Genomic DNA, 115,343 nt, shown 5'->3' with positions numbered 1-115,343 from the left:
AATTCCGCCCACATATTTAGTAACATTTTCTCCGCCCCAGCTTACGGCCAGTTCGTTGATTTCGTTTGCTTCACTGATAGCCGTATGATCTTTCCACAACACCATCATCGCATTTGGATTTTCCTCAAAACCTTTTGTCAAAGCCAATGGAGTTCCGTCTTTTGTTACCGGCACCGGAGAAGATCCTGTTGTGTCGATGCAAATTCCGCGTACCTGTGAAGGATCTACTTTACTTTCTTTAATAACAGTCTGAATAGTTATTTCTAATCCTTCAATATGATCCAAAGGGTGCTGACGAAACTGATTGATCGATGCATCGCAATATTGCTTATTCTTCCATCTTTTGTAATGAGAAACACTGGATGCCAATTCCTGACCATTTTCAGTATCTATTAGCACCGCACGAACAGAATCTGTTCCGTAATCTAATCCTATAACGTAATTTTTCATTTCGAAATTCATTTTATGATGACAAATATAATATAATTAATTTATAAGTGTACAAAAAACACTTAATAAAAATTAGCTTGTTGTTTTTTACAGATAATGCATCAAAACAATGATTTAAGTTGAAAACAAAAAACAAACGTTAATTATACATTTATTCCGTTGCGATTATTTCATCTTTATTTTCAAAACAGTAACTCAATACGCTTAAAAAGTGTACTGAATTTGATTGCCTTTCAGCTTAAAATGAGTTTCTTTAGGGCTATTTTGGCTGAAGCTGCAAAAGAATTCTCATCCTTACTATTTGAACATTTTAATTAAATTTGAATATTGGTGTACCGTTTTCATCAAATTTTACTTTCATCATTCTCGCATGACGATTAGGATCGTATAACGGATCTGCAATAATTTCTTTCAAAGGTCTTTTATCTGTCACAGGCACAACTTTTGGATCACCAACAGCTTTTTCGTAATCCCTTGCATGATAAATTAGTAATGGTTCTCCGTTTTCATCAACTGTGAAGGAGTTATGCCCTGGCCCATAAATCTTTTTTGCTTCATTGGTTTTTAATACTGGATATCTGGATTTTTTCCAGGAATTTCTATCTAGTAAATCAGCATTTTCATCTGCTTCCATCATTCCGATAGTGTAACAGGCACCAGTAGCACTTGCCGAAAAAGTAATGTAAATTTTCCCTTTGTTTTTAATAACTGCAGGACCTTCATTTACCCAAAAACCTATGCGTTCCCAATCATAATCCGGAGTCGTTAGCATGAATTGAACTGTTTTTAGTTTTATGGGTGATTCCATTTCGGCTAAATACAAATTAGAAGCTGCAAACTGCCCACCTGTTTTTTCTGCCCAACAGAAATAGCGTTTATTTTTATGCTCAAATACAGTTCCGTCCAGAGAAAAATCGGTAAAGCTTTTTGGATCTGCGTCAGCTGCCTGCATTTGCCCAAGTTCAACCCACTTGTCATGTAAAGGATCCTGACCTGTACACTCCAAAACATAAGGTCTTAATTTCCAAATATCGTCTTCTTCGCTTGCTGCAAAATACACGTACCATTTTCCATCTAAATAATGAATTTCCGGAGCCCAGACATGACGGCTCATTGGTCCGCTTTTATGTTTTTCCCATACTCTGAAGGTTTCAGCATTTTGAAGTTCATCAATAGACTTTGCCCGTCTTAACTCGATAGCATCGTAGGTTGGTACTGACCCAGTAAAATAGTAATACCCATCTGTATGCTTGTAGATAAAAGGATCTGCTCGTTGCAACACAATAGGTTTGTTGGTTAAGGTTGTTTTTGTAGTAGTCAGTTGTTCTTTAGACAACTCTTTTGCTGCTTTTTTATCTGTACAGGAAGCGACACTTACCAAAACAACGGCTGAAAGTGCGAGGTTTTTTAATATGTTTGTTTGCATGTTATACGTGTTTGTTTGAATTTAATTTATTTGTGAGGAATTCAGACTTTCAATATTTTATTCTTATTTTAAAACAGGCCATAAGTCACTATCCCATTGCATTTCTTTGACTACTAATCTTGGCGTTCCGTTCGTTTTCTTTTCGTATGCATGGTAAAAAATATAATCTTTTCTATCAAAAGTGTATGCGCTGTTATGGCCTGCGCCAAAGTAGTTTTCGTCGCCCTGAACCACTAGACTTCCTCCACCCTGGTTTAAAGATTTTCCCTCTTTATCAACATAAGGTCCTGTGACATTTTTAGATCTTCCCACTACTACTTTATAAGTGCTTTTTTCTCCGCGACAGCATAAATCCCAGGAAAGAAATTGATAGTAATAACCATTTTTCTTAAAAATAAAAGGAGCTTCAAGCGCGCCGTCGCCGGGATCAGAATCTGCTAATTCAAAGCTTCTTTTACGTTTCGAAATCGTGTGCCATTCCTGAGGCTGTGCAATCGATTTTAAATCCGGATTTAATTTTACCAGTTTTAGCCCTTCCCAAAAAGAACCAAATGAAAGCCATGGCGTATTGTTTTCATCAAAAATTAAATTCGGGTCAATGGCATTCCACATATCACGATTGGGTTGTGACTGAATTACAATTCCCTGATCTACCCATTTGTAATTTTTATCAGATGGATCTAATGTTGTATTGGTCGCCACACCAATCGCCGAAGTATTTTTGGCGAAAGCCGAAACCGAATAATACAGGTAATACATATTGTTATGAAACGAAATGTCCGGTGCCCAAATGTGATTTTTAAAATCGGATGCAACATCATCTGCCCAAACAGGTTTGTCTTTGAAAACCTGTGGCTGTTTATCCCATTTTTTTAAATCTTTTGAGCTAAAAACACTGATTCCGTTTCCGGTACAATATAAATAATAAGTGTCTTTTTGTTTGATGACAACCGGATCGTGAACAACAATGTCTTGCGCTATTGCTGCGGATCCCGTTAGAATAAACAGGAGCGCAAATACTGATTTTATTTTGGTATACAATTGCATGATTCTTTTTATTTTACAATTCTTATTTGAGAAATTTTAGACGTTTTTTTGCCGTCTTTAGACTTAATTTTTAAATTAATAATTTGAGTATTGTCTAATTTGAATTGAATTATTTTGTCTTTTTTTGCGATAATCTCCGCAGGTTTTTCATTAATAAAAACATCAAGGTTATCCGTTTTAAAATCTCCTAAAAAACTAATTTCAATAAATTTGCCTTCTAGATTTTTATTTACCATCTGATAGGAAATATACGAGCTGGTATTTCTCCAAAAACCATCTTCCTCATAGCCAGAGTCACTCTTTTCTCCTTTGTAATGATGATCTACCTCAGGCTGCTGTTCTCCACAATTTATCTTATCGACCGTGTTCGCTTCAATAGCCATAGCTTCGATTTCCTGTTGCTTTAACAATGCCTGCTTTTCTTTGTATTCTTCTTGTTTATAGGTTTGAAAATACATCTGATAACGGGCATCGTGTATTTCAAAGAAGGGTTGTAATTCTAATGAATCTAACTTAAAGCGCATATTACCTAAATCTTTAAGTTTTGAAACATAACTTCCCTCTTCTCCTACTAGTGCATAAGCTTTGTCTAACGAAACGTATTTTCCTTGCGCAACATGTCCCATTCGGCTATCATCAGCGAACAAACCATCTAAATTTTCAGTAGAAGTTTTAGCGGCCAATACAATAGGACCATTTACAAATGCTGCCCAATTGGAGCCATCTGGCAACTTTTCTAAATGCGTTGAAGTCTTAAATGCAATGGCTATTTTATCTCCTGATTTCCATTTTCTTTCCAGACTAACATAATTAGCTGGTTTAGCTTGTATTTTTTGCAATTTTCCGTTTACTAGAATTTCGAAATTCGTTGCCCATTTTGGATAACGAATATTCAAAACAAAAGATTTAGGATTCTTAAGTTTTAAAACAATCTCGCTGTTGTTTTCATAAGGAAATTTTGTGGTTTGCTCTAATTCTATTCCTTTTTCTTTCCAGTTTAAATTGGATGGAATAAAAAGATTTACAAAAATATCATGCTCTGAATGGCTATAAATTAATTCTCCATATTTAGAATGATTTTCAAGACCTGTACCAACACAACACCACATACTGGTTTCTGGCTGCGAGTACACGCGATAATGATTTGGCCGAATTGGAGTAAAGTACACAAAGCCACCTTTGTTGGGCTCCTGGCTGGAAAGAATGTGATTGTAAAGTGTACGCTCATAAAAATCAAGGTAACTCACATCGTTTTTGTCTAAAAACAACGCTTTACTTAAACGTTCCATATTGTAGGAATTACAAGTTTCCGGCCCTTGATTTGATTTTAGCATTCCGCTAAAATCATCTATAGGATTGAAATGTTCCGCAACGCTATTTCCTCCAAAAGCGACAGTTCTTTTTTCGGTTACATTTTTCCAAAAAAACTGCGCGGCATCGGACCATTGTTTATTATCTGATAACTTTCCAATTTTCTCAAAACCAATAACTTTTGGTATTTGTGTATTAGCATGTAAACCCGTTAGTTTGTCTTCCTTTTTAATTAATGGATCGAGAATGGCTTTTTGCGAAAGCTTTTCAGCCGTTTCAAGATATTTTTTGTTTTTTGTGATGCTATACAAATCCGCAAAAGATTCATTTATACCACCATGTTCTGTTTTTAAAATTTTTTGGATTTGTTCATCAGAAAGAGGTCGGATCAATTCGATAAACCAATCTCCTAATTTTATTACAATTTCTTTTGCTTTTTCATTACCCGTATAATTGTAGGCATCAATTAAGCCTGCAAAAAGTTTATGAATATTATAGATAGGAACCCAGGTATTATTTAAACCAAAACCACTTCCGTCTATATCTCCTTTATGAATTCTATCCCAAAAGACTTTTCCTTTAGGAATACCTCCAACATAACCAGTTCCATCCTTTTCCTGACAACGAGCTAATTCAGAAATCATATAATCCAAACGGCTTTTAATTTCTTTATTTCCGGTAGAAGCATACATCATTGCTAATGCAGCTACATAATGACCTCCGATATGTCCATCAAGGCCTATGTTTTCCCAGTTGCCATATCGATCAGCTTTTACAGGTAAGCCGGCAGCTATTAAATAAGGTGCTAATAGTCGGTCTGGATTTAGGTCTAATAAATATTTAAGATCAACGTTTTGTGCATTTTTGAAAGGACCACTCGTTAGTTTTATCTCTTGCAATTTAAATTCCTGCATCTGTGCGATTGAAGGGAGAGTAATTAAGAGAGCTGCGACTAAACAAAATGATTTAGTCGTTATTTTTTTCAAACTCACTTTAATATTGGAGAAAACCATGTGTTTAAAATATAATTGTTAAAAATGCTTCTTTTGTTAACCATATAAGTGATATAAGTAAATCTAAGTTTCGTTTTATCTGAAAACTTTTAGGTCATATAAGCTGAGACTGAAAATTTCCTCTAAAAACCTGTAAACTGAGACCGAGACTGAAAACTACTGAATTCCCTCAGACGTCATAACCACTCGTTTCATTGTTCCGTCTTTGTTGTAATACAATTTATCAACGCAAACTGATCTTCTGAAACTTCCTCCATGTGGAATTGAAGCTCCATTGTGATAAATAAAATACGACTGTCCTTTAAAGTCAATTATCGACTGATGGTTGGTATTGCTGTTTCCTGCCAGTTCATTCAAAATTCCTTTAAATTGCCATGGCCCTGTAATGGATTTGCTCATGGCATAGGCGATTTTCTCCGGAAACTGATACGCATAGGATAAATAATACCAGTTTTTATGTTTGTGAATCCACGGTGCTTCGGTGAAATTGGGTAAATCAATTGTTTGGATTGGGCCGTCTAATTCCAGCATATTTTCTTTTAATTTGGCATAATGACAAACGGTATTTCCCCAAAATAAATACGCCTGACCATTATCATCAATATAAACTGTCGGATCAATATCGTCCCAGCTTATTTTGGTGTGCGTTGTCATATCGTTTGTAATTAACGCTTTTCCAAGGGCATCTTTAAAAGATCCTGTTGGACTGTCAGAAACTGCAATTCCAATTGCTTTTCCGTTAATTGTTCCGTGAGTAACGGTTACGTACCAATAGAATTTTCCGTTTCTTTCAATTACCTGCGATGCCCATGCATCTCCTTTTGCCCATGCAAAATCGGTCACTTTTAACGGCACCGGATGCGATTCCCACTTTTTCATATCTGAAGAAGAATATACTACCCATTCGTTCATTTTATAAAAATTAAAATCTTTTGGTGCCTCATCATGACCTGCATACAAATACACTTTGTCTTTGTAAACCAACGCTGCAGGATCGCCTGTATATTTATCTTTTATAATCGGGTTATTATATTTTGCAGGATCAATTTGGCTTACAGAAGATTGTGCGACCACTGTTGTGCAGGATGCAATCAAAACTAAGAATGACAGGCTTATAATTAGGTCTTTCATTATGGTTTAATTTGGCATTTCTTTGATATTTTTATATACTATTTTAAACACACTTCGACTTCGCTCAGTGCAGGCTATAAACATAGAATTTTTGTCTTAAAAAAAGGGGTTTCACTTGTTTAAAGTCACATAACTATGTTTTTTGATCTGAGTAAAACGACTTTTAACACTTTGTAAACTATGTCTCTATGTGTTTATTTTTTCTCACGCAGATTCAGCAGATAGAGCAGATTTTTTTCTAATCTTTTAATCTCAGGCTAAATCTCGATTCTTTCTTCTTAATTCTATAACTTTATTTATTAAAATTAATTCACTTTTTTACCCCAAACAGGTAATCCGGCTGTTGTTAATCCAGAATAACTGATTGTTACTTTTCTCGTAGCTGATTCCCAATCCCAGGCATCACTAACTTTGCATTTTACACCATTTACAGTTAATGTTTTAGCAGTGCTGTCATACGACCATGTACCAGTAGCGCCTCCGCTCACTTTTTTGTCAGCGGTTAAATAAATTGTAACTGATTTTTGAATAACCTCATATTGGTAATTCATTGTAATTTGTTCCCAGGTTCCAATAAAAGAAGCTTCTGTAATAGTAGTTTCAGGTACTGCTGCATATCTTTCCGGATCCACTACCGGCCATCCGTCTTCTGTCCATTTTATGGCACGAACATGTCCCATCATGATTGCGTTAGATACATTAATCCCGGGAACTCCTACAGGCAAGCGAGCCTGAGATGCGTAAAACCATTGTTTAGTATCCGGGTTTTGAAAAACAGAACAATGAGCAAATCCAACCCATCCGGTATGATTGTTAAAACCATAAGGGTGTGTTAGCATTGGCCAGCAATCTGCACCGTTCGTTACATTGGCACCATTGATTCCTAAGAAAGGACCTGTAATACTTTTAGAACGGCAAACCCTTGTATTGTAAGGAACATCCAGACCATCATAAGCAAGGAACAAATAATAGTACTGCGTATCCGGATTGTATATAATTTCGGGGCCTTCTGAACCCTGCCAGCGGCTTGTTGCACTTCTGGATGCGATGCGTGTTCCGTAATCGCTTAAAGTTTTTAACTGATACGGTTTTCCAGTAGATGGATCCAGTTTTAGTGATGCAATTCCGGAATGCCATGAACCGTAAATGAGGTATTGCTCTCCCTGAGGTGTTTCTATAAAAGTTGGATCAATTGCATTGAATTTAAAATATGCATTTTCCCAGTTTCTGGCTCCTGTATAAGAATAAGGTTTTACACCATCGGGTTCAGAGCATACTACCATCCCTTTATCTACCCAAACATTCGTTGCCAAATCATCTGATTCTGCCAATCCGATAAAAGCTCTTTCTGACCATGACGTTTCAAAACTGGTTCCGGTAATGGGTTCGTCTACCACAATGCTATAATACAATCGATATTTGCTGCCTACTTTTTTGATGTAAGGCGCCCAACACCCATATCGTGGATTTTCAATTGCCGGCAAAGCTGGGACCATTCTGGCCCTTTTATTATTTAACGAATCTTTTACCCAGGCAGGAACTGTAGCCATAGCCGACCCCATATATTCCCAGGTAACAAGGTCTTTGGAGCGTCTGTACGGAAAATGGCCGTGACCAACATGAGCATTTCCATACGATGCATCTGTCTGATACATATAATAGTATTCACCGCATTTTTCGACTGAAGGATCATGAACGTTAGCCAGATTCCATTGCGCCCTATTGTTCCAGGAAGAAATAGAGCTGTAATTATCAGCATAAGTAGGTCCCGGAAAAGCAGGAGGCGTTACTACTGGCGGAACAACAACTACCGGAGGATCTTCATCCTCAGTTGCAGGATCATCCCCTGAGCAGCTTACTGTACCAGCAAGAGTCAATAAAAAAAGCCCTAAATAAGAAGCAATTTTTAAAATGGAATTCGATTTTTTCATCTTTTTATGTTTTATTTTCCTTCTAAAACAACAACTGAGAAAGGAGGAATTGTGATTTCTAATTTTCCTTTTTTGTTTTCGAAACCTTTAAAAGCTGTTGGTACAATTTTATTAGGTGTATCGAATGAATTGTAATCCTGTAATTTTGCTGATGTAATTATGGTTCCTGTGAAGTTTTTAACTCCAAGGTCTTTCACATCAATCTCTATTTTGTTTTTATTTTTTGCATCTACGTTCACTAAAGAGATATGAATTGCTCCGTTTTTATCTTTTGAAGCCGAAGCTGACACTGCAGGAAGTGTTTCTCCATTCACTGTGTACAACGGCGACTGAAAACTTACCGGTAGTAATTTTGCATCCTGATGAACAGCGTATATTTTCATTACATGATAAGTAGGCGTAGTAATCATTTTAGCTTTATCAGTTAAGATAACTGCCTGTAAAACGTTTACACATTGTGCTAAGTTTGCCATACGTACCCTGTCAGCATGATTGTTGAAAATATTAAGTGTTGCACCGGCTAAAACTGCATCTCTCATGGTGTTCTGCTGGTATAAAAATCCTGGATTTGTCCCTTTTTCAACTTCATACCATCCACCCCATTCGTCAACCAGCATGGCTACTTTTTTCTCAGGATCGTATTTATCCATTATAGCACCGTGTTTGGTAACCAATTCTTCCATTTTTAGAGCAGATTGCATGGTTTTAAAATATTGCTCTTCGGTAAAATCAACTCCGTCTCCTTTTTTATTCCAGTTGATTACGGCATAATGATGAACACCAATCCCTCCTAACATATTAAGCGGAATGTTCTTCATTAAAACTTCTGTCCAGTTATAATCGCCACTATTAGATCCTGATGCAATACGCGTGATTCCGCCAGTATTTTCCCAATCTGACATAAACGTAGCAAACTTGCGGTATTCACCGGCATAATATTCCGCCGTCATATTTCCTCCGCAACCCCACGCTTCATTTCCAATACCCCAGAATTTAACTTTCCATGGTTCTGCTCTTCCATTCTTTTTACGCAAATCACTCATCGGACTTTTACCGCTAAAGTTGGTGTACTGAACCCAGTCAGCTAATTCCTGAACGGTTCCGCTTCCCACATTTCCTGATAAATACGGTTCTGTTTCCAGAAGTTCACACATATTCAAAAAATCATGGGTTCCAAAACTATTGTCTTCAGTTGTACCTCCCCACCATTTGTTTACGATAGTTGGTCTTTGTTCCTGAGGTCCAATTCCGTCTTTCCAGTGATACGTATCGGCAAAACAACCACCAGGCCATCTTAGGTTTGGTATTTTCAACTCTTTTAAAGCCGCAATAATATCATTTCGAACTCCTTTAGTATTTGGTATTTTTGAAGTGTCACCCACAAAAAAACCTCCGTAAATGCAGCGCCCTAAATGTTCTGCAAAATGCCCGTAGATATTTTTGTTGATAGTTGGAGCCTTGTCATCATTTTTTAATGTGACAATCGTAGTTTCTTTTTGTGCGAAAGTAATTTGATTACAAAATGTAAATACAAATAGAATTAAAAATGCTTTTTTCATGTTATGGTATAGATAGTTATAAAGAGGAAAATTAATCAATTTTCCTCTTTATATTAATTTTTTAATAAGAAAGCGTTGGCCATCCTGATGACCATGTGAAGTAAACAATTTCCATTTTTGGATTTCCATTGTCTGCTTTATTGTAATAATGAACAGCCCCTTTTTGCGTTCCTGTAATTCTGGATAAATGTCCCGGTCCGATATAATCCCCTTGTGAAGCTAAAACAGTTGTTCCGCCTCCGCTTTTTAAGGATACTCCGTTTTTATCCGTAAAAGGCCCAAACGGACTTGTTGAACGACCTACTACAATATAATATGTACTGTTTACGCCATTACAACAAGTGCCTCTGTTAACAAACATATAGTAATAGCTCCCTTCTTTAATTAAACAAGGAGCTTCCCACGAAGCACTGTTTCCGCCTGCTACAACTGTTCTTGTTCCGGTTGGTTTACCTGTTGAAGGATTAATCTGAACTACTCCTATTCCGGCATGCCAGGAACCATAAGCCATATAAACATTACTACCGTCAACCAAAATAGATGCGTCAATTGCATTCACATCTGAAGCAGAAGTAGAAGAAACCACAACCCCTCTGTCTGTCCAGGTTGTTCCTGCGCTTTGCGAAATTGACGGAGCTGTAACCAACCCTATAGCCGAGGTTGCAGAACCGAAAGTAGAACATGAATAATACATGTTCCATCTGTTATTGAACCATGCGACATCCGGTGCCCAGAATGTTTTGGTAAAACCCGGCACATAACTTTTTATCCAGCTAGGGGTTGATGCAAATACAGAAATACCCCATGTCCAGTTTGCTAAGTCTCTTGAATATGTCATCGGAATATTATCTCCTGTAGTAAAGACATAATAATTCACCCCGCTTTTTACTATTGTGCTTGGGTCGTGTGAAGGCACATTTCCTACCACTGTTTTTGCTGTTAAATTTGTAATCTGAGAATCCTGAGTCACAGAAGCCGCTTCTTCATTTGGAGAAACAACATCTTCATTTTGACAACTTCCTAATAATATTGCTAATAAAACCAAACTTGTAATTGTTTTCATTGTTCTAATAATTTTAGTTCCTGTATAAATTTAACTTCTCTGGTATTCAATCTTTAAAACATAATATCACATAGCAGTTTTAAGCTGCCACATGATACTATGCAATCTAACTACTAATTCAATAAATATTAATAACTGTCATTTTGTGTAATTGGAAATTCGTTTGTGTCTATTTCTAATTGTGGAATTGGAAAATATTCTCTTCCTTTTGCATAAGAATTAAACTCTGTATCCCTTGATTTTAGCCAAGCTAATTTAGCCTCATCTTCAAGCCATCCCCAACGACGAATATCATCAAAACGATGCCCTTCAAGAGCAAATTCTAAAAATCTTTCATGACCAATTTGCTCTCTCATTTGGGTTTGTGACATGTTTGGTTTTGTTGTTGCTAAATTTGGCAAATTCACTCTGTCTCTTACTATTTGAATATAAGTATAAGCTCCTGAAGTATCGCCGGTTTCATTTAAACATTCGGCATACATTAATAAAATATCTGCATAACGCAGTAAACGCTCATTGATTCCGGAACGCCAATCATATTCATTAGCAAAAGCACCTCCTCCATTTTCATATTTCTTGCAGTAGATATCATTTAAATCTGCCGGAGAGCTTGCATATTGGACTTCGAATGTAGTCTGATAAATAGGTGTCGCTCCACCTGGTTTCAGATAAAAAATTGTAGCATCCAAACGTGGATCAACTCCACCTGTTTTTGTCTTTTCTTCCTGAAATTCATTTAATAATGTAAATGTTGGCTGTACATCTTTGAATCCAAAGGCTGCAGCACCATAAGTAATCGCTCTTGCAGAAGTTTTTCCCCAGTCAGCAACAGGAATACCTCCCCAGCTTAAACCAACACCTCCTACCGCTCTGCTAAACTGCACTTCAAAAAGTGATTCTGAATTGTTTTCATTTGTATCTGTAAAATTATCTGCATAATTAGCCACTAATGAATAAACCCCTAAATCAATAACTTTTTTGAATGTATCCCTTGCATTAGGAAAATCTTTTGTAAATAAATACGCTTTTCCTAAATAACCTAATGCTGCTCCTTTTGTAGCACGTCCAAGTCCTTTTCCTGCTTCAACAGTAGTGTCGATTCCTGAAATTCCTGAATAGCTTGGAGGCAACAATTCTGCTGCTTGTTTAAAATCGGCTATAACCTGAGCCCAGCCTTCTGCTTGTGTTTTTTGTGGATGGTATACTGACAAGTCTAAAGGAATTGGTACATTTTTAAACATGTTTACAAGATGAAACAGATACAATCCTCTCAAGAAATAAGCTTGCCCTAAAATTCTGTTCTTAAGTGCCGCATCGGTAAAATTGATGTTTGGAACATTAATTAAAACCTGATTAGCGCGGTTAACTCCCTGATAGTATTCTCTAAAAGCCCATCCATAAATTGCAGGGTCAGAAACATTTGAGTTGAAGTATCCAACATTTTTCATAGAGCCCCAAGGGCTGTTACTGCGTGTGTCATCTCCTTTTAAGTCTAATAAAAGTGGAGAACTTCTCATATAAGTCCCCTCGTTTAATAAACTGCTGTATGCTGCATTCAATCCTTTTAAAGCATCTGAATCTGTTTTCCAAAATGACTCTGATGAAGCTTCATTTGGATTAACTTGTTCTAAATCTTCATCTGTTACACAACTTACTGTTGTAAAAACTACAGAAAGAAATAAAACTAAATATTTTATATTTTTATTTTTCATATGTATATATGTTAAATTTATTTTTAAAAATTAGCCTGAACTCCCAACGAAATTGTTCTTGGATTTGGGAAAGATCCTCCGTCATAACCTCTTGACAATAAACCGTCGTTACTATTAAAATCCGGATCATATCCTTTATAGTTTGTTATAGTAAACAGATTTTGTCCGTTTGCGTATATTCTGATTTTTTGTATCACTTTGCTATTTGCAAGTGGAACTGAATATCCAATTTCAAAATTTTGCATTCTAATATAATCACCATCTTCTATAAATCGGTTCGAATCTCTTCTATTTCCGTTAGGGTCTCCAATAATTGGTCTGGGAACATTTGTATTAGTATTTGTAGGTGTCCAATAGTTAAGTTCGTCTGTATGGTGATTTCCATAATCTCCTGCCATCAAATTACGATACATTCCATTGAATACTTTATTTCCTCCTGCACCCTGAAACATGAATGACATGTCCCAATTTTTGTATTGTGCATCGAAATTGAAACCAAAATTATATTTAGGAATAGTAACTCCCTGATACACCCTGTCTTTGTCATTGATTATACCATCTCCTGCATCAAATTTTCCGTCACCATCAGTATCAACAGTTAACTGATCTTTAAATTTAATATCTCCTACTCCTGCATTAGTTTGTGTTGGAGAAGAAGCAATTTCTCCAGCTGTTTGAAATATACCAGCCGTTTCATAACCATAAATTTCTCCTACGGAACGCCCTACTTCTGTTTTTGATGCGGCTCCATAAATTGGCAAATTAGATTTTCCTAATCCTAAAACTTTATTTTTTAAGAAACTAATGTTTCCTGAAATTCCATATTTAAAGGCATGATTATTATTTCTATATGATGCAGTAAATTCTAATCCCTTGTTTTCAATTGATGCTGCATTAGTTTCTACATCAGGATTTGCAAATCCATTATCAGCGTATGAAATAGACCCCGTTGAATAAGGAATAGGGAAATTAATAAGTAAATCATTTGATTTTTTGATGTAGTACTCTGCTGTTAGTTGTAATTTATTATCAAAGAATCCTAAATCTACAGCAAAATTTGTTGTTGCCGTTGTTTCCCAACTAATGTCCGGATCAGTTGTTCTTACTGAAGTCGTTCCGTTTGCTAAAGTCCCATTAAAATTATACGATGCAAAGCTATTAAGTGTTGACGCATAGGCATACAACCCAATAGTATTGTTTCCTAGTTCTCCATAACCTCCTCTTAATTTTATTGTATTAAACCACGCTGGTAAATGCAAAAATTTTTCATTGCTTAATTTCCATGCTCCTGAAATTCCATAGAAGTTACCTGTATTATTTTCTGGTGCAAATTTTGAAGATTTATCCTGTCTGAAATTTCCAGTTATAAAATATAAATCATTATAACTGTAATTTAATCTGCTTACGTATGATTTTGTTGTTTCTTTACTGTAATATTCTCCAGCTGAAATACCATTGACTTCTTGAGCATATTGTATTTCTGCAATAGTGCCTGTTGGATATCCCTTTCCTCTTGACCAATGATTATAAAAATCATTTTTCTGTTGTATATATCCTAACAGAGCATCTATTTTATGACTCCCTAAAGTGAGATCATAGGTAAGTAGATTGTCTAAAATTGTTTTTGTCATATTAGAATTAGATACATCCAATGAAGCTTCTGCAGCCTCGGTCACATAGTACCACCCTAAATCACTTTGAGGTACATATCTTCTGTTTTGAGAATCTAACCGGTCATAGCTTCCTGCGAGTTTATATTTCAGTCCCTTCAATAATTCAACCTGAAACCAAAGATTTCCTAGTATATGATTTCTTTTATTAGTATTCTCTATTAAGTTATTGAACCCAATAACATTCATCGATATTGCTCTTTGTGTAGCGTTGTCTGTTCCACCATATCCTCCTAATCGGTTGCTATCATAAACGGGCATGGTAGGTATTGCTCCTAACAAATCACTAATTGCTGTTTGTCCGGCATTGTATTCGTTAAAAGATTCTTTATTAGCTTGCGTATATGCTATTTTAGTACCGTAACTAAATATTCCTTTTTTTCCGTTCAAATTCAAATCAGTTGAAATTCTTTCATAATCCTGAGGTGTTGCTATGTAACCGGTATTTTTAAAATAGTCAACATTCATACTATAGCCCATGTTTTCAGAGCCTCCGTTTACATTCAGGGCGCTGTTTTGAATTGTACCTGTTTTAAAAGCAGCATCCTGCCAGTCAGTATCTACATTATTAATATAAGAAGAGCTTGTAGGGTCATTTCCAGGAGCAATCGTTATACCGAGATTTTTCTCTGCTTCACTTGTAATTTTTTGGTATTGCTCTCTATTTGTTAATGACCATTTTTTAGCAACATTCTGAATCCCATATAATGTTTTAAAACCAACGTTCATTTTGCCTGTCTTTCCTTTTTTTGTTGTAATAATAATAACTCCGTTTGCACCGCGAACCCCATAAATAGAAGCCGCTGATGCATCTTTTAATATCTGCATGCTTTCAATATCTCCAGGTGCAAAATCATAAGGATCGTCAACAAGAATTCCGTCAATAATAAATAAAGGGTTATTGTTTTTGAAAGATGAAATTCCTCTAATTTTAATGTTTACAAATCCTCCCGGCTCACCTGATGATTGTACAGTGACTCCAGCTGCCTGGCCTTGTAGCATTTTTGCCACATCATATGAGATTGTTTTTTTAGCATCGTCTACATTTACCACACTAATTGATCCTGTAAGATCACCTTTCTTCTGTGTACCATATCCAACAACGACTACTTCATTTAATTTATTGGTATCTTCTCCTAAAGCAATATTGATTTTAGAATCATTCCCTACTGTTACTTGCTTATTTTGATATCCTATAAATGAAAAAGTTAACACATCACCAGGTGATGCTTTAATTGAGTATTGTCCATCAAATCCTGTTGTTGTTGATGTTTTGGTTCCTTTTATTATAATGTTCACTCCAGGCAAAGGCAACTGATCCTGCGTTGAAGTAACAATTCCGCTAATCTCTTTGCCCTGAGCCGACATAAGATTAACAGAAAACACTAGCATAAATAATGCTATAAGCCATTCTTTTTTTGACAATAATAAATGGTCAAAAAGTAACAATTTTGGTTTTGTTATCATACTGGTTTTTTTAAGTTAGTTAGTGTATAATTATAAGTGTTAATTTTACATTTGTAAATTTAAATAAAAAAAAAGGGTAAAAACAAATTAATACCATAAAAAAATTGAATAAAAAAAATGCATATCGTAATTTAAGTGTTAAATCAACATTTAAAATCTTGCTTATTATTCAAAAAAAAGAGTTTTAAGCAACGTTATTTGTGTAAAATCTACACTTTTGATTAAAAAGCAGATTTTTAATTAAAAAACAGTTGTTAAAAAAAAGTTATAATTTTATGGTTTTTATGAATAATTAAACGAAGACTAAAAACACATTCTGTAATAAAAAACCTATTTTTAAATTTTAAATTTTATAAAAACAGTTTTCAAAATCACGATAACAAATCTGTTTTAATCTTAAAATGAACTGGTTTAGTCATTTACCATTTAAAACTATTCAAACCACCTGCTATTTTTTTAAGTATTTTTATGTTAACTTTAGTAAGTGTAAATTCAACATTAATAAATTATGAAACCTATTAGGAAGTTTATATATTTACCAACAAATTATAATATATGCTAAACAGTTATAGCTCTGCGGATAAGGTATTATTAGCGGTAGATTGTATCATTTTTGGATTCGACCATCAGGGACTAAAAATACTTTTGATTAAAAGGGACTTTGAGCCTGAAAGAGGAAAATGGTCTTTAATTGGAGGATTCTTAAAACGTGATGAAATATTAGACAACGCTGCCATTCGTATCCTGAACACCTATACCGGATTACATGATATCTATATGGAACAGCTACATGCTTACAGTGAAATAGACCGTGACCCAGTTGACAGGACTATTTCTGTATCCTATTATGCGCTTATTAATATTGAAAACCATAATGAAGAACTGATTAAAAATTATCATGCAGAATGGTTTAGTATTGCCGATGCGCCAAACCTTATTTTTGACCATAATGAAATGGTACAGCATGCAATAAGAAGATTACGTTACAGAACTTCGATAAAACCAATTGGTTTTGAATTACTGCCTGAAAAATTCACCATGCGCCAATTATTAGAATTATATGAGGCAATTTTAAGCAAAGAATTAGACAAACGTAACTTTATAAGTAAAATCAATTCTTTAGAAATTTTAAATAAACTGGACGAAAAGGATATGCAGTCCTCGAGAAAAGGATCCTACTTATATACGTTCAACAAAGAAAAATATGAGGAAAAATTACTTAACGATTTTGTACTGAATTTATAAAAGTACACATAAACCGGAATATTTTTTCTGTCATTATATAAAAAACAAAACCCTGAAAGCCACAATCTTTCAGGGTTTTTTCTACAATAAAAACTTGACTTAAACTAAAACTAATTCTTATTCTATTTAACTATTTCCTTTTTGGTAATCTGCCAAAAAGGTAGCTAAACCAATATCGGTTAATGGATGTTTCAATAAACCTTCGATTGCACTCAAAGGACCTGTGATAACATCTGATCCAATTTTTGCACAATTAATAATATGCATTACATTTCGAACAGAGGCTGCTAGTATCTGGGTTTCAAATCCAAAATTGTCATAAATCAGTCTGATCTCTTCAATCAGATTCATTCCGTCTGTTGACACATCATCCAGTCTTCCAATGAACGGAGAAACATAAGTTGCCCCGGCCTTTGCCGCCAATAATGCCTGTCCTGATGAAAATACCAAAGTACAATTGGTTCTAATTCCTTTATTCGAAAAATATTTAATGGCTTTTACTCCATCTTTTATCATCGGGATTTTTACCACTATTTGCGGGTGCAATGCTGCCAGTTTTTCTCCCTCAGCAATCATTCCTTCAAAATCTGTTGAAATCACCTCGGCACTTACATCTCCGTCAACCAGTTCGCAGATTTTTATATAATGGTTCAGAATATTTTGTGCTCCGATAATTCCTTCTTTTGCCATTAATGACGGATTTGTGGTGACACCATCTAAAACCCCAAGGTCATTGGCTTCTTTAATGTCTTTTAAGTTTGCTGTATCTATAAAAAATTTCATGTTTTCTTTTTATTTTGATGAATTAAAAATTGTTTTCTTTTAAATATTTGCTGATTTCCTCAGCGGCGTTTTTACTGGTAAATCCGAATTTCTGATCCAGAACTGAAGCTGGCGCTGAATATCCGAAATGATCCAGACCGAATACTCTTCCTTTATTTCCAACCATATTTTCAAGATTAACCGGAAGCCCTGCTGTAAGTCCGAAAACCAGTCCGTTATTCGGAATTACACTTTCCTGATACGCTTTTGGCTGTGACCTGAAAAGACCTTCAGAAATTATCGAGGCTACATTTATTTTTACCTGCATCGTGCTTTCCAGTTCAGCTGCCGCATCAATTAAAGTTGCCACTTCTGAGCCATTAGCAATTAAAGTGATATCCGGATTTTGAACTGATTTTACTAAATAACCTCCTTTTTTGGCTTCAGACGCTTCTTCAAACCTTGAATTTCCATTAGTTGGAAGATCCTTAATATCCTGTCTCGAAAGAATCAAACCTGTTGGTGTTTTTTTATTCTCCAACGCCATTTGCCAGGCAACAGAAGTTTCAACAGCATCTGCCGGACGCAAAGCCAGTAAACTCTGATCTCCCGAATGGTTTTTAATTTTTTCCAATAATCGAATTTGGGCTTCCTGCTCAATGGGCTGGTGGGTTGGTCCGTCTTCTCCCACGCGGAAAGAATCGTGTGTCCAAACGTATTTTACCGGTAATTCCTGAATCGCTGCCAGACGAATTGCCGGTTTCATATAATCTGAAAACACAAAAAATGTAGCTACAACCGGAATTACTCCTCCGTGAAGTGCAATTCCGTTAGCAATTGCAGCCATTGTTAATTCTGCTACTCCCGCCTGTAAAAAGCCTCCGTTAAAATTATTTTTTTGCAGAACCGATGATTTTTTTAAGAAACCATCTGTCTTGTCACTATTGGATAAATCTGCAGAAGACACAATCATATTCTCAACGTTTTCTGCCAAATAACTTAAAACTGCTGCAGAAGCATCACGTGTTGCTGCATTTGCTTTTTGTGCAATACTGCCAAAATCCAATTTAGGCAAATCTCCTGAGAAAAACTGCTGAATTTTTTTTGCCAATATAGGATTTTGATTTTCCCAGGCTGTAATTTCTGATTTTCTGGCTGCTGCTTCTGATGTTTTTTTATTTAAGATTGCGGTATAATGTGCTGCAACTTCTTCATAAACCGCAAATGCATCTTCAGGATTTGCCCCCAGATTAAGCAATGTTGATTTAAAACATGCTTTTGTACCTCCAATAGGTTTTCCGTGCAGTTCGCACTGTCCTTCATACATTGATCCGTCAGCTGTTACACATCCTTTGCCCATTATAGTTCTTCCTATAATCAGGGTTGGTTTTTCGGTTTCGCTATTGGCGTCTGTCAGGGCTTTGCGAATCTGTGCGTGATCATGACCGTCTATCGTTGTCACTTTCCATCCCCAGGATTCATATTTCATGGCCGTATCTTCTGTGGTAACCTCATCCGTCATTGAAGAAAGCTGTACGTCATTAGAATCATAGAACATAATAAAATTGTTCAGTCCCAAATGACCTGCAATACGCCCGGCTCCCTGTGAAATTTCTTCCTGAACACCTCCGTCTGTTATAAATCCGTAGATTTTATGATCGAATAAATTATCAAATCTTGCTGATAAAAATTTAGCGGCAATAGCTGCACCGATTCCCATAACATGTCCCTGTCCTAATGGCCCGGAAGTATTTTCAATTCCACGTTTAACATCAATTTCGGGATGTCCCGGTGTAACTGAACCCCATTGTCTGAAATTCTCTAAATCTGCTTTTTCATAATTCCCCAGCAAATGATATTGTGCATACATCAAAGCCGAAAGATGTCCTGCATCCATAAAAAAACGATCCCTGAAAATCCATTGCATATCTGATGGATCGTATTTTAAATATTCTGTATATAAAATGTGAAGAAAATCTGCACCTCCCATAGCACCTCCCGGATGTCCTGAATTTGCTTTTTCAACCATCGAAATCGCCAAAGCACGTATATTATCTGCTGCTGACTGGTCAATTTTATTGTTCATTTTTAAAGTTTTTTAGTATTGTTTTTTTGTGGTTTTAAAGGAGAATTGTCAATTTATTAATGCCGGATTTCATACAGGAATACTTCTAAAAAATAACTGGCAGAAACTAATTAAATAATAAGTGTGAAATTTACATTTACAAATGTATGTAAAATAATTTCAGAAAAACAAAAAATATTTTGTTTATTTTTTTTGCTAAATTTTTAATGATTTATTAATCTAACGTAAAATATAATGTCATTTAGACAATAGAAAGAGAGAATGCCATAAAGTCAAATTTGAAAAATATCGCAATAGACCGATGCCAATGTCCAATGTTTTTAAGGCTTTATTCTGATTTGTGAACAATCATTTTAATGTTACTAAAAGCGTATTAATTGACGTCCTGCATTCCTCAAAAAAAAGGTTCCAATCTGAACTTACAGAACTGGAACCTTCCTAAATCTCATAACTATATTATTTAAAAAATAGCCCCTTTAATTTTTTCGCGTATCGCCTTTTTATAATCTTTAGGATAGGTTCTGGCTCCCATAAATATATCTGTCATAGCATTCGCTAAAACAGAACCATAATTTTTAGCGATGAAGTTGCGTAATATCTTTTTGCTATAGAAAATTTTGGCAAGAGTAACTCCTGCTTTTATTTCGGGCAAAATGCCGTTTTCTAATTTTTCGTGATACAATTCTGAAGACCGTACCGAATCCAGTTTCCCTTCTATAATAGACTGTGCCGCTAAGATTCCGCTTAATATGGCGTTCGAAATTCCTTCGGCAAGTACAGGGTCTGCAAGTCCGGCTGAATCGCCAATTAAAAAAACATTTTTTCGAACGAAAGTATCCGTTCTTGGAGAAACCGGAATGACAAATCCGTGGGCGTCTTCTTTTACAATTTCTGTAATTCCCAACGTTTTTAAATATTCCGCATAATATTTTTTCAAATCAATCTTTTGGTTTGCTTTAGTCAAAATACAAACCCCTACAGATAAATGATTTTTTTTGGGAAAACACCAGCCATAACCATACGGAATAGCATCTACATCAAAACGTACATTTTTTGATAATCTTTCAAAATCAGCCTGAGGAACTTCTATCTCGTATTCTAAAGCCGGGATAACAGTCCGGGTTTCTTCCCAGCCTGCCATTTTTGCTATCGGACTTAATGCACCATCACCGGCAATAATAAATTTTGCGTGTATATCGCCCTCAGAAGTATGAAGAGTTTGTATGTCACCAAAAGTGATATTGGTAACTTTATGATTTTGCAAAAGAATAACGCCATTTTCTTTGGCTTTTTCTACAATCAGATTATCAAAAGCATCACGCATAATCATACTAATGATGGGCTGGTCTCTCTTGGTAGTAAGTTTGATGTTGGTGTTTGAAAAATAAGTATCGACCTCGTAAAATTCCTTTTCAACGACCGATGAAACATCAAAAGGAATATTGTTTCTTCCTCTGTGCACCAAACCACCACCACAGGTTTTGTATCTAGGCAGAATTTCTTTCTCGATTATGACTGTCGTAATTCCGCTTTTCGATAATTCAAAGGCTGCAGAAGCTCCTGCCGGACCGCTTCCAATGATGGCTACATCAAATACTTTCATTGTTTTTTTTTCAAAACTAAAGGAATCATAAGTAAAAACAAAATTTTGGTTACTTTCTATTTATCGTCAAAGGTCGTTCTTTATAATTTCAAAAAAATATTATCCTGATCTTAAAGTGAATTTCGCATAATCAGCGAAGATTTGTTTTCTATTTGTTCGTTTTTCCCTTTGAGAACCATGTCTGCTAATATTTTTCCCATGGCTTCAAAATGAGTTGAAATAGTTGTGATTCCTTGCGCTACAACTTTTTTAAGCGGAGTTTCATTATACGAAATAATCCCAAAATCGGTTCCTAATTTCAGGTTGTGATTCCGGGCTTCTTCGATTACTCCAACCAGATCACGATCGTTTGGAATCACATATAAATCTCCAATAGCAATTACATGATCGGTAAATTGTGTAATGATTTCGTAATCAAAATGATGTTCTGTACAAAAATTTTCAAATCCGGTTTTCATTCCTAATGGCTCACGGAAACCGGGGAAAATTAAAATCAGTTTTTTGTATTTGCCCAGTCTTGATTTTCCTTTTAAAAGACCTTCAAAAATATCTTTTTGATGATTTTGATAAATGGCAGGATACATTTTTAAGTCGGGATTGGTCTGGTCCAGAACAATCACTTCGTTTACTGGTAGGGTTTTTATGGTATCAACTATGCCTGTAAGATTCGTCGGCATGATGATGTATTTGGTATAATTCCCATTACTGTCATTTATTAATTTTTTGAAGACCGGTACATTAAAATGATGGAAAAAAATATCAACCTGAACGTTTTTTCCAATGTTTTTTAAAAACGAATTATAAATGTCTTCCTTGAAAATATTGAGTTCGTCAAAAAGCAAAAAGATCTTCTGTTTGATACTGGTTTCAATACTTTTAACGTAATAGCCCTTGCCTGGAATGGCGTAAATTATTCCTCTTTTTTTAAGTTCATCGTATGCCTGAAGCACGGTATCACGCGACAAAGAGAAAGCCAGGCAGACTTTGTTTACAGATGGGAGTCTGTCTCCTTTTTTCAGCTTCTCTTCATCAATGGCCTTTTCAACTGAAAGAATTATCTGTTTATATTTTGGTAAACCCAGATTATTTTGAATCGAAATGATACTCATAAAAAAATATTTTTTTTGCAATATACAAAAAACTGGTAGGTACTGGTATACAACAAGCTAAAATAAATATAATTTTGAATTTTCACTTTTGACAAAAATAACATGGAATTAAAACATATATCGCATTTCCAGAATCACTCTAATTGCAAATCATTCGGTTTGTCTCCGGAGAACCAAGAAATTCATTGTTTTGAACTGACGAATAAAAACGGAATGAAAGTACAGCTTACCAACTATGGCGCAACTGTAACTTCCCTGCAAGTTCCTGTATTAGATGGAAAACTGACAGATGTCGTTTTGGGTTTTGACAATGCTAATTCTTATATCGAATCGTATAATCTACCGAGCGCTCCATATTTCGGCACCACTGTCGGACGTTATGCAGGACGTATCAGCAAAGGACGTTTTACTTTAAATAACAAAACATTTGAACTGGCCGGAAACAATAACGGAAACGCTTTACACGGAGGAATTACCGGTTTTGGTCAAAAAATATGGAATGTTACGGATCTAACAGACCAGTCGATAACTTTTCATCTTATTAGCGAAAATTTAGACCAAAATTATCCTGGAGAATTACAGGTTTTTTTAACCTATACCTTAACGGAAGAAAATGAGTTAAAACTTGAATATAAAGCTACGACTACAGAAGATACCGTTATAAATTTAACACACCACAGTTATTTCAACCTTAATGGTCATGATTCGGATGTACTGGATCAGGAAATGTTTATCGACGCTGATAAAATGCTGGAAACAAACGATGAAAATATACCAAGCGGAAAATTTACTGCTCTTGACGGTCATGATTTCGATTTCAGAAGCGCAAAAAACTGTCCGGCTTCTATTGACAATTCGTTTGTTATTAATTCAGGTGCAACAATCGCAGCTCAGTTATTCAGTTCGAAAAACAATTTAAAGATGAGCGTTTATACGGATCAGCCCAGCGTTCATATTTATGTGGGCGGAAACTGTTTTGATATTTTAAAAGGAAAAGAAAACGTAAATTACACTCCGTTAAGCGGAATTTGTTTTGAAACTCAAAATTTTCCTGATGCACCAAATCAGGCTCATTTTCCAAATTCAGTTTTGAAAAAAGGAGAAGAATATCAGCAGACTACCATTTATAAATTTGAAAATATAAAGTAGAAATTATACCAAAAACCATACAGAAAATTAAAAATAATGAACGAGATTTTAATACAGAATACCACTGCTTTTTTTGAGAAATCATTCGGAACAACACCTCAAAAAATTGTACTTTCTCCGGGAAGAATCAATATTATCGGTGAACATGTCGATTATAATGACGGGTATGTTTTACCTGCTGCGATTGATAAAATTATCTGTTTTGCCTTTGAGAAAAGCAATTCAAAAACATCAAAAATTATCGCTATCGACCTTAATGAAGAATTTGAAGTTGATCTGACTCAGGAAATTCAGTTAAGCGATGTAGTCTGGACCAATTATATCCTTGGAGTTATCAAACAATTGCAGGATAATGGTTTTTCTTTCGAAGGTTTTAACTGTGTTTTCAGCAGTAATATACCGGTTGGTTCAGGATTATCATCATCAGCTGCTTTAGAATGCGGAATGATTTTCGGAATCAAAGAACTTTTCGATTTAAAAATTGAAAAACAGGATATTGCATTATTAGGACAAAAAGCAGAACACTGGGTTGGTATTAATTGTGGTATTATGGATCAATTTTCAAGCGTTCACGGACTTGAGAATAAAGTAATAAAATTAGACTGCAATACGTTAGAATTTGAATATCACAATGCTGATTTCAAAGATTATTCACTGGTTTTGTTTGACAGTAATGTAAAACATTCACTTTTTACATCTGAATACAACAACAGAAGACTGGAGTGTGAAGAAGGGCTTTCAATCATCAAGAATCATTTTCCGGAAATCAAAACTTTCAGGGATTGTACCGAAGAACAGGTTTTAAGCCTTCAGGATAAAATGTCTGAAGTTGTTTTCAGAAGAGTTTCATTTGTTGTAAAAGAAATTTTGCGTGTTACTCAGGCTTGCGAGGCTTTGGATAACGGAAATATTGAACTTTTAGGACAGCTGCTTTTTGATACCCACCATGGATTATCAAAAGATTACGAAGTTAGCTGTGCGGAATTGGATTTTATAGTAGAACAGGCCAAAAAAGAAGAAAGTGTAATCGGATCCCGACTAATGGGTGGCGGTTTTGGAGGCTGTGCTATCACTTTAATCAAAAAAGGGAACGAAAACAGCGTTAAAGAAGCGTTTAGTAGCCTTTATTTTGATACATTTGGAATTGATTTAAAAATTTATGATGTTAAAATCTCAAATGGAACATCACTTTATACCACGATAAATTAAGAATGAGAAATTTTGATATTAACGAAGATCCGCACAGACGTTACAACCCATTGCTAAACGAATGGGTTTTAGTTTCACCTCATCGTGCCAAAAGACCATGGCAAGGCCAGAATGAAACTATTTCTACTGAAAAATTACCAAAATATGACCCTACCTGTTATCTGTGTCCGGGAAATGTTCGTGCTAATGGTGTAAATAATCCAAACTATGAAAGTTCATTTGTGTTTGAAAATGATTTTGCCGCTATGAAGCAGGATGAAATCATGTTTGAAGACGACATCAGACAAACTTTCTTTAAGGCACAGCCGGAAAGAGGAATTTCGAGAGTAGTTTGTTTTTCGCCTAGACACGACCTTACTTTACCAGAAATGGAAGTTACTGGCATTGAAAACATTATCCGTACCTGGCAAAAAGAATATACTGATCTGGGCAGTATTGACTATATCAATCACGTTCAGATTTTTGAAAACAAAGGAAGCGTTATGGGATGCAGCAATCCGCACCCACACGGGCAAATCTGGGCTCAGTCTTCTTTGCCTACACAGGTTGAAAAAACACAAATCAATTTAAAAAGTTATTTCAGCAAAAACAACAGCAATCTGCTGCAGGATTATCTTCAGGCCGAATTAAAAAAAGAAGAACGCATCGTAATCGAAAACGAACATTTTGCAGCATTAGTTCCGTTTTGGGCAATCTGGCCTTACGAAACGATGATTATCAGCAAAAGACACATTACAAAAATTACCGATTTTACAACAGATGAAGTGACTTCTTATGCTACGATCCTGAAACAGCTGACTACAAAATACGATAATCTTTTCAATACCTCTTTCCCATACTCTTCAGGAATTCATCAAGCTCCGACAGATGGGGAAAAACATGAAGAATGGCAGTTCCACATGCATTTTTATCCGCCATTATTGCGTTCTGCTACCGTAAAAAAATTCATGGTTGGTTATGAGATGTTAGGCGAATCACAGCGCGACATTACTCCTGAAAAAAGTGCTGCCGTTTTAAGAGAGCTATCAGATATACATTATAAAAACAAATAAAATGAAAATAGTCGTTACAGGCGGGTTAGGCTTTATTGGTTCTCATACCGTTGTAGAATTACAGAACGAAAATTTTGAAGTAATCGTAATCGACAACCTTTCTAATTCTTCAATTGAAGTTTTAGACGGTATCGAAAGAATTACAGGTAAAAAACCACTTTTTGAACAAATTGATTTAAGAGATAAAACTGCTGTTCAGGATTTCTTTAAAAAATACGAAGATATCAAAGGAGTTATTCATTTTGCGGCTTCCAAAGCTGTGGGAGAAAGTGTTCAGAATCCTTTGCTGTATTACGAAAACAACATAAATTCTTTGGTTTATGTCCTTCAGGAATTACAGCAAAAACCAGAGGCTAATTTTATTTTCAGCTCTTCCTGTACGGTTTACGGTCAGGCCGAAAAGATGCCTATTGCAGAATCTACCCCTATCCAGCCGGCAATGTCGCCTTATGGAAACACCAAACAAATTGGCGAGGAAATTATTACAGATGTTACAAAAATAAGTAACCTGAATGCTATTTTATTACGCTACTTTAACCCGATTGGTGCACACCCGTCAAACGAAATTGGTGAATTACCACTTGGTGTTCCGCAAAATCTGGTGCCATTTATCACCCAAACCGGCGTTGGACTACGAAAAGAATTATCAGTTTACGGAAATGATTACCCTACTCCTGACGGAACCTGCGTTCGTGATTACATCCACGTAGTCGATTTGGCAAAAGCTCACGTAATCGCATTGCAAAGATTAATCAACAATGCAAATACAGACAAACTGGAGATTTTCAATTTAGGAACCGGAACTGGCAGTTCTGTACTTGAGGTAATCCATGCTTTTGAAAAAGCAAGCGGGCAAAAATTGCCTTATAAAATCGTAGACCGAAGAGAAGGCGATGTTACAGAAGCGTATGCCAATACTGACAAAGCCAATAATGTCCTGGGATGGAAAACCCAACTGACACTTGATGAAGCCATTAGTAGTGCCTGGAAATGGGAACAAAAAATCAGACAATAAAAATTCAAATAAAGTATAGAAATTATATCTTTTTGTTATAAATGTAAAAAACACATTTATTTGTGTTGCCAATAACTATTTTTATTTTACTTTTGATTTTCAATTTTTTAATAAAATAGCCAAATTTAAATACATATCGTATTTTTTTGGAATTAAAAAAATAAATTACTTAGTTTCGCAACCTTAATAAACTATTTTTGACATTTTTAAACCAAAACAAAATTTAAAACTTTACAAAAATCACTTAATATTAATTTCAAATATTACTAACAAATGAGCCAGAACCTTGCTTTTGCAGATTATGCAGTATTTATTTTCTATTTTCTCGTTGTGTCCATTTACGGATACATCATCTATCGCAAACGCGAAAAAAACGAACACGATGCTAAGGCTTATTTCCTTGCAGAAGGAACCCTTACATGGTGGGCGATTGGAGCTTCCTTAATTGCTTCAAACATTTCAGCAGAACAATTTATCGGAATGAGTGGTGAGGGCTTCTTCCTGGGGATTGCAGTTGCTGCTTACGAGTGGATTGCCGCTATTGCTCTTATTATTGTTGCCGTTTGGTTTATTCCGGTATACCTTAAAAATAAGATCTATACAATGCCACAATTCTTAAAAACACGTTACAACGAATCTACAGCCTTAATCATGGCGGTATTTTGGTTGTTTTTATATGTTTTTGTAAACCTTACTTCTATTTTATATTTAGGAGCGGTTGCTATTAATGGTTTAGCAGGTGGTGAGTACCTTCATGCCATTATGATTGGTTTGGCTGTTTTTGCTTTAATTATCTCTTTAGGAGGTATGAAAGTGGTTGCTTATACAGACGTTATTCAGGTAGCAGTTTTAATTATTGGAGGTTTGGTTACTTCATATATTGCCCTGACTGTTGTAGCAGAACATTTTGGTTTTGGTCAAAATGCCCTTGCTGGTTTTAACTTATTGATGGAAAAAGCACCTGAACATTTCAAAATGATTATTCCGGAGCCAACTGCTGCTTCTACTCAAAATGATATCGATAAATATCTTACTTTCCCTGGATTAATGTCTTACCTTGCAGGTATCTGGATCATCAACCTAAACTATTGGGGATGTAACCAGTACATTACTCAAAGAGCATTGGGTGCAGACTTACAAACTGCACGTACAGGTATTTTATTCGCAGGTTTCTTAAAATTATTGATGCCTCTTATCGTAATGTTACCGGGTATTGCTGCTTATGTTTTATACCAAAATGGTGCATTACCGCAATTGGTTGGAGGAAAAGACGGAGCTTACTCTGCGATGTTGACTTTCCTTCCTACAGGTCTTAAAGGATTATCTGTTGCAGCTTTAACAGCAGCTATCGTAGCTTCATTAGCTGGTAAAGTAAACAGTATCTCTACTATTTATACATTAGACGTTCACAAAAAATACATTCAGAAAAATGCCAGCGACAGACATCAGGTAAACATCGGTAGATATGCGGTTTTCGCAGCGATGCTTTTAGCTGTTTTATTTACATGGAATGATGTTCTTGGAATAGGTGGTGTTGGTGGATTTACATATATCCAAAAATATACAGGATTCATTAGCCCTGGAGTTTTCGCTATGTTCGTTTTAGGTATGTTCTGGAAAAGAACTACGGGAGCTGCAGCTATTGTAGGTGTAATTTTAGGATTCGCATTATCAGTGTTATTTAACGAATATGCTCCTGCATTGTTCGGAAACGAAACTTTATTGTATACAGCTTATAAAAATGCTAAAGGAATCTACGAAATTCCATTCCACATTTGTATGGGATTATCATTCTTATTTACAACAATTGTAATGGTAGCAATGAGTTTTGCAGGTCCAAAAGTGAACCCTAAAGCTTTCGAAACAGAACCAGGAATGTTTTCTGTAAAACCACAAACAATGGTTTTAATCGTAATAACAATATTAGTTATTTTAGCATTATACGCTAAATTCTGGTAAAATATACTTTTATAAAATTTCAATAAAAAAGACTGTCTCAAAAAGGCAGTCTTTTTTTTACACCTAGCAAATAATTTGAAAGAAAAAACATATATTTGACTGCCCAAATGTCAAAAATATATGTCTTACATCCCAGAGCCTTCTTATAAGGATTATTTAACCTATACCATTAAAAAAGGCGATACATTAGTCAGTGTCGCTCAGAAGTTAGGCCTTGATACTTATGCTCTTAGGGCTTACCATAATAAGTTTTGTCCTTTACAGGATTTGATAGAAGCTGATTTTCCATCGTGGCTTGAATATCTCATATTGCCACCTCCTGAAAGAGAACTTTCTGATGAAGAAAGAGAAAAGCAGCGCAAAAAAGTAGTTTTTCATGAAGCTCCTTTCAAAATTTCTTTAAACAATGCACAAGTCAGCAACTCGTATGGTGTACTGTATACCATAGTAAACGGATCAGAAACGCATACCATAAAACAGGAGATTAATGTTGAATGGAAAGCAAAAAACGAAAACGATTACTATTTTTTTGAAGTAGACAGAATTGGAAATATCTACATAAACGATACCGCAGCTAGTACTATGGCCGAAGAAATTGCCGAAAAAGCTTCTGCCGCCCTATACCCATTATTGGTTGTAGTTGATCAAAACGGAAAATGGGTTTACATCAATAACTTTAGCCAAATTGAAGAACGCTGGCAGGAAACCAAAAAACAAATCCTCAAATATTATGAAGGAGAGCATGTCGAAAAATACCTGTCCCTTTACGACAGAAATTTAGAAGACAGCGATACCTTATATATCTCCCTTTCAAAAGACTGGTTTTTAAATGCCTTTTTTAACGGAATCCATACTCAATATCCACCTTCATTATCGATCCAGAAAGAAATTGATTTTCCTCTTATTGCCAAAACTGAAAATATAAAATATCTGGTCGATCAAAAATTAGACGATCGTCTGGATATTGACAACTTTTTAGTGCTGGACATAAACGGAAAACTCTGTGATGACCGCACCAAAACTGACTTTGAAAACGACCTGCAAATACCCGTAAAAGAATATTCTGAGCAAAAAGCTGTTGGCAGCTACAGGGCAAAATATTTTTTAAACCCAGAAGATTATATTCCCGAGAGCATTTTTATATCCTGCAATTTAGAACTCGATGTCCCGCAGCAATACTCGGTTTCCATTTCTAACTTAAACGATCGCAAAGAAATCAGCGCAACGCCGAAACAGGAATTATTTATCGAAGAAACCCAGCCTCAAAAAAAGTGGTGGCAATTTTAAACAACCTAAATTATGAGCGAAAAACATTTTGTAGTCCAGGGGGCTACCTGCAAATGCAAGTTTAGTGAAGATCCTTCTAAAATGGATAAAATTAAGGTCAAATCACACAAAAAACATTTTGGAAATGATAAGGAAGGATCCGAAAAACTAATTGCTACCACTAAAGAAATTGGGCAGACTTTAGAAAAAAACACCTTTGGAAAATGCAAAAAACAACCTGCGGGAAATAGTTTTTTGCCCTGTCAGGCTGTAATAACTAAATGGAGCGGTTTTTATGAAAAAGTCACATTAAGCAATCAAGGCAAAATACTTCTCGAAAACAGCAAAGCAACCTGCCCCATGGGAGCTCCGGATTGTATCGAAATTACAGATCACGGACAAACAGCTGAACCCGGCGAACAAAATTTTAAAAATGCCGAGCCCATGGTACACAATCTTGTAAACCCAATGGTGGATGTTAGGGATATGTATACTAATGAGGCTAAACATGAAGGTCTAATTTTTAACAATTAATTTTTACTAAATGGCAAAAGGTGTTAAAAGAATAAAATGGACAGGAGACGGAAAAGTAATTTCGAGCTTATCTGTTCCTAATAAAAAAGTTGTAATACATCCCGATCAATATGTTTCTTTTGAAGTAGATTTATGGCATCAAGGAACTCCGGAAGCAGATAAGAAAAAAACCTTAACATGGATTTTACAAGACCGTAGAAAGAAAACCGTTATTGTACAAAGAGCGCAACCCGCATATGAACCTAAAAAAATTAGTATCCCGAAAGCTTTATGCGGGCCTTTTGAATACTATTTAGAAGCAAGTATTTCTGGGCAAAGAGATTTAGTCAATCAAACAGGTTTAATAATAAGAGGCGATTGTCCTACAAGAATACTTAGCAGTAAATGGTCGACAACCAGAGATGGAAAAGATGTTCGAAAAGATCATCTCTTCAATTATGGAGAAACGGTTTATCTTAATTTAATGACCGAAGGGCTAAACGGTCACCAAAATTTATGCATCGACATTTTTAGACATTTAGATTATCAGACAGATCCACTTGTTTACAGATATACAAGTGTGGATGTTACCGATGGAGAAATTAATCTTGAAATTAAAAGTACAAATACGTGGTATCCTAAGCTTAAGAATATAAAAGAAAAAGAAGAATTTTATATCAAAGTTTTTGACCCTTCCAATAGACTTTATATTCCGGATGAAAAATACAATGACACCGTACATGCACGTTTTTTAAGAATTAATAAAAAAATTGTTTCTGAAGAAATAAAACCTCCTGTTAATTTATCACCTTTAAAAACCGGTAAACCAGAAAAAACTAAAGAACGATTCGAACTTTGCAGATTTCAATCCATTAGCATTACAGAAGACAAAAAAAAACCAACACTAATTTTTGATAATGGTGAAAATTTAAAAAATGTATCAAATCCTAAAACACCTATCGCCAAAACAATCCTTTTTGATTTTGATAAATATGATATAACGTCTGATGCCAAAACAATCCTCAATAATGTTTTGCAATATTTGTTAGGGGCACAGTATTCAACAATAAAAATTGATGGTCATGCATGCGTTATTGGTAAGGAACAATATAATCAAAAATTATCTCAGCAACGAAGTAATGCCGTGAAAAAAATATTTATTGATGGGGGTTTAGATGGCAACAGAATTGTCTCTACAGGACGAGGTGAAGTAAACCCAACCGATGACAAACAAGGCAGAGACAACATAAAACACAAAGACGAAAAAGAATATATAGAAAACCGTCGCGTAGACATTACTTTTAATGCTTTCGGTCATGATGCCCAAACCATCATTTATGAAACTATTGCTACAAGTCATGAACAAAATCTTACTATAGATATTACCGAATATCAAAATAAAGCCTGTTTTAAAGACGTAAAACATAAAAAAAACATAAAAATAAACTCACCAGAATATCCAAATTCGATAGATAAAGTTACTAATAAATTAGATTTTCCTGTAAAATCAAATCTATCTGTTTCAAATCCTTTACCAATACTATATATCTGGCCTAAAGTATTTGCTAATGAATATAATATTCACGTGCATTCCTGTCGTTATTTTTCAAATGATGCAAATACAACAGTTTTAGTTAAAGCTTATGCTGACATTAAGTGGGACTTTCACTTCTTTTTAAATCTTAGTAATAAGCTAAGTGTAAAATGGCAAAATCTATCTCCGGAGAAACATAAAGAAATGCAAAGTAAAGCAGGAAAAATTGGTGCTGAAAAAAGATGGAAACAGACAGAAATAGATTTTGGAGTAGCTATAGATGCTAAATGGGATAAAATTGAAGGTGATAAATATAATGGGCATTATGATGCTACTAAAAAATATGAAAAAAAAATCAAACAATTTTATTCAGTTTTCGCCTCTTTAAAAGAATTTTCAAAGTCAATTACAGAACAAACTAAAGGTACTGTAAGCAAGACTAGGTTAGGAAAAAAATGGCCCCTGTGGGTTGAAATGGATCCTCCAAATTTTTGTTTAGGAGCTGAATGGAGTTTAGCCAGAGGGCAAAATAAAGGAAAAGAAACACTAGAAATAGGTACTGCCATTGAATTCTATTTTAAGGCAGAACCTTTAATTGCTTTGGGTTTAAATATTGATTTGTTAGCTGGATTAGTGCAATTAGGAGTAGCTGCAACCACAGCTGGTTCAGGAAATGTAGCCGCAATGAAAATATTTAATGAAGTTAGAGATTGGCTGGATGAAGATGATAATACCATAAAACTTAAAATGTATATTGATTTAGAAATTACTGGAACTATAAATGGATTTTCTAAATTAAATTTAAATACGGCTTCAGACAAAAATAATGGAGAAGCTAAATTGGAAACAATTTTAAAAATAGAACTTAGAGCTGGTATAGAAATAAAAGCATCCGCAGTATTTATCATTGGGGAAGCCTATGCAAGTGCTGAAGTCTCAGGAAAGGCCGTTGGCTCTGTAACTTTTGGACATGGTCTTTTATTTGAAAAAAATAGTACACAAACTTCCATTTATTATCAACCCAAGTTAAATTTTGATGGACTAAGGGTCAAAGGAGTTATAAAAGCCAAAATTGGTCTACTAATAAAAAAGGGAGTTTTTAAAGGAGACCACGATAAAGAATTAGTTGACTACAAATATGAAGAAAATCTTTTTGATCCTTTTGATGTAATACAACAATTTGAAAAAATAACAGGATTAAGTTCTAAAATACAATTATTATAAATTAAAGCAAAATGAAAAAAGCAAAATTATTACCCATTTTATTAGTATTGATTCTATTACAATCATGTAATTCTCAAACAAAGGATAAAGAAATGAAAAAACCAGCAATATCGAAACCATTTGATTTGGCTAATTTAACTTTAAATGAAAATATAAATGATGTTTTATTATCTGAAAATCTTTCTCAAAAAGATACAATAAAAAATGATGAAGTAACTTTAATGGGCAATGCAAAGCTCGTTTTCAGATCTGATAAATTATTAATTTTCAACAAAATTAAACTTGCTAATAAAAACAATCTGGGCATTAATAATGTCATATTTCATTACGGTAAAATTGATCCGGAAATTGGAGTCCTTAACAATGAAAAAAATAATGTTTTAGGAATGTACCAAATAAATTTATACACAAAATCTGAATCTGATGAATTGCATAATAATCTTAAGCTGTTATTTGGAAAGCCAAAAAATACTTATAGCTTAGGCCCTATTAATACTTTTCTATGGATAAATAACAATATCTGTTATTATTATTTTACAAAAAATAATGATGATTTTTATAGAGTCTTGTTTGTTTACAAAAAAAAGGATAAGGAATGGATAGATTTTATTGGCTCATTAGGTTTTGATAGTGGGAACCTTAAATCATTTAATTAGCTTTTTATGAGAAACTTAATTTTTATCACTCTCTGCATTCTTATTCAAAGCTGTAATTCACAAACTACGAAAAAAGGAGAAGAGAAAAAAAAGACAAACAAACAAATTTCTTATTATCAATATGCAAAGCTTATGGAAAGCGAAGGCAGTGACTTCAATATCGATGATTATGTAAAACCTTAAAAACTATTTTCTAACCAGAATTATAATGAATTTTAATACCCTAAAAACCCGAATTTTAATTCTACTTGTCCTGATAATTACAAGCTGTCAGGAAAAATTTAATGGTAAATCAGAAAAAGATTTTAAAATTTCTAAAGAAAAAGTAGAGAAAAATTAAATGCTGATGAAAAAATAAAACTGGAAAAAGCAATTAGAGTAATCGCCTTGAAAGCAATGATTCTAAAATGGGATGAATCAAATAAATATAAAGGCAAATCATTTAATGATATCGCATTAGAACTTGTTGACGGACTTAGCTACTCATCTGTTACCGATTTAGCAGAAGATTTTTTTCAAGAGCGTAATAAAAAAGAAGCGGAGAAATTATCAACCGAAATAAACAAATTAAAAAAAAAGAGAGCGGCAATATTAAGCATTCAGAAACAACTTAATCTGTTTAAAATTGAATCCCTAGAGCTGAATGAAACTGATTGGTTTGGAGAAATGTCTCCACGTTTAGAAATCGAATATAAATATATTGGAAAAGCTGATTTAAAAAGCCCTTTTGAAATATCAATTGAGCTAAAAGAAATCAACACAAAACATGCAATATCAATACAATCACATGGCTATGAAAAGGAGGATTATGTTTTAAAAACCGGTGAATCGGTATATCCAACTATTATTCTGGAAGAAGCAAAAGAGAGAAACCCTCATATCTGGAAAAATTTAAAATATCCAATTAAAAACCCGAAGCTTTCAGACTATAATTTAGATTTAAAAATATATGTATCAAGTATCTATGCAAATGGCAAAAAGATTATAATGCCCAAAATTGATATAAAAGACATGGAAACAGAATTAAAAAACTTACAATCAGAATACAATAAAATTTTAAAGTCCGAAGGAACTTTAGACGAATTAGAACTAACGGATAAATAAATCTTAAACCAAAAGCAACAATGATATACGAACCCTATTACACCTTAGACTTTTCAGTCGCAGCCTGCAATTTTGAAATTTTGATAAACGATATTCCTGTATTAACAATGGAAGTTGGAGGGCAAATTTCTAGTAATGTTCCGGTAAATTACGCTATTTATAATTCTGGGGAACAATTTGTAAAAGCGATTATAAAACCTCTTTCCGGACAACAAAATCTAGATCCTGAAGCCTCTTTAAGATTTAACGTTAGGCTATACGATGTAGCAAATAATGAATTTAAACATATAAAAGATTTCCCGGAAACAGCAGTTCAAAAAGTGGAAGAAAATCAAAAAATTCCGTTATTGACCACTTCAACAGAATTTACAGCTGAGATTACATACTCATTAACCAAATGGACTGATGGCGAAAATTTAGAAGATGTAGCTGATTTTAAAGAAAAACTTATTACAGCATATGATAAATTGGCTGATCTTCTTAAAGAAGAAAAGTACAATGAATTTGCCGAAAAAATTAAGGTTAGAGAAAAAAATATGGCAACATCAATGTATCTAAGCAGTTCTGAATCTAATGCACGAATTAATGGTTTAATTGACGATGCTAAAAATGGTTTTAAAGTAATGCCTTTTCCTAAAGACACAATCTTAAGATTTTATGGATATGGCAAATTAGCAACATTCAAAAAACTAAATGGAGAACCTGCTTTCTATCTATACAATAACGAGACAAAAGAAGAACTTATGATCGATCAAATGTTTTATATCCCAAAAGGAAAAACGGAACTTGAAATTATTTAGAAAACAATATGAAACAATTAATAGTATTGATTATCATAAGTCTCATGGTTACATCATGTAACTCGCAAACTGATTTAGAAACTTTGAAATTTGATATAAAGATTGCTAAAAATATCAAAAAGATTAAAGATATGCACGAAGGTAGTGCTGAACTTGAAATAATTAGATAGATGGATTTTACTGACAACTACTTTCTTTCAGGAATTTTATTGTTTAGCTTTATTGTGTCAATTCCGCAATTTAAGAGCCTGAAAGAAGAAAGTAATTTCCTGGCTAAACTAATTTCATTCTTATCATTAATCACTATTGGCTTCCTAATATATTTCTCCACAATCGGAGTAACTGTCGGTATTTTTTCTATAGTGAAAAATTATTACAATGGAGATGTTTATAAGGCAACTATAGTTTCTTATCGCAGTTATACGAAACAAGAATCAGATTCTCGAATGAAAAGACGGTATGAGGTTACTTATAATGTTCCTATGTTTGAATTCTTTGTTAATAATGAGAAAATTAGAGTAGAGTCTTCAGCCCACACTTCATCATCAGTTCCAATTATTGGGAGCACTTTGAAAATTTCGTACTCAAAAGGAGGGTTAAGAACACAAGAACATAAGTTTTCTGATTATTTAGTTTTCTTTATGTTCTTTGTAATTTCCACATTTTGGTGGTTTACTTCATTAATATATACAGCATATTCATTGGGATATCCATTGAAAAATAAAAAAACAATATTTTTTATAATGTTAAAGACCCATTTTGTTTTACTGCAATTGTTTTTAATGTTTTGTTTGTATTTTATTTATATAAAGCTAATTGTCGTTTCCATATGGGGGGTATTAAGTATTATTACGTTTATCATCTTGAGTTTATTTTTAGCAATCCGTAGGTTTCAAAAAAATTAGATGCTTTATAGAATCACTAAAAAAGAATTTACAATTATAGAGAAACCTGAAGAACCTATTTATAAATCAAAAAAAGAATATTTTTAAATATGTCTATGGAAAAAGATTATTCACATACTATTACTTATAATAAAACAGGTTTTATAATCTTAAAACCTGTACGTGATGAAACTCATTTTATCCCATGGGATACCATAGAGACTATTATATATGGTGATTCCAGAATTTACCACGACCATGAAGAATTTATTATTTACTTATCAGAACCACCTGTTATTACATTAAAACAGAATGCCTGGTGGCTTAACAAGATGTTTTTTGGTTGACACCTAAAAAAAACAAAAAAATAAGACTTAGAACCGATTTCGTTAAAGGATTTAATTCCTTTAATGAAAAAATAAGAGATTATCTTAAAAACGTTCATACAGTTGATGAGCAAGATAGTAGAAAAGGAAAACTAATTCAAAAAGATATTAAAATCACTGAAAGCAAGAAAATAATTACTGAAAAATGGACCCCTGCAAAAACAGAAAACTTACGTTGGAAAATAGTTTATGATAAATATAATAGATCTGTAAATGACATTTATGAAAGAGATCAAGCAATTTAAGTTATTTCTAATCTTAATAGCCTTCAATTATGCTTCTGCCCAAAATACATTAACTAAAAATTTAAATCAAGAAAATATGATAAAACATCCTTCCTATATTGCTGAATTAGTTTCAAGCCGATGTTCAATAGAATTATTAATTAATGATATTCTGTCATTTAATAATTATGAAAATGGGACAATGTCAGTTGATTGGCCTTTAAATTTATTAATTCTTGAAGATGGTATTCAGAATTTTGAGCTTAGAATTTTACCCATTAAAGGTGCGACCTCTATATCAGAAAAAGCATTTGCCAAAATTAAAATTGTAGTTAGAGAAGCTATTGATGAATATGTTCCACAAGAAGAAATAAATCCTGAAATTGAAATAAATTTTACGGATAAAAAAAATCTTCCGTTATACATACATAAAGGTCAATTTAAAAGTAAAACACCTTATCAATTTGACGGGTGGAAAAATTCTATTGATTTATCACAAGAAAATCAAGAAAAATTATTTGAAGAGATTATACAATGGAATACTAAACTTAAAGATATTTATGCAAATTTCAAACTAGAGGAATATTTAAAAATCTTCAAATCAAAGAACAATGAAATTTACAAAACATTATATCTAAATCATTTAGAAATTGAACAACAAAACAATTCTGCTTTTCATCCAAAATTTAAAGATTTAGTTGCATTACCAGATAATTTATATAAACTAAAACTCTACGCAAATGGAAAGTTAGTAAGTGTTACATTACCATATAAATTGCCTGGTTTTACATATGATCCTAAAGTAAAGGATGAAAATGCTATGGGTTTCAGTCTTAATGTATATTTTCACAGAAAAGAAAAAGGTTCACCACTAGAAATTATTAGATAGAATCATTTAACCCTTCAAATAGATCTTTCTATTCTCAAAAACTAATCAGCCGACTACATAAACGAGTATATTTTTATGAAAATAAATCCAATAATTATATTCAACTTTTTTCTTTTCTCATTCTTTGCAGGGGGATTATGGTTGGATTACTTTCTTTTTAAAATAAAAATAGGCTATCTACCAATTATTATTGTATCTGGTATTCTAATAATTATTTTATATATCATGTATGCTATAAATTTTGGAATCCCTATATCAGATAAGACGGGTAAAAAAATTGAAGAAAAAAAAAGGAAATTAGCTTATACAGAAAAAACAATTACAATTGATATTCCTATACTTGAAAAGAAAGTTATAATATATTGGGATAATATTGAAGCTATCTTTTTATTAAATAAACCACCTTTAGATGGAGAATATCATAATTTTGAATATTCAATAATTTTGAATTCTGAACCTAATACAGTTAAATATAATATTCAAAGCTGGTATAACAGAATTTCTCTTTTCCCTGAACCTAAAAGAAAAGGTTTACCAATAATCAGAATAAATGACGATAATAATATCGATTTTCACACTTTTAATGAGGCAATAAATAAATATTTAGTAAAAGTGAATCTAGAAACTTCCTCATACTTAAAGTTAAAATTTGGGAATGAGATCCAAAATATAAAATCAGAAAATACAACAACGAAAATTATAGACGGGCAATTAAAAACCTTGGGCTTTTATAAAATTTTTGATCGCGAAAACAATTTAAACGATTATAATCTAAATACGTTCCGAAAAGAAACTGACAATAAAAATTAATCATGAATAGACCATTATACAATTTAGAAATTAAGGCATTTCATTGCTCGATAATTCTCTTTGAATTCAAAAATTATAAATAAAATATATAACTATTATAATGTTAATTCAAGAAAAAAACAAGCATTCAATTATACATAATAATTTGGGTCTTAAAATAAGTAGCCCCATATCTGAAACAGTATGTTTCATTAGATGGTCGACGATAGATACAATAATTTTTTCTCCAAATACTCATTATGAAAATTCTGCACAATGGATAATTTATTTAAGTAAACCTGCTCAGTACAGTTTAAATCAAAATGCATGGTGGCTTAATAAAATCAGTTTTTTTCTAAAGAATAAAAAATATAAGAAGATTAGAATGCGAGATGATCTGAACAGAGATTTTTATGCATTTCCCGAAATGGTTGAAAAATATTTGAATAAAAAAGAAGAGATAAATTATTATGAAGACAATAGAAAAGGGGAATTAGTTTCAAAAAAAGTAACTATAGAAGAAGAGAAAACCATTACAGAAGAATATTGGAAACCAAAGAGGTCTAACGAATTACCCTGGAAAATGTTGTATGACAAATATAATAGAACTGTGGATGAAATTTATAAAAGAGATGGTTCTATTTAAAAAATATCAAATAAAAATGAAATCAAACTTAATTATTCCAACTACTATCTGCCTACTGACTTTTTTAATTTCTTGTAAAAAACAAGAAAAAATAGATTTGATGAAATTAAATTTAAATGAAAAAATAGAAAGCATAATTGATTTTAATGACTCGATTTTTATTGGAGTTGAAACTGTTGAATATCCGTTTTGCTTATTGGCAGAAATTGATAATTCAACCAAATACACTTTTGATGGTATTGATTTAAAAAAGCAAAAAGTATATTTTCAAATCAACTCAGAATTATTAAAAACAGACAGTATTACAAAATCTGGCGGAGGTCATATTGATTTATTACCCCTTAAAAATAAGGAAAACTTAGCTCCTCTTTTAAAAAAATATAAAGCTGATGATTATTTGTATGGATTTAGAATAGAAATGAAAACTTCAGAATTTAAAAATGAAATTCTCAAGAAACTTGAAAACAAATATGGAAAAGGAACAAAAAATCCCAACACAGATAACGGCTTATACTGGAATTTAAAAAAACAGGGGAAATATATTTTTTATTCACCGGATTATGACAGAGTAACAATTTTAAATAACGCAAAATTATCTAAAACCTGTTATTGGGACACTTTTAATGGTTTGATCGATTTTGACGGATGTAATAACGAAAATTACTTTAAGGGGTTACTCATTAACACCACAAAACCGGAAAATATGAAGAATAAACCTGTTCTTACTATTCATAACGACTGGAATGTAAACGATATTACAATTGGAAAATCAAGTGAAAATGATTTTACAAACTCAAAAACAAGTAAAAATTTTGAGCGAAATATTGTCATACAAGGAAGTACGGGTGATATTAATGAACTTACTTACGATAATGATTACAACAACTTTTATTTCTTTTTTGATGTTAGTAAAAAAGCGAGCGAGAATCCAAAATACAATATCATAAAAGCATATTCCATAACAGATTTTAAACGTGTAGAAATTTCATTTGAAAATGGATTACACCCCTTTTCTTCAAAAGAGGAAATAGCTAAGAAAATAAGTGCAGACCAAATTGAGAATTATGACGATTTAAAATTTTCAAATTACATCGAAATTAAGAATGCTTCGCTTAAAATAAAACTGATGTTTGATGATAAAAACGAGTTTTCAAGTATGTATGTTGTAAAAAAGTAACGACCACAAAATGGATTAATCCAATTTTTTTACATTCCAAGGTAAACGGAATTTTGAATCCGGATATCTTTTTTTATGCAGATTTTACTAATCTGCTTTTATACAAATCAAATTCATAACTAAAAATATCCAGTACAAGTTCATGGGTCAAATCCGGATGGCAGAAATAGGAACCCTCTTCTAATACCCGGTCCGGAAAACAATCAGAAAACTTACCACAAATGCTGAGATTTTCAATAACCACAAATCCTGAATTATCGTTTGTCATCTTTATTTTAAAATAGCCGTACAGATTATCCCTGTATTCAACAGATAAAATTTCAAAAATAAAATTCGTTAATGCACCATGTTTATCTGAGAAGTAACCCATGTTTTCTAAACTTTCATTTTTTATTATTGCCATAATTACTCGATTTATTTGATTTGTAACTTTGATAATTAATCCTGATTAGACTGTACTTACTTTTAAAATCCATTGCAGATTTTAAGCTGATGTGTTTCTTTTCTGCATCATTTTATATTTACACCTGCAGCTATATTTTTTTGCCGAAAATTTCTTTTCTGCGTAATGTAATCTTAGTTTCTTCGTATAATCTTTTTTGATACAATTCAATTATCGTTTCCTCAATATCGTTATTGGTATTTCTGCCATTAAAAACATGAGTAATATAAGAATTGCTAAACGGAAGTCCTTTTTTGTTCCAGATCTCCTTCTCTTCTAAAAGCTTTTTAACCTCTTTTGAGTAGCCTGTTTTAAAGACTTTCTTCATTTTATTCCTTTGTTTGGCTGTAATCATAGATAAGTATTATTAGAATCATATAATTATTGTATTTTTACTACGATTTTACTACGAAGTAACTACTTCAAATATATATCATTTATTAATATATTGTATCATTTTTAATACAAAAATTTAAAAAAAATGCAAACAGAAGGCGAGAGATTACGCTACTACATTGAAAGCAAGGAAGTTAACCTTAGGCAGTTCTGTATAGAAAATGATATATTATACACCTCTTTGCATCCAATTTTAACAAATTCTAGGTCACTGGGAATGAATATTTTGAAAAAAATTATGCAGGTTTATCCTAATTTAAACATAAATTGGGTTTTAACCGGTGTAGGAGATATAGAAATTGAGCAGGATCAAAATAATATTTTACGTGACCCGAATTCAGTTTATCAAAATTCAGATCCAGGATATGAAGCTTTCTTAAAGTATTTTGACAAAGAAGCTACTACAGATAAAATTGTTGCTATTATCGAAAAGAAATTAGAGGATAAGAAAAAGAAATAATACTAAAGAACTTTCTTTTTACCACATTTCTTATTACATCAAATAAGGCATCTTACACCTTTTTAATCACATAAGTCACCATTCCCCAAATAATAAGCTGATTTTCTTCAGTAACTTTTATAGGACTGTAATCTGCATTTTCAGGCATCAAATACAAACAGTCTTTTTCGACCTGAATGCGTTTTACGGTAAACTCGCCATCGATAAAACAAATCGCAATTTTATTGTTTTGCGGTTCCAGGCTTCGGTCAACTACTAAGACATCTTTATCGTTGATACCCGCATCGATCATCGAATTGCCTTTGACCCGGATATAAAAAGTAGCCAGCGGATTTTCGCTTAGTTCTTTGTTCAGGTCGATACTGGTTTCCATAAAATCAGCAGCCGGCGATGGAAATCCTGCCGAAACACCCTCATGGATATAAGGAATCCTGATGTCACTTTCGAAATCAGGCTGAAAAAAGGTCAGTTTTGGTTCTTTTTTTAGAGACATTTTACTTCCAGAATTTGACTAAAATTAGTGGTATATTTAGGAGATAAATGATTCTGGTTCATATCCCAGGTCAATTTAAGGTTTTGCGAAGCCAGTTTTACTTTCCGGTTTCCTAATTTATTATTCAGCTGGTCCATCACTTTCATTAAAGCCAGATGTTTTGGATTTTCTTCTTCAAACAACTGAAACTGCTTTTTATCCTCATCAATCAATTCGGTCACTATAACGCCAGCTTTTTTAAAGCGGATTCCTTCGTTTCCTTTGTGCAATTTCTTCAGCATTTCGATGGCGGTATTCGAAATAGTCAAAGTTGAATTAGTTGCATACGGCAGTGTTATTGCCATATTAAAATAATATTGGGATGATTTTATAGAATGTTTATCAATCACCAGCATAACAATAATAGTATGACAGCAGGAATTTTGCTTCCGCAATTTTTCTGCACACACAGAGGCAAAAGTAACAATACGCTCACGCAGTAAATCAAAATCGGATATTTGTTTGGGAAAACTTCTTGTAGTTGCAATACTCTTTTTCTGCTCTGGCAAAGGTTCTAAATCCAAAACCGATTTGCCTTCCAGTTCACATTTCAGCCGAAGGCCAATCACGCCCATTTCTCTCTTAATCCAGGCTTCGTGCACAGGATCAATAAAATCAAGAGCCGTGTTAATATTTCGAAGTTTGGCTTTCTTTTTTGTACGGTAACCTATGCCCCAGACATCTTCAATCTTAGTCCATTTCAAAGCTTTGATCCGTTTTTCATCGGTATCAATTACATAAACACCTTTGGTTCTGTCTTGAAATTCCTTGGCAATTTTATTGGCTAATTTTGACAAAGCCTTCGTTTCGGCAAAGCCAATGCAAACCGGAAGCCCAAGCCATTTTTGAATCCGGGATTTCATTTGAAGTCCATAATCCTGATAATCCATAACATTCAAACCATCAAAATTCAGAAAAGCCTCATCTATGCTGTAAATTTCTACATTTGGGGTAAATTGCTCTAAAATTTTCATTACACGATTACTCAAATCACCGTACAAAGGATAATTGGACGAAAACAATTTGATGTTTTTTTCTTTTACCAATTCCCTAATCTTAAATGCCGGCACCCCCATTGGAACTCCGGCTGCTTTAGCTTCATTGCTTCTTGAAATTACACAGCCATCATTGTTCGATAATATTGCAACAGGTTTTCCGTTGAATTCCGGCTGAAAAACACGTTCGCAAGAAGCATAAAAATTATTACAATCGACTAAAGCATACATAATGCAAAATTACGTAATAGTGAGTTATGCATTTAAACAGGGAAAGTTAATTTTTATGTTTTGCCTTTCAAATCTCTTTAAAAACAAACATAATAACACCTTTACAAATAAAAATTTGTCACATAAGTCCTGTAAAAAAAATTACACAAATTTTTAAAAAACTGGCTGATGTTTAAAAAAAAATATATTTTTGACACCTTAAACTAACCCTAATTATATGAAAAGAATTGTATTTGCATTGTTATTTGTTTCAGGATTTACATTTGCTCAGGACATGAATGTAGTAAATGGAAATTTTAATTTTTTAAAAGACCAAAAAGAAGTTAACGTAGAATTTGATTATAGTAGTTTTACTATGATGAAAGAAAACAAACCGGAAGCTCAGTATGTTGAAGAACACAAAGCCGATTTAGACAAAAAGGCAAAAGGAAATGGAAACATCTGGGAAAAAAAATGGGTTGCAGCAAAGGAACAAATATGGACTCCTAAATTTTTAGAAATTGCCAATGTCGTATTAACTAAAGAGCATAAAGATTTAAATTTTCAGGAAGGATTAAACACTCCTTATACCTTAATAGTAAAAACAGTATGGGTATATCCGGGATGGGATGCCGGAATTATGAAGCAGCCTGCAAAAGTTACGACAAATTTAAAATTTGTTGAAACAGCAAATAAATCAAATGTTTTATTGGAAATTACAAGTGAAGAAGCACCGGGAGATCAATGGGGAAACAATTTCAGCAATGAATCCCGAATTGGAGAAGGTTACGCTAAAACAGCAAAATCATTATCAAAACTTATAGCTAAAAAAGCTTATAAATAAAAATCCAAAACAAAAGCCCTGATTATTCAGGGCTTTGTTCTTTCTGCATATTCAGCAGATACGCCATATTTTGAATCACATGATCGTGTTTCTTCACAAAAGGATTTTCCTCATTCCATACATATCCTGCCAATACCGAACAGATTTTTTCTTTCACATCAGGGTTTTCAGGCTGATGAAAAAACAAAGTCTGCAAATTTCCGGTGTACCATTCTTTCACGTAAGTGGTAAAAACAGCAATACCGCGTTTCATATATTGCGTAAACTCAACTTCCCAGTCAACAGGAATTCCCTGTGATTCTTTTAAATATAATTTTGCTGCGAGCATTCCGGATTCAGTCGCAAAAGCCACTCCTGAAGAAAACACCGGGTCCAAAAATTCTGAACTGTTTCCTGTTAAGGCAAAACCGTCTCCGTACATTTTTTTTACGGCTCTTGAATAATTTTCCAGCTTTACAGGTTCGAATAAAAATTCGGTTCCTTTAAATCTTTTAATATAATAATCCGATTTCTGAATGGCATTTCGCAAAGCCTCGGCATTATCTTTATTTTCTGAAAGCGAATTGATAAAGTCTGTTGGCCCTACAACTCCTAAACTTGTATTTCCATTGGAAAACGGAATTACCCAAAGCCAGACTTCGGTTTCCAAAATATCAAATGAAATTTGTGTTCCCTCCTCACCTTCTTCTCTGTTTATATCTTTTACGTGTGTAAAAATAGACGAGTGCGGATCCAGTTTTGAAGGTGTATCCAAATCTAAAAGCCTTGGCAGAACACGTCCGTAACCACTGGAATCAATAATAAATTTGGCATGGATTTCTTTTAAATTACCGTCTTTATCTTTTACAATTGTTTTCGAATTTTTTCCTTCAAAAGAAACTTCCAAAACCTCTGATTCAAATTCCAGGTCTATTCCTTTTCTGATAACTTCCTGAGCCATCGTATTATCAAAATCCGCTCTTGGTACCTGCCAGGTCCAGTCCCAGCCTTCTCCAAATTTCTGACTGAAATCAAAAACGCAAATTTCTTCTCCCCTGATAAAACGGGCTCCGAGTTTTTTTTCGAAATTCATGGCATCTAAACTTTCAAAAAGTTCAGCCTCCGCAAAATGATCCATAACCCTAGGTATAAGGCTTTCACCCACCACTAATCTTGGAAACTTTGTTTTTTCGACCACTTTTATCTTAACACCGTTCCTATGAAGATAGGATGCCGAAACACATCCTGATGGTCCCGCACCAATGATTAAAACGTCTACAAACTCCTTTGTCATAATAGAAATGTTCTGATTTATTAACTTACATTTGCCCTCATCAAAATAACTACATTTATTTTGATAAATAAAATTAAATTAGCGCAATCAAAACGAGTTTAATGAATACAATTAATGAATATTTAAGTTTAGCCGAATTCGAGGCTATTATATTTGGAAACCAGAAAGTTATAATTAGTGACCTGGTACTAAACCGTGTACATGAAAGCTTTAATTTTTTAAAAGAATTTTCAGGAAATAAGGTAATATATGGTGTAAATACAGGTTTTGGCCCCATGGCCCAATACCGAATTAAAGAGTCTGATCAGATTCAGCTGCAATATAATTTAATCCGGAGCCATTCATCAGGAACAGGAAAACCTTTGAATCCTGCCTGCGTAAAATCGGCAATTTTAGCCCGTTTAAACTCCTTGTCATTAGGAAATTCGGGCGTTCATCCTTCCGTGATTCATTTAATGGCTGAATTGATTAACAGAGATATTACTCCTTTAATTTTTGAACACGGCGGTGTAGGTGCCAGTGGAGATTTGGTACAATTATCACATTTAGCTTTAGTTTTAATTGGCGAAGGCGAAGTTTTTTATAAAGGCGAAAGAAGACCAACTCCGGAAGTTTTTGAAATCGAAGGTCTGAAACCAATTCAGGTTGAAATCAGAGAAGGTCTGGCATTAATCAACGGAACTTCGGTTATGACCGGAATTGGTGTTGTAAACGTACATCATGCCAATAAATTATTAGACTGGTCTTTAAAAGCGTCTTGTGCCATCAACGAATTGGTTCAGGCTTATGACGACCATTTCTCAGAAGAATTAAACCAAACCAAACGTCATAAAGGTCAGCAGGAAATAGCTTTAAGAATGAGACAAAATCTTTCTGACAGTACTTTAATCCGCAAAAGAGAAGACCACTTATATTCCGGTGAAAATACCGAAGAAATCTTCAAGGAAAAAGTTCAGGAATATTATTCTTTAAGATGCGTTCCTCAAATTCTGGGGCCGGTTTTAGAAACTATTAATAATGTAGCTTCGATTTTAGAAGACGAATTTAACTCGGCAAACGACAATCCGATTATAGATGTAAAAAACCAGCATGTTTATCACGGAGGAAATTTCCACGGAGATTATATTTCGCTTGAAATGGATAAACTAAAAATTGTGATTACCAAATTAACAATGCTGGCAGAACGCCAACTGAATTATTTACTGAATTCAAAAATTAACGAATTATTGCCTCCGTTTGTAAATTTAGGAACATTAGGATTCAACTTCGGAATGCAGGGTGTTCAGTTCGTGGCAACCTCAACCACTGCCGAAAGCCAGATGTTGTCTAACCCAATGTACGTTCACAGTATCCCGAACAACAACGACAATCAGGACATTGTAAGTATGGGAACCAACTCGGCTGTAATTGCCTCAAAAGTCATCGAAAACGCTTTTGAAGTTTTAGCCATCGAATTAATTACAATTGTTCAGGCGATTGATTATTTAGACCAAAAAGACAAGATTTCATCAGTTACCAAAAAATGGTACGATGATGTGCGAAAAATAATTCCGACATTCAAAGAAGATCAGGTAATGTATCCGTTTGTTCAAAAAGTAAAAGATTACCTGATTAATAGTTAAATCTATATTTACAGCATTAATATTGAATCTTAAAATCATGAAAAAGTCATTTGTTTTTTTATTGCTATTTATTCAATTTGTTAATAGTCAGGAACTGGCATTAGTTAAAAAGAATTCAAAAATTGGATATCTCGCTAAAGATGGTTCTTTTAAGATAGAGCCTCAGTACAAATCTGCCAAAAGTTTTTCTGAAGGTTTGGCTGCTGTTGAAAAAGATGGAAAATGGGGGTTCATTGATACAAAAGGAACGTGGGTAATTCCGGCAGATTTTAAAAGTGTCAAAGATTTTAACAGCGGAATTGCAATCGTACAAAAAGACAAAGACTGGGTTTATATTAATACAAAAGGAGAAATCTTAAAAGCACCTGCTTCAGAGAAATTATATGATTTTAATGACGGTGTAGCTTTTATAAAACAAGGAAACAAGGTCGGGTTAATCAATTCAAAAATGGCTGTGGTTTTAGAACCAAAATACGATCAGATTAAACCCTTTGAAAACGGTTTTGCCAGAGTTGAACTGAACAAAAACTGGGGAATTATAAATACTTCCGGAAAAGAATTAGTAGAACCTGCTTATGCTGAAATTGGAAATTATTTCAAGAACACCACCTGGGCCAGAAAAGACAAAATCTTCGGAATCGTTAGCGGAGGAAAATTTATTCCGGTTGAAGGTGCAGAAAAAATCTGGGATTTCGAAATACAGGATTTGACTTTCGCAAAAAAGAATGGTAAAATCGGTTTTATAGATTTAAAAGGAAATTGGGCAATTCTGCCTATCTATGACAAAGCAAAAGCTTTCTCAAAAAATCTGGCGCCGGTTTTAGTAGGATCAAAATGGGGATACATTAATCCCAAAGCAGAATTTGTAATTCCGCCAACTTACAGCGATGCAGAAGTTTTCGGTTCAAATGGTTTAGCCCCTGTAAAAGAAAGCAATTGGGGATTCATCAATGAAACAGGAAAGTTAGTAATCCCAACACAATATGGTATTACCACAAACGGAATAGTGGCTATGTTTGTTCAGCAGGACAAAGGATTTATTGATGGTGTTGCCAGAGTAAAAAACGAGGGGAAATGGGGATTCCTTAAACCGGATGGAACTGTACTAAGCAATCAATGGTTTGAAAATGCTGAACTTTTTTCGAAATCAGAAAGACCTCAACCCGTTGCAGCTCCAGCTGAAACTCCAAAACAAGAAACAAAAACAACCAAAACAGCTGCTAAATCGACATCGAAACCAGCAGCTAAGAAAAAGAAATAAATTTCACTTATGAAATGTGTATTAGTAACTGGCGGTTCAAGAGGAATTGGAAGTGCTATTTGTAAAAAATTAGCTGTAGAATCCAATTATCATATTCTGATTAATTATCATTCCAATAAAACCGCTGCCGAAGAAACACTTCAGGAAATACAAAAATTAGGAGCAACCGGAGAAATTCTGGGATTTGATGTATCTAATTTTGAAGAAGTACAATCCGTATTAACAAAGTGGCAGGAAGCCAATCCTGAAGCTCTTGTTGAAGCAATTGTAAACAATGCCGGAATTACAAAAGACGGTCTTTTTATGTGGATGAGTCCCGAAGACTGGAACGGCGTAGTAAATACAAGTTTGAACGGATTTTTTAATGTAACACAGTTTTTCATTCAGAAAATGTTACGCAATAAATATGGCCGAATCGTAAATATGGTTTCCGTTTCGGGAGTAAAAGGAACTGCGGGACAAACGAATTATTCAGCTGCAAAAGGAGCAATTGTTGCAGCTACAAAAGCATTGGCACAGGAAGTGGCAAAACGCAACATAACGGTAAATGCCGTAGCACCAGGATTTATCAGAACAGATATGACAAGCCAGTTAGACGAAAAAGAATTATTAAAACTAATACCGGTAAACCGTTTTGGCGAAGCCGAAGAAGTAGCAGATTTGGTAAGCTTTTTGATTTCTAAAAAAGCAAGCTATATTACCGGCGAGATTATTAACATAAATGGCGGAATATATTCTTAAAGAATACTATGTTTGCGAAGTTTGTTTTTAAATTTTTTATTTAACAACCAAAATTAGTCGCAAAGTCGCAAAGTTTTATTTATAAGACTTAAAAAAAAGAAAATACTTTGCGACTCCGCGACTTTGCGAGATTAAAAAAATTGCACTTTAAGGATAAAAAAATTACTTTAAAAAAGAAGATGAACAGGAGAGTTGTAATTACTGGAATGGGAATTTATTCCTGCATCGGGACTTCATTAGACGAAGTAAAGGAATCATTATACAACGGAAAATCGGGTATTAAATTCGACCCCGAACGAAAAGAGTTTGGTTTCCAGTCTGCTCTGACCGGAATGGTTCCAAAAGCTGATCTGAAAAATCTGCTGACCCGCAGACAGCGTATGAGCATTGGTGAAGAAACCGAATACGCTTATATGGCCACAATCGAAGCTTTAAAAAATGCCAATATTGATGATGCTTTTTTTGAAAATCGCGAAGTCGGAATTATGTACGGTAACGACAGCGTTTCTAAAGCCATCATTGATGCTACAGATATAGTTCGTGAGAAAAAAGATACTGCACTAATTGGTTCTGGAGCGATTTTCAAATCGATGAATTCTACGGTTACCATGAATCTTTCAACAATTTTTAAACTTCGTGGTATTAATTTAACTGTAAGTGCAGCCTGTGCAAGCGGTTCACATTCTATTGGGCTGGCGTATTTTTTAATCAAAAGTGGTTTTCAGGATATCATTATTACCGGAGGCGCACAGGAAATCAATAAGTACGCAATGAGCAGTTTTGACGGTTTGGGCGTTTTTTCTAACAGAGAAAGCGATCCGGAAAAAGCCTCAAGACCTTTTGATTCAGATCGTGACGGATTAATTCCGAGTGGCGGCGGTGCGACTTTAATTTTAGAAAGTTATGAATCTGCCATTGCAAGAGGAGCCACCATTATTGCCGAAGTTTCCGGTTACGGATTCTCATCAAACGGAGGGCATATTTCGACTCCAAATGTCGAAGGTCCTGCTACCGCAATGAGAAGAGCACTCGAAGAGGCAAACTTAAAAGCGTCAGATATTGGATACATAAATGCGCACGCAACCTCAACTCCTGTTGGTGATGCCAATGAAGCCAAAGCTATCTTTGAAGTTTTTGGTGAGAAAAATCCTCCTGTAAGTTCGACAAAATCAATGACGGGACACGAATGCTGGATGGCTGGGGCCAGCGAAATAATCTACTCTATTCTGATGATGCAGCACGATTTCATTGCTCCGAACATCAATTTGGAAAATCCGGATGAAGACGCATCTAAATTAAATTTGGTCAAAACTACTTTAAACAAAAAATTTGACATATTTTTGTCCAATTCTTTCGGTTTCGGAGGAACCAACTCTGCGTTGGTGGTTAAAAAGTTTAAATTGGAAAATGAATAAAGAAGAGATTATAGCACGAATTAATGGTTTTTTGGTTGATGAATTTGAAGTTGACAATGACGAAATTGAACCAGATGCTAATTTAAAAGAGACGCTTGGGCTGGATAGTTTAGATTATGTTGATTTAGTCGTTTCTATCGAATCTAACTTTGGTGTAAAACTGGTTGAAGCAGATTTTGTCGGAATCGCTACTTTTCAAAACTTTTATGACCTTATTGAAACTAAACTAAAAGCTAAAACTGCTTAATGAGTCAATGGGATGGCAAATCAAAAGGAACAGTTTTAGGCTATAGAATATTCGTTTTTTTGATTCAAAAAGCGGGTGTTAAATCTGCTTATTTTTTACTTTATTTTGTCGCTTCTTATTACTTTTTATTTTTAAAGAAAAGCAATAAGGTTATTTTTTATTATTTTAAGGAAGGACTACACTATTCCTGGTTTAAATCGAAAAAAATGGTTTTCAGAAGTTATTATACTTTTGGCCAGACGATTATTGACAAGGTTTCTATTTCTGCCGGTCTGCGAAATAAATTCACCTATGAATTTGACGGAATCGAAATCCTCAAAAAACTTTTGGCCGAAAAAAAAGGTGGTGTTTTAATCAGTGCGCATATCGGAAATTTTGAAATTGCAGAACACTTTTTCGGGGACATCGATCTTGACTTTCAAATCAATCTAGTCACTACCGATTTAGAGCATTCAGCAATTAAGAATTATCTGGAAAGCGTTACGAAGAAATCTGCTGTAAAATTCATCATCATCAAAGAAGATTTGTCTCATATTTTTGAGATCAATGCTGCTTTGGCCAACAACGAATTGGTCTGCTTTACCGGCGATCGTTATTTTGAAGGAACCAAATCACTTTCTACAACTATTTTAGGAAAAGAAGCTAATTTTCCTGCTGGTCCATTTTTAATTGCTTCCCGATTAAAAGTTCCTGTTGTGTTTGTTTATGTAATGAAAGAACCAAACCTTCATTATCATTTATATGCACGCGAGGCAACCGTAAAACATCGCGACGAAAAAGGATTATTGAATGAATATGTAAAAAGTGTGGAAAGTATTCTGCAAAAATATCCTTTGCAGTGGTTCAATTATTTTGATTTTTGGAATGATTTAAAAGCTTAAAATCTGTTTAAATAAAATTTACTTATTTTTGTTTGCAAACTAAGTAAACCCAAATGAAAAATGTTCTCGTTATTTTTTATTCTCAATCCGGACAATTAAAATCGATTGCGCAAAATATTGCGAAACCCTTCTTAAATTCTGAAGAAATAAAGATAACTTTTCACGAAATTCTATTAGAAAAACCTTTCCCTTTTCCATGGAACAAAGACTCCTTTTTTGATGCTTTTCCGGAATCTTTTCTTCAGATTCCAACAGCATTAAAACCGGTTTCAGATGAAATTCTCAATACAAATTTTGATTTAATTTTGTTTCACTATCAGGTTTGGTATTTATCGCCATCCATTCCAATCAATTCTTTTTTAAGAAGTGCGGAAGGAAAAAAAATCCTGAACAATACACCCGTAGTGACCATTAACGGTTCTCGCAACATGTGGTTTATGGCTCAGGAAAAAATTAAGGTTTTGCTAAAAGAAGCCAATGCACAATTGATTGGAAATATCGCTTTGGTCGATCGTGTCGGAAACCTAATCAGCGTTTTGACCATAGTCGAATGGATGTTTTCGGGAGTAAAAAAGAAATATTTAGGCTTTTTTCCTCTGCCAGGAGTTTCTGAAAAAGACATTCAGGAATCGACAAAATTTGGAGATATCATTCTTTCGCACTTTAATCAAAATAAATTAAATGATTTACAGCCCAGATTAGTAGCCGCTGATGCTGTACGGATTAGCCCTTATTTGGTAACCGTTGACAAAACGGCCAATAAAATTTTTAACAAGTGGTCGAATTTTATTTATAAGAATCCGAAAAAGCGAAAACAGCTTCTCAAAATATTTTATGTTTATTTATTCTTAGCTATATGGTTAATCTCGCCAATAGTATATATCTTGCACCTCATTAGCTATCCTTTTAAGCTAAAAACCATAAAAAAAGAAACGCAATATTATCAGGGAGTTTAGAAGAGGAAAATTAAATTATGTTTGACGTATATATTACAAAAGCCGCAAAGTATTTGCCAAATGAAGCCGTTTCAAATGATGAAATGGAGATCTATTTAGGATTAATAAATGATACTGCCTCAAAGGCAAGACGTATTATTTTGCGCAATAATAAAATTACAAGCCGATATTATGCCGTTGACAAAAACGGCAAAAGTACACACACCAATGCTGAACTGGCAAAAAATGCTATTGTGCAGCTTTTTGATGAAAACTTTACAGATCAGGATTTAGAAGTATTGTCCTGCGGAACTTCTTCGCCGGATATAATTGCTCCTTCACACGCAGCAATGGTTCACGGATTATTAAAAAACAAATCAGTTGAATTAAATTCTTCAATGGGAATTTGCTGTTCCGGAATGAATGCCCTGAAATATGGTTTTCTTTCTATAAAAGCCGGAAATTCTAAGAACGCCATTTGCACTGGATCTGAAAAAGTTTCAACCTGGCTTTCTGCTCAAAAATACAACAATGAAGTCATCAACTTAAAAAATCTGGAAGAGCAGCCTATTATTGCTTTCAAAAAAGATTTTTTACGCTGGATGTTGTCTGACGGAGCCGGTGCTTTTTTACTGCAAAACAAACCTGGCGGTGAGATTTCATTAAAAATCGAATGGATGGAAGCCTATTCGTATGCTTTCGAATTAGAAGCCTGCATGTATGCCGGAGGTGACAAATTAGAAAACGGTGATATAAAACCGTGGAGCGATTTTACACCGGAACAATGGCTGAACGAATCGGTATTTGCTGTAAAACAGGATGTAAAAATACTAGACGAATTTATATTGCCAAAAGGTGTCGAAAGCATGAGCGATGCTATGGCAAAACACAATATTACAGCAGCAGATGTCGATTATTTTTTACCGCACGTTTCCTCTTACTTTTTTGTTGAAGGATTAAAAAAAGGATTAGACGAAAAAGGCATTGTTCTGACAGATGAAAAATGGTTTATGAACCTTCTGAGAGTTGGAAACGTAGGTTCTGCCTCGATTTATATTGCCGTTGAAGAATTAATGAATTCCGGAAAATTAAAAAAAGGAGACAGAATTTTACTGTCGGTTCCGGAAAGCGGAAGATTTTCATTTGCGTATGCGTATTTAACCGTTTGCTAATGGAAGCCTCTGTACTTTTAGAAAAAGAAGCAGTCGAAAACCTGATTCCGCAAAAGTTTCCTTTTGTAATGGTGGATCGAATGTTTTCGTATTCAGAAACAGGATTAGTTTCCGGTTTGAAAATTCAGGACAGCAATATTTTTTTAGAAGAAAACTTTTTTTTAGAAGCAGGTTTAATTGAACATATGGCACAATCTGTCGCTTTGCATACCGGTTATCAGTTTTTTTTGAAAAATGAAACTGCACCAACCGGATATATTGGTTCAATAAAAGATATTCAGATTAAAAAACTGCCTCAAATCAATGATGTCATCCAGTCGAATGTTACCATTTTACAGGAATTTGCAGGAGTAACTTTAGTAGATATTGTGACTTTTTTAAATGATGAAGAAATTGCAAGCGGACAAATGAAAACCGTTTTAGCCAAATAATATTATATGAAAGTGGGAGTTGACATTCAAAATTACTTACCTCATCGGGCACCAATGCTGATGGTCGATTTGATTTTGGATATTGATGCCAATTTTGTGGAAACCGAATTTTTAATTAAGGAAGACAATCTTTTTGTAGATAATGGCATTTTTACAGAAGCCGGATTAATTGAAAATACGGCGCAGACCTGCTCTTCTATTGTTGGAAAAAAATATTTTTTTGATGAAGACGGGACAGAAAATGAAAACGTAAATGTCATCGGTTTCATAAGCGCCATTAAAAATCTGAAAATTAATTCTCTGCCAGGAACTGGAAAAATCATAACGACAAAAGCAACTTTGGTATCAAAATTTGTGGGAGACGATTATACTTTATGCACGATGAGCTGCCAAAGCTTACTCGAAGACAAAATACTTTTAGAATGCGAAATTAATTTGTTTATTCAAAAGACGATTACTGCCACAACCTAATGCAACTTAAAATTTAAACCGTCATGGAAAAAGAAAATGTACCGCAGCACGATGGAAATTTAAGCAAAAAAAATCTGAAAGAACTGGTTTATGCTACTGACGAAAACGGCAATTATACAACCGCTTTGAGTACGGGCTGGGAACCAAAAGCGATTGCACTTTCAAACGCAATTGACGATATAAAGGAACGTGCCGAAGAAGCCAGACAACAAGTAATTGCTGGAGAAGTTAGTCCAATTTGTTATTTTATGGAACTTAATAAAATGGATCTTTCGATTCTTGCCGGCTATGTTGACATGTGGAAATGGCGCGTAAAAAGACATTTTAAACCGTCTGTTTTTGCCAAATTAAACGACAAGACTTTACAAAAATATGCCGACGCTTTTGATATTTCAATTGCCGAACTCAAAAACAGTATCTCAAAATAATGGAAGTGACTTTTACACATCACCAATCTGCTCATTGTGAAAACGGAGTGGCTTCAAACCTCTTAAAAAACAGCGGACTCAATATCAGCGAGCCGATGATTTTCGGAATTGGTTCGGGACTTTTGTTCGTGTATCTGCCTTTTTTAAAAGTCAATCATGCCCCTGCGATTAGTTACAGAACTTTGCCTGGACAGATTTTTAATAAAGTCGCCAATCGGTTAAATCTAAAAATAAAAAGACAAAAATTTTCTTCTGTTGCGAATGCCAATAAAGCTTTAGAAGAAAATCTAAAAAATAATATTCCGACCGGATTGCAAGTTGGTGTGTATCATTTGAGTTATTTTCCTGATGAATACCGCTTTCATTTCAACGCACATAATTTAGTCGTTTACGGAAAAACCGAAACCGATTATTTAATCAGCGATCCGGTGATGGAAACGGTTACCACTCTGACGCACGAAGAACTGGATAAAGTACGTTTTGCAAAAGGGGCATTTGCGCCAAGAGGCCAAATGTATTATCCAATTCAGATTCCAAACGAAGTTGATTTTAAAAGTGCTATTATTAAAGGAATAAAAGATACGTGTCGAACTATGCTCGCACCTATGCCAATTGTAGGCGTTCGAGGTATCAAAATGGTTTCCCGCCGAATTCGCAAATGGCCTAAAAAACATGGTGTCCGAAAAGCCAATCATTATCTGGCGCAAATGGTTCGCATGCAGGAAGAAATTGGTACCGGAGGCGGAGGTTTCCGTTTTATTTATGCGGCTTTTTTACAGGAAGCGTCTGTTATTTTAAATAATGAAGAATTAAAAACGCTTTCAAAAGAAATGACACAAATTGGGGATTCATGGCGTGATTTTGCCGTTGAAGCTTCCCGAATTTACAAAAACAGAAGTGCCAAAGAAGATGCCTATAACGCTATTGCCGATGAACTTTTAGACATCGCCAATCGTGAAGAAATCTTTTTCAAAAAACTAAAAAAAGCCATCAGCTAAGTGAGTCAAAAGTTTTAAAGTCGTAAAGTTAAAAGTCAAAATTCTTCTAAAAACAATTAAAAACATCATTTTAATTGTTTTAAGCTTTAAAATACGGCATTAAATTAAATTCCTTAATGTATATTGAAAACCATTATAAAAATAGAATCCCTTTCGAAAAAGTACAAAGAAGCAGAAATGTTTTCTTTGAACAAGGTTTCGCTGGAGATCAACCAAGGACAGATTTTTGGTTTGCTCGGACCAAACGGTGCTGGAAAAACAACCTTGATTTCAATGCTCTGCGGATTGGTAAAACCCACTTCGGGACATTTTACAATTGATAGTTTAGACTATCAGCATCATGCTTCAAAAATCAAAAAAATCATAGGTGTTGTGCCTCAGGAATATGCTTTGTATCCTACATTGACTGCGAGGGAAAATCTCCATTATTTTGGCAGTATGTACGGTTTGAAAGGTTCAGATTTAAAAGACAAAGTAATCGAGGCTTTGGATCTTTTAGGATTATTGAAATTTGCCGACAAACAAGTTCAGACTTTTTCGGGCGGAATGAAACGCCGTGTCAATCTGATTGCCGGAATCCTGCACAATCCGAAAGTTTTGTTTTTGGATGAACCAACGGTGGGTGTTGATGTGCATTCTAAAACTGCGATTATTGATTATTTGAAAGTACTGAATCAAAACGGAACTACAATTATTTATACCTCGCATCATTTGGCTGAAGCCGAAGATTTCTGCACACAAATTGCGATTTTAGATCAGGGACAGATTTATGCGCAAAATACTCCGTCAGCATTGATTGAAGCTACAAAAGATGCCCGAAATCTCGAAGATGTTTTTATTTCATTAACCGGTAAAGCGTTGAGAGATGATATATAAAATCTGGATGTCGGTAGTAAAAGAATTTCTTTTGTTAAAAAGAGATTTAGGCGGACTCATTATTTTATTTATCATGCCTTTGGTTTTGGTAATTGCCGTAACCATAATTCAGGATAGTACTTTTAAAACGGTATCCAATTCTAAAATTCAGATTCTTTTGGTAGATAAAGATCAAGGATCTGTTTCTAAAACCGTTTTTGAAAATTTAGAAAAGAGCAATTATTTTACCGTTGTAACACAAATTGACCATAAACCGGTTACCGAAGAAATTGCCAGAGAAAATGTGTACAAAGGAAAATTCCAACTGGCGATTATAATTCCGGAAAATCTAAGTTCTGATTTACAAACTAAAGTCGAGCAGAATGTAGAAAAAATTGTCAGCAATTTAGGTTTGACAGACACCACTGCAACTGCAGAACCTCAACGCATCATTAAAGAAAAGGAGGTAAAACTGTATTTTGATCCGGCGGTTCAGATGAGTTTCAAAAATGCTGTTATGAGTTCGATTGACAAAATGATATCGCAGATTGAAACCAAATCGATTTATTCGACTTTTCAAAAACAATTAGGGGAAGAAACAATCAATTTTGAGCAAAAAAACTTTATTACTTTCAAAGAGATAATTCCGAGAATCAATAATAAAGAAGTGCTTCCGAATTCGGTTCAGCACAACGTTCCGGCCTGGACGCTATTTGCAATCTTTTTTATTGTGATTCCGTTATCGATCAATATTGTAAAAGAAAAAACACAGGGAACTTTTGTTCGGTTAAGAACCAATCCCGTTTCTAATTTAGTTGTGATTATTGGCAAAACCATCACCTACTCGATCATTTGTATGATCCAGTTTTATATGATGGTTGCCGTTGCGGTGTTTTTATTCCCCTCAATCGGATTGCCTTCTTTAAACATCGAAGGACACTTTATATTGACAAGTGTTGTAGCACTATTTTCAGGTTTCGCAGCAATCGGCTTCGGAATCTTATTAGGAACTGTGGCAAGTACGCAAGAGCAGTCTGCTCCTTTTGGCGCCACAAGTGTGATTATTTTAGCAGCCATTGGAGGCGTTTGGGTTCCTGTTTTTGCTATGCCAAAAATCATGCAATATATCGCAAAATCTTCTCCGATGAACTGGGGATTAGAAGCATTTTACGATGTTTTATTGCGTAATAGTTCTTTCGTCGAAATCATTCCAAAAATAAGTTTGCTATTTTTGTTTTTCATTATTACAACCTCCATCGCCTTATTTTATGACAAAAAGAAAAGAACAGTATAACGAAGCCTCAAACTTAACTGTTTCACACGAAATCAGAATTCGTTTCAACGAAACTGATCCGCTTGGAATTGTTTGGCACGGCCATTATATTACCTATTTTGAAGACGGTCGCGAAGCCTTTGGACGCCAGCACGGACTTACGTATTTGGACATCGCAAAAACGGGTTACACTACTCCAATTGTAAAATCAAAATGCGAACATAAATTGTCTCTGCGCTACGGCGATGTTGTAACAATCGAAACCACAGTTGTTGATACTCCGGCCGCAAAAATAATTTACCGCTTTAAAATTATTGACGCTCAGGGCGAAGTCGCCTGCACAGGTGAAACAACTCAGGTTTTTTTAGATAAAGAAGGAAATTTAATGCTGACAAATCCTCCTTTTTATGAGGAATGGAAAAGGAAAGTTGGGTTGTTGAAGTAAATTTTTTCGCCACGACCCGAGCGATAGCGAACAGGCGAAGCAATTCACGAATTAGTAAAAATTAAATCTGCTCAATCTGCCAAATCTGCGGGCAAAAATTTCACGAAATTAAAACCATAAAATGTCAAAAGAAATATACATCAACGAAACGAATTGTATCACGCCTTTAGGTTTTGATGTTGAAACGAACATCGAAGCGATTCTTCGTGGCGATTCAGGAATTCAGCTTCATAGCGATATTTCTTTGATGCCAAATTCATTTTATGCTTCAATTATTTCTGATGAAAAAATAAACAGCGCTTTTTCAAAAATCAGTGCTGAAACAAAATATTCCCGTTTAGAGAAAATGATGATTTTGGCTTTAGAGCCGATTATCAAAAATTCTGGTGTTGAATTGAATTCAAAAACCGCTTTTATACTTTCTACCACAAAAGGAAATGTTACCGCTTTAAAAGACAATTCTGAAGAAAGTTTTAACAATGCACATTTAGATGTTTTGGCTACAACTATTGCGAATTTCTTCGGGTTTCAAACGCAGCCCATCGTAGTTTCGAATGCCTGCGTTTCCGGAATTTTAGCAGTTTCAATTGCTAAAAGAATGATTCAGTCAGAGCTTTATGACAACATTTTTGTAGTAGCTGGCGATGAAGTTTCAGAATTTGTTTTGTCAGGATTTAATGCTTTTCAGGCGATGAGCGAACTGCCTTGCAAACCGTATTCTAAAAACAGAACCGGAGTAAGTTTGGGCGAAGCAACCGCAGCGGTTTTAGTTTCGGCAGAAGCCAAAAACGCTAAAATAAAAGTCATTGGAGACAGTTCGATTAACGACGCGAATCATATTTCTGGACCTTCAAGAACAGGCGAAGGTTTGTTTAGAAGTATTCAAAATGCTTTGAAAGAAGCAAATATTGAAGCCAACAAATTAGATTATATTTCAGCACACGGAACTGCAACGCCATTCAACGACGAAATGGAAGCCATTGCCTTAAACCGATTGGATTTACAAAATGTTCCGATTAATAGTTTAAAAGGATTTTACGGTCATACTTTAGGCGCTTCAGGATTATTGGAAACGGTAATTGCGATTGAATCTGCTAATCGAAATATGCTTTTTGAATCGAAAGGTTTTGATGAAATTGGTGTTAGTGAAACTGTAAATGTTATTGAGAAAAACGAAGACGCGAATATTGAATATTTTTTGAAAACGGCTTCTGGATTTGGTGGTTGTAATACGGCGGTTGTTTTTGAGAAAGTGAAATAAGGAAAAGCATAAATTTTATCATAGTTAAAAGTTTATCTTCTATGTTAACGAAAATTATAAAAATATGACCATACAACAGTTTTTTTTTGATTTGCCGATTTACACCAAGTTTCAAATAACAGATGATAACAATGAAACTTTCTTAGAAATAACTGATTCTTCTAAAAAAGTAATTTTTGATGGATATAATCCATGGAAAAAAATTGAATCAACCTTCTATGTAATGATTGATATCCAAGGAGCAAATTATGCTTATTCTAGAGATGGAGGATACGCAACACAAAAAGTAAAATGTAAAAGATCAGATGATATTTTTATGTTTTATCTTCACTATGATCCTAAAAACAAAATTTTACTAAAAGTTGGACAACATCCAACTGTTGCAGATTTTCATATCAGTGAAATTAAAAAATATGGCCAATTATTAACCAAAGAAAAGTTAAATGAATTTACTCGAGCAATTGGCTTAGCTGCTAATGGTGTGGGTATTGGTTCTTTCGTTTATTTAAGACGCATTTTCGAGCATCTCATTTTTGAAGCTTTTGAAAAAGCAAAAGTTGATGGTAAAATAAATCCTGACGATTTTAACAAAGGACGAATGGATGATAAAATTCGTTTACTTGCCAAATATTTACCTGCTTTTTTAGTTGAGAACAGAACTATTTATTCTGTTTTAAGTTTAGGTATTCACACTTTAGATGAGCAAACATGCTTAGAACATTTTGATACTTTAAGAGTTGGCATTGAAATAATTCTAGATGAAAAACTTGAAGAACAAAAGAGAATAGAAAAAATGGAAATTGCTAAAAATAAAATTGTTGCATTAAAAGGAAAACTAGGGAAATAATTCTGTTTATAGAATTTTAAACAAAAAAATGACTCAAAATAAAACCTACATACAATCCTACATCACCATTCAAAACAACGAAATTGTTTTGAACGGAACTTCTGTATTCAAAACTGAACCAACCGATTTTGCTGATTTCTCCAAACAAGCATTGCGTAATTTTGAAATCCAATATCCAAAGTTTTTCAAAATGGATGCTTTGAGCAAACTGGCTTTTTTAGGATCAGAATTGCTTTTGAGTCCGATTATTTCTTCGGAAGAAGAAAATAATATCGCTTTGGTTTTGGCAAATAAATCGTCAAGTTTAGATACTGATGTAAAATATCAGGAATCGATTTCTGATAAAGAAAACTATTATCCGAGTCCGGCGGTTTTTGTTTATACGCTGCCAAATATTTGTTTGGGCGAAATAAGTATTCGTCATCAGTTAAAAAGTGAGAATTCTTTCTTTATATTTGATGCTTTCAACACTGAATTCATGTCGAATTATTCGAATATTTTATTGAATTCAGATAAAGCAGATAAAGTTCTTTGTGGCTGGGTAGAATATTTTAACGAAGATTACAAAGCTTTTCTCTGCGTCATTGGCAAAGAAGAAAACGAGAAATATAGAGACGAAAATATCAATACATTATACAATAAATAATCATGGAAGCATTAAAAGAAGAATTAAAAAATAAAATCATTACGACTTTAAACTTAGAAGATATCGCTGTTGAAGACATTGCAGACAACGATCCTTTGTTTGGAGACGGTTTAGGTTTAGACTCGATTGATGCACTTGAATTAATCGTGATTCTTGATAAAGATTACGGAATTAAACTGGTTGACCCAAAAGAAGGAAAATCAATTTTCCAATCAATCGAAACAATGGCAACTTACATCAACGCCAACAGAACTAAATAGACTTCTTAGACTGGCTTAGATTTTTAGACTTCTTAGACAAAAAGTTTAAAAATCTAAGAAGTCTAGAATCTAAAAATCTAAGAAGTCTAAATGAAAAAAGGTGTCGCAATAACGGGAATGGGAATTATCTCTTCGATTGGAAATTCAGTCGGGGAAAATTATATTTCCCTGATCGAAAATAAAATTGGCATTTCGCATATCCAAAATATTTCGACGGTTCATGCCGATGTCATTAAAGTTGGTGAAATCAAAAAAACCAATGAAGAACTGGTTGCCGAATTGCAGCTTTCTGAAAATAATAATTTTTCGAGAACCGCTATGATTGGCACTCTGGCAGCCAAACAAGCTGTCGAAAATGCCGGAATTACATCGATAAACGAATTCAGAACCGGATTAATTTCTGCCACCAGCGTGGGCGGAATGGATATGACCGAAAGACATTATTATGATTATTTCGAAAAACCCGAATTGATAAAATATATCACTTGCCACGATGGCGGTGATGTCGCTGAAAAAATTGCCGAAGAATTGGGTTTAAAAGGAATGGTGACTACGATTAGTACCGCTTGTTCTTCTGCTGCAAATTCGATTATGCTGGGTGCGAGATTAATCAAAACCGGAAAATTAGACCGTGTAATTGTGGGCGGTGCGGATGCTTTAGCAAAATTCACCATCAACGGATTTAAGACTTTGATGATTTTATCTGACGATTACAACAAACCATTTGACAATACCAGAAAAGGATTAAATCTGGGCGAAGCCGCAGCTTTTTTAGTTTTAGAATCAGATGAAATTGTTGCCAGACAAAATAAAAAAGTACTCGCAAGGGTTTCGGGTTACGGAAACGCAAATGACGCTTTTCACCAGACTGCTTCTTCTGAAAACGGTGACGGCGCTTATCTGGCGATGAAAAAAGCATTTGAAGTTTCGGGTTTAAAACCTTCTGAAATTGATTACATCAACGTGCACGGAACGGCAACGCCAAACAACGATTTATCTGAAGGAAGAGCTTTGCTTCGAATTTATGAAGATGAAAAAGTTCCGGATTTCAGTTCTACAAAACCTTTTACGGGCCATACTTTAGCGGCTGCAGCGGCAATTGAAGCTGTTTATTCGGTTTTAGCGATTCAAAATAATGTGGTTTATCCGAATTTGAATTTTGAAAATCAAATGGAAGAGTTTGAGTTGAAACCTCAGACAACTTTAAAAAATAAAAATATCGAACACGTTTTATCCAACTCTTTTGGTTTTGGCGGAAATTGTTCAACCCTTATATTTTCAAAAAGCTGATGACTAAAAAAACATATATAAATGGAGTAGGCTGTATTTCGACTCAAAAAACATTTGATACTGTTTTTTTGGAAGAAGCTGTTGTAAATCATGAAGAAAACGTACTGGCAATTGTTCCGCCAGTATACAAAGAATATATTTCGCCGGCTGCCAGCCGACGCATGGCAAAAGGTGTAAAAAACGGAATCGTAGCTTCAACTTTGGCGATGAAAGATGCAAATGTTGAAAATGTCGATGCGATCATCACCGGAACAGGCTTAGGTTGCATCGAAGATTCTGAAAAATTTCTAAAAAGCATTTTAGACAATAACGAAGAGTTTTTAACACCAACTTCTTTCATTCAATCAACTCATAATACCGTTGGTGCGCAGATTGCACTTTTACAGCAATGCAAAGGCTATAATTTTACTTACGTAAACGGTGCAGTTTCTTTTGAATCGGCTCTGATTGATGCAAAAATGCAGATTGAAGAAGACGAAGCCAATTCAATTTTAGTTGGCGGAGTTGATGAAAACGGTGATTACACAACATCGCTTTTCAAATTAAACGGGCGCATCAAAAAAGATAATTCAGGACCTCATGATGTTTTGACTTCTAACACAAACGGAGCAGTGTACGGCGAAGGCGCCAGTTTTTTTGTTTTAGAAAATGAAAAAAAGGATTCGACTTATGCTGAACTTCTGGACATTGCCATCGTAAATACACTGGAAGAAAATGAAATTGAAGCCTTTATAATTTCATTTCTAAAATCCAATAATCTGGAAATTTCAGATATCGATGCCTTAGTTTTAGGCTTTGACGGAAATGTCGATTTCGAAAATTATTATAAAAAACTGGCTGAAAATGCTTTCGCAAAAACTCCTCAGCTGTATTACAAACATTTAAGCGGCGAATACGATACTGCTTCCGCTTTTGCTTTTTGGATGGCTTCTAAAATTTTAAAAACACAGGAAATTCCGGAAATTGTAAAAGTAAATTCGGTTTCAAAACCATCTTATAATACCATTTTATTATACAATCAATTAAACGGAAAAAATCATAGTTTTACGCTGCTGTCAAAATGATAACGCACAAAAACATATCGCTGTTTTTTGTCTTTTTATTGCTTGTATTGTTTCTTTTGAATCTGTATAACGCAATTCATTTTCTGTGGTTTGTAGTTATAATTCTAGTTTGGTTGGGAATAAACGCTTTTGGTTCTGCCCGAATTTCTTCTAATTATCACGTAAAAGCTTTCTGCAATAACCCTTCGGAAACAGAGAAAAAAATTGCCCTGACTTTTGATGATGGACCAAGTGAATTTACTTTGGAAGTTTTGGAAATTCTGAAAAAATACAATGCCAAAGCGACTTTTTTCTGCATTGGAAAAAACATCGAAACGCATCCCGAAATTCTTCAGAAAATTATAGACGAAGGACATTTGGTGGGAAATCATTCTTATTCGCATTCTCAATTTTTTGATTTTTATACCTACCCAACCATAATGGAAGAACTTCAAAAAACAGATCAGCTTCTGGAAAAATTTACATCCAAAAAAATTAACTTTTTTCGCCCGCCTTACGGAGTTACAACACCATCAATCCGCAGAGCTTTAAAATTCACAAAACATAAAGTTATTGGCTGGAATATTCGTTCGCTTGACGGTGGAACTACAGATGTGGAATTAATTCTGAACCGAATTAAAAAACGGGTTTCTCCCGGCGGAATCGTACTTTTGCATGATACTGCTCCACATTCCGTTTTTGTATTGGAACAGTTTTTGCAATTTTTACAGCAAAATAATTATGAAGTGATTTCTGTTGAAGAATTACTGAAACTTAATGCTTATGAAATTGAACGCGGATAAAACAAATTCGCTATCGCGAAGACACTGATTGAGACGGATTTTTTTTAATCTGTGAAATCTGTGGCAAAAAAAAATTAAAGCACAATTTTAAACAAAACATGAAAACTAAAATAGCTATACTAATTCTATTTATTTCGAGTAATTTGTTTGCTCAGGAACAAAAAATGAGTACTGCAGAAATTACTCAATTCAAAGAAGACGTAAATGTAGTGGCAAAAAAAATCAAATCTCTAAGTACTGATTTTGTCCAATACAAACATTTGGATTTTTTATCGAAAGACATTGAAACTTCAGGGAAAATGTTTTTTAAAGAACCGGCGCTATTGTCATGGCAATACAAAAAACCATACAATTACAGTATCGTTTTCAAGAACGGAAAAATCCTTATTAACGACGAAGGAAAGAAAAGCGCCGTTGATATTGGAAACAGCAAAATCTTCGCACGCATTAATAAATTAATTGTCGGAAGCGTGAGCGGAAATATGTTTGACGATAAGGAATTTACGATTTCATATTTCAAATTAAAAGGTCAAAATCTGGCAAAATTTATTCCGAAAGATGCAACGCTGAAAAAATACATCAAACAAATTGAACTGACTTTTGACAAAGAAGAAGCAACTGTAGTTCAGGTAAAATTATTAGAATCCTCTGAAGATTATACCCGAATTGTACTTAAAAATAAAGTAATCAATGCAAAAATCGACGATTCCGTTTTTACTAATTAATTGCTTTATGGCGATTGTTTTGGTGGCTTGTGGCTCGGTCACCAAAAATTATACGCCTAAAAAATTAGATAAAACCTCCATTGAAGTTCCTTATTTCTCAGACTCAAAAACCGATTACGTGTATAAAACTAATATTACGGTTTACGGTCACGAAATGTCCGGGATTTTCATCGCTAAAAAAATAAATGATACTATACACCGTGTTGTTTTTACAACTGAATTTGGCAACAAATTAATGGATTTTGAAATTTCGGAAAACGATTTTAAAGTCAATTCAATCGTTTCTGAACTCGACCGAAAAATATTGATCAATACTTTGGAAGAAGATTTCAGACTGCTTCTCAAAAACAAATACTTGATTGAGGAAGAATTTGAAAACGAAGAAAACAACATTTATAAATCGGCAGACGGGAAACGTGACAATTATCTTTTCTTCTCCAAAAAAGATCAAAAATTAGAAAAAGTAGTACGCTCTTCTAAAACAAAAGATAAAATAACAATTACTTTTACTTTAGAAAACGATATTTTTGCCAAAAAAGTGGTCATTTTACATCAAAACATAAAATTGAAAATTGAGCTAAATTATTTTAAATCAGAGTAAAATTCAAATTAACTTAAACCAATAACATAATGAAAAAAGTAACCCTAATTGCATTCGTTTTATTTATCGGCCTTATAACATCACAAGCACAGGTAAAAGTTAGCCCTGGACTTCGAGGTGGTCTCAATCTTTCAACACTGTCTAATATCGAAGGTAATAGTTACAATTCTAATTTTTACATTGGTGGATTAGCAAGTATAAAATTCAATAAATATTTCACATTACAACCTGAACTAAGTTATTCCAAACAAGGAACCGACGCCGTTTATTTTGATTATGATAACAACGGAAATTATCAAACATTTGATACTACTTATGATTTAGATTATGTTTCATTGGATGTTGTCGCAAAATTTCATTTTGGAGGAGGTGGTTTTCATCTTCTGGGGGGACCATTTTTTGATTTAAAAACAAATGACAATTTTAACTACTCAAGTGATTTAGTTGATTTTGATATGGGAATCGTTGCGGGCGTTGGTTATACTTTACCTAATGGCCTTACTTTTGAAGCAAGATTAAAACAAGGTTTTATAGATATATATGGATTTGAAGGTATAGACGACTATAATGAAAATGGTAATTATGATGAAGTTATTTTAAATAACGTTTTCCAATTCGGAGTAAGTTATACTTTTAAAATGTAAAAAAAATTATGGTTTTAAAAGACTTTTACAAAATACTTTCGGAAGAAAAAGTATCCGATTCTAAACATACTTTTACGATTCTGGTTAATGAAAAACATGAAGTTTTCAAAGGTCATTTTCCGGGGAATCCAATTATGCCGGGTGTTTGCATGATTCAGATTATTAAAGAGCTGACAGAGAAAATAACACAGCAGACTTTAATGATTCAGACGCTTTCAAATGTAAAATTTATGGCGCTTATAAATCCTGAAAATACTCCTGAATTACGTTTGGAACTTGATATTACAACAACCGAAGATAATTTGGTTAAAGTAAAAAACACTACTTATTTTAATGATACTGTTGCTTTGAAACTGAGCAATGTGTATAAAAAAATATAATTATGAAATTGCTACTGACATTACTTCTACTGGTAAATTTTGCAGGCAATCCGGATTTGGCTGCTATTCGAAAAATGTATGCTGACGTTACAAAATCTGAAAGTAATGCCAAAGAATTTGTAGCAAAACTTGCAGGCGTTTCAAATAATGATGATAAAATTTTAGTGGCTTATAAAGCGGCTTCTATTTTATTGGATTCTAAATTTGAAAAAAAATTAAGCCAGAAAATAGATCGTTTTAAAGAAGGCGCAAAATTGCTTGAAGCCACAATAAAAAGTGATCCAAGTAATATTGAAATGCGAATGATCAGACTAAGTGTTCAGGAAGATGTTCCGGGTATTACGGGATACAAGAAAAACATTAAAGAAGATAAAAAATTCATAACGACATATTATGCTTCGCAGAGTTCTGCTTTGAAAGCTTATCTTAAAGACTTCGTTTTACAATCTAAAAGTTTCTCTGAAAAAGAGAAGCAATTTGTAAAATAAAAGCTCAAAAAATACCACATGAAATCACAGCAGGAATTACTTAATTCGACTCACTTTTGTGTTATTGTACCGACGTACAATAATCAAAAAACACTAAAAAAAGTACTGGACTCTGTTTTAGATTTCACTCCAGATATTATTGTGGTTAATGATGGTTCGACAGATGAAACTTTCGACATTTTAAAACAATATTCGCAGCTTACACAAATTCATCATCCTAAAAATTTAGGAAAAGGACGAGCACTCAGAAACGGTTTTCGAAAAGCAATCGAAATGAAATTTGAATATGCCATCACGATTGATTCTGACGGGCAGCATTTTGCATCCGATATTCCAAATTTTATTGCAGCCATTCAGGAAGAACCCAATTCACTGTTGATTGGAAGCCGAAATATGACGCAGGAAAATGTGCCGAAGAAAAGCAGTTTCGGAAATAAATTTTCGAATTTCTGGTTTAAGTTCGAAACCGGAATCAAACTTGACGATACACAATCCGGTTTCAGATTATATCCGTTGCAATTCCTTCCGAAACAATTTTACACGAACAAATTTGAATTTGAAATTGAAGTTATTGTACGATCTGCATGGAAAGGAATTACAGTAAAAAACATTCCGATTCAGGTTTTGTATGATCCGGCTGAGCGGGTTTCACATTTTCGTCCGTTCCGGGATTTTACCCGAATCAGTATTTTAAATACGGTGTTGGTGACTAATGCGCTGCTTTATATCAAACCCAGAGATTTTTTCAGAAGAGCAAAAAAAAAAGGTTTAAAAAAATTCTTTCTTGAAGATATTTTAGAAAGTAAAGATTCTGATTTTAAAAAAGCGGCTGCAATTGCTTTGGGAATTTTTATTGGTCTTTCACCTTTTTGGGGTTTTCAGACCATTTTACTTTTCACATTCGCAGCTTTATTCAGGCTCAACAAAGTCATTGCTTATCTGACTTCAAACGTGAGTTTCCCCCCTTTCATTCCTTTTATTATTTACGCTTCACTTCAGGTAGGAAGCATTTTTGTTTCCGGCGAAACGCCTTTAATTTTGGATAGTTCGATCACACTTGATGATATTCAAAAAAATGCTACACAATATATCGTAGGAAGTCTTATTTTAGCATCCGTTTCTGCGCTAACAGTTGGTTTAATTAGTTATTTACTTTTAACGGCTTTCACCAGGAAACGTACAGAATAAAATTCTATGTTAATTAGCCACGGATTTAAAAAATAAATTCGTGAATTCGTGGCTGAAAAAATTTAATCCGTCATGCATCAATATTTCTACGCCATTCATTTATTTGTAAACCGAAGAAAATCGCTCTCGGTTTTTTTGGCCGTGCTGATGCTTTTTGTTTTCGGATTTTTTGCTTCTCAAATCAAATTTGAAGAAGACATAACCAAACTTATTCCAACCAATGACAAAGCCGATGTTACAGCAAAAGTCTTAAAACAATTAAATTTTGCCGATAAAACAACTGTCATTTTCAAACTCGAAAAAAACGGTTCTGAAGAGGATTTAAAAGAAATGGCAACTGCCTTTTCAGATAGTGTTTCTCAATCCTGCAAACCGTATATTACCGGAATTCAGGGAAAAATTGACGAGGAAAATATTCAGGAAACGATTGATTTTGTTTACAACAATCTGCCACTTTTTCTAGACGATCAAGATTATAAAACGATTCAGAATAAACTTGAGAAAGACAGTATTGCAGCTACCGTTCAGGGAAATTATAAATCAATTATTTCTCCATCCGGATTTGTAACAAAAGATTTCATTCTCCAGGATCCTCTTGGGATTTCATTTATTGCTTTAAAAAAATTACAGCAGTTAAATATTGGTGATGATTTTACGCTCGACAATGGTTTTGTGATGACCAAAGACAAAAAGAAATTATTGCTTTTTATTACCTCAGATATTTCATCGAGCGAAACTGAAAAAAACACTCTTTTTGTTGAAAAACTAAAATCGATTCAAGAGAATTTAAATCAGAAATTTAAAGGAAAAACTTCTGTCAGTTATTTTGGATCGGCGTTGATTGCCGTTGCAAATGCCACACAAATCAAAAGCGATATAGTCCTGACGACTACCATTGCCATGATTACGCTGATGCTGATTTTAATTTTATTCTACCGAAAAATATTAATTCCGCTGATTATTTTTATTCCGACAGTATTTGGGGGTTTGTTTGCCGTTGCCTTTTTATATTTCGTAAAAGAACAGATTTCAGCAATTTCACTCGGAATCGGATCTATTTTATTAGGAATTACGATTGATTATTCGCTGCACATTCTTACGCATTACAAGCACAACAGCGACATAAAAACATTATACAAAGACATCACGATGCCTGTCATCATGAGCAGTTCGACTACAGCGGTTGCTTTTTTGTGTCTGCTTTTCGTAAAATCTGATGCGCTGAATGATCTTGGAATTTTTGCCGCTGTCATTGTGATGGCTTCCGCGTTTTTCTCGCTTTTGATTGTTCCGCATTTATATAAACCGAAGGAAAATAATTTTGAACACAAGAAAAATGTGATCGATAAACTGGCTCATTTCTCCTTTCACAACAATAAATTTTTGATTGGATTTTGTGTTTTGATTACGATTGTCTGCTTTTTTACTTATAATGATGTTGGTTTTAATAACGATTTGTCGCAGTTAAATTTTGTTCCAAAGGAAATCAAAGCTGCAGAAAAGCAATTGGAAGAAAGCACGAGCCTGACTTCAAAAACCATTTATGTCGCTTCGTACGGAAAAAGTATGGAAGAAGTTTTACAGCACAACAGCCAGCTTTTTACCGATTTAGCAAAAGAAAAACAGCAAAAGAAAATATTGAATTTCAGTTCTGTGGGCGGAATTATGCTTTCGCAGAATGAACAGCTTCAAAAAATTGAAAAGTGGAATTCGTTTTGGGATGCGAATAAAAAACAGTTTTTACAATCTCAATTAATTGCCGAAGGTTCCAAACTTGGTTTCAAGCCAACCACATACAGTATCTTTTTTGATCATTTAAATTTTGATTTCAAGCACATTTCTGCTTCAGCTTATTTAAAAATTCAGGCGTTGCAGCTGAAAGAATTTGTAACCGAAAAAAATGGTTTTTACACCATTTCGACTTTGGTAAAAGTTTCACCGGAACAGCGCGATGCTTTTGTAAAATCGGCTTCGGCCAAAGAAAATCTGATTGCAATCGACCGTCAGCAGATGAATGAAACCTTTTTCAGCACTTTGAAAACCGATTTTAATTCGCTTATCAATTATTCTTTTGTCGCTGTGATTCTGATTTTGTTTTTCTTTTTCAGAAGAATCGAATTGGTAATCTTAAGCTGTATTCCGATTGCTTTAACCGGAATTGTTACAGCAGGAATTATGGGAATTTTTGGCATTCAGATGAATATTTTCAGCATGATCGTCTGCACTTTGATTTTTGGTCACGGAGTTGATTTTAGTATTTTCATGACCAGCGCACTTCAAAAAGAATACTCTACCGGAAAAAACGAAATTGCGATTTACAGAACATCCATAATTTTAGCTGTAATCACGACAATTTTAGGAATCGGCGCCATGATATTTGCGAAGCATCCTGCGCTGACTTCGATTTCATCAGTTTCGTTAATTGGGGTTTTTGCAGCACTGATTATTACGTTCATCTTCTACCCGATTCTTTTTAAACTGTTTATATCAAACCGATCCAAAAACGGAAATCCACCTTTTGCATTACGCAGTTTTTTAAATGGTATTCTTTCTTTTTTTTACTACGGACTTGGCGGGATTTTAATGTCGCTTTATTCTTTGATTATCATGCCGGTTTTACCTGTAAGTGAAAAAACAAAAATGAAAGGTTTTCGATTTGTGATTTCGAAGTTTGTGAAATCAGTCTTATATTCCAATCCGTTTGTGCAGAAAAAAGTAATCAATGCTTTTAATGAAACTTTTGAAAAACCAGCCATAATTATTGCCAATCATACATCATTTTTAGATAGCCTGACAATTGGAATGCTGAGTCCAAAAGTCATTTATTTAGTAAATGACTGGGTGTATAACTCTCCATTTTTTGGACCCATTGCTAAAAAAGCAGGTTTTTATCCTGTTACAAAAGGGCTTGAAAACGGTGTTGAGCATTTACGCCAAAAAGCAAAAGAAGGGTATTCGATAATCATTTTTCCTGAAGGAACACGTTCTGAAAGCAATCAGATTAAGCGTTTTCACAAAGGTGCTTTTTATCTTGCGGAAGAATTGAATTTAGACATTCTTCCGATTTTAATTCATGGTGTTTCAGAAGTTTTGCCAAAAGGCGATTTTATAATTTATGACGGTAGTATTACGGTTTCTGTTTTAGAAAGAATAACTCCTGAAAATCATTCTTTCGGAAAAAATTATGCTGAAAGAACCAAACAAATCAGCAGCTTCTTTAAAACTGAATTTAGCAAAATCCGTCAGGAAATTGAAGGCCCGGATTATTTCAGGAAAATGCTGATTCATAGTTATGATTACAAGGAAATTGAAGTCGTAAAAAGTATAAAACAAAATCTAAAAACGCATCTCAAAACCTATTATCGCCTAAATCAACACATTTCGGCGAAAGCCAGAATATTACATTTAGCCAATGATTACGGGCAATTAGATGTTTTACTGACTTTGCAGGAACCACAGCGAAAAATTCATTCGTATATTTCTGATGAAGAAAAAAGAGCCGTGGCCAAAACCAATTACATTGCGAAAAAAAGAAAAATATCGTATCCGGATCAATTAGAATCAGCTGCTGAAAATCAATATGATGTTGTATTAATTTCGGATGAAAGCTTAAATATTTTTCCGGAAATCATTAAAGCTTCTTCTATAATTTTAGTGGGTTCTTCCCGTCTAAAAAACACAATAACTGATTTTGGTTTTGATTGTGTTTTAGAAGAAAATAACCTCATCATTTTAAAGAAAATTTAAAATGAAAGAGCAATACGACGTAGTAATTGTAGGCAGTGGTTTAGGCGGATTGGTCTCGGCCATTATTCTGGCTAAAGAAGGCTACAGCGTTTGTGTGCTCGAAAAGAACAATCAGTACGGAGGAAATCTTCAGACTTTTGTTCGCAACAAAACTATTTTTGATACCGGAATTCATTATATCGGAGGTTTAGGCGAAGGTCAAAACCTGCATCAGTATTTTAAATATCTGGGAATTATCGATAAACTAAACCTGAAGCAATTAGACGAAAATGCTTTTGATATTATTTCTTTTGAAGACGATACTACCGAGTATCCTCATGCGCAGGGTTATGAGAATTTTGTTTGTCAATTAGTTAAATCTTTTCCTGAAGAAAAAGAAAATATTGAGAACTATTGTAAAAGTTTACAAGAAGTCTGCGGTTCTTTTCCACTCTATAATTTAGAATGGGAAGGAAAATATGACGATGAAATTTTAAGACGCAATGCAAAAGAAACGATTGATTCTTTTACCCAAAATGAAAAACTAAAAGCCGTTCTGGCAGGTTCCAATTTTCTGTATGCAGGTCTTCCGGACAAGTCTCCATTTTATGTTCATGCACTGATTGTAAATTCGTATATAGAAAGTTCCTGGCGCTGTATTAACGGCGGAAGCCAGATTACCAAACAGCTTTTGAAACAGCTTAAAAAATACGGCGGCGAATTTTACAAACATAAAGAAGTTATCAGTTTCGAAGTCGAAAATCATAAAGTAAATTCGGTTAAAATGAAAGACGGAACAGAGGTTTCCGGAAAGCTTTTTATTTCAAATATTGAACCCAAAACAACTTTGAAAATGGCAGGTGAAGAAAACTTCAGAAAGCCATTTTTTAACAGAATTCAAAGTTTGGAAGGCGTTCTTTCGGCTTTTAGTCTGTATCTGGTTTTTAAGCCCGGGACCTTCAAATACATCAACCACAATTATTATCATTTTAAAAATAGCGGTGAAGTCTGGACAGCACATGAATACGATGAAAATTCGTGGCCAAAAATGTATATGGCTTCTATGAATGCGTCTAAAAAAGACGAAATCTGGGCAGACGGAATGACGTTTATCACGTACATGAAATTTGATGATGTCCTGCCCTGGGCAAATACCTTTAATACAACTGTCGAAAAAAATGACCGTGGTGAAAGTTATGAAGAATTCAAAGCGAGAAAAGCAGCTAAATTTTTAGATGAAATCGAAATAAAATTTCCGGGAATCAGAGATTGTATTCTGTCTGTTCATACCTCAAGTCCGCTCTCTTACCGTGATTATATTGGGGGTGATAAAGGCAATATGTACGGCTATGTCAAAGATTCCAACAATCCGATGAAAACTTTGATTCCGTCAAAAACCAAATTAGAAAATTTGTATCTCACCGGTCAAAGCATCAGCATGCACGGAGTTTTAGGAGTAACTATTGGAGCAGTTGTTACGTGTTCTGAAATTCTCGGCAAAGAATACTTAATTACGAAAATCAATCAGGCGACAGAATAAATAAGACATGAAAAAACAGATCACATTCTATCTTATTATTGGTTTTTTAGGAATTCTGGTTTCCTGTGGCACGACAAAATCAAAAAAACATCTGCCCGATATTTCTAATTATAACGCTACAAAACCCGTTGTCACTAAATTTTCCGACAGCTCTTTTATTTCAGGGAATAATTCGCTTTCAAAAAACAAACAAGGTCTTTGGGAATTATATGTCGAAGGTGATCCGCTGGAAATTGGACTTACAACCGGAGCATTGTCAGACTCGCTTTTGCAAAAACAGCAACACATTTTTTTCTCTAAAATAACAGATATTGTCCCTTCCAAATTTCAGCAGAAAATGCTGCGCCATTTTTTGAGCTGGTTCAACCGAAAATTATATCTGAATGTTCCTGAAGAATATCAGACAGAGATTTATGGAGTTTCTCAATATACTTCGCATGAATTTGACAACATCGCACCTCAATATCAGCGTGGTTTATATTTGCACGCAGCGCACGACATTGGGCACGCTTTGCAGGATTTGGCCTTAGTAGGATGTTCGTCTTTTGCTGCATGGAATGAAAAATCTGAGGACGGAAATTTAATTCTCGGACGCAATTTTGATTTTTATGTGAATGACGCTTTCGCAGAAAATAAAATCATTGCTTTTGTAAAACCCAAACAAGGCCATAATTTTATGATGGTTTCCTGGCCAGGAATGATTGGCGCCGTTTCAGGAATGAATCAGCAGGGTCTGACTGTAACTATTAATGCTTCAAAATCTAAAATCCCGCTGATTGCCAAAACACCTATTTCGATTCTGACCCGTGAAATTTTACAACACGCCAAGAATATTGAGGAAGCGATCGCCATTGCCAAAAAGAGAAAAGTATTTGTTTCAGAATCCATAATGGTGGGAAGTGCCAATGATAACAAAGCGGTTTTAATTGAAGTTTCTCCAAAAAAAATGGATGTTTTTGATATGCCAAATACCAGTCAGTTAATTTGTTCCAATCATTTTCAGGGAGATGCTTTTAAAAATGATAAACGAAATCAGGAGCAAATTGTAAACAGTCATTCTGAATACCGATTTGAAAGAATGCAGGAGCTTTTATCCGAAAATAAAAAGATCAATCCGCAGATTGCTTCTGAAATACTTCGTGATAAAAATGGCTTAGAAAATATTCCTTTGGGTTACGGCAACGAAAAAGCGCTGAATCAGTTAATGGCACATCACGGAATTATTTTTAAACCAAAAGAAAAACTCGTCTGGGTTTCGGCTAATCCGTATCAATTGGGCGAATTTGTCTGTTACAATCTGGATTCTGTTTTTAATGGCAAAAAGTCGAATGTCGAAATTTCATTCGAACAGGAAAATTTAAATATTGCCAAAGATCCTTTCATAAAAACGAAAGCTTTTCAAAACTATAAAAAGTTTAAAACTGAAGATCATCAAATGGATTTGTATCTAAAAAAGGAGGAAACGATTACTGCTGAATTCATTCAAAATTATCAATCATTAAACCCGGATTATTGGGTTGTGTATTATAAAACAGGATTGTACTTTTACCAAAAGAAAGAATATCAACAGGCTCAGGTAAATTTTGAAAAAGCACTGACCAAAGAAATTACTACCGCTCCTGAAAAAGCAGAAATTGAAAAATATTTAAAAAAACTCAAAAGAAAATTACAATGATTCCGGCAATAGAAAAAAATTCTTTAGAGGAAATTAAATTTTTTCAGGAACAGAAATTAGCTGAACTTTTAGCTTATATCAGCGAGAATTCTCCATTTTACAAAAGACTTTTTGCGGGACAAAATATTGATATTTCGAAAGTGAAAACACTCGAAGATTTACAATTTTTGCCCGTAACCACAAAAGAAGATTTACAGCAATATAACGATGATTTTATGTGTGTTCCGCAGCATAAAATTATCGATTATGCTTCTACATCAGGAACTTTAGGTGATCCGGTAACTTTTGGTTTAACCGATTCTGATTTAGACCGATTGGCTTATAATGAAGCCATTTCATTTGCCTGCGCAGGAATTGCAGAAGGCGATGTAGTTCAGTTAATGACAACAATTGACCGAAAATTTATGGCCGGTCTGGCTTATTTTTTGGGTCTGCGCAAACTGAAAGTTGGTGTTATTCGTGTTGGAGCGGGAATTCCGGAAATGCAGTGGGATTCGATTTTAAAATACAATCCGAGTTACTTAATTACCGTTCCTTCTTTCCTTTTAAAATTAATCGAATACGCGGAAATTCACGGAATTGATTATAATAATTCAAGCATAAAAGGTGCTATCTGCATCGGAGAATCTTTAAGAAAACAGGATTTTTCAATGAATATTCTATCGAAAAAAATTACGGATAAATGGAATATTAAGTTGTTTTCGACTTACGCTTCAACCGAAATGAGTACGGCTTTTACAGAATGTGAACACGGTCAGGGCGGGCATCATCATCCGGAATTAATCATTGTTGAAGTTCTGGACGAAAATAATTTACCAGTTAAAAATGGTGAAACCGGCGAACTGACTTTTACGACTTTAGGAATTGAAGCGATGCCGTTATTGCGTTTTAAAACCGGAGACATTGTGCAGTTACACGAGGAACCTTGCGCCTGCGGGAGAAACACGTTGCGTGTCGGACCAGTTATCGGTCGTAAAAAACAAATGATCAAATATAAAGGTACAACGCTTTATCCACCGGCGATGAACGATGTTTTGAGCAGTTTTGATAACATCGAAAATCATTTAATTGAAATTTCTACGAATGATTTAGGTACTGATGAAATCCTGATAAAAATTGCGGTAAAAAATCAAACTCCGGAATTTCTACAGGAAATTAAAGATCACTTCAGAGCCAAACTGAGAGTAACGCCAAAAATAGAATTCGCTTCAAAAGAAACTTTAAACCCTTTGGTTTTTAACCCGATGAGCCGAAAACCAATTCGGTTTTTTGATTATAGAACTTAGTATTAGGTACAAAGAGGCAAAGGTTCAAAGGGACAAAGGCTATGTAATAGCTTGATAAAAAAACCTTTGAACCTTTGTTGCTATGAACCTTTGGACATTCAATTTGGCACAAATTGAACTAAATGTTGTAATTTTGCAAAAAATATTGAAAATGGTCAAGATTGGCAACATAGAATTACCCGAATTTCCTTTATTACTCGCACCGATGGAAGATGTTAGTGATCCGCCGTTTCGCAGATTATGCAAAACGCACGGAGCTGACATGATGTATTCTGAATTTATTTCATCAGAAGGATTGATTCGTGATGCTATAAAAAGCCGTATGAAGCTGGATATTTTTGATTACGAACGACCTGTTGGAATTCAGATTTTCGGTGGTGATGAGGAAGCAATGGAAATGTCTTCTAAAATTGTTTCAACCGTAAAACCTGATTTAGTGGATATCAATTTTGGATGTCCGGTAAAAAAAGTAGTCTGCAGAGGTGCCGGTGCGGGAGTTTTAAAAGATGTTGATTTGATGGTTCGTCTGACAAAAGCAGTTATCAAAGGCACTGATTTACCTGTTACGGTAAAAACCCGTTTAGGCTGGGATGATAACTCCATCAATATTGATGAAGTGGCAGAAAGACTTCAGGATATTGGTGTTCAGGCTTTGACAATTCATGCCAGAACCCGTGCCCAAATGTACAAAGGCCATTCTGACTGGTCGCATATTGCACGTGTAAAAAACAATCCAAGAATTACAATGCCAATTTTCGGAAACGGCGATATTGACAGTCCGGAAAAAGCACTAAAATATAAAAATGAATACGGAATTGACGGAATCATGATTGGCCGCGCTGCAATTGGTTATCCGTGGATTTTTAACGAAATCAAACATTTTTTTAAAACCGGAGAACACTTGCCTGCTCCAACGGTTATTGATCGTGTTGAAGCTGCCAGAAATCATTTGCAATGGTCAATGGACTGGAAAGGCGAGCGATTGGGAATTGTAGAAATGCGTCGTCATTATACCAATTATTTCAAAGGAATTCATTCGTTCAAAGAATTCAAACAAAAATTAGTTACTACTGATGAACCTGAAAATTTATTCGCCATTATGAAAGAAATAGAACAGGTTTATGCGGGATATGAGTTTGTTTAAAAAGTAAGACCTTCAAAAATTTTGAAGGTCTTTTTTTATCTTCCATAATGATATTTTTACTTTACAGATTCCAAAATTTGGGCAGCTAATTCGTTTTGTCCTATTTCGCTAGTGATGTAATTTCTATCATTTTCATTTGATAAATATCCAAGTTCTATTAATACAGCGGGACAATTTGAATTTTTCATTATATAAAAGGGAGCTTCTTTTACTTCTCCTTTTGCTAAACTTTGGTTTGAAATAGTGCTTAATAATTTTTTTGCTTTTAATGTTGAAGCCTCCTTAAATTGCTCATTTTTGTTAGAAACATAAACCTCAAACCCTCTCTTTTTAGAATCCTTACTAGTGTTTACATGCAAAGAAACAACCAAATCAGCTTTGAGATTATTAATTATCGAAACTCTTTCGCTTAATTCCATAAAATGATCGCCATCTCTAAGTAAAACAATTTCAATATTTTCATCTTTATTGAGTGCTTTTATTTTCTTGCTAATCTTTTCTACAAGAGCCTTTTCTTCAAATCCACCTAGTGTTGCTCCAAAATCATGTCCGCCATGACCAGCATCAATTACGATTACTTTTTTATCATTTAATGGTTTAAAAGCTAAAATCACAAACAGTCCGAGAACTGCTAAAACTCCTAAAATTCTGGTTTTGGTTTTCATAGTATTTCCTTTTTTGGTTCATAAATCTCAACGTTTAAATTTAAGAAATATTGTACAATATATATTTTAAACCTGAATACGTTTCCATCTTCCTCTTTTGTAAAGCACAATCCCCGCTAAAGTTATGGCAGTTTCTGCAACCGGAATTGCAATAAAAACACCAGTTGGCCCCATATTAAAATGCTTTGCCAATACATAAGCAAGCGGAATCTGGAACAGCCAAAACCCAAAGAAATTGATTCCGGTTGGTGTCCAGGTATCTCCTGCCCCATTGAAAGTATTAATTAAAACCATTCCGATTCCGTAGAAAACAAATCCGATGCTCATCGTGCGCAATGCTTCAGCAGCAACCGTTTTAACCATTTCATCATTCGTGAAAAAAGAGATAATATAGTTTCCGAAAACTAATGTAATAATCATAATCGAAGCCATGAAAATCACATTGTATTTTGCTGTTGTATAAACCGATTTTTCAGCACGTTCGATTTGTTTGGCTCCTAAGTTCTGCCCCACCAAAGTTGCGGCTGCATTACTCAATCCCCAGGCAGGAAGAATAAAAAACATCATAATTCTAAGTGCTGTCTGGTAACCTGCTGAACCATGATCGCCTCCTGTTGTGGCTACTAATTTTGCCAGGAAAATCCAGCTGCAGGAAGCAATTACAAATTGTAAAACTCCCGGAGCCGCAATTTTTACTAAAGCTTTTATTTGTGTAAAATCTGGTAAGAAATATGAAATTTTGATTTTTAAAATTCCGTTTCCTGAAAATAAATGATATAATTGATATAAAACCCCAATACTTCTTCCGCATGTTGTGGCTAATGCGGCTCCAACCAATCCAAAAGCTGGTATTGGTCCCAAACCGTTAATTAAAACCGGACATAAAATAATATTACAGATATTGGCAATCCAAAGACTTTTCATCGCAATGGCTGCATTTCCTGCTCCACGAAATATTCCGTTTATTAAAAACAAAAGCATAATACACAAACTGGAGCCAATCATGATTTGGGTAAATCTGAAACCGTGTTCGGCAGATTCTACGGATGATCCCATAAGTACGAGAATATCTTTCGCATACATAATTCCGAAAATACTCAATACACTGTTAACTGCGAAAGCAATAATAATCGCCTGCATTCCGGCTTTTGCAGCAGCTACAGAATCTTTCTCTCCGATTCGTCTGGCCACAACTGCTGTTGCCGCCATGCTCATTCCAATAGCAAGAGAATATATAATTGTCAAAACTGATTCGGTTAAACCAACAGTCTGAATCGCAAAACTGCTGTGTTCCAAATGTCCGACGAAATATAAATCGACCAAAGCAAAAACCGACTCCATCATCATTTCCAAAACCATTGGAATGGCTAACAGGATTACTGCTTTTTTGATACTTCCGGATGTGTAATCAAATGATTCGTCACCTTTAAGCGCTTGCTTTAAGGTGGTAAAAATTTTAGAAAATAGACTTTTCTTTATAACTGTTTCTGTCATGATATTTTAGGATAAATGATAAAATTGGCTCAGATGTAGTAATCTGAACTGAAAAGTAAAAGCGTAAGTATCCTAATTATTCTAAAAAATAAAATAGGATTAGGCAGAAACAATCATGTGCTGTAGAATTTTTGAGGCGGTAAATATAAGTAATATTTTTGATGAAGAAATACTAATCCAACAGCTTTTTACTTACACGGCTACTGGCAATTAAAGAAGCTACAAACCCAAGAATAACAATTGTGGTCATTACGATAAGTACATTTTCAAAAGAAAAAACAACAGGATAGGCCAAAGTTGGCGTAATCATAATCAATTCGTATTGCTGCTGCAGCAGTACTAAAATCATACCTAAAACAAGACCAATTATCCCTCCAAAAACACTTAATAAAGTTCCCTGAAGCAAAAATATTTTTCGGAGATGATTAATTTCAGTACCTAAATTGAAAAGGGTTTTTAAGTTTCCTTTCTTTTCTAAAATCATCATGATTAACGCTCCAACCAAATTAAAAAGTGCCACGATTATAACCAACGTAAAAATCAGATAGACAACAATGTTCTCTGTATTGAGCATTTTGTATAATGACTCATTAAGCTGGGCTCTGTTTTTTAGTGTAATTTTATTTTTGAAAATCTTTTGAAGTTGAGAACGTATCTCTTTCTCATCAGCATTTGGTTTCAGTTTCAATTCGATTCCGGAAATCTGATTCGGCTTGTACATTAATAATTCCTGAGCCAGACCTAAATCAGCAAATATATATTTAGAATCCAGTTCTTCACTAATGGAATAAATTCCGACAGGAAGCACATCTGTTTTATTGAATGCTTCTTCGGGATTTTCGATTGCCCCTTTTCCAGGTTTTGGTGCAAATACCTGCAATGGGTTTTCAAAATCAAGAATTCCCATCGAAAATTCACTTGAAATTCCGTAGCCAATTACAGCCTGATAACTATCCGGCTTCAGCCATTGACCATTAAAAAGCTTTTTTTTGATATCGTTTACTACAGGATAAAGGCTGTCAACGCCTTTTAAATAGGTAACATGTTGTTTGTCTTTAAACAAAAACAAAACTCTTTCTTCAATAATTTTGGTGTACGAAACAACCCCTTCTATTTTCCTGATTTGATTTTCATCTTTCGGTGTAATCAAAAATGATTTACCGTATGTACTGGTCAATTTTAAATCAGGGTCAATTTCATTCGTAAAGGAAAGACTGAAAACTTTTAGTCCACTGAAAACTGATAAAACCACAAACAAAGCCATGGTACCAACAATAATTCCGAGACTGGCAATTAAATTGATGATATTGATAGCGTTATTTTTGCTTATACTAAAAAGATAACGTTTGGCTATGTAAAGGGGGAAATTCAATTTACGATTTTCTTCTTTTTTCTAAAAGATCACGGTTTTCAATTGGGTTCTCTTTGCCTGCTAAAGCGTTGTCAATTTTTTCGATGTAATCTAATGAATCATCAATAAAAAATACCAGATTGGGTACGCGACGCAACTGCAAACGTACGCGCTGGGATAAATCGTGTTTTATTAAAGTTGAATTCGATTTTATTCCTTCTAAAGTTTCTTTTGCTTTTTCTTGTGGAAAAATACTTAAATATACGGTTGCCACAGATAAATCTGTAGTAACACTTACTTTGGATACCGAAATTACTAAATTGCTAATTCCGTTTTTTCTCACTTCACCCTGCAAAATATCAACCAAATCTTTTTGGATGACACCGCCTATTTTTTTCTGTCTGTTTGTTTCCATACTGCAAAAATACTACTTTTTAAATTCAATCCTGTAATTTCAGGATAACGAAAGAAGCAATTTAAATTCAAATTAGATTTTTTATTTCATAAAAAAAGGAGCAAAAAAATGCTCCTTTTATTCTTATCTGTTTTGTAACCATCCTTCCGGATTATTATTTGATGTATTTTGAAGAATCAAAAACTTAATGATCGTTTTTCCTGTATCACCACTGGTTCTTACTTTACCAATGCTTTGTTTTACTTTTACTTTATCCCCTTGTTCCACAGATACACTACTCAGGTTTTGATATACAGTGAAATAATCTCCATGCTGAATAAAAACAGCTCTGTTTACCGGAGACAATGCTATAACTTTTGAGACTACTCCTTCAAATACCGCACGGGCTGTTGCCCCTTGTTCAGTAGTAATCTCTACTCCTGAATTATGAACGGTTAGGGATGGATATAGTGGGTGAGGCTGATCTCCGTAACCAAGGGATATAAATCCCTTTTCAACTGGCCATGGTAATTTTCCTCTGTTAGCCTTAAAATCTGCTGCTAATATTTTACCTTCCGGCGTTAAGGCAATTTTATCAGACGAAAAAGCTTTAGCCGGAGCCGGTTCACTACTTTCAGTGCTTTTTCCTTCAGCTATTCGTTTTCTTCTTTCTTCTTCCGCTTTTCTATTGGCTTCAGCAATAGCAGCACGAATCAATTGCTTAATTTTCGCATCAATTGCTTTTGATTCCTTCTGTTTCGCCTTTGTATCGGCAATAATTTTATTTTTGTCCTTTTTAAGCGAATTAACTAGCTTTTGTTGTTCTTTCTTTTCAACCTCAAGACTTTGTTTTTCCTTTTCATTCTCTGCAATTATCTTTTTCTTTACTTTTCTTTGTCCATCCAGTCTGGCATTATAATCAACTAATTCAGCAGTTTTAGACTGTATTTCAAGTCCTTGATTCTTTCTAAAATTGGTATATTGTTTTAAATATTGTGCTCTTTTGTATGCCTGCAAAAAACTTTCGGAAGATAAAATAAACATCGCCCGACTTTGTTCAGAACGGCTTTTGTATGATTTTAAAATCATTTTGGCATAATCTTCTTTCAGGACAGCCAGTTCTCTTTTCAGTTTATTTACTTTTAACTGGTTAATGTACATATCATTGCCCAAAATCCTTTCCTGCTTAGCTGTAGTATTAATCAGTTTTTCTTTCAGCTTTATTTTGTTCTGCTGAATCAAAAAAACATTTACCGCAGATTTTTCTTTTTTCCTTACAGACTGCAACATTTTTTCATTATCCCTGATTTCCTGCTGAATCTGAGCTTTTCGCTGTTCCAGTTTTTCTTGTTGCGAATCTTGTGCCCACACAAAAGTTGTGGCACAGATAAAAATTAGGCTTAGGAGAAATTTTGGCATTTTTCTGATATGTTTTTGCAAATTTACTTAATTATAATTTTTTTATACCCACTTGGAACACTATATGGAAAAGAAAGTTCTTCGTTAAACGAAATAGTATTGTAATTTAAATTAATATCTGTTTTTCCTTTTGGCTGGATGGCATTAATTTCAATAGCTGTTGGGAGTGTTCCCTGATTAAAAACCTTGTTATCAGAATATTTTATTTCTAACATCATGTTTTCTGAAGTCTGCGAAATCTGCTCTTTTTGCAGTAAATATTTTTCTGGCTCCAAAAAGAAAGTCTTTTTTAGGTTCGTTTCTTTTTCATCTTCCAGACGTATAAGATTTTCTACTATTGTCTGCGTATATTTACCTTTTCTCAAATCATCCAAAGCTTCTCCAACTAATAAATTCTGAACCTTCGTATAATCCAGTTCAGTACCAAGCCATTTGCTTAGACTTGTAAAATCACCTTCATAATAAGTACCGTTTATTTTTTCGTAATAGCTTACGGCAGTTGGCGTTATTAATGCTTTTGCCATGGTAATTCCCAAAAAACGAACACTTACTAAAATTTGCTCATTATTTTTGATTTTAATCTCAGCTGTAACATTTTGACTTTGCTTTTCATCAACATATTTTGCACTTGCCTTAATATATAAAGTAGAAAAATCTAACTTATTCTCGTAATGCTTTTCTACCGTTTTATTATCAATTTTAGTTGGTGTTTCTGTATTATTGTTTTGTACGGCAACTGCTTTTGATTTGCATGAAATCATAAAGATTGTTGCCAATACCAGCACTATATATTTTTTCATTTGATTACTTTTTTTGTTTTAATAACTCATTTGCTTTCAAAAAGTATTCCTCTTTTTTCTTAGCATCTCCCAATCCATTGTACGTCTCTCCTAACTGAATATTAAAATCTGCTTCCAGTTTTTTATCATCCACTAGATAGTCGAGTCCCATTTCTAAAACGGTTTTTGCATTTTTAAATTGCTTTAGCTGATTATTTCCTAATCCTGCATAATAATAAAATTGTGGCTGACTTGGGTAAACCTCAATCATCATCATTGCTCTTTTGGTCATTGGCTCAAATTGTTTAGCCTGAGAATACGCCTCCAACAAAAGCAAATTAGTTTCACGGTCTGTATCTGAGTTCGTGCTTAAATCTTTCTCATAGTATTTAATGGCATTTTGAAATTGACTTTTACTATGATAAAATTTTCCGATTTCTTTAGCAACAGCAACATTTGGATCATTATCAAAATAACCGATAGCCTTTTCTAACTCAGCTGCATATTGCGGATTTTTATTCACATAAATCAGAAATTCATTCAGAGTTCTGTGCTTAATTTTAGAATCTATTTTTGGACTTGATAAAATAAAATTCATTGCTTTTATCGCTTTGTCTGCCTGATTTTGATCTAAATATCCTTTAAACAGACTTACCTGCGCCCATTCTGATGTTGGAATTTCCTTTGCCAATTGCTTTGCAACATCCAAAGCTTTATCTGTTTCTGCTGTTTTTGAGTACAACAAAATCAGGTTCACATAATTGGATTCTTCTTTCGGATTTTGTTTGATCTGATTAATTAAATTGTCAATTTCGGTATTTTGAAATTTGCCCCGAGATAAAATCTGGTGTTTATATCTTTCGCGATCTTCTGATTTTCCGTATTTGTCATTCATCTCATTAATTGCCAAAAGTGCTTTTTCAAACTGATTGGTAATCATATACAATGAAATCAGGTCATCTTTATACTCTTCGTCAAACGGGATAATTTTCTGAATCGTTTCAATTGCTAGTGTGTAATTTTTAGTTTCAAAACTTACATCGTAAACACCTAACCAGTACCATTTATTTTTTGGATCGATCTGAATCGCTTTCTCAAATGCATTTTGAGCACTTTGATAATCTTTTAATTTAAAATAATTTTTACCCAGTTCAAAATAAGCTACTGCATCATTTGGTTTTAGCTTAATGCATTTTTCTAAAGACACAATTGCCTTATCATAATTTTCAATTCCTTTCTGTTTTAATGATTCATAAAAAAAGTCCAGATATTCATCAGTAGCCATAGCAATATCTTCCGGTTCAGTCTGAGCCATAACTATCGCTGAATTGCTTAGCAAAACCAAAAATAAAATTACTATAACTCCTTTTTTCATCATTTACATAATTTCATTTCAAATTATCATATTATTCTAAAACAGCATAATCACCAATACTGATACTGGTAAATTTTCCATCATAACTTACATGATTTCCAATCATAGCATTATCTAAATTGGCATTTTTTATTTGTGAATGCGTTTGTACCAAACTATTTTTTATGGAACTATCCGTAACGTGGCATCCTTTACCTAATGAAACATTAGGTCCCACAGTTGCGTTTTTCAACACTACATTTTCTCCAATATAACAAGGTGGAATAATAGTTGAATTTTCTAAAGTTACGTTATAATCAACCAGATGTTCTCCGTCATTATGCAGAAAGCCAAGCATTCTGGTATTCGTTTCAACGGTTACATCTTTATTTCCGCAATCCATCCATTCGGCAACACTACCGGTTTTAAAAACTTTTCCGTTTGCCATCATGGCTTTAATTCCGTCGTTGATCTGATACTCTCCGCCATTTTGAATGTTATTATCCAAAACGCCCTGAAGTTCTTTTTTCAAATCGCCTACTTCTTTGAAATAGTAAATTCCGATAACTGCTAAATCACTAACAAATTCTTTTGGTTTTTCAACCAATTCAATAATTTCATTATTAGCGTTTAATTTTACTACACCAAACGCTTCCGGCTGATCTACTTGTTTTACCCAGATTACGGCATCTGCAGCCGGATCCAGTTCAAAATCTGCCCTTATTAAAGTATCTGCGTAAGCAATTACAGCTGGCCCTGATAAAGAATCTTTGGCACACATAATCGCATGACCCGTTCCTAAAGGTAAATCCTGACGATAAATAGATGCTTTCGCTCCTAAACCCTGAGCTAAATCCTGTAAACTTGCCACAACATCATCACCAAAAAAAGCTTCATCACCTAAAATAAAGGCAACTTCTTCAATTGGTTCTTTTAATATTTTGGCAATGTCTTCAACCAAACGATGAACGATTGACTTTCCTGCAACAGGAATTAATGGTTTTGGAACAGTTAAAGTATGAGGTCGTAGTCTCGATCCGCGACCTGCCATTGGAACAATTATTTTCATTTTTTTATTGAAAGATTAAAAAATTGAAAAATTAAAAGAATAGTAAATCTTTAAACTTTCAATCTTTAAATTATTAAATTTCTATTTTACTCCTGTGCTTCCAAAACCGCCTTCACCTCTTGAAGTTTCTGATAATTCTTCAACTTCAATCCATTCGGCTCTTTCGTGTCTGGCAATAATCAATTGTGCAATTCGTTCACCATTTTCGATTACAAAATCTTCGTTTGATAAATTTACTAAAATTACCCCTATTTCTCCTCTGTAATCAGCGTCTACTGTTCCAGGTGAGTTTAAAACCGTAATTCCCTTTTTGGCTGCCAGACCACTTCTTGGCCTAACCTGTGCTTCGTAACCAATTGGCAACTCAATAAAAAGACCTGTTTTTACGATAGTTCTTCCTAAGGGTTTCAATATTATTGGCTCGGTTAAATTAGCACGTAAATCCATTCCTGCAGAAGCAATTGTTTCGTAATTTGGTAAATCGTGCTGTGACTTATTGATAATTTGTATTTTCATTTTTTATTTTAAAATTTTAAGAATTACTTTCTATTCATAATTCCTTTGATAGTGTCTTTTTCGTTATGATAAACAAAATAAATGAATCCTAAAAATAACGGAATTCCAACAAAATAGTTTTCTCTAAATCCATAAAAAGAGATAGACGAAAATAAAATGGAAATCCCTAAATAAGCTCCAATTTTATTCATATCATAAGGTATCGGATAATATTTGTTTCCTAAAACATACGAAATAAGCATCATGCTTCCGTAAGCAGAAATCGTTGCAATTGCAGATCCGTAATAGCTGTATTTAGGAATTAATAAATAATTTAAAAGTAATGTTACAATAGCACCAATAATAGAAATGTATGCTCCAATTCTTGTTTTATCAGTCAATTTGTACCAAACCGATAAATTGTTATAAATACCTAGAAAAAAATTGGCGAGAATAATAAGAGGAACAACTTTCATTGCTTCCCAGTATGATTTGTTATCTAAAAGGAGAAACTTTAAAATATCAGCAAAAACAATAACTCCTAATAAAATCAACGATCCTAAAATCACAAAATATTTAGTGATAACAGCATAAGTTTGAGGCGCATTTTCATTTTTTGCATGACTAAAAAAGAAAGGTTCGATTCCGAGTCTGAAAGCTGTTGCATACAAAACCATGAACAGTCCTAACTTATAACATGCCGAATAAGCTCCAACTTCTGATTTTGCAAGATTTTCGGGTAATAAATAACCCAGCAAAATTTTATCAAAATGTTCATTTACCGCAAATGCAATTCCCGCAACAAGAATCGGTAAACCGTATTTCATCATTTTTTTCCAGAGCACAGGATCGAATTTTCTTCCAAGGGAAAGATAATTTGGTGAAAGAACAATAAAGGTTGCCAGACTTGCAAGTAAATTTGCAAAGAAAATATAAGCTATCTGAAAATTTTGAACATACAGATTATCCCATACCGAATTTGGGTTTGAAGCAGCAAGTTTAGGCAAATAAATTAGAAAAAAGATATTCAATAATAAATTAATAACAACATTTCCAATTTTAATCGCTGCATAAACCATCGGGCGCTGATTGGCACGAAGTTTAGAAAATGGTATTAAAACCAATGCGTCCAAAACCAAAATCCAAACCGAATAAGTTACATATTGTGTATCAACTTCTGCCCAGTTTGCCAGTGTGTTCCTGAAAATCAAAGCTGCAAATAAAAATCCGATTGAAGTCCAAAAAACAGATATGGTTGCAGTCGCTATTACATTTTTTTTATCCTCTTCAGCACTGTAAAATCTAAAGAAAGCGGTTTCCATTCCATAAGAAAGTACCACATTAAAGAAAACCATCCACGACAAAACAATTGAAACCTCACCATATTCTGCAGTTGGTAAAATACCCGTATACAGCCTGACTAATAAAAAGCTTAGCATCCGGGGTAATACGGTCGCTAACCCGTAAATTGCTGTCTGTTTGAATAGATTTTTATATAATCCCAAAATAAAAAAATAATAAAGTTTACAAAAACAAAAATAACCAATTCTTTGATTTATTAGTGGTTTTTAGACATTCAATAAAAAAAATGTAGAAATTAATTTCAATAATTTTTTTTGACTATATACTTAAAAAAAAATCAATACATGTGAAATATATAAATTGAAATCAAAAATTATGTAACTCTTTTTAGAGAGTCTGTTTATAAATTTGCTTCAAAGGGATTAGAAGCTAAATATACCCTTTTAAAAAAAAAGGAAGCATCGGGACTGATAAAGCTAGTTTGTTCCCGTAAAAGACAAAGCAAAAAGGGATTGATTCTGCTGTATTGTAACCCTTAAAAAAACAGAGCAATGGGATTAATAAAGCTAGTTTGTTCCCACAAAAGACAAAGCATTACAGATTTACAATCTGAAAAATAATTTTATAAAATGGTACTGATTCTTAATTTTTTGGGGAAATTAAGAATCACCATTTTATAAGTAAAAGAAATCAAGAAATAACTCCATTTTAGCATTTCACATCATCTCAATTATTTAGATTAATTCTGCTTAAATGTGCTTTGTAATTAGTTACAATTTTCTTAAAATTTAATTTTCTTCTTATTAGTAGTATATAAAATACTCATTATCAATTTATTTATGTTTATAAAATAAAAATTAAAAATCACTAAATCTGGGTATTGTGGCTTTGATAATATAATTAAATATTTGTAATACTAAAAAAGCAAATCTTTTTTATTCAAAAAATTGTAAATATAATAGGGATTGATTACAGCTGATATGTAACCCTCAAAAAAACAAAGCAATCGGGTTAATAAAGCTAATTTGTTTCCCATTAAAAACAAAGCACAGGGATTGTAAGAGCTGAATATAACCCTTTAAAAAAGTAAGCACCGGGTTAATAAAGCTAGTTGTTCCCGTAAAAACAAAGCACAGGGATTGTAAGAGCTGATATAACCCTTTAAAAAGTAAGCATCGGGTTGATAAAGCTAGTTTGTTCCCGTAAAAACAAAGCACAGGGATTGTAAGAGCTGATATAACCCTTTAAAAAAGTGAGCAATGGGATTTATAAAGCTAGTTTGTTCCCATAAAAGACAAAGCACCGGGATTGATACAGCTGAATAGGTAACCCGTAAAAAAGCTAAGCCGGGATAATTTAGCTATTTGTACCCTAAAACAAAGCATCGGGATTGATATAGCTAATAAGTAACCCTTACAAAAACAAAGCACTGGGATTAATAAAGCTAGTTTGTTCCCATTAAAACAAAGCAAAGCGGGTTAATCCGCAAAAAATCTTTAAAATGGTATTGATTCTTGGAGAAAAGAATTCTCCGGAATCACCATTTTAAAAGTAATTTTAAGGATTAATATTAAATTTATAATTATAAAAATTAAAGGTTTAATATTTTTATGGGGAATTCTTAAAAGTAAAAAGAGCCTGCAATTAACTGCAGGCTCTTTTTGTTTTTTCTTATATCCTCACAAACCTTATCCGTTCAAAGCTTCAGCTCCACCAACAATTTCTAAAATCTCGTTAGTAATAGCAGCCTGACGTGCTTTGTTGTAAGTCAGTTTCAATTGGTTTCTTAATTCAGTAGCGTTGTCAGTTGCTTTATGCATAGCAGTCATACGCGCTCCGTGTTCTGAAGCAAATGAATCACGAATACCTTTGTATAGTTGTGTTTTTAATGATTTTGGAATCAAAGTCAACACGATTTCTTCTTTAGATGGCTCAAAAATATAATCTCCTGAAGCAACAGCTTCATCAGATTTAATTGGAGCAAGGGGTAAAAATTGTTCTGTTTTAACAATTTGAGTCGCTGCATTTTTAAACTGATTGTAAACCAGTTCAATCCTGTCGTATTCACCACTTAAGAATTTCTGAGTCAAATCATCAGCGATACCAGCAACATTTTCAAAAGTTAAATGATCAAAAATTGCATTATGATGACCGTGAATTTTATGCGTTTTAATTAAAACATCTCCACCTTTTTTACCGATAGCGAAAACGTCAACTTGTTTACCGGCATATAAATCAGTACGGTTTTTGATTTCTTTAATTACATTTGAATTGAATGCACCACATAAACCTCTGTTAGAAGTTATTGCTACAAGCAATACTTTTTTTACTTCACGTTGTGTTGTATAATCTCCTCCAACTTCACCATCAAGTGTCGCAGAAAGATTTTGCAGCAACTCCGTTAATTTCTCGGCATAAGGGCGCATTGCAGTGATTGCATCTTGTGCTTTCTTAAGCTTTGCAGCAGAAACCATTTTCATAGCCGATGTAATCTGCATCGTCGATGAAACGGAAGTAATTCTATTACGGATTTCCTTTAAATTTGCCATCTATTAATTAGAAAATGTGACAATTTGAAAATTAGATAATTAGAAGAATGTTTATACATTTTCTAATTATCTAATTAACGAATTATCTAATTAGTTATATTTTGCTGAAACTTCTTTTGCTGCTTTTTCAATAACATCTGTAATGTTATCGTCAAACTTACCAGCTTTCAACGCATTAAGCGTATCTTTATGTTTACTGTTTAAGTAAGCGATAAAATCAGCTTCAAATTCCTTTACTTTATTTACAGGAACATTTTTTAACAAGTTTTTAGATCCTGCATAAATAATAGCTACTTGGTTTTCAACAGGATATGGATCATTTAAACCTTGTTTTAAGATTTCAACGTTTCTTTTTCCTTTTTCAATTACGTTTAATGTAACTGAATCCAAGTCAGAACCAAATTTAGCAAAAGCTTCTAATTCACGGAATTGAGCCTGATCTAATTTTAAAGTTCCTGAAACTTTTTTCATTGATTTAATCTGAGCATTACCTCCAACACGAGATACAGAGATACCTACGTTGATCGCAGGACGAACCCCTGAGTTGAACAAATCACCATCAAGGAAAATCTGACCATCAGTAATAGAGATTACGTTTGTTGGGATATATGCAGAAACGTCACCAGCCTGAGTTTCGATAATTGGTAATGCAGTTAATGAACCACCACCTTTTACGATAGACTTGATAGAATCTGGTAAATCGTTCATGTTTTTAGCGATACCATCATCAGCGATTACTTTACAAGCACGCTCTAATAAACGAGAGTGTAAGTAGAAAACGTCTCCAGGATATGCCTCACGTCCCGGTGGTCTTCTTAATAAAAGAGAAACCTCACGGTAAGCAACAGCTTGTTTAGATAAATCATCATATACAATAAGAGCTGGACGACCAGAATCTCTAAAGTATTCTCCAATTGCAGCACCAGCGAATGGAGCGTAAACCTGCATTGGAGCTGGATCAGAAGCATTAGCAGCAACAATAACTGTATAAGCCATTGCTCCTTTTTCTTCTAACATTTTTGCGATTCCTGCTACAGTTGAAGCTTTTTGTCCAATTGCAACATATATACAGAATACAGGTTTTCCTGCATCGTAAAATTCTTTTTGATTTAAGATAGTATCGATACAAACAGTTGATTTACCTGTTTGACGGTCACCGATTACAAGCTCACGCTGTCCACGACCTACCGGAATCATAGCATCTACTGCTTTTACTCCAGTTTGTAATGGTTCAGTTACCGGCTGACGGAAAATAACACCAGGTGCTTTTCTTTCCAAAGGCATTTCGTATAAGTCTCCACCAATTGGCCCTTTTCCATCAATTGGAAAACCAAGAGTGTTAACTACACGTCCTACCATTTGCTCACCTACTTTAAGAGAAGCAATACGTTGAGTTCTTTTTGCTGTTGATCCTTCTTTGATACCAGTTGATGGTCCTAAAAGTACCACACCTACATTGTCTTCTTCAAGGTTCAATACAATAGCTTCAAGTCCGTTTTCAAATTCAACTAACTCACCATATTGTACATTCGATAACCCGTAAACACGAGCAATACCATCCCCAACCTGAAGTACTGTTCCTACTTCCTCTAGCGTAGCACCAGATTCAAAACCTTCTACTTGCTTTCTTAATATTGCTGAAATTTCAGCAGGTTTGATTTCCGCCATCTTAATTTATAATTTAGACACTTTTTGTGTTATAAAAACTAATTACTTAACTCTCTCTTTAAAACTTGTAATCTGTTTGCAACTGAAGCGTTGTATTGCTGATCACCTATTCTTAAAATAAACCCTCCAATAATTGATGGATCTACTATGTTTTCAATTGTTATTTTTTTATCTGACAAAGTTGCAATTTTAGCTAAAACTTTAGCTTCTAAAGCAGCATCCATTGGGATTGCTGTCGTAACTTTTGCTACTTCAATTCCGTTTCCTTCGTCAAATACTTTACTGTATTCTACTGCTATTGCTTCTAAAATTTCGAATCTTTTGTTTTCGAATAATAAATGAAATAACCCTTTAGTTACACCATTTACATTTGAAAAAACTTCCAAAAGAGCACTCTCCTTAACTTCAACTGTTGTTGTTGGGTTTTGAATAAAACTGCTCAATTCTGTATTTGTTTCAATTGCTAATGCAATTGATTTCATATCGTTATTAACAGCTTCGGCAACACCTTTAGAGTTTGCTAAGTCCAGAATTGCTTTTGCATAACGAATTGCTGCTCTTGTACTTGCCATAATCTTAGTTTAACTTTACGTCACCTAACATTTTCTCTACTAATTTAGTTTGAGATTCTTTGTTAGATAATTCTTCTTTCAATAATTTTTCAGCAATGCTTAATGATAAAGTTGAAACCTGAGATTTCAATTCTGCCATTGCAGCATTTTTTTCGCTTTCGATAGCCGCTTTTGCCTGCTCGATCATTTTTTGACCTTGTGCCTGTGCTTCGTTTTTAGAATCAGCAATCATTTTCTCTTTCATTTCGCGAGCTTCTTTTAACATCGCATCACGTTCTGCACGAGCTTCATTCAAAATTCTTTGATTGTCTGCCTGAAGGTTTTCCATTTCTTTTCTTGCATTTTCAGCAGAAAGTAATGCATCTTTAATACCTTGTTCTCTTTCATTTACTGCATCAAGAATTGGTTTCCATGCGAATTTTTTCAACAAAAGAATTAATCCAACAAAAATGATTATTTGCCAGAAGAATAAACCGAACTCAAATTGATATATTAACTTATCCATTATATATGATTATAAATTTTAAATTATGTCTTTTTAATTGCACTAAAGCAATTGGAATGTTTTAATTTTAAAACAATAGTTACAACCAACCGTTGCAACTATTGCTTTTTTGTTTTAATTAAGATGCGAATAACGCAGCGAAACCAATACCTTCAATAAGTGCAGCTGCGATAAGCATAGCTGTTTGGATTTTTCCTGAAGCTTCTGGCTGACGAGCGATTGCGTCCATTGCTGAACCACCGATTCTACCAATTCCTAATGCTGCTCCGATTACGATTAATCCAGCTCCAATGATATTTGGAATTTCCATAATATATATAATTAAAAATTAAACATTCTTCTTAAATAGTCTAAGTTGCAAAGTCTTAAAGTTTCAAAGTCATTATTAATAACTTTCTTCAGACATTTCCATTTAACTTTCGACTTAGTGGTGAGCTTCTTCTTCGTGATGATGCTCTTCAACTGCTGAACCAAAATAAAGTGCAGACAGCATTGTAAAAATATAGGCTTGTAAAAAGGCAACTAAAATTTCAAGTATAGAAAGTACAAATGACAATCCAAAAGACAAACTGCTTCCAATCCAGCTTTTAAAGATAAACATTAATCCGATGATACTCATTAAAACTATGTGACCAGCAAAGATGTTAGCGTACAAACGAATCATTAATGAGAATGGTTTGATGAAAACTCCTAACAATTCAATTGGTGCCAAAATAATTCTCATTGGTTTTGGTACACCCGGCATCCAGAAAATGTGACCCCAGTAATTTTTATTTGCAGTAAGATTTGTAATTAAGAAAGTAAGGATTGCCAAAGAAAAAGTAATGGTTAAATTACCTGTAGCGTTAATCCCTAGTGGAGTTAATCCGAAAATATTTAAGAACAATACAAAGAAAAAGATTGTCAGTAAATAGCTCATGTATTTTTTATAGTGTTTCTCTCCAATGTTTGGAATAGCCACTTCGTCACGAATGTAAACTACAAGCGGTTCGAAGATTCTACCAACACCTGAAGCAATTCCTCCGTTTTTAGCATATGATTTAGCTAAACTTGAAAACAACCAAAACATTAATAATGCTGCTGCAAAAATAGAAACTACTGTTTTTGTAATTGAAAAATCTAAAGGACGAACATTTGTTGGGTGACCTGTTTTTTCATCTTCGGTAATTGTTCCCTCAGCATCTGTTTTGTAAATTTTACCATCGTGATGATTAATCACATAATAGTTTCCGTTTGATTCAGCTACTGCGTGTCCGTGATTAAATTTTGAAGAAGAAAAAATTTGAAGACCATTATCCCAAATAATTACAGGTAATGGAAAACCATAATATTTACCAGTTTCGTCATCCTGAGTTAATGTAAAATCATGAGAATCTAAAACGTGGTGACCAATAAATGCTTTAATCTTAGATTTTACATCTGTTGGCTCTGCTGCATGATGTCCTTCTGAAGCTCCTTCGTGAGCTACTTCAGTTTGAGTATGTGCAGCGTCTTTTTCTGAATTAGCAAAGCCCATTATCGGAAGACAAGCTACTAAAGCTACAAGAATAAATCTGAGTGGTTTGTTTGAAATCACCATATCGTGGAAAATCTTATTTTTTACGTTTCTAAAATTTGGTGCAAAGGTACATTTTTTATTAATATTAAAAAGGATCTGAAAAATTATTTTTGAACGTTGTTATACAGAATCCCTATTTTATAGCTTTTTATTTAATAATCGGGCAGTTAAAAGCGTCTCAAATAACAAAAACAAAATAAATGTTATAAAAAAGTTGATTTTTTCAACAGTTACGTTATGAATTTTGTCTGATAAAATCGGCTTCAATATTAAATAGGATAAAAACATTTGAATAAAAGTTCCCAACATAAAAAACATTCCTATACTGTCAAATTTATCTTTTTTAAACCTTAATGTAACAAGTAATAATATCGTCGCAAACACTAAAAAAATTAAATACAAAATTTCCAGAGAATAATGAAAATTACTGTCGTCAAGCTTTAAAAAATAAAAAAATACCCTATGTATTATATAGGTAAAAATGGTGATAAAAAATAAATATAAAATAGACTTGTATTTTTTTAAAAGCATTTGAAATAATTTTATGCAAAGATGCAATATTTATTTAAAGCTGTTTTAAAAAAGTAATTTACTTTGTTTTGTTAATCTCGTTTACCTGACGGATTACATTGTATAATGCAAGACCAACACCTACTATAACTAATACCTTATTATAGTAAATTTTTTGGCTTGGGTGATTTTCGTCTAACCAAGTACCCAAATAACTAAATAAAAAAATAATTACCCCCATCTGAATGGGAATATTTATAAGTGCTATCCACTTATTGCGTTGGTTCTTGTTTGGCTCCTTTTCCATCTTTTAAAGTTACTTCTTTAGAATTTGTTAGCATGGTACAAGTAGCAGTAAATTCAGCTCCAGGTTCAATAGACAATTTTCCAACAACGACTTCACCGTGAATATGGGCGGTGGCTTTTATATTAAGAACTTCTAAAACTTTTAGTTTTCCCTGAAATTCTCCTTCAATATCAGCGTTGTGGCAAATAATCTCTCCTTTGATAATTCCGGACGGTCCAATAACCAGTTTCCCTTGTGAAGTAAAATTCCCTATCAGTTCACCGTCCAGTCTGAAATCGGCTTTTGAAACAATATCCCCTACAATAGATGTCCCTTCCACAATTCGGTTGGTTTTTCCTAAAAGTTCAGTACTGCTTTTTTTTGCTTTTTCAAACATGATTATGGATTTTTTGGAGCTAAATAATTCTGAAGATTTTTCTTCATCTGAACTATTTTGTAATTCTCATTAGATATAATAATAAAAGGATGGGTAATTTTATACTTTTGATCATCTCTTAAAAGTTTTGCCACATCCGAGGCATAAGCTTCTGATTTCATCCCATGGATAACAAAAAAACTTTGTGTCCTATTATATTTATCAATAGATGTGGTTAATCTTTCAAAGTTTTCGATTAATAGAAAAACCTTAATTGCTTCTTCAATTTTTTTTGCTGTTTTAGTATCATTATTAGAAACAACATATAAAATTTTCCAGTTCTTTGTATCAACTGTTGTAAAATCAAGTTTTTCCAGCCCCGGAATTTGTTTTTCTAAAATTTCACGTGCGCTTTTACCTTCTTCACTGTTTGGATAATTATCGGCAACTGTTTCTAAACCTTTTTTATAAGCTTCCAAACCATTTGCTTTTGCCAAAGTATTTGCTTTCAGCAATTCGAACTTAGAAACAATTTCATCTCCTGAATATTGATTAATCAAATTATCAATACTGTCCAAAACAGTATAATATTGTTCTTCCTTAAATAATTTATACCATTTTTCGTATTCCTTATCCGGTGATAAATTCGAACCATTTTCAGGATTTGTATTGTTTAAAATCTGAGCATATCTTGAATCCGGATATTTTGATGTAATATCAAACTTTATCCTTTCTGCTCTTGCCGGATTTGTAATTTGATAAATTTTATACAAATTATACATTGATGGCAAAATCCATTTTTCCTCCGGATTATTCAAAAGCAATTGTTCAAATTTTCCACTTGCCAAATCGTATTCCTTAAATTTTTCCTTGTAAATTAATCCCAACTGATAGTACGCAAAATTACGTTCTTTCCCGATACTGTCCATGGCGATTTGAGTAGTTGGAAGCTGTTTTTCGTAAAATTCTGTAGTATATTTTTCTATAACAACAGCGTCTTTTAAAGCATTCAATGAATCCTGCTCCACATTCACTGCATCTGTTTCTGCTAAATTTGCATTTGTTTTTGCAGCAGACATCCTCCAGTTATTTGCCAGCGCCCTGTTGCCCCACATTTTTTTGAACTGCAATTTTCCGTAAGCAACAGTTGACGGATTATAAAAATAGAAAGTACTTGCTGCATCATTTCCTGATGGAGGGTTAAAAGCACCCGGAGCAGCTATAGGAGCATTATTTCCTGTTGACTGAGGATTTACAGCTACTGGTTCGCTGTTTGAATTTGTATTTTGTTCAATATTCGCTAATCGTTCTTTCTCTTTTTCTTCTAAAATTCGTTTTGCTTCGTCTTTCTTTTTTAACTCTGCAATATAACTTTCGAAATACGACTTTCTTTCAGGATCAGGTAAACCTTTAACCTTGATGATACTGTCATTTCGTTTTGCTATCGCTTCGTATTTAATAACATTGTCTAAATTTTTTCGGTTTTTTTCGATAAAAATAAACTCTCTTGTTTTAGGATTTAATTTTGCCAAAGTACTGTCGTAATATTTGGCGGCCATCGTATAATCTGTATTTTTAAAATACATGTTACCTATATTTCTATACGTCGAAGCTATTAAATAAGAATCTTTAGAATTTCTGTCTAATGATTTATTATAGAACTCTAAAGCATTTTCTTTTTGTTTTCTTTTATCGTAATAAACACCCATTTCATAAAAAAGAATATCGTAATAAGGTCTGTTTTCACGGTCTTTGACCAACTTATTATATGTCTTTAAAAAAATGGTATCATTGTCGTTTTCATAATCAAACATCTGTGCTTTTTTAGCATAGGCCTGCATCATATATTTTCTGTCGGCCTTGCGGTTCATGTCGATTACCGCATTGTAAAAATAAACTGCACTATCCCTTTTTCCAGCTTCCTGATAGATTTGTCCAAGAATAAAACGATATCGTGCTTTTTGTTCGTTTAACTTAGAAAATTTTTCAGCGACTTTTAATCTGGCAACGGCACTGTCTTTTTCTTCTAAATTTAAAAATGCTTCAGCCAGCAAAGCATTTGCATCAGAAAATGTCTGTTTATTTAAATCCGTGTTTTTTAATAAAAGTTTGATGTTTTTTATAGCGATTGCTTCATTCCCTAAACGCATATTGGTTTTTTCACGCCATATTTTAGCCGTATAAATATTACTGCTGTTTGGGTATTTGTATAAAATATAATTAAATGCTTCGAGTGCCGGAATAAATCGCTGATCGTAATACCTTGCTTTTCCAAGCATCAGATAAGCTTCATCAATCTGTGTGTTTTTTTCTCTTCCGCCAATATTCATTGAATGCTTCTGAATCGCTTTTGTTGCTTTAGTCTCAGCCAGTTCAAAATCCGGATTTTTGTTTTTTTCCTTCTCAGAAATGTCTTCATCGATTTGCATTTTTTCGATTGGAAGCATTTCCCAAAAATTGTCCTGATCGTTACTTTGGAGTGTTTTTAATCCTTTGTCCAAAGCTATTCCTCCATTATACAAAATGTTGTATTTGGTACTCAGGGCATGGGATTTTCTAGCCAGAAAAGTATCTCTTTTGGTAGAACAGGCTATCAAAAAAAACAAAAAAACTAAAGGAAAACTATATTTGAGAGTATTCTTTTTCAATAGAAAAGAGTTTAAGTCATTTAACTTCTAAAAAAGATTTTTAGTATAATGACTGGTAAAAATACGCTTCTTTTTGAAATATAGAAATTTAAACCGCAAAAAACGATTCCAACTCTTGTAAGGTCTCTTTTGAGGTCTGAATATCTTTGACAATTTCTCCTTTATTCAAAGCAACAATCCGGTCGCAAACCTCAACGGTATGCTGCAAATCGTGACTGGAAACAAGAACAGTAATGTTTGGATTTTCAGCTAATTCTTTAATGATTTTTTTTAACCTGCTTACTGTGGTTGGATCTAAATTGGCAAAAGGCTCATCCAGAATAATTACCTCAGGATTACCAATGAGTGTAGCAATTATTCCAACTTTCTTCTGATTCCCTTTGGATAAATCACGTAGGTATTTTTTGTTTTTTAAAATTTCACCGTTAAAAAATTCTTCGTGCTGCGCTAATAAAGCATCAACATCTGCTTTATTCTGATGACGTAAATCTCCGATAAAATAGAAATATTCTTCCGGAGTTAAATAACCAATCAGGAAGCTTTCATCTAAAAATGAACCCGTAAAAGATTTCCAGTTTTCACTTGTGTTTACCTGAATATTGTTGCTTGTAATATTTCCTGTTGAAGGCTGAATCAAATCTAATAATAAACTGAAAAAAGTAGTTTTTCCTGCTCCGTTATTACCTACCAGCCCAAAACTTTGCCCTTTTGGAATTTCAAGATTATTGATGTTTAAAACTGTTGTTCCGTTATATGTTTTTGAAAGTTGGTTTACTTGTATCATTTTATTTATTTATTGGTTAATCGTTCATTTGTTTTTTAAATCCGATAAAAATTATCTCATTCTCAAATTGGCACATTTTCTAATTAGCTCTTTTGTTTGTAAGCACTTATGGTACTGTATTTTTCGATTTTATATCTTTTTTCTATAAGCGAAAAAACTTTGTTTCTAAAAATAAAACCTAAAACCCCTGCACCCGCAACCAATAATAATCCAAGGGTTTTATCTCCCAAATAAAGTCCCAGACCATACAATCCTAAAGGCAATAATAACTTGGGTAAAGTCAGTAACATCGCATTAATGTTAAATGCTTTTTTATCTCCAAAAGCTCCTCCGGCATTACTTAAATCAATTGGTGTTTTTGTAAATGCCCCGCCAAGAAGTACCAAATGTGAGTTGACTCCGATATTGTAAATGGCACCAACCACAATCGTCAGGTAAACTTCCCATCCGTAAAAAAGGTAAAAGGATGCTAAAATGGTCGAAACAAAAGTGGCAATGACTACCAGCCACCATTTTGAAGTGATGTATCCGCGATACGGAATATTTTGTGTCATCATCAATTGATAATAAGAACTGTCCCAGCTTGGCACAAACTGACCAAAGACAAATAAAAATCCTCCTGAAACAAATATTCCTGCAAAAATATACATGATTTCGGGCTGATGTGTATTTCCAAAGAAGATCAGTCCATAAAACAAAAAGAGAATACTCATGAAAATCGTCGTTTTGGATCTTTTATTTCTTTTAATGAGTTTTATATCATTTTTTAGAAATGTTCCTAAAGTCCCAAATTGATTTAACCAGTTAAGATTTTCAGTTGTCGCAATATCTTCTTTTTTAGAAAGACCAGCGTCTAGATATAAATTGTTTTTAAAATATTTGAATGTAAAAACATACAAGCCAATTAACGACAGAACCGGAATTAAGAATAATCCTTTAGCATCATAAAATGACTGAAAAAGGGGTCCGGTAAAAGACGTAATATCAAAGAATTTATAATATTGTGCAGCTCCTAAAGCCAATGTGATTGCGATAAAGACAACAAATAATTTATCAATATTACTCAAAATAATATTCAAAAAATTGTTGATATATACTAAAGAAAAAGCAGCTATCAGCCAAAAAAGAATTCCGATTACATCATAACCTTCAATAATAAGTACTACCGAAAAAGGAACAAAAAAGAGAGCATGTGCCCAATTAAAAAACGAAATCGCTGTTTTGCCTAATGAAAAATGGACAATCGTTGGTTTTTTGAAAGGCAGAACCAATAATGGCTTGATATTTAATACCGGAATGGCCTGCATTAACAATCGAACTACTAAATCGAATAAAAAATAATAAATCAAAAATTTATTGACTGTTATCAAAGGTTCGAGATTCATTTTCTTTAAAATATAAAAAGCCCCGATTCCCATTCCGATAAAAATAATAGAAAAATAGACCATCAAAAAACCTATTAGGATTTTCATTGCTAAATTAGCACCAAACGATGCCGATCTGGTAAAGGCTTTCCACTCGAGATAAATAAACTTTTTAATCATGGTTATTTGGTTTTCAGTTTTGTAGTAAGAGATCAAATGTAGAGAAACGTTACAAAAAAATTAAAAAAAATAATTTAGTGTCGTTCAATTAGTTGCTCTTTGCTACTTTTGCATAAAATATCATATCATGCCTTCATTCTTAAAACTCATAATTAAAGAGGTAAAACGTGAAACTACCGATGCTGTTTCGATCCTTTTTAATGTTCCCGAAGAACTAAAACCAGACTATAAATTTATTGCAGGACAATATATAAACTTAAAATTAACTCTTGACAATCAGGAAATTCGTCGTGCTTATTCTATTTGCTCAGGGCCTGAAAGCGGAGAATTGAGAATTGCTGTAAAAGCGGTTAAAAATGGTCTTTTCTCGCAATTTGCCAATACCAAATTAAAAGCAGGCGATGTGCTTGAAGTAGGTCATCCTGAAGGAAAATTTACTTTTGAACCGGATGCTGAAAGACAAAAAAACTACGCAGCTTTTGCAGCAGGAAGCGGAATTACGCCGGTTCTTTCTATCATAAAATCGGTTTTAAAAAGTGAGCCAAAAAGTTCGTTTGTGTTGGTTTACGGAAACAAAACTCCTGAAGAAACTATTTTTCATCAGGAACTCCACGATCTGCAATTGCAATATGTAGGACGTTTTTTTGTGCATTATGTATTTAGTCAGGCTAAAGCAGAAAATGCTTTGTTTGGAAGAATTGATAAATCGGCAGTAAATTTTGTACTGAACAACAAACACAAGGAACTTGAATTTGATAAATTCTATTTATGTGGTCCGGAAGAAATGATCAATACAGTTTCCGGAATTTTAAAAGAGAAAAACGTAAAAGACTCCGCTATTAAGTTTGAGCTTTTTACTTCTTCTTCTCAGGAAAATGAAATCAAAACTTCTCTTGAAGGACATACAAAAATCACTGTTTTAGTTGATGATGACGAAGTTACTTTCGAAATGTCTCAAAAACAAACCATTTTAGACGCTGCTTTAAAACAAGGCATTGATGCCCCATATTCCTGCCAGGGAGGAATCTGCAGCAGCTGTCTTTGCCGTATCACTCAGGGTAGTGCCGAAATGACAAAAAACTCAATCTTAACCGATAAGGAAATTGCTGATGGTTTAGTACTTAGCTGTCAGGCGCATCCAACTTCTGAAACAATTTATGTAGATTTTGATGATGTATAATTGTTTAAATTTCTAAAAAAATAACTTTCAAATTCCAAATTCCATTTTAAGCTGGAATTTGGATTTTTTTATTCCTAATTTGAAATTCAGTATTAGAATTTTATCCAAGGGTTATTTTGAAAGCAGCTCCTGAAGTTTAGCCACTATTTTTTCTGAAGAAATTGACCTCATCGCATCTTCATAACCTTCTACAATTTTGTTTCCATAAACCGAAGTTGGCAATTTTGGATATTGATTTCTATCGGAAGTTAAAGCATTTTCTAAACTTTGGTTAAATGGTAAAAATCCTGCGTACGGATGCGTTGCTCCCCAAAGCGTAACTACTTTTACACCCAGCATTGCAGCAATATGTGCATTTCCGGAATCCATCGAAAGCATGACATCCAGATTGCTTATCAGTTTTAATTCCTGTTGGAATTTAATTTTTCCGGCCATATTAATTACATTTTCAAATGGCTGTGCAAGAGAATCTAAAATTTCGATTTCTTTTTTTCCTCCACCAAAAAGCAAAATTTTATATGATGAATTTTCAGCCAATTTTTCAATTACCTCTTTCATTAAATCTAAAGGATAAACTTTAGAATCGTATTGTGCAAAAGGTGCAATTCCAATAAGTTTTTGATTTTCATTTCCGATAATGTCTAAAACATCAGAACTTAAACCTGCTTTTTCAGGAAATGCTGGTTTCGATAAATCTAAAGGAAAACCTAACTCTTCAAACACTTTTGCGTGTCTTTCAAACATGGTTGGCAATTGTTTGAAAATCTTATTTTCTTCACGCGTTAATTCTTTTTTTCCTTCTCTTCCTTTATCAACCGTTGCTCTTTTTTTTCCGATTAAACCGAAAAGCAAACTTACAATCTTAGATCTCAAAACGTTATGAAGATCTGCAAAAGCATCGATTTTCAGTTTTTTTACATCTTTAAATAAACGTAAAAGTCCAGGAAATCCTTTGTGTCTTTCTTTTTCATCAAAAGCAAAAAATTCCAAATTCGGAATTCCGTCAAAAAAAGGTTTAAAAAATGGACGAGAAATAACAGTTAGTTTTACCGTTGGATATTGTTTTACAAAAGCTCGTAAAACAGGAACCGTCATGGCGACATCTCCCATTGCGGATAGTCTCATGACGGCTATATGCTTAATTTTGCTAGACAATTTTTATTCGATTTAAAATTAAAAAGTGGCGAAATGTTGTAAAAAGTGGTGTTTTTTTGGCCATTATTTGGCCATTTCAATTTGAAAAAAGTACTTATAAATCAATCGTTTAGAGCAGACTTATTAACAAAAAAGGACAGTTTTCAACAATTTAAAAGTTTTTGTTTGGCCTTTTTTTGGTCATTTCTATACTTTTATTCCGTTTTTTATTTATTTCCTTCATTCCTATATTTAGTGCTTCTGATATTACTTCTATCTCTTTTATATAATCTTGACTTAATTTATATGTAGAACCAGAACCTTCTCCTTCTTGTTCAAGAGTTTTGTTTGAAACTAATTTATCAACTCTAAATCTTACTTGTCTTCTTGATAATTTATCTTCGAAAAGGCCAACAAAATCTTTCATTTTTGCATTCTCTTCCTTAGATAAAAATTGCACAATAGCACTAAAAACCTGGTTGTCATCTATTTCTTTAAGATTATAATATTTTGCTTTTTCATCTGTAAAGTCATAATAATCTTTAGATAAAATATAAAAAACTGCATTAGTTTTACCTCTCTTCTCAATCAGTTTTTTATGCAAAAGCTGATTTATTTGTTCCGAATCAAGATCATTTTTCTGAACGCCATTTTTAATTTTATTCAATGTGACTATTTCAAGAACAGAAAGTTTTTCATTTTCAGGAAGTTCTTTTTGAATTGAATCAATAAATAAAGCAAAAGCACGATCTTCTATTATTGCAGAAAGTTTAAGATTTACTTGAAAATTATCTGATTTTGAATAATCAGGTTCTGCTTTACCTTCTGAAAGAGTATTATAATATATCTTATCTACTCCTTGTCCTGAACGCTCAACAATTCCAGTCTTCTGTAAAATATCTGCCAATAATCTATTTCTCGGAGTGCTTGGTATTTTTATTAAGTTCTCTAAAGTTACCCCAGCAGGAAAACCACCAGCATTAATAACATCAAGCCTCTGAGGGAATTGTTTAATTACAATTTCTGATGTTCTTCGATAATCTCTATGAGATATAGCATTATTAATAGACTCTCGAATTACTTCTTCATTAAAATAAGGAATATTAAAAATATATGCTCCATCTTGAATGGGAAAACTTCCATTTCTTAAATTAATAGTTTTCCATAATTCATCTATTAAAATAAAAAATGGTTCTATAAATTCTATTCTATTATCAAAAGGAATTTGACTTTCTGAATTTCTATATTCTAACATTACTTTGGCTTGTGGTAACCGTTCTTGCAATGTTTCCTTTTTTGCTAATAAAATTAAGGCCGCATTAGTTAGCTTACCTTTTTTTAAAAGATCGAGATCAGAAAGAATCTGTTCGTTAGGTAATAACTTAAATTGTGGATTGTTTTGTTTTATTGAATATTTTTCTTTCAACAACAATATTGCTCTTTCGTCTAAATCAGAAATTACTAAATCTTCACATAATTGCTGTGAAAAATCAGGTTCTTGTTCTTGAATGATTTTTAAATAAAACTCATCAGACATTGGCTTCAATTCTTCACCAACTCTCATTAAAGCGACATCTTCAAATTTAAAAACTTTTCCAGCAGGTCTACATGGAACGTCTATTACTAATACTCTTTTGGAATCTTCGTAAAGTTCATATATGGATGGGCGAATTCCTATATCCGTATATATTTTAGATTCTAGTTCACCTATTGAATTCAAATTTTGCTGAGTACCAACTACTTCATGTGGATAATTATCCGTCATTCCAATAACTAAATATCCTCCACCTTCATTACATAAAGCAGTAACATATCCTAAAATACATCTTCGCCTATCACTAGGTTTAAGTTTAGAACCGCCATCATAGGATATGTTACCTCCTTCTCCTTTTTTAAATTCAACTTTGTCTTCTGACTCTTTGAGTTTTTTTAATATTTCAATTGTTATCATAGACAAATACTAGTCTAAAAAATTATTTTTTATTTTGATATAAAACTGGGTTCAAATCATCGTCGTTGTACATTTTCATTTGTTTGTACACTTTCATGAATTTATCTCCGTTTTCGATATCTGTCAATAATTCTTCAATTGCTGTAGATAAATCTGTTCTTTGCTCTAAAAGAATGTTTAATTTTTCCTGACATTTATCTCTGTGTTCCTGAGTAGCTTCAGCACGTGTAGCTTCTTCGTGCATGTGATAAATTTTTAATGCCAAAATAGACAATCTGTCAAATGCCCATGCCGGACTTTCAGAGTTAATTTTTGCTCCGTCTTTTGCTTTTATATGGCTGTATTTCTGCAAAAAGTAACTGTCAATATATTCTACCATATCAGTACGTTCCTGATTGGAAGCATCAATTTTTCTTTTTAAAGTCAAAGCTGCTACAGGATCAATTTGGGGATCACGAATGATATCTTCATAATGCCACTGCACCGTATCAATCCAGTTTTTTAAATACAATAAATGTTCAAATTTATCCTTTGGATAAGGATTGTTTATTGGTTGGTCAACACTATCAAACTGATGATAATCTTTGATGCTTTGTTCGAAAACAGAATATGCTAATTTTGAAAACATGTATTTATTTTTTAGAGTTACAAAGATACTTTTTATACTTTTATGGTAGATAAAAAACCATTAATTTTTCATTTCCAGTCCTAAGCAATTGACAATTCTAAAAATTTATTATGAAAATCCATTATATCTCTGAAAATAATAGCGTCCTAAATCATTTTTTAGGACAAATCCGAAACGTAAATATTCAGAACGATAGTATGCGTTTTCGAAAAAATATTGAGCGAATTGGCGAAATTATGGCTTATGAACTAAGCAAGGTTTTACCTTATAAAAATGTAGAAATTCAAACTCCTCTTGGTATAAAAAAAACAACAAAAATCGAAACAGATTTGGTTTTATGTCCTATTTTAAGAGCCGGTTTACCGCTTCATAACGGTTTTTTAAACTATTTTGACCATGCCGAAAACAGCTTTGTCTCAGCTTGCAGGCACCATCCTAATAATGATGATGAATTTGAGATTTTAGTTGAATACCAGGCAATTTCAAACCTAAACGATAAAACGGTTTTACTGCTTGACCCTATGCTTGCTACAGGTCAGTCGATAGTCGCAGTTCATGAAAAACTAGTTCAAAATGCAACTCCGAAAGAAATCCACATTGTAGTTGTAATTGCCGCACCAGAGGGGATTTCCTATCTCGAAAAAAATCTGCCTGAAAACTGCCATTTATGGGTAGCGGCCTTAGACGAAAAATTAAACGAAAAAAATTATATCGTTCCCGGACTTGGAGACGCAGGCGATCTTGCCTACGGAAGTAAATTATAACTGAGAGAAAAAGGTAAACAAACTACAGCAAATAAGCACATAAAATACAATTTCGTTATTTAACTTTTGCTGTACATATTCAACATGGCTTGTTGCCATAATAGTTAAAGGAGCAATGCTTAACAATAATAAATCATTGCTTTTATCTGGTGAAAGAATAAAAACCAGAACCGCTATAAAAAACCAGGCCACAACTTTTTTGTATGAAATATGAACAATTTGTGGCCGGTTGGATAAGGTCATCAACATTGAAACCACAAAAAATAAAACCACCGAAACATAGATTGAAAATGCTCCGTTTTCATAATTATTTTTAAAATAATCTATGCTTAAATCTATAACTGCCCTGTCCTGAATAAATTTTAGTGCATCAAAATCGAAAATTAATGATGTCGTTAAAAAAAGTATCGAAACGGCCAAAAGGGCAATAAAAGGCAAAATCCAATTTCGGTAATCTCTGGAAACATGAAAAATTATAGAGATAAAAACCAATATTAAAAAAAGAATACACCAAAACTGAAACAATGAGGCCACTAAAATCCAAAAAGAGGCATCAAATATTTTTTCTTTTGATGCTTTGAGAGACTGCAGCGAAATCAGTCTTCGAAGCGCCAACAAAATAAAGAAACTGGCGTAAATAACATTGGTGTTATTAAGAATGGACGGAAAAAATAAAAGAAATAATAAGTAAAAAAGTATCGAATAACCATTGTCTTTACTGAGCCCGTTTTTTTTTACAATGAAATTTATCATAAAAAAAGATGCCAGAATAAAGCATAATAAACTTATCTTTTGAAACATCAAAAAATAAGAACCTACCCATGACGGCTCATGAATTTGAAACAGAAAAAAGAAAACTAGTATTAAAATTACAACCAATGAATAATTTAATGGTGTAGATTTTTTAAAAACACTTGTTATCATAAGGATATTTTATACTTTTGCGTTTGTAAAGATACTACTTGTTTAAAAGGTAAGACCTAACAAGTTGAAAAAAGATTTGGTTAACCGAATTTTATCTGCAAGACATTACACAACAATAAATAACATATAATTTTTAAAATTATGACAGCTTTTTTCGAAGGAATTCAATACTTATTCGTTAACATTTTGTTTGCTCCTCTTGACTTTTTACGTCGTTTGGAATTAATTACATGGTTTGGTGCAAACACTATCAACTGGATTTTCATGATTATCTGTTCTGCAGCAATCGTATATTGGATTAAACAATTACGCATTTTTGATGACGCTGGAACAGAAAACCAGGATACAACGGCTCATTCATTTTTAAAGTAAAAAACCAAACCCTTTAATTAAAAAGGGCTTGTGAATTTATTTTTAGATTAAATCGAAACCGATATCTTTTCTAAAATACATCTTATCAAAACTTAGTTTATCTATGTTTTGGTAAGATTTTTTTATGGCCTCCTGGAAATTATCTCCATAAGAAGTTACAGCAATTACACGTCCTCCATTAGTAACGACATTTTCTCCATCTAATTTTGTTCCCGCGTGAAAAACTATAGAATCTGTAATATTTTCTAAACCTGTAATCACTTTTCCTTTTTCGAAATCTTCAGGATATCCGCCAGAAACAACCATAACTGTTGTCGCGCTTCTTGGATCAACTTCTAAATTGAAATCTCCTAATTTCTGATCTGCAACAGATAAGAACAATTCAACTAAGTCTGATTTTAATCTTGGCACTACCACTTCAGTTTCCGGATCTCCCATTCTTACGTTGTATTCAATTACGATTGGTTCGTTTTTCACGTTGATCAATCCAATAAATACAAATCCTTTATATTCAATTCCGTCTTTTTGAAAACCTTCGATGGTTGGTTTAACGATACGCGTTTCAATTTTTTCCATTAAAACAGCGTCCACATAAGGAACCGGAGAAACGGCTCCCATTCCGCCTGTGTTTAAACCTGTATCTCCTTCTCCAATACGTTTGTAATCTTTTGCTGTTGGAAGAATTTTATAATTTTTTCCATCTGTCAAAACGAAACAGCTTAATTCGATTCCATCCAAAAATTCTTCTATAACTACTTTTGAACTTGCTGCTCCAAATTTAGCATGAACAAGCATATTGCGTAATTCTGTTTTAGCTTCTTCAAGATCCTTAATAATCAAAACTCCTTTTCCAGCTGCTAAACCGTCTGCTTTTAAAACGTATGGAGCTTGTAATGTTTCCAAAAACTCACATCCTTTTTCTACTGTTTCAGCAGTAAAACTGTCGTAAGCTGCAGTCGGAATGTTATGTTTCATCAGGAATTCTTTTGCAAATTCCTTACTTCCTTCTAATTGCGCTCCTAATTGAGATGGTCCGATAACCGGAATATGTTGCAAACTTTCGTCGTTTTTGAAATAATCGTAAATACCTTTTACCAACGGATCTTCAGGCCCTACGACTACTAAACTTATATTTTCTTTAAGCACTAATGCTTTTACTGCTTCAAAATCAGTTGGAGATATTGCCACGTTTTCAGCAATTGCAGCAGTTCCTGCATTTCCAGGTACTACAAAAAGTTTTTCGCAAAGCGGGCTCTGAGTCATTTTCCACGCAAACGCATGCTCTCTTCCGCCTGATCCCAATAGTAAAATTGTCATGGTGTAGTTGTTATTTAGTTGTGGTGCAAAAATACTTGCTTTTGTACGTAAAAAATAATTAAATCTTTAAAAAGTTGTTGGTTCTGCCCAGTTACTAATTCCTAAATATTATTTTTGACTAAAATTACGATGAAAATGATTCGCCTTTTTGATATTTCACTTCAATTAAATGGTTTTCCGATAAAGAAAGCCAAAACCGAATTGGATAAAATTATTAATGTTCCGCAAGAGGATTACAGTAATTTTATAGAACAGAGAAAAAGAGAAGTTGTAAATTTTCATTTAAAAAATAATTCCTTTTATAAAAAATTAGCCAATATAGATTCTTATGAAAATTGGTGTGATTTACCTGTTTTAACTAAACAGGATTTACAAAAACCTTTAATTCAAAGATTATCAAATGGATTTAACTTAAAAAATGTTTTTATAAATAAAACGTCAGGTTCCAGCGGAAATCCGATGGTTTTTGCAAAAGATAAGTTTTCTCATGCCTTAACATGGGCCGATTATAAACGTCTTTTTTCATGGTACGGAATAGATTTCAATCATTCGCTTCAGGCACGTTTTTATGGAATGCCTTTGACATTTTTAGCAAATAAGAAACTACGACTCAAAGATTTTTTAAGTCACAGATATCGTTTCAATATCTTTGATTTGTCTGATAAAGGATTAAAAAAAATTACATTACATTTCAAAAAAAAGAAATTTAACTATATAAATGGTTACACCAGCAATATTGTTTTGCTTGCCAAATATTTACAAAAAAACAACATCGTCTTAGCTGATATTTGCCCTTCGTTAAAAGTTTGTGTAGTAACATCTGAAATGTTATTTGAGGAAGATAAAATGTTACTTCAAAAACAGCTTGGTATTCCTATTGTAAACGAATATGGATCTTCAGAAATAGGAATTATTGCTTTCGAAAATCCTGATGGAGAATGGTTGGTTAATTCTGAAACGCTTTTTGTTGAAATCGTAGATCAAAATAACCAGCCGGTACCTCATGGCAAAGAAGGTCGAATTCTTATCACTAGTTTAGACAATAAAGCACACCCATTTATTAGATATGAAGTCGGAGATTATGGAATTTTGGACGAAAAAAGTACGCCGAAAAAACCTATCTTAAAAAAATTAATTGGAAGGACAAATGATGTCGCGATTTTACCAAGCGGTAAAAAATCTCCCGGAATGACTTTTTATTCTATTACAAAAAAACTATTTGGAGATGAAGGAAATGTCAAAGAATTTATCATCAAACAAACTAAGTCTGACACTTTTGAAATTGAATATACAAGTGAAACCGAGCTTACTAATTCTGAAATAAATAATATAGAAAAAGAGTTTTCTAACCATTTGGAGCCGAATCTAAAATACATTTTTGTTCGAAAAGAAAATCTGGAACGAACAAATAGCGGAAAACTAAAACAGTTTAAATCTTATTTGTAAAAGAGAAATGATTTTGTATCCAGCTGAAATACAGTACATATTTCCTGTTCAAAATAAATTAGAGAAAATGATGCGGAAAAAAGTATAAAAATTGTTAAGTCACAAATGTAATCTCCAAAAAACTAAATCTTCTTTATATATCGTCTTTTTACAATCAACTGCGTATACAAAAACCGAATCATCAGCAAAACAGAAAACACAAAATTGTATCCGTGGAATTGCCTGTAAACATCAAAATTGTGTCTGATCAATTTGAATTTAGAAGAAGAAACCGAATCTTTTCTTATTCTGTAAAAAGCCAAAGATTCCGGAACCGGTTTTGCTGTTTTAATTTGTTTTAAAATCGTAAGCCAAATTCTCCAGTCTTGCCTTTTTTGTGAAGTTTCCAGAATAATTTTGCCAAAATAATCTGCATCGTAAATGGCTGTCAAATTGCCAACATAGTTGCAGAAAAACAACTGTTTGTAAGTTAATGGATTTGGTGATTCAACTGTTCTGTTTAAATAATTTCCTTCTTCATCAATAGAATCATAAAAACTAAATGTAAAATGCAGGTTATTTGCTTTTAAAAAATGAATTTGCTTTTCTAATTTCTCAGGAAACCATAAATCATCGGCATCTAAGTAGGCAATATATTTTCCAGCGGCGTTTTTTAAAGCGGCGTTTCGGGCAAAACCGTTTCCCCTATTTTCCGGTAATTTAAAGAGTTTTATACGACTGTCTTTTTGAGCAAATTCTTCAATTATGGAAATAGTTTGATCAGTTGATGCATCATCTGCCAAAATCATTTCCCAGTTTTGATAACTTTGATTTAGTACAGATTGCAGCGTTTCCCGAATGTATTTTTCGGCATTAAATGTAGGTGTTATGATAGAAACTAACTCACTCATCAATATGCTTTTTCATCACCTGTGATAATATTGTAAATTGTAATTGCAATAATTTTTAGGTCTAATAAAATAGACCAGTTTTCAATATAAAAAATATCATATTTTACCCGGTTTATAATGTCATAATCCGTTTCAATTTCTCCGCGGAAACCTTTTACTTGTGCCAACCCTGTAATACCCGGTTTTATAAAATGGCGTACCATAAATTTGTCTACTTTTAGTATATATTCCTGATTATAGCTTACGATGTGCGGTCTTGGTCCCACAACCGACATGTCTCCAATCAAAACATTATAAAACTGAGGTAATTCATCGATACTGGTTTTTCTTATAATTTTTCCAATTTTAGTAACCCTTGGGTCGTTTTTAGAAACCTGATTTGAATAATCATCTTTACTCATTTCCATTGATCGAAACTTATAACAATAAAATTCTTTATTATTAAGTCCATTGCGCTTTTGCTTTAGTAAAATTGGTCCTTTTGACTCTAATTTTATTAAAATCCCTAAAATTGGAAGAACCCAGGAAAGAACTCCTGCGATGATGATTATTGAAAAAACAACATCAAAAGTTCGTTTCATTATTTTGTACAAATGTTCATCCAATCGAATGCTTCTAAGGGCAATTACAGGAATATAGTCATAATATTCTAAGATGAAATTTCTGAAAAATATCTGGTTGCCTTCCGGAATAAATTTCAATGTTTTCAGATTGCTATCGGCAAAATCAATAATTTCGTTCATTTGATCCTGTGACAAACCTATAATCGAACAATATATTTCGTCCATGTTTCTATTCAGGACAAATTCTAACATTTTTTCAATATGTTCTGCTTTTACTTCTTCAAATTCAAAAACATGACTCAATTCATATCCATAATCCGGATTCTCAGTAAAGAAATGTCTTAAAGGAGAAATACTTTCTTTATTGCCCAGCAGCACTACTCTTCTGTGATTTCCGCCAAAGACAACCCTATACGTCTGCAGAAAATAGTAGATAGAAAACTTAATGAATAGTATGAGAACAAATATGAACCATATATAAAACAACAGGATCCTGAAACTGGTATGATTGGCATAAAAAAATGCCAGAGCAAAAACTACAAAACCAAATAAACAAGCTTGTTTTAAAGCACAATTTAAAATGGTTATAACTTTTGTATAGCGGTACACTTCATAAAAACCTAAATCAGAAGCAATTCCGATCCAGCCTACATTCAGTACCACTAAAAATAAAATGTTATCTACAGGAAAATGCGCTATATAAACTGCAAAAAAATTGATAATAAGCAAATCAATCAAATAGGAGAACGGACGAATATAGCTTGAATATTTTCCTGTTTTGGTGCGCATTATTTTATATAATTTGAAAAATCCTTATGCTCTTCTTTTGACAGTTCTTCTTTTGATAGTGATTTAAAATAATCATAAGTAATTTTCATTCCTTCAGCGCGATTCACTTTAGCTTCCCATCCCAGTAATTCTTTTGCTTTTGTAGTATCCGGCTGGCGCTGCAAAGGATCGTTTATTGGTAATGGGTGATACACTACTTTTTGACTGGTTCCGGTAAGTTTTATAATTTCTTCTGCAAAATCTTTGATTGTGATTTCGTCCGGATTTCCAATATTTACAGGATATACATAATCTGAGTGCAATAACCTGAAGATACCCTCTACCTGATCGTCTACATAACAAAACGAACGGGTCTGCATTCCGTCTCCAAAAATTGTCAAATCCTCCCCGCGAAGTGCCTGTCCAATAAATGCCGGAATTACACGCCCGTCATTAAGACGCATTCTTGGACCGTAAGTATTAAAAATACGAACTATTCTGGTTTCAACACCATGAAAAGTATGGTAGGCCATTGTTATGGATTCCTGAAAACGTTTGGCTTCATCATAAACTCCACGTGGGCCAATGGTATTTACATTTCCGTAATATTCTTCTGTTTGTGGATGAACTAAAGGATCTCCATATACTTCAGAAGTTGAAGCAATTAAAATTCTTGCTTTTTTTACCCTGGCCAGACCTAATAAATTGTGTGTTCCCAATGAACCAACTTTTAAAGTCTGAATCGGAATTTTTAAATAATCTATCGGACTTGCCGGTGAAGCAAAATGCAATATATAGTCTAATTCGCCCGGGATATGAACAAATTTGGTAATGTCATGATGGTAAAACTCAAAGTGCTCTAATTTGAACAAATGTTCAATGTTTTTAAGATCGCCCGTAATCAGATTATCCATTCCAATAACATAATAGCCTTCTTTGATAAACCGATCGCACAAATGTGATCCTAAAAATCCTGCAGCACCTGTAATAAGTATTCTTTTCATGTTAATTTTTTTCTGGTAGCAAATTTAATTTTTTCAGTTAATTAAAAAATTAACATTTGTCATTTTTTAGTTTTTGACTAAATTTAATTGTTTAAAATTTGTTCCAGAATCTTAATTGTAATTAAATAAGTTGGCTTTACCCCTG

Annotated in this window: 108 protein-coding genes (2 of these 108 cut by a window edge); 59 read left to right on the top strand and 49 right to left on the bottom strand. The window is 33.7% G+C overall.

From position 1 onward, the window contains the following. From AAEO57_RS09120 to AAEO57_RS09075, 10 genes are all read right to left on the bottom strand, one after another. Positions 1-450: the beginning of a ribulokinase gene (locus AAEO57_RS09120; RefSeq protein WP_341691821.1), read on the bottom strand. Its footprint begins 1,224 nt before the window's first position; only the first 450 of its 1,674 coding nucleotides appear in the window; the start codon lies at positions 448-450; its stop codon lies off the left edge, out of view. Between the two features lie 310 nt (positions 451-760). Beyond that, on the bottom strand, positions 761-1,876 hold the full coding sequence (locus AAEO57_RS09115) for a glycoside hydrolase family 43 protein (protein ID WP_341691819.1): 1,116 nt from the start codon (positions 1,874-1,876) through the stop codon (positions 761-763). Positions 1,877-1,939: 63 nt separating this feature from the next. Beyond that, on the bottom strand, positions 1,940-2,923 hold the full coding sequence (locus AAEO57_RS09110; protein WP_341691817.1) for an arabinan endo-1,5-alpha-L-arabinosidase: 984 nt from the start codon (positions 2,921-2,923) through the stop codon (positions 1,940-1,942). Positions 2,924-2,931: 8 nt separating this feature from the next. Beyond that, the gene (locus tag AAEO57_RS09105) at positions 2,932-5,247 is read right to left on the bottom strand and encodes a glycoside hydrolase family 127 protein (protein ID WP_341691815.1); all 2,316 of its coding nucleotides are present in this window, start codon (positions 5,245-5,247) and stop codon (positions 2,932-2,934) included. A gap of 156 nt (positions 5,248-5,403) precedes the next feature. After that, a complete protein-coding gene (locus AAEO57_RS09100) occupies positions 5,404-6,378 on the bottom strand; it encodes a glycoside hydrolase family 43 protein (protein ID WP_341691813.1) in 975 nt (324 codons plus the stop codon). Positions 6,379-6,683: 305 nt separating this feature from the next. Continuing rightward, positions 6,684-8,309: an arabinan endo-1,5-alpha-L-arabinosidase gene (locus tag AAEO57_RS09095; RefSeq protein WP_341691811.1), complete on the bottom strand. Its 1,626-nt coding sequence runs from the start codon at positions 8,307-8,309 to the stop codon at positions 6,684-6,686. Positions 8,310-8,320: 11 nt separating this feature from the next. Then, the gene (locus tag AAEO57_RS09090; protein WP_341691809.1) at positions 8,321-9,868 is read right to left on the bottom strand and encodes an alpha-N-arabinofuranosidase; all 1,548 of its coding nucleotides are present in this window, start codon (positions 9,866-9,868) and stop codon (positions 8,321-8,323) included. Between the two features lie 61 nt (positions 9,869-9,929). Next, positions 9,930-10,931, bottom strand: a complete 1,002-nt coding sequence (locus AAEO57_RS09085) for an arabinan endo-1,5-alpha-L-arabinosidase (protein WP_341691807.1) — start codon at positions 10,929-10,931, stop codon at positions 9,930-9,932. Positions 10,932-11,059: 128 nt separating this feature from the next. Continuing rightward, entirely contained in the window at positions 11,060-12,643 is a 1,584-nt protein-coding gene (locus AAEO57_RS09080; protein WP_341691805.1) for a RagB/SusD family nutrient uptake outer membrane protein, read from the bottom strand. 23 nt (positions 12,644-12,666) lie between these two features. Further along, complete coding sequence (locus tag AAEO57_RS09075) at positions 12,667-15,780, bottom strand: SusC/RagA family TonB-linked outer membrane protein (protein ID WP_341691803.1); 3,114 nt, start codon at positions 15,778-15,780, stop codon at positions 12,667-12,669. Between the two features lie 555 nt (positions 15,781-16,335). Here AAEO57_RS09075 and AAEO57_RS09070 point away from each other — a divergent pair. After that, positions 16,336-17,025, top strand: a complete 690-nt coding sequence (locus tag AAEO57_RS09070) for an NUDIX hydrolase (protein ID WP_341691801.1) — start codon at positions 16,336-16,338, stop codon at positions 17,023-17,025. 126 nt (positions 17,026-17,151) lie between these two features. Here the strand turns inward: AAEO57_RS09070 and fsa are convergent, their stop codons facing one another. The 4 genes from fsa to AAEO57_RS09050 form a co-directional block, all read right to left on the bottom strand. Continuing rightward, complete coding sequence (gene fsa, locus AAEO57_RS09065) at positions 17,152-17,808, bottom strand: fructose-6-phosphate aldolase (protein WP_341691799.1); 657 nt, start codon at positions 17,806-17,808, stop codon at positions 17,152-17,154. Between the two features lie 22 nt (positions 17,809-17,830). Next, positions 17,831-19,873: a transketolase family protein gene (locus AAEO57_RS09060; RefSeq protein ID WP_341691796.1), complete on the bottom strand. Its 2,043-nt coding sequence runs from the start codon at positions 19,871-19,873 to the stop codon at positions 17,831-17,833. A gap of 460 nt (positions 19,874-20,333) precedes the next feature. Continuing rightward, a complete protein-coding gene (locus AAEO57_RS09055) occupies positions 20,334-21,476 on the bottom strand; it encodes a geranylgeranyl reductase family protein (protein WP_341691794.1) in 1,143 nt (380 codons plus the stop codon). Between the two features lie 110 nt (positions 21,477-21,586). Further along, positions 21,587-22,585, bottom strand: coding sequence for a GntR family transcriptional regulator (locus AAEO57_RS09050; RefSeq protein ID WP_341691792.1), 999 nt, complete (start codon positions 22,583-22,585; stop codon positions 21,587-21,589). A gap of 102 nt (positions 22,586-22,687) precedes the next feature. Between AAEO57_RS09050 and AAEO57_RS09045 the strand changes: the two genes are divergently transcribed. The 19 genes from AAEO57_RS09045 to AAEO57_RS08955 all read left to right on the top strand — a co-directional run bounded on the left by AAEO57_RS09045 (position 22,688) and on the right by AAEO57_RS08955 (position 41,061). Further along, on the top strand, positions 22,688-23,734 hold the full coding sequence (locus AAEO57_RS09045) for an aldose epimerase family protein (RefSeq protein WP_341691789.1): 1,047 nt from the start codon (positions 22,688-22,690) through the stop codon (positions 23,732-23,734). Between the two features lie 36 nt (positions 23,735-23,770). Then, positions 23,771-24,943 carry a galactokinase gene (gene galK, locus AAEO57_RS09040; RefSeq protein ID WP_341691787.1) on the top strand — a complete coding sequence of 391 codons (1,173 nt, stop codon included), beginning with the start codon at positions 23,771-23,773 and terminating at the stop codon, positions 24,941-24,943. 2 nt (positions 24,944-24,945) lie between these two features. Further along, positions 24,946-25,995, top strand: coding sequence for a UDP-glucose--hexose-1-phosphate uridylyltransferase (locus tag AAEO57_RS09035; protein ID WP_341691785.1), 1,050 nt, complete (start codon positions 24,946-24,948; stop codon positions 25,993-25,995). 1 nt (position 25,996) lies between these two features. Further along, on the top strand, positions 25,997-27,010 hold the full coding sequence (gene galE, locus AAEO57_RS09030) for a UDP-glucose 4-epimerase GalE (protein WP_341691783.1): 1,014 nt from the start codon (positions 25,997-25,999) through the stop codon (positions 27,008-27,010). A 273-nt stretch (positions 27,011-27,283) separates the two neighbouring features. Beyond that, positions 27,284-28,969: a sodium/sugar symporter gene (locus AAEO57_RS09025; RefSeq protein ID WP_341691781.1), complete on the top strand. Its 1,686-nt coding sequence runs from the start codon at positions 27,284-27,286 to the stop codon at positions 28,967-28,969. A 120-nt stretch (positions 28,970-29,089) separates the two neighbouring features. Next, complete coding sequence (locus AAEO57_RS09020) at positions 29,090-30,256, top strand: LysM domain-containing protein (protein ID WP_341691778.1); 1,167 nt, start codon at positions 29,090-29,092, stop codon at positions 30,254-30,256. A gap of 12 nt (positions 30,257-30,268) precedes the next feature. Continuing rightward, positions 30,269-30,769: a DUF4280 domain-containing protein gene (locus AAEO57_RS09015; protein ID WP_341691776.1), complete on the top strand. Its 501-nt coding sequence runs from the start codon at positions 30,269-30,271 to the stop codon at positions 30,767-30,769. A gap of 10 nt (positions 30,770-30,779) precedes the next feature. Further along, positions 30,780-33,506 (top strand): OmpA family protein, encoded by a 2,727-nt coding sequence (locus AAEO57_RS09010; RefSeq protein ID WP_341691774.1) that lies wholly within the window; start codon positions 30,780-30,782, stop codon positions 33,504-33,506. Positions 33,507-33,517: 11 nt separating this feature from the next. Continuing rightward, a complete protein-coding gene (locus tag AAEO57_RS09005) occupies positions 33,518-34,162 on the top strand; it encodes a hypothetical protein (protein ID WP_341691772.1) in 645 nt (214 codons plus the stop codon). Positions 34,163-34,168: 6 nt separating this feature from the next. Next, positions 34,169-34,345: a hypothetical protein gene (locus tag AAEO57_RS09000; protein ID WP_341691770.1), complete on the top strand. Its 177-nt coding sequence runs from the start codon at positions 34,169-34,171 to the stop codon at positions 34,343-34,345. Positions 34,346-34,370: 25 nt separating this feature from the next. Further along, positions 34,371-34,502, top strand: a complete 132-nt coding sequence (locus tag AAEO57_RS08995; RefSeq protein ID WP_341691768.1) for a hypothetical protein — start codon at positions 34,371-34,373, stop codon at positions 34,500-34,502. Between the two features lie 47 nt (positions 34,503-34,549). Then, entirely contained in the window at positions 34,550-35,266 is a 717-nt protein-coding gene (locus AAEO57_RS08990; RefSeq protein ID WP_341691766.1) for a hypothetical protein, read from the top strand. Between the two features lie 20 nt (positions 35,267-35,286). Continuing rightward, positions 35,287-36,066, top strand: a complete 780-nt coding sequence (locus AAEO57_RS08985; protein ID WP_341691764.1) for a hypothetical protein — start codon at positions 35,287-35,289, stop codon at positions 36,064-36,066. A 994-nt stretch (positions 36,067-37,060) separates the two neighbouring features. Beyond that, complete coding sequence (locus AAEO57_RS08980) at positions 37,061-37,297, top strand: hypothetical protein (protein WP_341691762.1); 237 nt, start codon at positions 37,061-37,063, stop codon at positions 37,295-37,297. Then, on the top strand, positions 37,294-37,581 hold the full coding sequence (locus AAEO57_RS08975; RefSeq protein WP_341691760.1) for a hypothetical protein: 288 nt from the start codon (positions 37,294-37,296) through the stop codon (positions 37,579-37,581). The genes AAEO57_RS08980 and AAEO57_RS08975 overlap by 4 nt, the downstream gene beginning before the upstream one ends. Continuing rightward, the gene (locus AAEO57_RS08970; protein WP_341691758.1) at positions 37,559-38,449 is read left to right on the top strand and encodes a hypothetical protein; all 891 of its coding nucleotides are present in this window, start codon (positions 37,559-37,561) and stop codon (positions 38,447-38,449) included. Before AAEO57_RS08975 ends, AAEO57_RS08970 begins: the two co-directional genes overlap by 23 nt. Before the next feature lie 75 nt (positions 38,450-38,524). Beyond that, positions 38,525-39,259 carry a hypothetical protein gene (locus AAEO57_RS08965; protein WP_341691756.1) on the top strand — a complete coding sequence of 245 codons (735 nt, stop codon included), beginning with the start codon at positions 38,525-38,527 and terminating at the stop codon, positions 39,257-39,259. A 100-nt stretch (positions 39,260-39,359) separates the two neighbouring features. Continuing rightward, a complete protein-coding gene (locus AAEO57_RS08960; RefSeq protein WP_341691754.1) occupies positions 39,360-39,884 on the top strand; it encodes a hypothetical protein in 525 nt (174 codons plus the stop codon). Between the two features lie 16 nt (positions 39,885-39,900). Next, positions 39,901-41,061: a hypothetical protein gene (locus AAEO57_RS08955; protein WP_341691752.1), complete on the top strand. Its 1,161-nt coding sequence runs from the start codon at positions 39,901-39,903 to the stop codon at positions 41,059-41,061. Between the two features lie 73 nt (positions 41,062-41,134). On the opposite strand, the gene AAEO57_RS08950 is transcribed toward AAEO57_RS08955, so the two are convergent. Beyond that, entirely contained in the window at positions 41,135-41,464 is a 330-nt protein-coding gene (locus AAEO57_RS08950; RefSeq protein WP_223681242.1) for a hypothetical protein, read from the bottom strand. A gap of 130 nt (positions 41,465-41,594) precedes the next feature. Next, on the bottom strand, positions 41,595-41,831 hold the full coding sequence (locus AAEO57_RS08945; RefSeq protein ID WP_025572974.1) for a hypothetical protein: 237 nt from the start codon (positions 41,829-41,831) through the stop codon (positions 41,595-41,597). Positions 41,832-41,984: 153 nt separating this feature from the next. Here AAEO57_RS08945 and AAEO57_RS08940 point away from each other — a divergent pair, with 153 nt between their 5' ends. After that, positions 41,985-42,359, top strand: coding sequence for a hypothetical protein (locus tag AAEO57_RS08940; protein ID WP_269234176.1), 375 nt, complete (start codon positions 41,985-41,987; stop codon positions 42,357-42,359). Positions 42,360-42,411: 52 nt separating this feature from the next. On the opposite strand, the gene AAEO57_RS08935 is transcribed toward AAEO57_RS08940, so the two are convergent. Then, on the bottom strand, positions 42,412-42,852 hold the full coding sequence (locus AAEO57_RS08935) for a LexA family protein (RefSeq protein ID WP_341691744.1): 441 nt from the start codon (positions 42,850-42,852) through the stop codon (positions 42,412-42,414). Next, on the bottom strand, positions 42,843-44,117 hold the full coding sequence (locus AAEO57_RS08930; protein WP_341691742.1) for a Y-family DNA polymerase: 1,275 nt from the start codon (positions 44,115-44,117) through the stop codon (positions 42,843-42,845). The genes AAEO57_RS08935 and AAEO57_RS08930 overlap by 10 nt, the downstream gene beginning before the upstream one ends. A 217-nt stretch (positions 44,118-44,334) precedes the next feature. Here AAEO57_RS08930 and AAEO57_RS08925 point away from each other — a divergent pair, with 217 nt between their 5' ends. Continuing rightward, a complete protein-coding gene (locus tag AAEO57_RS08925) occupies positions 44,335-44,940 on the top strand; it encodes a hypothetical protein (protein WP_341691740.1) in 606 nt (201 codons plus the stop codon). 22 nt (positions 44,941-44,962) lie between these two features. Here the strand turns inward: AAEO57_RS08925 and AAEO57_RS08920 are convergent, their stop codons facing one another. After that, entirely contained in the window at positions 44,963-46,213 is a 1,251-nt protein-coding gene (locus AAEO57_RS08920) for an NAD(P)/FAD-dependent oxidoreductase (RefSeq protein ID WP_341691738.1), read from the bottom strand. Positions 46,214-46,314: 101 nt separating this feature from the next. Between AAEO57_RS08920 and flxA the strand changes: the two genes are divergently transcribed. The 33 genes from flxA to dusB all read left to right on the top strand — a co-directional run bounded on the left by flxA (position 46,315) and on the right by dusB (position 78,935). Beyond that, the gene (gene flxA, locus AAEO57_RS08915; RefSeq protein ID WP_341691736.1) at positions 46,315-47,835 is read left to right on the top strand and encodes a flexirubin biosynthesis tyrosine ammonia-lyase FlxA; all 1,521 of its coding nucleotides are present in this window, start codon (positions 46,315-46,317) and stop codon (positions 47,833-47,835) included. 37 nt (positions 47,836-47,872) lie between these two features. Further along, positions 47,873-49,096 (top strand): WG repeat-containing protein, encoded by a 1,224-nt coding sequence (locus AAEO57_RS08910; protein WP_341691734.1) that lies wholly within the window; start codon positions 47,873-47,875, stop codon positions 49,094-49,096. 9 nt (positions 49,097-49,105) lie between these two features. Further along, entirely contained in the window at positions 49,106-49,837 is a 732-nt protein-coding gene (gene flxB / locus AAEO57_RS08905; protein WP_341691733.1) for a flexirubin biosynthesis SDR family reductase FlxB, read from the top strand. A 179-nt stretch (positions 49,838-50,016) separates the two neighbouring features. Further along, positions 50,017-51,252, top strand: a complete 1,236-nt coding sequence (locus tag AAEO57_RS08900) for a beta-ketoacyl-[acyl-carrier-protein] synthase family protein (protein WP_341691732.1) — start codon at positions 50,017-50,019, stop codon at positions 51,250-51,252. Then, the gene (locus tag AAEO57_RS08895; RefSeq protein ID WP_341691730.1) at positions 51,245-51,499 is read left to right on the top strand and encodes an acyl carrier protein; all 255 of its coding nucleotides are present in this window, start codon (positions 51,245-51,247) and stop codon (positions 51,497-51,499) included. Before AAEO57_RS08900 ends, AAEO57_RS08895 begins: the two co-directional genes overlap by 8 nt. Next, positions 51,499-52,380 carry an LpxL/LpxP family acyltransferase gene (locus AAEO57_RS08890; RefSeq protein ID WP_341691728.1) on the top strand — a complete coding sequence of 294 codons (882 nt, stop codon included), beginning with the start codon at positions 51,499-51,501 and terminating at the stop codon, positions 52,378-52,380. The genes AAEO57_RS08895 and AAEO57_RS08890 overlap by 1 nt, the downstream gene beginning before the upstream one ends. 53 nt (positions 52,381-52,433) lie before the next feature. After that, on the top strand, positions 52,434-53,336 hold the full coding sequence (locus AAEO57_RS08885) for an NADPH-dependent FMN reductase family protein (RefSeq protein ID WP_341691726.1): 903 nt from the start codon (positions 52,434-52,436) through the stop codon (positions 53,334-53,336). 17 nt (positions 53,337-53,353) lie between these two features. Then, a complete protein-coding gene (gene darB, locus AAEO57_RS08880; protein WP_341691723.1) occupies positions 53,354-54,487 on the top strand; it encodes a dialkylresorcinol biosynthesis protein DarB in 1,134 nt (377 codons plus the stop codon). Next, positions 54,487-54,918 carry a hotdog family protein gene (locus AAEO57_RS08875; RefSeq protein WP_341691720.1) on the top strand — a complete coding sequence of 144 codons (432 nt, stop codon included), beginning with the start codon at positions 54,487-54,489 and terminating at the stop codon, positions 54,916-54,918. Before darB ends, AAEO57_RS08875 begins: the two co-directional genes overlap by 1 nt. Positions 54,919-54,924: 6 nt before the next feature. Beyond that, positions 54,925-55,389 carry a hotdog family protein gene (locus tag AAEO57_RS08870; RefSeq protein WP_341691718.1) on the top strand — a complete coding sequence of 155 codons (465 nt, stop codon included), beginning with the start codon at positions 54,925-54,927 and terminating at the stop codon, positions 55,387-55,389. Between the two features lie 23 nt (positions 55,390-55,412). Next, positions 55,413-55,817, top strand: a complete 405-nt coding sequence (DarG, locus tag AAEO57_RS08865) for a flexirubin biosynthesis protein DarG (RefSeq protein ID WP_341691716.1) — start codon at positions 55,413-55,415, stop codon at positions 55,815-55,817. Next, complete coding sequence (gene darH / locus AAEO57_RS08860) at positions 55,817-56,815, top strand: BtrH-related acyltransferase DarH (RefSeq protein ID WP_341691714.1); 999 nt, start codon at positions 55,817-55,819, stop codon at positions 56,813-56,815. The genes DarG and darH overlap by 1 nt, the downstream gene beginning before the upstream one ends. A gap of 177 nt (positions 56,816-56,992) precedes the next feature. Next, positions 56,993-57,691 (top strand): ABC transporter ATP-binding protein, encoded by a 699-nt coding sequence (locus tag AAEO57_RS08855; protein ID WP_341691913.1) that lies wholly within the window; start codon positions 56,993-56,995, stop codon positions 57,689-57,691. Beyond that, on the top strand, positions 57,681-58,964 hold the full coding sequence (locus AAEO57_RS08850) for an ABC transporter permease (protein WP_341691712.1): 1,284 nt from the start codon (positions 57,681-57,683) through the stop codon (positions 58,962-58,964). Before AAEO57_RS08855 ends, AAEO57_RS08850 begins: the two co-directional genes overlap by 11 nt. Next, positions 58,939-59,388 (top strand): acyl-CoA thioesterase, encoded by a 450-nt coding sequence (locus AAEO57_RS08845; protein ID WP_341691710.1) that lies wholly within the window; start codon positions 58,939-58,941, stop codon positions 59,386-59,388. Before AAEO57_RS08850 ends, AAEO57_RS08845 begins: the two co-directional genes overlap by 26 nt. 121 nt (positions 59,389-59,509) lie before the next feature. Next, the gene (locus tag AAEO57_RS08840) at positions 59,510-60,649 is read left to right on the top strand and encodes a beta-ketoacyl-[acyl-carrier-protein] synthase family protein (protein WP_341691708.1); all 1,140 of its coding nucleotides are present in this window, start codon (positions 59,510-59,512) and stop codon (positions 60,647-60,649) included. A 64-nt stretch (positions 60,650-60,713) separates the two neighbouring features. Beyond that, positions 60,714-61,496 (top strand): hypothetical protein, encoded by a 783-nt coding sequence (locus AAEO57_RS08835; protein ID WP_341691706.1) that lies wholly within the window; start codon positions 60,714-60,716, stop codon positions 61,494-61,496. 28 nt (positions 61,497-61,524) lie between these two features. Then, complete coding sequence (locus tag AAEO57_RS08830; RefSeq protein WP_341691704.1) at positions 61,525-62,142, top strand: 3-oxoacyl-ACP synthase; 618 nt, start codon at positions 61,525-61,527, stop codon at positions 62,140-62,142. Between the two features lie 2 nt (positions 62,143-62,144). Then, a complete protein-coding gene (locus AAEO57_RS08825; RefSeq protein ID WP_341691702.1) occupies positions 62,145-62,402 on the top strand; it encodes a phosphopantetheine-binding protein in 258 nt (85 codons plus the stop codon). Positions 62,403-62,492: 90 nt separating this feature from the next. Beyond that, positions 62,493-63,692 (top strand): beta-ketoacyl-[acyl-carrier-protein] synthase family protein, encoded by a 1,200-nt coding sequence (locus AAEO57_RS08820; protein ID WP_341691700.1) that lies wholly within the window; start codon positions 62,493-62,495, stop codon positions 63,690-63,692. Then, positions 63,692-64,756: a beta-ketoacyl synthase N-terminal-like domain-containing protein gene (locus AAEO57_RS08815; RefSeq protein WP_341691699.1), complete on the top strand. Its 1,065-nt coding sequence runs from the start codon at positions 63,692-63,694 to the stop codon at positions 64,754-64,756. Before AAEO57_RS08820 ends, AAEO57_RS08815 begins: the two co-directional genes overlap by 1 nt. Before the next feature lie 113 nt (positions 64,757-64,869). Further along, positions 64,870-65,538: a polysaccharide deacetylase family protein gene (locus AAEO57_RS08810; RefSeq protein WP_341691697.1), complete on the top strand. Its 669-nt coding sequence runs from the start codon at positions 64,870-64,872 to the stop codon at positions 65,536-65,538. 98 nt (positions 65,539-65,636) lie between these two features. After that, positions 65,637-66,263 carry a flexirubin biosynthesis/transport protein LolA2 gene (gene lolA2 / locus AAEO57_RS08805; protein ID WP_341691695.1) on the top strand — a complete coding sequence of 209 codons (627 nt, stop codon included), beginning with the start codon at positions 65,637-65,639 and terminating at the stop codon, positions 66,261-66,263. After that, entirely contained in the window at positions 66,229-66,864 is a 636-nt protein-coding gene (lolB2, locus tag AAEO57_RS08800; RefSeq protein ID WP_341691692.1) for a flexirubin biosynthesis protein LolB2, read from the top strand. The genes lolA2 and lolB2 overlap by 35 nt, the downstream gene beginning before the upstream one ends. A gap of 29 nt (positions 66,865-66,893) precedes the next feature. Then, on the top strand, positions 66,894-67,508 hold the full coding sequence (locus tag AAEO57_RS08795) for a porin family protein (protein WP_163409546.1): 615 nt from the start codon (positions 66,894-66,896) through the stop codon (positions 67,506-67,508). 8 nt (positions 67,509-67,516) lie between these two features. Beyond that, a complete protein-coding gene (locus tag AAEO57_RS08790; RefSeq protein ID WP_341691689.1) occupies positions 67,517-67,888 on the top strand; it encodes an ApeI family dehydratase in 372 nt (123 codons plus the stop codon). A 2-nt stretch (positions 67,889-67,890) separates the two neighbouring features. Next, a complete protein-coding gene (locus tag AAEO57_RS08785) occupies positions 67,891-68,376 on the top strand; it encodes a hypothetical protein (RefSeq protein WP_341691687.1) in 486 nt (161 codons plus the stop codon). Between the two features lie 18 nt (positions 68,377-68,394). Continuing rightward, positions 68,395-69,564: a DUF2062 domain-containing protein gene (locus AAEO57_RS08780; RefSeq protein WP_341691685.1), complete on the top strand. Its 1,170-nt coding sequence runs from the start codon at positions 68,395-68,397 to the stop codon at positions 69,562-69,564. 72 nt (positions 69,565-69,636) lie between these two features. Beyond that, on the top strand, positions 69,637-73,311 hold the full coding sequence (locus tag AAEO57_RS08775; protein ID WP_341691683.1) for a 1-acyl-sn-glycerol-3-phosphate acyltransferase: 3,675 nt from the start codon (positions 69,637-69,639) through the stop codon (positions 73,309-73,311). A 1-nt stretch (position 73,312) separates the two neighbouring features. After that, entirely contained in the window at positions 73,313-74,830 is a 1,518-nt protein-coding gene (locus tag AAEO57_RS08770; RefSeq protein WP_341691681.1) for a phytoene desaturase family protein, read from the top strand. Positions 74,831-74,837: 7 nt separating this feature from the next. Further along, complete coding sequence (locus AAEO57_RS08765; protein ID WP_341691679.1) at positions 74,838-76,505, top strand: C45 family autoproteolytic acyltransferase/hydrolase; 1,668 nt, start codon at positions 74,838-74,840, stop codon at positions 76,503-76,505. Continuing rightward, entirely contained in the window at positions 76,502-77,791 is a 1,290-nt protein-coding gene (gene flxY, locus AAEO57_RS08760) for a flexirubin biosynthesis putative acyl-CoA ligase FlxY (RefSeq protein ID WP_341691677.1), read from the top strand. The genes AAEO57_RS08765 and flxY overlap by 4 nt, the downstream gene beginning before the upstream one ends. Positions 77,792-77,942: 151 nt before the next feature. Further along, positions 77,943-78,935, top strand: a complete 993-nt coding sequence (gene dusB / locus AAEO57_RS08755) for a tRNA dihydrouridine synthase DusB (protein WP_306154850.1) — start codon at positions 77,943-77,945, stop codon at positions 78,933-78,935. Positions 78,936-78,991: 56 nt separating this feature from the next. Here the strand turns inward: dusB and AAEO57_RS08750 are convergent, their stop codons facing one another. From AAEO57_RS08750 to AAEO57_RS08650, 21 genes are all read right to left on the bottom strand, one after another. Further along, positions 78,992-79,600: an N-acetylmuramoyl-L-alanine amidase family protein gene (locus AAEO57_RS08750; RefSeq protein WP_341691671.1), complete on the bottom strand. Its 609-nt coding sequence runs from the start codon at positions 79,598-79,600 to the stop codon at positions 78,992-78,994. A 66-nt stretch (positions 79,601-79,666) separates the two neighbouring features. After that, entirely contained in the window at positions 79,667-81,094 is a 1,428-nt protein-coding gene (locus AAEO57_RS08745; RefSeq protein ID WP_341691669.1) for an MATE family efflux transporter, read from the bottom strand. A gap of 172 nt (positions 81,095-81,266) precedes the next feature. After that, complete coding sequence (locus AAEO57_RS08740; protein WP_341691666.1) at positions 81,267-82,466, bottom strand: ABC transporter permease; 1,200 nt, start codon at positions 82,464-82,466, stop codon at positions 81,267-81,269. Position 82,467: 1 nt separating this feature from the next. Further along, on the bottom strand, positions 82,468-82,860 hold the full coding sequence (gene rbfA, locus AAEO57_RS08735) for a 30S ribosome-binding factor RbfA (RefSeq protein WP_341691664.1): 393 nt from the start codon (positions 82,858-82,860) through the stop codon (positions 82,468-82,470). Positions 82,861-82,983: 123 nt separating this feature from the next. After that, a complete protein-coding gene (locus AAEO57_RS08730) occupies positions 82,984-84,258 on the bottom strand; it encodes a murein hydrolase activator EnvC family protein (RefSeq protein ID WP_341691662.1) in 1,275 nt (424 codons plus the stop codon). Positions 84,259-84,281: 23 nt separating this feature from the next. Then, positions 84,282-85,058, bottom strand: coding sequence for a lipoprotein insertase outer membrane protein LolB1 (gene lolB1, locus AAEO57_RS08725; RefSeq protein WP_341691660.1), 777 nt, complete (start codon positions 85,056-85,058; stop codon positions 84,282-84,284). A 4-nt stretch (positions 85,059-85,062) separates the two neighbouring features. Beyond that, entirely contained in the window at positions 85,063-86,412 is a 1,350-nt protein-coding gene (locus AAEO57_RS08720) for a tetratricopeptide repeat protein (protein WP_341691911.1), read from the bottom strand. A 31-nt stretch (positions 86,413-86,443) separates the two neighbouring features. Next, on the bottom strand, positions 86,444-87,460 hold the full coding sequence (locus AAEO57_RS08715) for a sugar phosphate nucleotidyltransferase (protein ID WP_341691658.1): 1,017 nt from the start codon (positions 87,458-87,460) through the stop codon (positions 86,444-86,446). An 81-nt stretch (positions 87,461-87,541) separates the two neighbouring features. Continuing rightward, positions 87,542-87,976 (bottom strand): dUTP diphosphatase, encoded by a 435-nt coding sequence (gene dut / locus AAEO57_RS08710; protein WP_341691656.1) that lies wholly within the window; start codon positions 87,974-87,976, stop codon positions 87,542-87,544. 23 nt (positions 87,977-87,999) lie between these two features. Beyond that, a complete protein-coding gene (locus AAEO57_RS08705) occupies positions 88,000-89,460 on the bottom strand; it encodes a lipopolysaccharide biosynthesis protein (RefSeq protein WP_341691654.1) in 1,461 nt (486 codons plus the stop codon). A gap of 1,485 nt (positions 89,461-90,945) precedes the next feature. Then, complete coding sequence (gene atpG / locus AAEO57_RS08700; RefSeq protein WP_341691652.1) at positions 90,946-91,806, bottom strand: ATP synthase F1 subunit gamma; 861 nt, start codon at positions 91,804-91,806, stop codon at positions 90,946-90,948. A 90-nt stretch (positions 91,807-91,896) separates the two neighbouring features. After that, on the bottom strand, positions 91,897-93,474 hold the full coding sequence (gene atpA / locus AAEO57_RS08695; RefSeq protein ID WP_341691650.1) for a F0F1 ATP synthase subunit alpha: 1,578 nt from the start codon (positions 93,472-93,474) through the stop codon (positions 91,897-91,899). Between the two features lie 38 nt (positions 93,475-93,512). Continuing rightward, the gene (gene atpH / locus AAEO57_RS08690; protein WP_341691648.1) at positions 93,513-94,046 is read right to left on the bottom strand and encodes an ATP synthase F1 subunit delta; all 534 of its coding nucleotides are present in this window, start codon (positions 94,044-94,046) and stop codon (positions 93,513-93,515) included. Positions 94,047-94,050: 4 nt separating this feature from the next. Next, complete coding sequence (locus AAEO57_RS08685) at positions 94,051-94,551, bottom strand: F0F1 ATP synthase subunit B (protein WP_341691646.1); 501 nt, start codon at positions 94,549-94,551, stop codon at positions 94,051-94,053. A gap of 118 nt (positions 94,552-94,669) precedes the next feature. Beyond that, on the bottom strand, positions 94,670-94,861 hold the full coding sequence (gene atpE, locus AAEO57_RS08680) for an ATP synthase F0 subunit C (RefSeq protein WP_163409503.1): 192 nt from the start codon (positions 94,859-94,861) through the stop codon (positions 94,670-94,672). Positions 94,862-94,975: 114 nt separating this feature from the next. Continuing rightward, positions 94,976-96,130 carry a F0F1 ATP synthase subunit A gene (atpB, locus tag AAEO57_RS08675; RefSeq protein ID WP_341691642.1) on the bottom strand — a complete coding sequence of 385 codons (1,155 nt, stop codon included), beginning with the start codon at positions 96,128-96,130 and terminating at the stop codon, positions 94,976-94,978. A 568-nt stretch (positions 96,131-96,698) separates the two neighbouring features. After that, complete coding sequence (locus tag AAEO57_RS08670; protein ID WP_341691640.1) at positions 96,699-96,926, bottom strand: AtpZ/AtpI family protein; 228 nt, start codon at positions 96,924-96,926, stop codon at positions 96,699-96,701. Then, positions 96,892-97,302, bottom strand: a complete 411-nt coding sequence (locus tag AAEO57_RS08665) for a bactofilin family protein (protein ID WP_341691638.1) — start codon at positions 97,300-97,302, stop codon at positions 96,892-96,894. The genes AAEO57_RS08670 and AAEO57_RS08665 overlap by 35 nt, the downstream gene beginning before the upstream one ends. 2 nt (positions 97,303-97,304) lie before the next feature. Next, positions 97,305-99,929, bottom strand: coding sequence for a type IX secretion system periplasmic lipoprotein PorW/SprE (gene porW, locus AAEO57_RS08660; protein ID WP_341691636.1), 2,625 nt, complete (start codon positions 99,927-99,929; stop codon positions 97,305-97,307). Between the two features lie 88 nt (positions 99,930-100,017). Continuing rightward, positions 100,018-100,713 (bottom strand): ABC transporter ATP-binding protein, encoded by a 696-nt coding sequence (locus AAEO57_RS08655; protein WP_341691634.1) that lies wholly within the window; start codon positions 100,711-100,713, stop codon positions 100,018-100,020. 83 nt (positions 100,714-100,796) lie between these two features. Continuing rightward, positions 100,797-102,257 (bottom strand): DUF5687 family protein, encoded by a 1,461-nt coding sequence (locus tag AAEO57_RS08650; protein ID WP_341691632.1) that lies wholly within the window; start codon positions 102,255-102,257, stop codon positions 100,797-100,799. Positions 102,258-102,384: 127 nt separating this feature from the next. On the opposite strand from AAEO57_RS08650, the gene AAEO57_RS08645 reads away from it, so the two are divergent. Then, complete coding sequence (locus AAEO57_RS08645; RefSeq protein ID WP_341691630.1) at positions 102,385-103,437, top strand: 2Fe-2S iron-sulfur cluster-binding protein; 1,053 nt, start codon at positions 102,385-102,387, stop codon at positions 103,435-103,437. Between the two features lie 111 nt (positions 103,438-103,548). On the opposite strand, the gene AAEO57_RS08640 is transcribed toward AAEO57_RS08645, so the two are convergent. The 3 genes from AAEO57_RS08640 to AAEO57_RS08630 all read right to left on the bottom strand — a co-directional run bounded on the left by AAEO57_RS08640 (position 103,549) and on the right by AAEO57_RS08630 (position 107,150). Then, a complete protein-coding gene (locus AAEO57_RS08640; RefSeq protein ID WP_341691628.1) occupies positions 103,549-104,562 on the bottom strand; it encodes a glycosyltransferase family 9 protein in 1,014 nt (337 codons plus the stop codon). 181 nt (positions 104,563-104,743) lie between these two features. Next, a complete protein-coding gene (locus AAEO57_RS08635) occupies positions 104,744-106,522 on the bottom strand; it encodes an ATP-binding protein (protein WP_341691626.1) in 1,779 nt (592 codons plus the stop codon). A 22-nt stretch (positions 106,523-106,544) separates the two neighbouring features. After that, complete coding sequence (locus AAEO57_RS08630) at positions 106,545-107,150, bottom strand: DUF4254 domain-containing protein (protein ID WP_341691624.1); 606 nt, start codon at positions 107,148-107,150, stop codon at positions 106,545-106,547. A gap of 110 nt (positions 107,151-107,260) precedes the next feature. Between AAEO57_RS08630 and upp the strand changes: the two genes are divergently transcribed. Then, entirely contained in the window at positions 107,261-107,914 is a 654-nt protein-coding gene (gene upp, locus AAEO57_RS08625) for a uracil phosphoribosyltransferase (RefSeq protein WP_341691622.1), read from the top strand. Here the strand turns inward: upp and AAEO57_RS08620 are convergent. Further along, positions 107,909-108,838 (bottom strand): DUF6427 family protein, encoded by a 930-nt coding sequence (locus tag AAEO57_RS08620; RefSeq protein WP_341691620.1) that lies wholly within the window; start codon positions 108,836-108,838, stop codon positions 107,909-107,911. The genes upp and AAEO57_RS08620 overlap by 6 nt on opposite strands. 141 nt (positions 108,839-108,979) lie before the next feature. Here AAEO57_RS08620 and AAEO57_RS08615 point away from each other — a divergent pair, with 141 nt between their 5' ends. Continuing rightward, the gene (locus tag AAEO57_RS08615) at positions 108,980-109,210 is read left to right on the top strand and encodes a DUF6341 family protein (protein WP_025571310.1); all 231 of its coding nucleotides are present in this window, start codon (positions 108,980-108,982) and stop codon (positions 109,208-109,210) included. A gap of 42 nt (positions 109,211-109,252) precedes the next feature. Here the strand turns inward: AAEO57_RS08615 and purD are convergent, their stop codons facing one another. Continuing rightward, positions 109,253-110,527: a phosphoribosylamine--glycine ligase gene (gene purD, locus AAEO57_RS08610; RefSeq protein WP_341691615.1), complete on the bottom strand. Its 1,275-nt coding sequence runs from the start codon at positions 110,525-110,527 to the stop codon at positions 109,253-109,255. Positions 110,528-110,662: 135 nt separating this feature from the next. On the opposite strand from purD, the gene AAEO57_RS08605 reads away from it, so the two are divergent. Beyond that, complete coding sequence (locus AAEO57_RS08605) at positions 110,663-111,973, top strand: phenylacetate--CoA ligase family protein (protein WP_341691909.1); 1,311 nt, start codon at positions 110,663-110,665, stop codon at positions 111,971-111,973. A 122-nt stretch (positions 111,974-112,095) separates the two neighbouring features. Here the strand turns inward: AAEO57_RS08605 and AAEO57_RS08600 are convergent, their stop codons facing one another. The 4 genes from AAEO57_RS08600 to AAEO57_RS08585 form a co-directional block, all read right to left on the bottom strand. Then, the gene (locus AAEO57_RS08600) at positions 112,096-112,863 is read right to left on the bottom strand and encodes a glycosyltransferase family 2 protein (RefSeq protein ID WP_341691613.1); all 768 of its coding nucleotides are present in this window, start codon (positions 112,861-112,863) and stop codon (positions 112,096-112,098) included. Further along, positions 112,863-114,215 carry an exopolysaccharide biosynthesis polyprenyl glycosylphosphotransferase gene (locus AAEO57_RS08595; RefSeq protein WP_341691611.1) on the bottom strand — a complete coding sequence of 451 codons (1,353 nt, stop codon included), beginning with the start codon at positions 114,213-114,215 and terminating at the stop codon, positions 112,863-112,865. Before AAEO57_RS08595 ends, AAEO57_RS08600 begins: the two co-directional genes overlap by 1 nt. After that, positions 114,215-115,198: a UDP-glucuronic acid decarboxylase family protein gene (locus AAEO57_RS08590; RefSeq protein ID WP_341691609.1), complete on the bottom strand. Its 984-nt coding sequence runs from the start codon at positions 115,196-115,198 to the stop codon at positions 114,215-114,217. The genes AAEO57_RS08595 and AAEO57_RS08590 overlap by 1 nt, the downstream gene beginning before the upstream one ends. A gap of 83 nt (positions 115,199-115,281) precedes the next feature. Next, positions 115,282-115,343, bottom strand: the final stretch of a protein-coding gene (locus AAEO57_RS08585; protein WP_341691607.1) for a DUF6909 family protein. Its footprint extends 1,615 nt past the window's final position; only the last 62 of its 1,677 coding nucleotides appear in the window; its start codon lies off the right edge, out of view — the gene reads right to left on this strand; its stop codon occupies positions 115,282-115,284.

This window comes from Flavobacterium calami (assembly GCF_038290035.1).
Lineage (GTDB): Bacteria > Bacteroidota > Bacteroidia > Flavobacteriales > Flavobacteriaceae > Flavobacterium > Flavobacterium calami.
The sequence above is the reverse complement of the archived record's forward strand: the minus strand, read 5'-3'. Positions and strand labels throughout refer to the sequence as shown.

Bases quoted from the DNA above. Each gene is read 5' to 3' on its own strand.
- AAEO57_RS09115 (WP_341691819.1), bottom strand. From the start codon at position 1,876: ATGCAAACAAACATATTAAAAAACCTCGCACTTTCAGCCGTTGTTTTG.
- AAEO57_RS09110 (WP_341691817.1), bottom strand. From the start codon at position 2,923: ATGCAATTGTATACCAAAATAAAATCAGTATTTGCGCTCCTGTTTATT.
- AAEO57_RS09105 (WP_341691815.1), bottom strand. From the start codon at position 5,247: ATGGTTTTCTCCAATATTAAAGTGAGTTTGAAAAAAATAACGACTAAA.
- AAEO57_RS09100 (WP_341691813.1), bottom strand. From the start codon at position 6,378: ATGAAAGACCTAATTATAAGCCTGTCATTCTTAGTTTTGATTGCATCC.
- AAEO57_RS09095 (WP_341691811.1), bottom strand. From the start codon at position 8,309: ATGAAAAAATCGAATTCCATTTTAAAAATTGCTTCTTATTTAGGGCTT.
- AAEO57_RS09090 (WP_341691809.1), bottom strand. From the start codon at position 9,868: ATGAAAAAAGCATTTTTAATTCTATTTGTATTTACATTTTGTAATCAA.
- AAEO57_RS09085 (WP_341691807.1), bottom strand. From the start codon at position 10,931: ATGAAAACAATTACAAGTTTGGTTTTATTAGCAATATTATTAGGAAGT.
- AAEO57_RS09080 (WP_341691805.1), bottom strand. From the start codon at position 12,643: ATGAAAAATAAAAATATAAAATATTTAGTTTTATTTCTTTCTGTAGTT.
- AAEO57_RS09075 (WP_341691803.1), bottom strand. From the start codon at position 15,780: ATGATAACAAAACCAAAATTGTTACTTTTTGACCATTTATTATTGTCA.
- AAEO57_RS09070 (WP_341691801.1), top strand. From the start codon at position 16,336: ATGCTAAACAGTTATAGCTCTGCGGATAAGGTATTATTAGCGGTAGAT.
- fsa (WP_341691799.1), bottom strand. From the start codon at position 17,808: ATGAAATTTTTTATAGATACAGCAAACTTAAAAGACATTAAAGAAGCC.
- AAEO57_RS09060 (WP_341691796.1), bottom strand. From the start codon at position 19,873: ATGAACAATAAAATTGACCAGTCAGCAGCAGATAATATACGTGCTTTG.
- AAEO57_RS09055 (WP_341691794.1), bottom strand. From the start codon at position 21,476: ATGAAAGTATTTGATGTAGCCATCATTGGAAGCGGTCCGGCAGGAGCT.
- AAEO57_RS09050 (WP_341691792.1), bottom strand. From the start codon at position 22,585: ATGAGTATCATTTCGATTCAAAATAATCTGGGTTTACCAAAATATAAA.
- AAEO57_RS09045 (WP_341691789.1), top strand. From the start codon at position 22,688: ATGGAATTAAAACATATATCGCATTTCCAGAATCACTCTAATTGCAAA.
- galK (WP_341691787.1), top strand. From the start codon at position 23,771: ATGAACGAGATTTTAATACAGAATACCACTGCTTTTTTTGAGAAATCA.
- AAEO57_RS09035 (WP_341691785.1), top strand. From the start codon at position 24,946: ATGAGAAATTTTGATATTAACGAAGATCCGCACAGACGTTACAACCCA.
- galE (WP_341691783.1), top strand. From the start codon at position 25,997: ATGAAAATAGTCGTTACAGGCGGGTTAGGCTTTATTGGTTCTCATACC.
- AAEO57_RS09025 (WP_341691781.1), top strand. From the start codon at position 27,284: ATGAGCCAGAACCTTGCTTTTGCAGATTATGCAGTATTTATTTTCTAT.
- AAEO57_RS09020 (WP_341691778.1), top strand. From the start codon at position 29,090: ATGTCTTACATCCCAGAGCCTTCTTATAAGGATTATTTAACCTATACC.
- AAEO57_RS09015 (WP_341691776.1), top strand. From the start codon at position 30,269: ATGAGCGAAAAACATTTTGTAGTCCAGGGGGCTACCTGCAAATGCAAG.
- AAEO57_RS09010 (WP_341691774.1), top strand. From the start codon at position 30,780: ATGGCAAAAGGTGTTAAAAGAATAAAATGGACAGGAGACGGAAAAGTA.
- AAEO57_RS09005 (WP_341691772.1), top strand. From the start codon at position 33,518: ATGAAAAAAGCAAAATTATTACCCATTTTATTAGTATTGATTCTATTA.
- AAEO57_RS09000 (WP_341691770.1), top strand. From the start codon at position 34,169: ATGAGAAACTTAATTTTTATCACTCTCTGCATTCTTATTCAAAGCTGT.
- AAEO57_RS08995 (WP_341691768.1), top strand. From the start codon at position 34,371: ATGAATTTTAATACCCTAAAAACCCGAATTTTAATTCTACTTGTCCTG.
- AAEO57_RS08985 (WP_341691764.1), top strand. From the start codon at position 35,287: ATGATATACGAACCCTATTACACCTTAGACTTTTCAGTCGCAGCCTGC.
- AAEO57_RS08980 (WP_341691762.1), top strand. From the start codon at position 37,061: ATGTCTATGGAAAAAGATTATTCACATACTATTACTTATAATAAAACA.
- AAEO57_RS08970 (WP_341691758.1), top strand. From the start codon at position 37,559: ATGAAAGAGATCAAGCAATTTAAGTTATTTCTAATCTTAATAGCCTTC.
- AAEO57_RS08965 (WP_341691756.1), top strand. From the start codon at position 38,525: ATGAAAATAAATCCAATAATTATATTCAACTTTTTTCTTTTCTCATTC.
- AAEO57_RS08960 (WP_341691754.1), top strand. From the start codon at position 39,360: ATGTTAATTCAAGAAAAAAACAAGCATTCAATTATACATAATAATTTG.
- AAEO57_RS08955 (WP_341691752.1), top strand. From the start codon at position 39,901: ATGAAATCAAACTTAATTATTCCAACTACTATCTGCCTACTGACTTTT.
- AAEO57_RS08950 (WP_223681242.1), bottom strand. From the start codon at position 41,464: ATGGCAATAATAAAAAATGAAAGTTTAGAAAACATGGGTTACTTCTCA.
- AAEO57_RS08945 (WP_025572974.1), bottom strand. From the start codon at position 41,831: ATGAAGAAAGTCTTTAAAACAGGCTACTCAAAAGAGGTTAAAAAGCTT.
- AAEO57_RS08940 (WP_269234176.1), top strand. From the start codon at position 41,985: ATGCAAACAGAAGGCGAGAGATTACGCTACTACATTGAAAGCAAGGAA.
- AAEO57_RS08935 (WP_341691744.1), bottom strand. From the start codon at position 42,852: ATGTCTCTAAAAAAAGAACCAAAACTGACCTTTTTTCAGCCTGATTTC.
- AAEO57_RS08930 (WP_341691742.1), bottom strand. From the start codon at position 44,117: ATGTATGCTTTAGTCGATTGTAATAATTTTTATGCTTCTTGCGAACGT.
- AAEO57_RS08925 (WP_341691740.1), top strand. From the start codon at position 44,335: ATGAAAAGAATTGTATTTGCATTGTTATTTGTTTCAGGATTTACATTT.
- AAEO57_RS08920 (WP_341691738.1), bottom strand. From the start codon at position 46,213: ATGACAAAGGAGTTTGTAGACGTTTTAATCATTGGTGCGGGACCATCA.
- flxA (WP_341691736.1), top strand. From the start codon at position 46,315: ATGAATACAATTAATGAATATTTAAGTTTAGCCGAATTCGAGGCTATT.
- AAEO57_RS08910 (WP_341691734.1), top strand. From the start codon at position 47,873: ATGAAAAAGTCATTTGTTTTTTTATTGCTATTTATTCAATTTGTTAAT.
- flxB (WP_341691733.1), top strand. From the start codon at position 49,106: ATGAAATGTGTATTAGTAACTGGCGGTTCAAGAGGAATTGGAAGTGCT.
- AAEO57_RS08900 (WP_341691732.1), top strand. From the start codon at position 50,017: ATGAACAGGAGAGTTGTAATTACTGGAATGGGAATTTATTCCTGCATC.
- AAEO57_RS08895 (WP_341691730.1), top strand. From the start codon at position 51,245: ATGAATAAAGAAGAGATTATAGCACGAATTAATGGTTTTTTGGTTGAT.
- AAEO57_RS08890 (WP_341691728.1), top strand. From the start codon at position 51,499: ATGAGTCAATGGGATGGCAAATCAAAAGGAACAGTTTTAGGCTATAGA.
- AAEO57_RS08885 (WP_341691726.1), top strand. From the start codon at position 52,434: ATGAAAAATGTTCTCGTTATTTTTTATTCTCAATCCGGACAATTAAAA.
- darB (WP_341691723.1), top strand. From the start codon at position 53,354: ATGTTTGACGTATATATTACAAAAGCCGCAAAGTATTTGCCAAATGAA.
- AAEO57_RS08875 (WP_341691720.1), top strand. From the start codon at position 54,487: ATGGAAGCCTCTGTACTTTTAGAAAAAGAAGCAGTCGAAAACCTGATT.
- AAEO57_RS08870 (WP_341691718.1), top strand. From the start codon at position 54,925: ATGAAAGTGGGAGTTGACATTCAAAATTACTTACCTCATCGGGCACCA.
- DarG (WP_341691716.1), top strand. From the start codon at position 55,413: ATGGAAAAAGAAAATGTACCGCAGCACGATGGAAATTTAAGCAAAAAA.
- darH (WP_341691714.1), top strand. From the start codon at position 55,817: ATGGAAGTGACTTTTACACATCACCAATCTGCTCATTGTGAAAACGGA.
- AAEO57_RS08855 (WP_341691913.1), top strand. From the start codon at position 56,993: ATGTTTTCTTTGAACAAGGTTTCGCTGGAGATCAACCAAGGACAGATT.
- AAEO57_RS08850 (WP_341691712.1), top strand. From the start codon at position 57,681: ATGATATATAAAATCTGGATGTCGGTAGTAAAAGAATTTCTTTTGTTA.
- AAEO57_RS08845 (WP_341691710.1), top strand. From the start codon at position 58,939: ATGACAAAAAGAAAAGAACAGTATAACGAAGCCTCAAACTTAACTGTT.
- AAEO57_RS08840 (WP_341691708.1), top strand. From the start codon at position 59,510: ATGTCAAAAGAAATATACATCAACGAAACGAATTGTATCACGCCTTTA.
- AAEO57_RS08835 (WP_341691706.1), top strand. From the start codon at position 60,714: ATGACCATACAACAGTTTTTTTTTGATTTGCCGATTTACACCAAGTTT.
- AAEO57_RS08830 (WP_341691704.1), top strand. From the start codon at position 61,525: ATGACTCAAAATAAAACCTACATACAATCCTACATCACCATTCAAAAC.
- AAEO57_RS08825 (WP_341691702.1), top strand. From the start codon at position 62,145: ATGGAAGCATTAAAAGAAGAATTAAAAAATAAAATCATTACGACTTTA.
- AAEO57_RS08820 (WP_341691700.1), top strand. From the start codon at position 62,493: ATGAAAAAAGGTGTCGCAATAACGGGAATGGGAATTATCTCTTCGATT.
- AAEO57_RS08815 (WP_341691699.1), top strand. From the start codon at position 63,692: ATGACTAAAAAAACATATATAAATGGAGTAGGCTGTATTTCGACTCAA.
- lolA2 (WP_341691695.1), top strand. From the start codon at position 65,637: ATGAAAACTAAAATAGCTATACTAATTCTATTTATTTCGAGTAATTTG.
- lolB2 (WP_341691692.1), top strand. From the start codon at position 66,229: ATGCAAAAATCGACGATTCCGTTTTTACTAATTAATTGCTTTATGGCG.
- AAEO57_RS08795 (WP_163409546.1), top strand. From the start codon at position 66,894: ATGAAAAAAGTAACCCTAATTGCATTCGTTTTATTTATCGGCCTTATA.
- AAEO57_RS08790 (WP_341691689.1), top strand. From the start codon at position 67,517: ATGGTTTTAAAAGACTTTTACAAAATACTTTCGGAAGAAAAAGTATCC.
- AAEO57_RS08785 (WP_341691687.1), top strand. From the start codon at position 67,891: ATGAAATTGCTACTGACATTACTTCTACTGGTAAATTTTGCAGGCAAT.
- AAEO57_RS08780 (WP_341691685.1), top strand. From the start codon at position 68,395: ATGAAATCACAGCAGGAATTACTTAATTCGACTCACTTTTGTGTTATT.
- AAEO57_RS08775 (WP_341691683.1), top strand. From the start codon at position 69,637: ATGCATCAATATTTCTACGCCATTCATTTATTTGTAAACCGAAGAAAA.
- AAEO57_RS08770 (WP_341691681.1), top strand. From the start codon at position 73,313: ATGAAAGAGCAATACGACGTAGTAATTGTAGGCAGTGGTTTAGGCGGA.
- AAEO57_RS08765 (WP_341691679.1), top strand. From the start codon at position 74,838: ATGAAAAAACAGATCACATTCTATCTTATTATTGGTTTTTTAGGAATT.
- flxY (WP_341691677.1), top strand. From the start codon at position 76,502: ATGATTCCGGCAATAGAAAAAAATTCTTTAGAGGAAATTAAATTTTTT.
- dusB (WP_306154850.1), top strand. From the start codon at position 77,943: ATGGTCAAGATTGGCAACATAGAATTACCCGAATTTCCTTTATTACTC.
- AAEO57_RS08750 (WP_341691671.1), bottom strand. From the start codon at position 79,600: ATGAAAACCAAAACCAGAATTTTAGGAGTTTTAGCAGTTCTCGGACTG.
- AAEO57_RS08745 (WP_341691669.1), bottom strand. From the start codon at position 81,094: ATGACAGAAACAGTTATAAAGAAAAGTCTATTTTCTAAAATTTTTACC.
- rbfA (WP_341691664.1), bottom strand. From the start codon at position 82,860: ATGGAAACAAACAGACAGAAAAAAATAGGCGGTGTCATCCAAAAAGAT.
- AAEO57_RS08730 (WP_341691662.1), bottom strand. From the start codon at position 84,258: ATGCCAAAATTTCTCCTAAGCCTAATTTTTATCTGTGCCACAACTTTT.
- lolB1 (WP_341691660.1), bottom strand. From the start codon at position 85,058: ATGAAAAAATATATAGTGCTGGTATTGGCAACAATCTTTATGATTTCA.
- AAEO57_RS08720 (WP_341691911.1), bottom strand. From the start codon at position 86,412: ATGAAAAAAGGAGTTATAGTAATTTTATTTTTGGTTTTGCTAAGCAAT.
- AAEO57_RS08715 (WP_341691658.1), bottom strand. From the start codon at position 87,460: ATGAAAATAATTGTTCCAATGGCAGGTCGCGGATCGAGACTACGACCT.
- dut (WP_341691656.1), bottom strand. From the start codon at position 87,976: ATGAAAATACAAATTATCAATAAGTCACAGCACGATTTACCAAATTAC.
- atpG (WP_341691652.1), bottom strand. From the start codon at position 91,806: ATGGCAAATTTAAAGGAAATCCGTAATAGAATTACTTCCGTTTCATCG.
- atpA (WP_341691650.1), bottom strand. From the start codon at position 93,474: ATGGCGGAAATCAAACCTGCTGAAATTTCAGCAATATTAAGAAAGCAA.
- atpH (WP_341691648.1), bottom strand. From the start codon at position 94,046: ATGGCAAGTACAAGAGCAGCAATTCGTTATGCAAAAGCAATTCTGGAC.
- AAEO57_RS08685 (WP_341691646.1), bottom strand. From the start codon at position 94,551: ATGGATAAGTTAATATATCAATTTGAGTTCGGTTTATTCTTCTGGCAA.
- atpE (WP_163409503.1), bottom strand. From the start codon at position 94,861: ATGGAAATTCCAAATATCATTGGAGCTGGATTAATCGTAATCGGAGCA.
- atpB (WP_341691642.1), bottom strand. From the start codon at position 96,130: ATGGTGATTTCAAACAAACCACTCAGATTTATTCTTGTAGCTTTAGTA.
- AAEO57_RS08670 (WP_341691640.1), bottom strand. From the start codon at position 96,926: ATGGAAAAGGAGCCAAACAAGAACCAACGCAATAAGTGGATAGCACTT.
- AAEO57_RS08665 (WP_341691638.1), bottom strand. From the start codon at position 97,302: ATGTTTGAAAAAGCAAAAAAAAGCAGTACTGAACTTTTAGGAAAAACC.
- AAEO57_RS08655 (WP_341691634.1), bottom strand. From the start codon at position 100,713: ATGATACAAGTAAACCAACTTTCAAAAACATATAACGGAACAACAGTT.
- AAEO57_RS08650 (WP_341691632.1), bottom strand. From the start codon at position 102,257: ATGATTAAAAAGTTTATTTATCTCGAGTGGAAAGCCTTTACCAGATCG.
- AAEO57_RS08645 (WP_341691630.1), top strand. From the start codon at position 102,385: ATGCCTTCATTCTTAAAACTCATAATTAAAGAGGTAAAACGTGAAACT.
- AAEO57_RS08640 (WP_341691628.1), bottom strand. From the start codon at position 104,562: ATGAGACTATCCGCAATGGGAGATGTCGCCATGACGGTTCCTGTTTTA.
- AAEO57_RS08635 (WP_341691626.1), bottom strand. From the start codon at position 106,522: ATGATAACAATTGAAATATTAAAAAAACTCAAAGAGTCAGAAGACAAA.
- AAEO57_RS08630 (WP_341691624.1), bottom strand. From the start codon at position 107,150: ATGTTTTCAAAATTAGCATATTCTGTTTTCGAACAAAGCATCAAAGAT.
- upp (WP_341691622.1), top strand. From the start codon at position 107,261: ATGAAAATCCATTATATCTCTGAAAATAATAGCGTCCTAAATCATTTT.
- AAEO57_RS08620 (WP_341691620.1), bottom strand. From the start codon at position 108,838: ATGATAACAAGTGTTTTTAAAAAATCTACACCATTAAATTATTCATTG.
- AAEO57_RS08615 (WP_025571310.1), top strand. From the start codon at position 108,980: ATGACAGCTTTTTTCGAAGGAATTCAATACTTATTCGTTAACATTTTG.
- purD (WP_341691615.1), bottom strand. From the start codon at position 110,527: ATGACAATTTTACTATTGGGATCAGGCGGAAGAGAGCATGCGTTTGCG.
- AAEO57_RS08605 (WP_341691909.1), top strand. From the start codon at position 110,663: ATGATTCGCCTTTTTGATATTTCACTTCAATTAAATGGTTTTCCGATA.
- AAEO57_RS08600 (WP_341691613.1), bottom strand. From the start codon at position 112,863: ATGAGTGAGTTAGTTTCTATCATAACACCTACATTTAATGCCGAAAAA.
- AAEO57_RS08595 (WP_341691611.1), bottom strand. From the start codon at position 114,215: ATGCGCACCAAAACAGGAAAATATTCAAGCTATATTCGTCCGTTCTCC.
- AAEO57_RS08590 (WP_341691609.1), bottom strand. From the start codon at position 115,198: ATGAAAAGAATACTTATTACAGGTGCTGCAGGATTTTTAGGATCACAT.